The 113,870-nt window shown below is 69.6% G+C and carries 102 protein-coding genes and 1 tRNA gene (2 of these 103 running past the window's edge); 41 read left to right on the top strand and 62 right to left on the bottom strand.

All coding sequences use genetic code 11. The features are described from left to right. Positions 1-1,211 carry the 5' portion of a GTPase HflX gene (gene hflX, locus BUB57_RS06595; RefSeq protein ID WP_084732003.1) on the bottom strand. The gene continues 196 nt to the left of window position 1, outside the view, so the window shows 1,211 of its 1,407 coding nt (coding positions 1-1,211); it begins with the start codon at positions 1,209-1,211; its stop codon lies beyond the left edge, outside the window. A gap of 2 nt (positions 1,212-1,213) precedes the next feature. Beyond that, positions 1,214-1,447, bottom strand: coding sequence for an RNA chaperone Hfq (gene hfq / locus BUB57_RS06590; RefSeq protein WP_020949330.1), 234 nt, complete (start codon positions 1,445-1,447; stop codon positions 1,214-1,216). Positions 1,448-1,696: 249 nt separating this feature from the next. Here hfq and BUB57_RS06585 point away from each other — a divergent pair, with 249 nt between their 5' ends. The 4 genes from BUB57_RS06585 to BUB57_RS06570 all read left to right on the top strand — a co-directional run bounded on the left by BUB57_RS06585 (position 1,697) and on the right by BUB57_RS06570 (position 6,760). Then, positions 1,697-3,079 (top strand): L-serine ammonia-lyase, encoded by a 1,383-nt coding sequence (locus BUB57_RS06585; protein ID WP_073064726.1) that lies wholly within the window; start codon positions 1,697-1,699, stop codon positions 3,077-3,079. Between the two features lie 106 nt (positions 3,080-3,185). Continuing rightward, a complete protein-coding gene (locus BUB57_RS06580) occupies positions 3,186-3,785 on the top strand; it encodes a hypothetical protein (protein WP_143159648.1) in 600 nt (199 codons plus the stop codon). A 105-nt stretch (positions 3,786-3,890) separates the two neighbouring features. Beyond that, positions 3,891-6,104 (top strand): YjbH domain-containing protein, encoded by a 2,214-nt coding sequence (locus BUB57_RS06575; protein ID WP_073064092.1) that lies wholly within the window; start codon positions 3,891-3,893, stop codon positions 6,102-6,104. Beyond that, positions 6,101-6,760, top strand: a complete 660-nt coding sequence (locus tag BUB57_RS06570) for a YjbF family lipoprotein (RefSeq protein WP_073064089.1) — start codon at positions 6,101-6,103, stop codon at positions 6,758-6,760. The genes BUB57_RS06575 and BUB57_RS06570 overlap by 4 nt, the downstream gene beginning before the upstream one ends. Positions 6,761-6,855: 95 nt before the next feature. Here BUB57_RS06570 and BUB57_RS06565 read toward each other — a convergent pair whose 3' ends face one another. From BUB57_RS06565 to BUB57_RS06545, 5 genes are all read right to left on the bottom strand, one after another. After that, complete coding sequence (locus BUB57_RS06565; protein WP_327082957.1) at positions 6,856-7,077, bottom strand: hypothetical protein; 222 nt, start codon at positions 7,075-7,077, stop codon at positions 6,856-6,858. A 132-nt stretch (positions 7,078-7,209) separates the two neighbouring features. Then, on the bottom strand, positions 7,210-7,428 hold the full coding sequence (locus BUB57_RS06560; protein WP_234952003.1) for a hypothetical protein: 219 nt from the start codon (positions 7,426-7,428) through the stop codon (positions 7,210-7,212). A gap of 326 nt (positions 7,429-7,754) precedes the next feature. Then, complete coding sequence (locus BUB57_RS06555; RefSeq protein WP_234952002.1) at positions 7,755-7,946, bottom strand: hypothetical protein; 192 nt, start codon at positions 7,944-7,946, stop codon at positions 7,755-7,757. A 326-nt stretch (positions 7,947-8,272) separates the two neighbouring features. Continuing rightward, positions 8,273-8,470, bottom strand: coding sequence for a hypothetical protein (locus BUB57_RS06550; protein ID WP_073064084.1), 198 nt, complete (start codon positions 8,468-8,470; stop codon positions 8,273-8,275). 390 nt (positions 8,471-8,860) lie between these two features. After that, positions 8,861-10,681: a pseudouridine synthase gene (locus BUB57_RS06545; RefSeq protein ID WP_073064082.1), complete on the bottom strand. Its 1,821-nt coding sequence runs from the start codon at positions 10,679-10,681 to the stop codon at positions 8,861-8,863. A 109-nt stretch (positions 10,682-10,790) separates the two neighbouring features. Here BUB57_RS06545 and BUB57_RS06540 point away from each other — a divergent pair, with 109 nt between their 5' ends. Further along, complete coding sequence (locus tag BUB57_RS06540) at positions 10,791-11,249, top strand: nucleoside deaminase (protein WP_073064080.1); 459 nt, start codon at positions 10,791-10,793, stop codon at positions 11,247-11,249. Positions 11,250-11,314: 65 nt separating this feature from the next. After that, positions 11,315-14,755, top strand: a complete 3,441-nt coding sequence (gene pyc / locus BUB57_RS06535; RefSeq protein ID WP_073064077.1) for a pyruvate carboxylase — start codon at positions 11,315-11,317, stop codon at positions 14,753-14,755. A 104-nt stretch (positions 14,756-14,859) separates the two neighbouring features. Here the strand turns inward: pyc and BUB57_RS06530 are convergent, their stop codons facing one another. Both BUB57_RS06530 and BUB57_RS06525 read right to left on the bottom strand, forming a co-directional pair. Beyond that, positions 14,860-15,315 carry a hypothetical protein gene (locus tag BUB57_RS06530; protein WP_073064075.1) on the bottom strand — a complete coding sequence of 152 codons (456 nt, stop codon included), beginning with the start codon at positions 15,313-15,315 and terminating at the stop codon, positions 14,860-14,862. Further along, complete coding sequence (locus BUB57_RS06525; RefSeq protein WP_073064717.1) at positions 15,308-15,931, bottom strand: DUF5671 domain-containing protein; 624 nt, start codon at positions 15,929-15,931, stop codon at positions 15,308-15,310. Before BUB57_RS06525 ends, BUB57_RS06530 begins: the two co-directional genes overlap by 8 nt. 214 nt (positions 15,932-16,145) lie before the next feature. Between BUB57_RS06525 and BUB57_RS06520 the strand changes: the two genes are divergently transcribed. Further along, positions 16,146-16,220, top strand: a tRNA-Gly gene (locus tag BUB57_RS06520). A 142-nt stretch (positions 16,221-16,362) separates the two neighbouring features. Here BUB57_RS06520 and BUB57_RS06515 read toward each other — a convergent pair. Beyond that, the gene (locus BUB57_RS06515; protein WP_073064073.1) at positions 16,363-17,364 is read right to left on the bottom strand and encodes a 2-hydroxyacid dehydrogenase; all 1,002 of its coding nucleotides are present in this window, start codon (positions 17,362-17,364) and stop codon (positions 16,363-16,365) included. Positions 17,365-17,487: 123 nt separating this feature from the next. Between BUB57_RS06515 and BUB57_RS06510 the strand changes: the two genes are divergently transcribed. Next, entirely contained in the window at positions 17,488-18,123 is a 636-nt protein-coding gene (locus BUB57_RS06510; RefSeq protein WP_073064715.1) for an SH3 domain-containing protein, read from the top strand. An 80-nt stretch (positions 18,124-18,203) separates the two neighbouring features. Here BUB57_RS06510 and BUB57_RS16765 read toward each other — a convergent pair whose 3' ends face one another. Continuing rightward, on the bottom strand, positions 18,204-18,362 hold the full coding sequence (locus BUB57_RS16765; RefSeq protein WP_159435563.1) for a hypothetical protein: 159 nt from the start codon (positions 18,360-18,362) through the stop codon (positions 18,204-18,206). 232 nt (positions 18,363-18,594) lie between these two features. On the opposite strand from BUB57_RS16765, the gene BUB57_RS06505 reads away from it, so the two are divergent. Continuing rightward, positions 18,595-20,574 carry a DEAD/DEAH box helicase gene (locus BUB57_RS06505; protein ID WP_084732002.1) on the top strand — a complete coding sequence of 660 codons (1,980 nt, stop codon included), beginning with the start codon at positions 18,595-18,597 and terminating at the stop codon, positions 20,572-20,574. A gap of 13 nt (positions 20,575-20,587) precedes the next feature. Here the strand turns inward: BUB57_RS06505 and BUB57_RS06500 are convergent, their stop codons facing one another. Next, positions 20,588-21,340 (bottom strand): SDR family NAD(P)-dependent oxidoreductase, encoded by a 753-nt coding sequence (locus BUB57_RS06500; RefSeq protein WP_073064069.1) that lies wholly within the window; start codon positions 21,338-21,340, stop codon positions 20,588-20,590. Between the two features lie 267 nt (positions 21,341-21,607). Between BUB57_RS06500 and BUB57_RS06495 the strand changes: the two genes are divergently transcribed. The 12 genes from BUB57_RS06495 to BUB57_RS06440 all read left to right on the top strand — a co-directional run bounded on the left by BUB57_RS06495 (position 21,608) and on the right by BUB57_RS06440 (position 35,841). Then, the gene (locus tag BUB57_RS06495; protein ID WP_073064066.1) at positions 21,608-23,401 is read left to right on the top strand and encodes a sigma-54-dependent Fis family transcriptional regulator; all 1,794 of its coding nucleotides are present in this window, start codon (positions 21,608-21,610) and stop codon (positions 23,399-23,401) included. Positions 23,402-23,523: 122 nt separating this feature from the next. Beyond that, entirely contained in the window at positions 23,524-25,677 is a 2,154-nt protein-coding gene (locus BUB57_RS06490) for a hydantoinase/oxoprolinase family protein (protein ID WP_073064063.1), read from the top strand. Between the two features lie 15 nt (positions 25,678-25,692). Next, positions 25,693-28,002, top strand: coding sequence for a hydantoinase B/oxoprolinase family protein (locus BUB57_RS06485; protein ID WP_073064060.1), 2,310 nt, complete (start codon positions 25,693-25,695; stop codon positions 28,000-28,002). A 56-nt stretch (positions 28,003-28,058) separates the two neighbouring features. After that, positions 28,059-28,562: an acetone carboxylase subunit gamma gene (locus tag BUB57_RS06480; protein WP_073064057.1), complete on the top strand. Its 504-nt coding sequence runs from the start codon at positions 28,059-28,061 to the stop codon at positions 28,560-28,562. A 125-nt stretch (positions 28,563-28,687) separates the two neighbouring features. Continuing rightward, positions 28,688-29,101, top strand: a complete 414-nt coding sequence (locus tag BUB57_RS06475; RefSeq protein WP_073064053.1) for a hypothetical protein — start codon at positions 28,688-28,690, stop codon at positions 29,099-29,101. A gap of 168 nt (positions 29,102-29,269) precedes the next feature. After that, a complete protein-coding gene (locus BUB57_RS06470) occupies positions 29,270-30,367 on the top strand; it encodes an NADH:flavin oxidoreductase/NADH oxidase (protein ID WP_073064050.1) in 1,098 nt (365 codons plus the stop codon). 231 nt (positions 30,368-30,598) lie between these two features. Beyond that, positions 30,599-31,999: a cytochrome B6 gene (locus tag BUB57_RS06465; protein ID WP_073064047.1), complete on the top strand. Its 1,401-nt coding sequence runs from the start codon at positions 30,599-30,601 to the stop codon at positions 31,997-31,999. A gap of 15 nt (positions 32,000-32,014) precedes the next feature. Then, positions 32,015-32,749 (top strand): DUF4142 domain-containing protein, encoded by a 735-nt coding sequence (locus BUB57_RS06460; protein WP_084732028.1) that lies wholly within the window; start codon positions 32,015-32,017, stop codon positions 32,747-32,749. A 7-nt stretch (positions 32,750-32,756) separates the two neighbouring features. Continuing rightward, on the top strand, positions 32,757-34,043 hold the full coding sequence (locus BUB57_RS06455) for an SDR family oxidoreductase (RefSeq protein WP_073064039.1): 1,287 nt from the start codon (positions 32,757-32,759) through the stop codon (positions 34,041-34,043). Further along, the gene (locus tag BUB57_RS06450; RefSeq protein WP_073064036.1) at positions 34,043-34,516 is read left to right on the top strand and encodes a DUF2269 family protein; all 474 of its coding nucleotides are present in this window, start codon (positions 34,043-34,045) and stop codon (positions 34,514-34,516) included. The genes BUB57_RS06455 and BUB57_RS06450 overlap by 1 nt, the downstream gene beginning before the upstream one ends. 109 nt (positions 34,517-34,625) lie before the next feature. Beyond that, positions 34,626-35,222 carry an SWFGD domain-containing protein gene (locus BUB57_RS16895; protein ID WP_073064033.1) on the top strand — a complete coding sequence of 199 codons (597 nt, stop codon included), beginning with the start codon at positions 34,626-34,628 and terminating at the stop codon, positions 35,220-35,222. 205 nt (positions 35,223-35,427) lie between these two features. After that, on the top strand, positions 35,428-35,841 hold the full coding sequence (locus tag BUB57_RS06440; RefSeq protein WP_073064031.1) for a hypothetical protein: 414 nt from the start codon (positions 35,428-35,430) through the stop codon (positions 35,839-35,841). Positions 35,842-35,974: 133 nt separating this feature from the next. On the opposite strand, the gene BUB57_RS16535 is transcribed toward BUB57_RS06440, so the two are convergent. Continuing rightward, positions 35,975-36,340 carry a hypothetical protein gene (locus BUB57_RS16535; RefSeq protein WP_143159647.1) on the bottom strand — a complete coding sequence of 122 codons (366 nt, stop codon included), beginning with the start codon at positions 36,338-36,340 and terminating at the stop codon, positions 35,975-35,977. A gap of 9 nt (positions 36,341-36,349) precedes the next feature. Between BUB57_RS16535 and BUB57_RS06435 the strand changes: the two genes are divergently transcribed. Then, positions 36,350-37,513 (top strand): hypothetical protein, encoded by a 1,164-nt coding sequence (locus BUB57_RS06435; RefSeq protein WP_143159646.1) that lies wholly within the window; start codon positions 36,350-36,352, stop codon positions 37,511-37,513. Between the two features lie 68 nt (positions 37,514-37,581). Here BUB57_RS06435 and BUB57_RS16760 read toward each other — a convergent pair whose 3' ends face one another. Then, positions 37,582-38,331: a hypothetical protein gene (locus BUB57_RS16760; protein ID WP_073064025.1), complete on the bottom strand. Its 750-nt coding sequence runs from the start codon at positions 38,329-38,331 to the stop codon at positions 37,582-37,584. Positions 38,332-38,410: 79 nt separating this feature from the next. After that, the gene (locus BUB57_RS06425) at positions 38,411-39,019 is read right to left on the bottom strand and encodes a cysteine hydrolase family protein (RefSeq protein WP_073064022.1); all 609 of its coding nucleotides are present in this window, start codon (positions 39,017-39,019) and stop codon (positions 38,411-38,413) included. A 153-nt stretch (positions 39,020-39,172) separates the two neighbouring features. On the opposite strand from BUB57_RS06425, the gene BUB57_RS06420 reads away from it, so the two are divergent. The 4 genes from BUB57_RS06420 (at position 39,173) to BUB57_RS06405 (ending at position 41,729) form a co-directional block, all read left to right on the top strand. Continuing rightward, entirely contained in the window at positions 39,173-39,379 is a 207-nt protein-coding gene (locus BUB57_RS06420; protein WP_073064019.1) for a hypothetical protein, read from the top strand. A 209-nt stretch (positions 39,380-39,588) separates the two neighbouring features. Further along, a complete protein-coding gene (locus BUB57_RS06415; protein WP_084732001.1) occupies positions 39,589-40,713 on the top strand; it encodes a sensor histidine kinase in 1,125 nt (374 codons plus the stop codon). Positions 40,714-40,964: 251 nt separating this feature from the next. Continuing rightward, on the top strand, positions 40,965-41,138 hold the full coding sequence (locus BUB57_RS16755) for a hypothetical protein (RefSeq protein WP_159435562.1): 174 nt from the start codon (positions 40,965-40,967) through the stop codon (positions 41,136-41,138). A 111-nt stretch (positions 41,139-41,249) separates the two neighbouring features. Further along, positions 41,250-41,729, top strand: coding sequence for a sigma-70 family RNA polymerase sigma factor (locus BUB57_RS06405; RefSeq protein WP_073064015.1), 480 nt, complete (start codon positions 41,250-41,252; stop codon positions 41,727-41,729). A gap of 146 nt (positions 41,730-41,875) precedes the next feature. Here BUB57_RS06405 and BUB57_RS06400 read toward each other — a convergent pair whose 3' ends face one another. Beyond that, positions 41,876-42,373: a YciE/YciF ferroxidase family protein gene (locus BUB57_RS06400; RefSeq protein WP_073064013.1), complete on the bottom strand. Its 498-nt coding sequence runs from the start codon at positions 42,371-42,373 to the stop codon at positions 41,876-41,878. A gap of 137 nt (positions 42,374-42,510) precedes the next feature. Here BUB57_RS06400 and BUB57_RS06395 point away from each other — a divergent pair, with 137 nt between their 5' ends. Next, entirely contained in the window at positions 42,511-43,056 is a 546-nt protein-coding gene (locus BUB57_RS06395) for a hypothetical protein (protein ID WP_073064011.1), read from the top strand. Between the two features lie 97 nt (positions 43,057-43,153). On the opposite strand, the gene BUB57_RS06390 is transcribed toward BUB57_RS06395, so the two are convergent. The 5 genes from BUB57_RS06390 to BUB57_RS06370 all read right to left on the bottom strand — a co-directional run bounded on the left by BUB57_RS06390 (position 43,154) and on the right by BUB57_RS06370 (position 48,302). Then, positions 43,154-43,891 (bottom strand): ABC transporter ATP-binding protein, encoded by a 738-nt coding sequence (locus tag BUB57_RS06390; protein ID WP_073064010.1) that lies wholly within the window; start codon positions 43,889-43,891, stop codon positions 43,154-43,156. Then, entirely contained in the window at positions 43,888-44,694 is an 807-nt protein-coding gene (locus BUB57_RS06385; RefSeq protein ID WP_073064008.1) for an ABC transporter ATP-binding protein, read from the bottom strand. The genes BUB57_RS06390 and BUB57_RS06385 overlap by 4 nt, the downstream gene beginning before the upstream one ends. Continuing rightward, positions 44,691-45,824: a branched-chain amino acid ABC transporter permease gene (locus BUB57_RS06380; protein WP_073064004.1), complete on the bottom strand. Its 1,134-nt coding sequence runs from the start codon at positions 45,822-45,824 to the stop codon at positions 44,691-44,693. Before BUB57_RS06380 ends, BUB57_RS06385 begins: the two co-directional genes overlap by 4 nt. A gap of 4 nt (positions 45,825-45,828) precedes the next feature. Continuing rightward, complete coding sequence (locus tag BUB57_RS06375; RefSeq protein WP_073064003.1) at positions 45,829-46,857, bottom strand: branched-chain amino acid ABC transporter permease; 1,029 nt, start codon at positions 46,855-46,857, stop codon at positions 45,829-45,831. A gap of 95 nt (positions 46,858-46,952) precedes the next feature. Further along, on the bottom strand, positions 46,953-48,302 hold the full coding sequence (locus BUB57_RS06370) for a substrate-binding protein (RefSeq protein ID WP_073064000.1): 1,350 nt from the start codon (positions 48,300-48,302) through the stop codon (positions 46,953-46,955). Between the two features lie 170 nt (positions 48,303-48,472). On the opposite strand from BUB57_RS06370, the gene BUB57_RS06365 reads away from it, so the two are divergent. Then, the gene (locus BUB57_RS06365; RefSeq protein ID WP_073063997.1) at positions 48,473-50,026 is read left to right on the top strand and encodes a helix-turn-helix domain-containing protein; all 1,554 of its coding nucleotides are present in this window, start codon (positions 48,473-48,475) and stop codon (positions 50,024-50,026) included. Here BUB57_RS06365 and BUB57_RS06360 read toward each other — a convergent pair. The 5 genes from BUB57_RS06360 to BUB57_RS06340 form a co-directional block, all read right to left on the bottom strand. Further along, positions 50,005-52,776: a sensor histidine kinase gene (locus BUB57_RS06360; RefSeq protein WP_073063994.1), complete on the bottom strand. Its 2,772-nt coding sequence runs from the start codon at positions 52,774-52,776 to the stop codon at positions 50,005-50,007. The genes BUB57_RS06365 and BUB57_RS06360 overlap by 22 nt on opposite strands. Continuing rightward, positions 52,776-53,030, bottom strand: coding sequence for a hypothetical protein (locus BUB57_RS06355; protein WP_073063991.1), 255 nt, complete (start codon positions 53,028-53,030; stop codon positions 52,776-52,778). Before BUB57_RS06355 ends, BUB57_RS06360 begins: the two co-directional genes overlap by 1 nt. Before the next feature lie 9 nt (positions 53,031-53,039). Next, positions 53,040-53,432, bottom strand: coding sequence for a response regulator transcription factor (locus BUB57_RS06350; RefSeq protein ID WP_073063988.1), 393 nt, complete (start codon positions 53,430-53,432; stop codon positions 53,040-53,042). A 124-nt stretch (positions 53,433-53,556) separates the two neighbouring features. After that, a complete protein-coding gene (locus BUB57_RS06345) occupies positions 53,557-56,208 on the bottom strand; it encodes a hypothetical protein (RefSeq protein WP_073063985.1) in 2,652 nt (883 codons plus the stop codon). A 192-nt stretch (positions 56,209-56,400) separates the two neighbouring features. Then, the gene (locus tag BUB57_RS06340; protein ID WP_073063981.1) at positions 56,401-57,222 is read right to left on the bottom strand and encodes an AraC family transcriptional regulator; all 822 of its coding nucleotides are present in this window, start codon (positions 57,220-57,222) and stop codon (positions 56,401-56,403) included. 72 nt (positions 57,223-57,294) lie between these two features. On the opposite strand from BUB57_RS06340, the gene BUB57_RS06335 reads away from it, so the two are divergent. The 8 genes from BUB57_RS06335 to BUB57_RS06300 all read left to right on the top strand — a co-directional run bounded on the left by BUB57_RS06335 (position 57,295) and on the right by BUB57_RS06300 (position 66,645). Beyond that, positions 57,295-58,689: an SLC13 family permease gene (locus tag BUB57_RS06335; protein WP_073063979.1), complete on the top strand. Its 1,395-nt coding sequence runs from the start codon at positions 57,295-57,297 to the stop codon at positions 58,687-58,689. Between the two features lie 118 nt (positions 58,690-58,807). After that, positions 58,808-60,346 (top strand): HlyD family efflux transporter periplasmic adaptor subunit, encoded by a 1,539-nt coding sequence (locus tag BUB57_RS06330; RefSeq protein WP_073063976.1) that lies wholly within the window; start codon positions 58,808-58,810, stop codon positions 60,344-60,346. After that, positions 60,343-61,515, top strand: coding sequence for an FtsX-like permease family protein (locus BUB57_RS06325; protein ID WP_073063973.1), 1,173 nt, complete (start codon positions 60,343-60,345; stop codon positions 61,513-61,515). The genes BUB57_RS06330 and BUB57_RS06325 overlap by 4 nt, the downstream gene beginning before the upstream one ends. Then, positions 61,515-62,216 (top strand): ATP-binding cassette domain-containing protein, encoded by a 702-nt coding sequence (locus tag BUB57_RS06320; protein WP_073063970.1) that lies wholly within the window; start codon positions 61,515-61,517, stop codon positions 62,214-62,216. Before BUB57_RS06325 ends, BUB57_RS06320 begins: the two co-directional genes overlap by 1 nt. A gap of 510 nt (positions 62,217-62,726) precedes the next feature. Continuing rightward, a complete protein-coding gene (locus BUB57_RS16525) occupies positions 62,727-63,884 on the top strand; it encodes a hypothetical protein (protein ID WP_143159645.1) in 1,158 nt (385 codons plus the stop codon). Then, the gene (locus BUB57_RS16520; RefSeq protein ID WP_234952001.1) at positions 63,788-64,243 is read left to right on the top strand and encodes an SDR family NAD(P)-dependent oxidoreductase; all 456 of its coding nucleotides are present in this window, start codon (positions 63,788-63,790) and stop codon (positions 64,241-64,243) included. The genes BUB57_RS16525 and BUB57_RS16520 overlap by 97 nt, the downstream gene beginning before the upstream one ends. 903 nt (positions 64,244-65,146) lie before the next feature. Continuing rightward, on the top strand, positions 65,147-65,680 hold the full coding sequence (locus tag BUB57_RS06305) for a helix-turn-helix domain-containing protein (protein WP_143159644.1): 534 nt from the start codon (positions 65,147-65,149) through the stop codon (positions 65,678-65,680). 221 nt (positions 65,681-65,901) lie between these two features. Beyond that, positions 65,902-66,645, top strand: a complete 744-nt coding sequence (locus BUB57_RS06300; protein ID WP_073063964.1) for a sulfite exporter TauE/SafE family protein — start codon at positions 65,902-65,904, stop codon at positions 66,643-66,645. A 19-nt stretch (positions 66,646-66,664) separates the two neighbouring features. Here the strand turns inward: BUB57_RS06300 and BUB57_RS06295 are convergent, their stop codons facing one another. The 12 genes from BUB57_RS06295 to BUB57_RS06240 all read right to left on the bottom strand — a co-directional run bounded on the left by BUB57_RS06295 (position 66,665) and on the right by BUB57_RS06240 (position 80,148). After that, positions 66,665-67,678: a YeiH family protein gene (locus tag BUB57_RS06295; protein WP_073063960.1), complete on the bottom strand. Its 1,014-nt coding sequence runs from the start codon at positions 67,676-67,678 to the stop codon at positions 66,665-66,667. Positions 67,679-68,502: 824 nt separating this feature from the next. After that, on the bottom strand, positions 68,503-69,864 hold the full coding sequence (locus tag BUB57_RS06290; RefSeq protein WP_073063955.1) for an ABC transporter permease: 1,362 nt from the start codon (positions 69,862-69,864) through the stop codon (positions 68,503-68,505). Beyond that, complete coding sequence (locus BUB57_RS06285; protein WP_073063950.1) at positions 69,864-70,544, bottom strand: ABC transporter ATP-binding protein; 681 nt, start codon at positions 70,542-70,544, stop codon at positions 69,864-69,866. Before BUB57_RS06285 ends, BUB57_RS06290 begins: the two co-directional genes overlap by 1 nt. 6 nt (positions 70,545-70,550) lie before the next feature. Beyond that, complete coding sequence (locus BUB57_RS06280; RefSeq protein ID WP_143159643.1) at positions 70,551-71,006, bottom strand: hypothetical protein; 456 nt, start codon at positions 71,004-71,006, stop codon at positions 70,551-70,553. A gap of 61 nt (positions 71,007-71,067) precedes the next feature. Next, positions 71,068-72,816 carry an alkaline phosphatase gene (locus BUB57_RS06275; RefSeq protein WP_073063944.1) on the bottom strand — a complete coding sequence of 583 codons (1,749 nt, stop codon included), beginning with the start codon at positions 72,814-72,816 and terminating at the stop codon, positions 71,068-71,070. 325 nt (positions 72,817-73,141) lie between these two features. Further along, positions 73,142-73,834 (bottom strand): phosphate regulon transcriptional regulator PhoB, encoded by a 693-nt coding sequence (phoB, locus tag BUB57_RS06270; RefSeq protein ID WP_073063940.1) that lies wholly within the window; start codon positions 73,832-73,834, stop codon positions 73,142-73,144. Continuing rightward, on the bottom strand, positions 73,819-74,559 hold the full coding sequence (gene phoU / locus BUB57_RS06265; protein WP_073064709.1) for a phosphate signaling complex protein PhoU: 741 nt from the start codon (positions 74,557-74,559) through the stop codon (positions 73,819-73,821). Before phoU ends, phoB begins: the two co-directional genes overlap by 16 nt. An 11-nt stretch (positions 74,560-74,570) precedes the next feature. Further along, positions 74,571-75,368 carry a phosphate ABC transporter ATP-binding protein PstB gene (pstB, locus tag BUB57_RS06260; RefSeq protein ID WP_073064705.1) on the bottom strand — a complete coding sequence of 266 codons (798 nt, stop codon included), beginning with the start codon at positions 75,366-75,368 and terminating at the stop codon, positions 74,571-74,573. An 11-nt stretch (positions 75,369-75,379) separates the two neighbouring features. Then, positions 75,380-76,714, bottom strand: a complete 1,335-nt coding sequence (gene pstA, locus BUB57_RS06255) for a phosphate ABC transporter permease PstA (protein WP_407670330.1) — start codon at positions 76,712-76,714, stop codon at positions 75,380-75,382. Further along, positions 76,711-77,895: a phosphate ABC transporter permease subunit PstC gene (gene pstC, locus BUB57_RS06250; protein WP_073063937.1), complete on the bottom strand. Its 1,185-nt coding sequence runs from the start codon at positions 77,893-77,895 to the stop codon at positions 76,711-76,713. Before pstC ends, pstA begins: the two co-directional genes overlap by 4 nt. Before the next feature lie 70 nt (positions 77,896-77,965). After that, positions 77,966-78,988, bottom strand: a complete 1,023-nt coding sequence (locus tag BUB57_RS06245; RefSeq protein ID WP_073063934.1) for a substrate-binding domain-containing protein — start codon at positions 78,986-78,988, stop codon at positions 77,966-77,968. Between the two features lie 134 nt (positions 78,989-79,122). Next, positions 79,123-80,148 (bottom strand): sensor histidine kinase, encoded by a 1,026-nt coding sequence (locus BUB57_RS06240; protein ID WP_407670329.1) that lies wholly within the window; start codon positions 80,146-80,148, stop codon positions 79,123-79,125. A 305-nt stretch (positions 80,149-80,453) separates the two neighbouring features. Here BUB57_RS06240 and BUB57_RS06235 point away from each other — a divergent pair, with 305 nt between their 5' ends. The 5 genes from BUB57_RS06235 (at position 80,454) to BUB57_RS06215 (ending at position 87,777) form a co-directional block, all read left to right on the top strand. Continuing rightward, positions 80,454-81,050 carry a peroxidase-related enzyme gene (locus tag BUB57_RS06235; RefSeq protein ID WP_073063931.1) on the top strand — a complete coding sequence of 199 codons (597 nt, stop codon included), beginning with the start codon at positions 80,454-80,456 and terminating at the stop codon, positions 81,048-81,050. 123 nt (positions 81,051-81,173) lie between these two features. Next, positions 81,174-82,829, top strand: a complete 1,656-nt coding sequence (locus BUB57_RS06230; protein WP_073063928.1) for an acyl-CoA synthetase — start codon at positions 81,174-81,176, stop codon at positions 82,827-82,829. Between the two features lie 501 nt (positions 82,830-83,330). After that, on the top strand, positions 83,331-83,531 hold the full coding sequence (locus BUB57_RS06225) for a YgaP family membrane protein (RefSeq protein ID WP_073063925.1): 201 nt from the start codon (positions 83,331-83,333) through the stop codon (positions 83,529-83,531). 27 nt (positions 83,532-83,558) lie between these two features. Continuing rightward, positions 83,559-84,524 carry an efflux RND transporter periplasmic adaptor subunit gene (locus tag BUB57_RS06220; RefSeq protein WP_073063922.1) on the top strand — a complete coding sequence of 322 codons (966 nt, stop codon included), beginning with the start codon at positions 83,559-83,561 and terminating at the stop codon, positions 84,522-84,524. 1 nt (position 84,525) lies between these two features. Then, a complete protein-coding gene (locus BUB57_RS06215) occupies positions 84,526-87,777 on the top strand; it encodes an efflux RND transporter permease subunit (RefSeq protein ID WP_073063919.1) in 3,252 nt (1,083 codons plus the stop codon). 102 nt (positions 87,778-87,879) lie between these two features. Here the strand turns inward: BUB57_RS06215 and pdxR are convergent, their stop codons facing one another. The 24 genes from pdxR to BUB57_RS06095 form a co-directional block, all read right to left on the bottom strand. Beyond that, positions 87,880-89,346, bottom strand: coding sequence for a MocR-like pyridoxine biosynthesis transcription factor PdxR (gene pdxR, locus BUB57_RS06210; RefSeq protein WP_073063915.1), 1,467 nt, complete (start codon positions 89,344-89,346; stop codon positions 87,880-87,882). 62 nt (positions 89,347-89,408) lie between these two features. Next, on the bottom strand, positions 89,409-90,788 hold the full coding sequence (gene tpa, locus BUB57_RS06205) for a hypotaurine--pyruvate aminotransferase Tpa (RefSeq protein WP_073063912.1): 1,380 nt from the start codon (positions 90,786-90,788) through the stop codon (positions 89,409-89,411). A 173-nt stretch (positions 90,789-90,961) separates the two neighbouring features. Then, positions 90,962-91,960, bottom strand: a complete 999-nt coding sequence (gene araD1 / locus BUB57_RS06200) for an AraD1 family protein (protein WP_073063909.1) — start codon at positions 91,958-91,960, stop codon at positions 90,962-90,964. A gap of 30 nt (positions 91,961-91,990) precedes the next feature. After that, a complete protein-coding gene (locus tag BUB57_RS06195) occupies positions 91,991-92,974 on the bottom strand; it encodes an NAD(P)H-quinone oxidoreductase (RefSeq protein ID WP_159435561.1) in 984 nt (327 codons plus the stop codon). Beyond that, positions 92,971-93,915, bottom strand: coding sequence for an MBL fold metallo-hydrolase (locus tag BUB57_RS06190; protein WP_073063902.1), 945 nt, complete (start codon positions 93,913-93,915; stop codon positions 92,971-92,973). The genes BUB57_RS06195 and BUB57_RS06190 overlap by 4 nt, the downstream gene beginning before the upstream one ends. Beyond that, positions 93,912-95,459, bottom strand: a complete 1,548-nt coding sequence (locus tag BUB57_RS06185; RefSeq protein ID WP_073063899.1) for a class I adenylate-forming enzyme family protein — start codon at positions 95,457-95,459, stop codon at positions 93,912-93,914. Before BUB57_RS06185 ends, BUB57_RS06190 begins: the two co-directional genes overlap by 4 nt. Continuing rightward, positions 95,459-96,655, bottom strand: a complete 1,197-nt coding sequence (locus BUB57_RS06180) for an NADH:flavin oxidoreductase/NADH oxidase (protein ID WP_234952000.1) — start codon at positions 96,653-96,655, stop codon at positions 95,459-95,461. Before BUB57_RS06180 ends, BUB57_RS06185 begins: the two co-directional genes overlap by 1 nt. Further along, positions 96,652-98,022 carry an MmgE/PrpD family protein gene (locus BUB57_RS06175; RefSeq protein WP_073063896.1) on the bottom strand — a complete coding sequence of 457 codons (1,371 nt, stop codon included), beginning with the start codon at positions 98,020-98,022 and terminating at the stop codon, positions 96,652-96,654. Before BUB57_RS06175 ends, BUB57_RS06180 begins: the two co-directional genes overlap by 4 nt. A gap of 27 nt (positions 98,023-98,049) precedes the next feature. Then, entirely contained in the window at positions 98,050-98,811 is a 762-nt protein-coding gene (locus BUB57_RS06170) for an aspartate/glutamate racemase family protein (protein WP_073063893.1), read from the bottom strand. Position 98,812: 1 nt separating this feature from the next. Continuing rightward, positions 98,813-100,003, bottom strand: coding sequence for an NADH:flavin oxidoreductase/NADH oxidase (locus tag BUB57_RS06165; RefSeq protein WP_073063891.1), 1,191 nt, complete (start codon positions 100,001-100,003; stop codon positions 98,813-98,815). Between the two features lie 150 nt (positions 100,004-100,153). Further along, the gene (locus BUB57_RS06160) at positions 100,154-101,185 is read right to left on the bottom strand and encodes a LacI family DNA-binding transcriptional regulator (protein ID WP_200796424.1); all 1,032 of its coding nucleotides are present in this window, start codon (positions 101,183-101,185) and stop codon (positions 100,154-100,156) included. Positions 101,186-101,202: 17 nt separating this feature from the next. Further along, positions 101,203-102,093 (bottom strand): MBL fold metallo-hydrolase, encoded by an 891-nt coding sequence (locus BUB57_RS06155; RefSeq protein ID WP_073063885.1) that lies wholly within the window; start codon positions 102,091-102,093, stop codon positions 101,203-101,205. Between the two features lie 62 nt (positions 102,094-102,155). Beyond that, positions 102,156-103,511, bottom strand: coding sequence for an MmgE/PrpD family protein (locus BUB57_RS06150; RefSeq protein ID WP_073063882.1), 1,356 nt, complete (start codon positions 103,509-103,511; stop codon positions 102,156-102,158). Between the two features lie 7 nt (positions 103,512-103,518). Then, entirely contained in the window at positions 103,519-104,697 is a 1,179-nt protein-coding gene (locus BUB57_RS06145) for an acyl-CoA dehydrogenase family protein (RefSeq protein WP_073063878.1), read from the bottom strand. A gap of 13 nt (positions 104,698-104,710) precedes the next feature. Further along, on the bottom strand, positions 104,711-105,634 hold the full coding sequence (locus BUB57_RS06140; RefSeq protein ID WP_073063875.1) for a hydroxymethylglutaryl-CoA lyase: 924 nt from the start codon (positions 105,632-105,634) through the stop codon (positions 104,711-104,713). Position 105,635: 1 nt separating this feature from the next. After that, the gene (locus BUB57_RS06135; protein ID WP_073063873.1) at positions 105,636-106,430 is read right to left on the bottom strand and encodes an enoyl-CoA hydratase-related protein; all 795 of its coding nucleotides are present in this window, start codon (positions 106,428-106,430) and stop codon (positions 105,636-105,638) included. After that, on the bottom strand, positions 106,427-107,563 hold the full coding sequence (locus BUB57_RS06130; protein WP_073063870.1) for a CaiB/BaiF CoA transferase family protein: 1,137 nt from the start codon (positions 107,561-107,563) through the stop codon (positions 106,427-106,429). Before BUB57_RS06130 ends, BUB57_RS06135 begins: the two co-directional genes overlap by 4 nt. Positions 107,564-107,594: 31 nt before the next feature. Next, positions 107,595-108,287, bottom strand: coding sequence for an ABC transporter ATP-binding protein (locus BUB57_RS06125; RefSeq protein WP_073064692.1), 693 nt, complete (start codon positions 108,285-108,287; stop codon positions 107,595-107,597). After that, positions 108,274-109,038 (bottom strand): ABC transporter ATP-binding protein, encoded by a 765-nt coding sequence (locus BUB57_RS06120; protein WP_084731997.1) that lies wholly within the window; start codon positions 109,036-109,038, stop codon positions 108,274-108,276. The genes BUB57_RS06125 and BUB57_RS06120 overlap by 14 nt, the downstream gene beginning before the upstream one ends. Further along, a complete protein-coding gene (locus BUB57_RS06115) occupies positions 109,035-110,081 on the bottom strand; it encodes a branched-chain amino acid ABC transporter permease (RefSeq protein ID WP_073063867.1) in 1,047 nt (348 codons plus the stop codon). Before BUB57_RS06115 ends, BUB57_RS06120 begins: the two co-directional genes overlap by 4 nt. Beyond that, a complete protein-coding gene (locus BUB57_RS06110) occupies positions 110,078-110,944 on the bottom strand; it encodes a branched-chain amino acid ABC transporter permease (protein ID WP_073063864.1) in 867 nt (288 codons plus the stop codon). The genes BUB57_RS06115 and BUB57_RS06110 overlap by 4 nt, the downstream gene beginning before the upstream one ends. Before the next feature lie 17 nt (positions 110,945-110,961). Then, positions 110,962-112,137: an ABC transporter substrate-binding protein gene (locus tag BUB57_RS06105; RefSeq protein WP_073063861.1), complete on the bottom strand. Its 1,176-nt coding sequence runs from the start codon at positions 112,135-112,137 to the stop codon at positions 110,962-110,964. A gap of 736 nt (positions 112,138-112,873) precedes the next feature. Continuing rightward, positions 112,874-112,978 (bottom strand): sigma factor-like helix-turn-helix DNA-binding protein, encoded by a 105-nt coding sequence (locus BUB57_RS17370; RefSeq protein ID WP_407670335.1) that lies wholly within the window; start codon positions 112,976-112,978, stop codon positions 112,874-112,876. Positions 112,979-113,114: 136 nt separating this feature from the next. Further along, a protein-coding gene (locus BUB57_RS06095) for an ABC transporter substrate-binding protein (protein WP_073063858.1) crosses the window boundary here: on the bottom strand, positions 113,115-113,870 show its 3' portion. The gene runs 237 nt beyond the window's last position; 756 of the gene's 993 nt are visible here — the last part of the coding sequence; its start codon lies beyond the right edge, outside the window; the stop codon is at positions 113,115-113,117.

Raw genomic sequence — 113,870 nt, 5'->3', positions numbered from 1 at the left:
CAGGCGCGGCGGCGGCCGTCGGCGTGGTCGAGCGTCACCACCCCGGGTTCGCGGTGTTCGTTCAGCACCTCGGCCAGCCGGTGGTCGATGGCGGCGATCAGGTCGGGCAGCCCCTCGCCGGTCAGGGCGCTGACCGCCTGCACGTCGGCGCGGCGCGCATCGGTGCGGCGCAGCGCGGCGCGCGTGTCGGGCGACAGCGCGTCGATCTTGTTCCAGACCTCGATCAGCGCCACGTCCTCATCCACCCCCAGCCCGTCGAGGATGTCGCCGACATCGGCGGCCTGTTCCTCGGTCTCCGGGTGGCTGATGTCGCGCACATGCAGGATCAGGTCGGCCTCGAGCACCTCTTCCAGCGTGGCGCGGAAGGCCGCCACCAGCTCGTGCGGCAGGTCCGAGATGAAGCCCACGGTGTCGGACAGGATGATCCGCCGCCCCCGCGCCTCGCCATCCGGGGACGGCAGGTGGATCGCCCGCATCGTCGGGTCGAGCGTGGCGAACAGCATGTCCTTGGCCAGCACTTCGGCCCCGGTCAGGCGGTTGAACAGCGTCGATTTCCCGGCGTTGGTATAGCCGACCAGCGCCACGATCGGATAGGGAACGCGGGCGCGGGCGGCGCGGTGCAGGCTGCGGGTGCGCACCACCTTTTCCAGCTGCCGGCGCAGCCGCACCACCTGGTCGTCGATGGCACGGCGGTCGGCCTCGAGCTGGGTCTCGCCCGGGCCGCCGACGAAGCCGAAGCCGCCGCGCTGGCGTTCGAGGTGGGTCCAGGCCCGCACCAGCCGCGTGCGCTGGTAGGACAGCGCCGCCAGTTCCACCTGCAGCACGCCCTCGCGCGTGCGGGCGCGGTCGGCGAAGATTTCCAGGATCAGCCCGGTGCGGTCCAGGATCTTGACGTCCCAGTGCTTTTCCAGGTTGCGCTGCTGGACCGGGGTCAGCGGGCCGTCGATCAGCACCAGATCGGCCTCGGCCGCGGCGATCTCGGCCCCCATCTCGTCAAGCTTGCCCGAGGAAAACAGCATCCCCGGCGCCGGCTTGCGCAGCCGCGCGACCGCAGCGCCCACCACGTCGATCGCGGGCAGGGCGCGGGCCAGCGCCACGGCCTCTTCCAGCGCCAGATCGGGCGAGCGGCGCTGGTCGCGGCGATCGCCAAGGTCGGGGTGGATGACAAAGGCGCGGGCGGGGGCGGTGCCGGTCTGGTGCGCCTCGGGCAAGATCAGTCCTCGCCTTCGTAGAGGCTGATCGGCTGCCCCGGCATGATGGTCGAGATCGCGTGCTTGTAGACCAGCTGCGACTGGCCGTCGCGGCGCAGGAGCACGCAGAAATTGTCGAACCAGGTGATGACGCCCTGCAGCTTGACGCCGTTGATCAGAAAGATGGTGACCGGGACCTTGGCCTTGCGGACATGGTTCAGAAACGCATCCTGAAGGTTCTGTTTGTCGCCGGCCATGCGGGACACCTTTTCTTTTTATGTGCGGTTTGTCGGGCGGTCCTGGTTCACGTTTAGGTCAGCGCAGCCGGGGTGACAACCGCCCGCGCCCGGTTGTCGCAAGGGTGTTTCCCTTTCGCCACGCTGCTGCGGAACCCCGGCCCCAACGGCCGCCGGCGCCCCCGCCCGGCGCTTGCGGAAACGCTGGCGCAGGCCCGGTCCCGCGGCTAGCCTGCCCGGCGAGGGCGAGGCGGAATGGAGGAGTCCCGGATGTTCCTGTCGGTGTTCGATCTGTTCAAGGTCGGGGTGGGGCCGTCGTCGTCCCATACCATGGGGCCGATGGTGGCGGGGGCGCGGTTCCTGGACCTGCTGCGGGCGGCGCCGTTCCAGGCGCGGGGGCTGCGCGCCAGCCTGCACGGCAGCCTGGCCTTTACCGGCAAGGGCCATGCCACCGACCGGGCCACGATCCTGGGGCTGGCCGGGTTCACCCCCGACACCATGGACCGCGCCGCCGCCGACGCGGCGCTGGCGGCCAATCGCGACACCCTGCTGCTGCATCCCGAGGGGCTGGGGGCGCTGCACTTCGACCCGGCGGCGGATCTGGTCTTCGACTACGACCGCCCCCTGCCCGGCCACGCCAACGGCATGATCCTGATGGCCACGGACTCGCAGGGCGACGTGATCCTGCGCGAGACCTATTACTCCATCGGCGGCGGCTTCGTGCTGACCGAGGCCGAGCTGGCCGAAGCCGCGGCCGAGCGGCGCAGCGACGCCTCGAGCAGCGTCCCCTATCCCTTCGCCACCGCTGCCGAGATGCTGGCGATGGCCGCGCAATCGGGGCTGTCGATCGCGCAGATGAAGCTGGCCAACGAGCGCGTGTTCCGCAGCGAGGCCGAGATCCGCGCCGGGCTGTCACGGATCTGGCAGGTGATGCGCGACTGCATGGACCGCGGGCTGGCGGTGCAGGGCACGCTGCCGGGCGGGCTGAACATCCGCCGCCGCGCCCATGCGATCCACCAGGCGCTATTGGCCGAGCGCGGGCAGAACCTGACCGCGCCCCATGTCATCAACGACTGGATGTCCACCTATGCCATGGCGGTGAACGAGGAAAACGCCGCCGGCGGGCAGGTGGTCACCGCCCCCACCAACGGCGCCGCCGGGGTGGTGCCGGCGGTGATCCGCTACTGGCTGGACCATGTGCCCGGCGCTTCTGAACGTGATCTGGGCATGTTTCTGCTGACCGCGGCGGCGGTGGGCGGGCTGGTCAAGCACAACGCCTCGATCTCGGGCGCCGAGGCCGGCTGTCAGGCCGAGGTGGGTTCGGCCTCTGCCATGGCCGCCGCCGGGCTGGCGGCGGTGCTGGGCGGCACGCCCGCGCAGGTGGAAAATGCCGCCGAAATCGCGCTGGAGCATCACCTGGGCATGACTTGCGACCCGGTGCGCGGGCTGGTGCAGGTGCCCTGCATCGAAAGGAACGGGCTGGGCGCGATCAAGGCGGTCAGCGCCGCCAGCCTGTCGCTGCGCGGCGACGGCGCGCATTTCGTGCCGCTGGACGCCGCGATCGAGACCATGCGCCAGACCGGCCGCGACATGAGCGAGAAATACAAGGAGACCTCGCTGGGCGGGCTGGCGGTCAATGTCCCGAACTGTTGATGGCTAAAACCCTGCCCATCGACCGCTCGCGGCTGCGCAAATGCTTGTCACTGGCGGGGCTGCTGGCTAAGGCTGGGGGAAAAACCGGCTGTGGGACAGTATCGAGATGACCTTGCGCCCTAACCTGCGCCCCCTTGCGCGCCCCTTCATGCGCGTGGCCCTGCTGGCCGCGCCGCTGGCGCTGGCCGCTTGCGGCGACGACATGCGGATGCCCTGGGACAAGCCCGAGCCGGTGGCAGAGGCCCCGGCCGAGCCCGCACCGCCGCATATCCCGGAACCGACCGGCGGCTCTCCGACCCAGCAGCCGCTGGAAATCCCCGGCCCGACCGCCAAGGTCGCCACCGCCGAGGCCCGCACCCTGGCCGTCACCGATCTGGTGGCCGGGGGCGAGGGCTGGGCGGCCTCGGTCAGCGGCAGCACGGCGCGGTTCCAGCCCGAGGGCGCGGCCGCCCGCCAGGTCGAGGTGCGGCGCATCCCGTGGTCGGGCGGCGTCGAATATATCGGCACGCTGGGCGGGCAGCCCTTTGTCCTGCGCATCCAGAGCGCCGATTGCGGCAAGCAGAAGCTGAGCGCGCTGGTCCGCGCCGGCGGCCAGACCTATAACGGCTGCGCCGCGCCGGCAGCCCCTGCCGCGGCTACCCCCGCCTCGGGCGCGCCATCCGCCAAGGCCGCCGCCACCCCGGCCGCGCCCAAGCCGGCTGCCTGACAAGGACCCGGGCGGCGCGGCACGCGCGGCCCGGGGACCCTGCCGACCGACCGCCCTCCCGGACGCATCGCCCCCTGCAAGACCGCCGCAAAAGGACAGCCCCGCATGACCAAGCGACGCCCGACCCCCACGACCCGCCGGCTGCTCGCCTCGGCGCTGCCGGTGGTGGCGGCGCTGGTGCCGGCCGGGGCCGGGCTTGCCGATCCGGGCATCGTGCTGAACCGCTATGCCCTGCCCGGCGCCATCGACACCCCCTCGGCCGAGATGATGCCAGACGGCACGCTGGGCGCGGTGCTGGGCTATTCCGGCGTCGGCGGCAACGGCGTGGGCGTCAGCTTCCAGGTGCTGCCCCGGGTCAGCGCGGTGCTGCGCTATGGCAAGTTCGACAATGACGCGATGGCGCACGGCTATACCCGCGAGCGCTCGTTCGACCTGCGGCTGCAACTGCTGACCGAGGACCCGGACGGTTGGCGCCCCTCGGTCGCGGTCGGGCTGCAGGACATGATCGGCACCGGCTATTATTCCTCGGAATACATCGTCGCCACCCGGAACCTGACCCCGCGGCTGCGGGTGTCGGCGGGTCTGGGCTGGGGGCGGCTGGCCAGGTCGGGCGGCATCGGCTCGCTCAGCGACGACCGGCCGGTGCCGGATGCGCAGGACCGCGGCCGGCTGACCAACGCCAGCTGGTTCCGCGGCGAGATGGCGCCCTTTGCCAATATCGCCTGGCAGGCCACCGACAAGCTGACGCTGCTGGCGGAATATTCCGGCGACGATTACGCCTGCGAGACCGGCGACAGCAGCTGCGCGGTCGAGGACTGGCGCAGCGACGACGAGGCGCTGAAGAACAACCTCAACCTCGGGCTGAACTATCGGGCCGGGCAGCATTACAACATCGGCGCCTATGTGCTGGGCGGGCGGCATTTCGGCATCCAGGCCAGCCTGGCGCTGAACCCGCGGCAGGCGCCCTACCCCTCGGGGCTGGAAAAGGCCCCGGCGCCGGTCCGTCCGCGCGTCGCCCCCGCCGCCGACCCCGAGGGCTGGTCGGGTCGCTGGTCCGCCGACCCCACCGCCCAGCCCGCCATCCAGAAGGCCCTGGGCGATGCCTTGGCAAAAGAGGGCCAGACCCTCGAATCCATGGCGTTGACCGCGACAAGGGCCGAGGTCCGCATCCGCAACACCCGCCACATCCAGCAGGCCGAGGCGATCGGGCGCACCGTCCGGCTGATGACCAGGGCGCTGCCGCCGTCGGTGGAGACGCTGGTGGTGACCTCGGTCGAGGGCGGGATGCCGGTGTCCTCGCTGAGCTTCCGCCGCTCGGACGTGGAACGGCTGGAGAATACCGAGGCCGGGCGCATCGCCGCCGTCGCCACGCTGACCGACCCCGCCGCGCGCAACGATCTGCTGGTGCAGAGCCCCGGCATCGCCCCCCGCTTCCAGTGGTCGCTGGGGCCCTCCTTCACCGTCGGCCTGTTCGACCCCGACGAGCCGCTGCGCTACGAGGTCGGCGCCGCGCTGAACGGCAGCTACGAGCTGACGCCGGGGCTGACCGTCAAGGGCACGCTGCGCCAGCGCCTGTTCGGCAACGCCGACCAGAAGGCGCCCGGCGACTGGGCCAGCATCGACGACTATCGCAATGCGACCTGGGATCAGATCGTAGACGAAAACGGCGGCATCCCCCGGGTGCGCTCGGACAGCCGCATGTATTCCGGCAACGACCGCCTGCAGGTGCCGCAGCTGGTGCTGAACTGGAACGCCCACCCCGCCCCGGCGATCTACACCCGCGTCACCGTTGGGCTGCTGGAAACCATGTATGGCGGCATTTCCACCGAGGTGCTGTGGAAGCCGGTGGAGTCGCGGCTGGCGCTGGGGGCCGAGGTCAACCGGGTCCGCAAGCGCGACTATCGCGACGCCTTCGAGTTTCTGGATTACGAGGCCACCACCGCCCATGTCTCGGCCTATTACGAGCTGGGCGACGGCTTCATGGGCCAGCTCGACGTGGGGAAATACCTGGCGGGCGACACCGGCGCCACGCTGAGCCTGCGGCGCGAGTTTGCCAGCGGCTGGTCGGTCAGCGCCTATGTGACAAAAACCGACCTCAGCAACGACGATTCCGGCGAGGGCTCGTTCGACAAGGGCGTCTCGGTGCAGATCCCGATGAACTGGGCGCTGGGGACCCCGTCGAAACGCAGCGTGGGCGGCAGCATCAGCTCGAACACCCGCGACAGCGGCCAGCGGGTGCGCACCGAGCGGCTTTACCACACGATCCGCGACAGTCATTCGACCAAGGTTTACGACGGCTGGGGGAGGTTCTGGCGATGAGCAGGCATATCCGACAGGCGGCCGCGGCGCTGGCGCTGCTGGCCGTGGCAGGGTGTTCGGGCGGCTCGGGCGGCACGCCCGCCGACAGCGACGGCCCCTCGATGCTGGGCGTCGGCGGCGCCGTGCTGCGCGACACCGTCAGCGCGCGCAAGGCCCCGGCTGCGGCGACGGCCCCCGACCCGCAGGCCATGGCCGCCGAGGCGCTGGCCGCCAACCCCGGGCCGCTGATCCTGGTCGGGCTCGAGGACCAGGGCACCACCCAGGTGCTGGCGATGGTGGGCGAGAACCGCGGGATGCGGACCTATATGACCAAGACCGAGCAGGCGCTGATCCTGCGCGGCGTCATGCTGACCGGCACCCGCGGGCTGGGGCACGACCTGTCGGTGGCCGAGGCCGATGGCGCGGCCGCGCTGATCGCCGCCGGGCGCTCGGGCGAGGCCCGGCGGGTGATGCGCTATTACAGCGGCGACGGGCTGGAGCGGCCGCTGGAGTTCGCCTGCCGCGTCGGCCCGGGCCCGAACGCCGGCGTGATGGTCGAGGATTGCGCAGGCCACGGCATCAGCTTTCAGAACAGCTACCTGCCCGCGGCCGGGGTGTCGCGGCAATGGATCGGCCCGGGCTTGGGCTATGCGACCATCCAGGTGCTGCGCAACTGACGCGCTGCGAAGGAAAAAACCCGCCGTCGGCGGGTTTTTTCGTGGGTGGGAAGGGAGAGGGCTGGTCTATGGCTGGTCCTGGTTCAGCGCCGGGATCAGTCGACCTCCGGCGCCGGATCGTCATCGTCGTCCGAAGCAATGACGGCGATCACGCCCAGCAGCAGCAGCGCGGGAATGATCAGCCCGGCGTTGGTCGAGGCCGGGCGGGTATCGACGACCACCGGCTCGACCTCGACAACCGGGGCGACATAGCCGCCGGCGAATGCCGAGGACACCGACAGGCCAAGGGCAGCGGCAAAAGCAGTGAATTTTGTCATGATCATGCTCTTATGACTGGTTGCGCACCGTCGGTCACCCGTCAGCGTATTCCGAATCTCTCACAGGTCACGAAAACTTGAAAGAAATAAATGGGACCAGTCCGAAGACTGGTCCACATGTCGTCTCGCAAATCAAACCGGCGCCTGCTCATCGTCATCGTCGTCCGAGGCGATGACGGCGATCACGCCCAGCAGCAGCAGCGCCGGAATGATCAGCCCGGCGTTGGTCGAGGCCGGCTTGGTGTCGACGACGACAGGTTCGACCTCGACGATGGGGGCGACATAGCCGCCGGCCAGCGCGGTGGACGCCGACAGGCCGAGGGCCACGGCGAAAGCAGTGAATTTCTTCATGATGATCCTCATGCGTTCGGAACCTGCCGTCTGCACGGCATTAACCAGGATCATTTGCACATGTCATTAAAATTGGAAAGCTGTAAAACAACTTACAACAAAAACATCGGAAAAGATTCGCCGTTCGGGTTTCGACCGTCACGTGCACACGAGATTTGCAGATTTCAGATCAGACAGGCGGGCACGGCGTGACAACTGCCCCATAAATCCCGCGCCAAAAACCCACGGACCGGCGTCTTCCCCAGCCAAGCCGCAGACCGCAAAAGGAAAGGCCGGTCGCAAGGACCGGCCTTTCGTATTCCCATTGAAACCAATGGTTTGTCGGATCAGTCCGAAGCCACCGCGGCGATGACGCCCAGCAGCAGCAGCGCCGGGATGACGAGGCCGGCGTTGGTCGAGGCCGGGCGGGTGTCGACGACGACGGGCTCGACGTCGACGACGGGGGCGACATAGCCGCCGGCCAGCGCGGTGGACGCCGACAGGCCGAGGGCCACGGCGAAAGCAGTGAATTTCTTCATGATGATCCTCATGCGTTCGGAACCTGCCGTCTGCACGGCATTAACCAGGATCATTTGCACATGTCATTAAAATTGGAAAGCTGTAAAACAACTTACAACAAAAACATCGGAAAAGATTCGCCGTTCGGGTTTCGACCGTCACGTGCACACGAGATTTGCAGATTTCAGATCAGACAGGCGGGCACGGCGTGACAACTGCCCCATAAATCCCGCGCCAAAAACCCACGGACCGGCGTCTTCCCCAGCCAAGCCGCAGACCGCAAAAGGAAAGGCCGGTCGCAAGGACCGGCCTTTCGTATTCCCATTGAAACCAATGGTTTGTCGGATCAGTCCGAAGCCACCGCGGCGATGACGCCCAGCAGCAGCAGCGCCGGGATGACGAGGCCGGCGTTGGTCGAGGCCGGGCGGGTGTCGACGACGACGGGCTCGACGTCGACGACGGGGGCAACGTAGCCACCGGCGAAGGCGGACGAGGCGGTCAGGCCGAGGGCAACGGCGACGGCAGAAAGTTTGGTCATGATCATGCTCCGTATTTCTTTTTGAAGTCTGCCGGTTGCCCGACAGCATCGCAGCGACAGTCGCATAAAGCCGGACCCTAGAAAAGCGGCACGGACGGCCGCGGCAGCGGGTCCGCCGCCACTGTTGCATATTGGCCAACACCGGCATCGCAGCCCGGTTCCGCGGCAGCGGAAAGCAGCCGGCACCGTGGCAATTTTGCATCGCCCGACGGAAAACTCCGGCAAGATGCTGCGCATTTTTCCCGCGCCCGGCGCCGCTTGCCGCCGATCCTCGGACCCGGTTCAGCCGGGCCGCACCCACGCCAGCCGCGGAAGCGCCGAATCACCGGCGCGGCAGCGGGCGAATCGCCCGGCGTCGCGCCGAAGTTTCGCAAGGAAATCAGGCTGCGCGGTGACTTAACCCCGCGCGCCGCCTTTCGGCCCTGGCTTCGGTCCGCCCCGGCCCGGGCCCGCGCCCTTGGGCCCGCTGCCGCGCGGCCCGCCGCTGCGGGGGCCGGTATTCGCCGGACCGCTGCGCCCCGGACCCGAGGACTTGAACCCGGGCTTGAACCCGCCGCCCTTGCGGGGGCCACTGCCCTCGGCCCTGCCCGCTTCGGGCCGCGGCGCCCCGCGCGCGCCGAAGCTCTTCCCGCCCGGCCGGGCGTCGCCACGCTCTGACCGCGCGGAAAACCCCTTGCCCGCGGCGCGCTCGGGCCGATCGCCCTCCGCACGGCGGGGGGTAGACGGACGCCGTTCTTCGCCATCACGGCCGGCATAAGGACGCCGCTCTTCGCCGTCACGCGCAGCACGTGGCTTGCGGTCGAACCCGCCCTCGCGCGCCGGACGCGGCCCACGCTCATCACGCTGCGGCCGCTCTCCGCGAGGGGCATCATCGCGGCGAGCATACGGACGCCGCTCCTCTCCATCCCGCGCAACCCGCGGCTTGCGATCAAACCCGCCCTCGCGCGCCGGGCGCGGCCCGCGTTCCCCATCCCGCTGCGGCCGTTCACCGCGAGGACCGTCATCGCGGCGCGCATAAGGACGCCGCTCTTCCCCTTCACGCGCCACACGCGGCTTGCGGTCGAACCCGCCCTCGCGCGCCGGACGCGGCCCGCGCTCTCCGTCACGCTGCGGCCGTTCACCGCGAGGCGCATCGTCGCGGCGGGCGAAGGGCCTCCGTTCCTCCCCGTCACGCTGCGGGCGCTCGCTCCGGAACTCCGGCCGCTCACCGGCAGCCTTGCGCATCCGCGGCTTGCGCTCGGGGCGCTCGCCTTCCCCGGCATCGCGGCGGGGCGGACGGTCGGGGCGCAGCCCCATGTCGCGCGCCGCGCCCGAGGCGCGGGGGCGGCGCGGAGTGTTGTCCTCGCCCTCGGTCTCGCCGGTGTAAAGCCCGCCCAGCTGGTCGCGCAGGATTCGGCGCTTGACCTCGCGCACCTCGTTCACCTCGAGCCCGGCCAGCTTGAACGGGCCGTAGCCGATGCGGATCAGCCGGTTCACCTGCAGCCCGACATGGGCCATGGCGCGGCGAATCTCGCGGTTGCGGCCCTCGCGGATGCCGACGGTCAGCCAGGCGTTGGCGCCCTGCTGGCTGTCCAGCTTGATCTCCATCGGGGCGAAATCCTCGCCGTCGATGGTGGCGCCGCGGCGCAGCGGGTCAAAGGTCAGCTCGGTCGGGTTGCCGTTGACGCGCACCCGATAGCGGCGCAGCCAGGCGGTGGCGGGCAGCTCCAGCCGCCGCTTCAACTCGCCATCGTTGGTCAGCAGCAACAGCCCCTCGGAGTTGAGGTCCAGCCGCCCCACGCTCATCACCCGCGGCAGGTCGCGCGGCAGGGCGTCGAACACGGTCTGCCGGCCCTTTTCGTCGGATTCCGAGGTCACCAGCCCGACCGGCTTGTAATAGAGCCACAGCCGGGTTTCCTGCGGCGCCTCCATCGGCTTGCCGTCGATACGCACCTGGTCCGTGGGCAGGATGTCCAGCGCCGGGCTGGCAATCTTGCGGCCGTTCACGATGACGCGGCCCTCGAGGATCATGCGCTCGGCCTCGCGGCGGCTGGCAACGCCGGCGCGGGCCATCACCTTGGCGATGCGTTCGCCCGCGGGGGTCTCCGGCTCGGGCGCGCTGTCGGCATTGCCGTCGGTCGCTTCGGTCGGCTCGGGCGCACTGTCGTCGGTCGGCTCGGGCGCCGGGGGCGGCTCGGGAATCTGGTCGTCGTTGTCGGGGGTGGGCTGGTCGGTCATGGCGATCTCCTGCGCATCGCTGCGGTGGTCAAGTGGCCCAGAGTATCCGCAGACGCGCGCCGCGGAAAGCCGTCCTTGCAAGAACGCTGCGGCCGGGGCATCGGTGGGCATGTTTCACAGCCAGATGGACGCAGCACTTTCCGAAGCCAGCGCCGCCGCCGCCCGCGGCGAGGTGCCGGTGGGCGCGGTGCTGACCGACGCGGCGGGCCGCGTCGTCGCCCGCGCCGGCAACCGCACAAGGGAATTGTCCGACCCGACTGCGCACGCGGAAATCCTGGCGATCCGCGCCGCCTGCGCCGCTGCGGGCTCGGAACGGCTGCCCGGTTATCGGCTGTGGGTCACGCTGGAACCCTGCCCGATGTGCGCCGCCGCGATCTCGGCCGCGCGCATCGCGGTGCTGTATTACGGGGCGCCCGACCCGCGCATGGGCGGCGTTGCGCATGGGGCGCGGGTGTTCGACCATCCGCAATGCCACCACCGCCCCGAGGTCTACGAAGGCATCCGCGCCGAGGATTCGGCCGCGCTGCTGCGCAGCTTCTTCGGCGCAAGGCGTGAGGGCGGTCGATAACCGCTTGCAGCCGCGCAGCCCTGCTGAAAGGTTGCGCGCGATACGGCTGATGGAGGCAACGGTCGATGTTCCAGAAAATCCTTGTCGCGAACCGCGGAGAGATTGCGATCCGGGTTTTGCGGGCGGCGAACGAGCTGGGCAAGCGCACGGTCGCGATCTACGCCGAGGAGGACAAGCTGAGCCTGCACCGCTTCAAGGCGGATGAGGCCTATCGCATCGGCGAGGGGCTGGGGCCGGTCGCCGCCTATCTGTCGATCCCCGAAATCATCCGCGTGGCCCGCGAATCGGGCGCCGACGCGATCCATCCGGGCTATGGGCTGCTGTCGGAAAACCCCGATTTCGTGGATGCCTGCGTGGCGGCCGGGATCGCCTTCATCGGCCCCACGGCCGAGACCATGCGCGCGCTTGGCGACAAGGCCAGCGCCCGCCAGGTCGCGATCGAGGCCGGGGTGCCCGTGATCCCCGCGACCGGGGTGCTGGGCGAGGATTTCGACGCGATCCGGCGCGATGCCGCGCAGATCGGCTATCCGCTGATGCTCAAGGCCAGCTGGGGCGGCGGCGGCCGGGGGATGCGGCCCATCGCCTCGGCCGACGAGCTGGTGGAAAAGATCCGCGAAGGCCGGCGCGAGGCCGAGGCCGCCTTCGGCAACGGCGAGGGCTATCTGGAAAAGATGATCCAGCGCGCCCGCCACGTCGAGGTGCAGCTGCTGGGCGACGGCCACGGCGGGCTTTACCACCTGTATGAACGCGACTGCACCGTGCAGCGCCGCAACCAGAAGGTGGTCGAGCGCGCCCCCGCCCCCTATCTCAGCGACGAACAGCGCGCCGAGGTCTGCGGGCTGGCGCTGAAGATCGGCACCGCCGTCGGCTATCGCAACGCCGGCACGGTCGAGTTCCTGCAGGACATCGACTCGGGCGCCTTCTATTTCATCGAGGTGAACCCGCGCATCCAGGTCGAGCATACCGTGACCGAAGAGGTCACCGGCATCGACATCGTGCAGGCCCAGATCCGCATCGCCGAGGGCGCGACGCTGGCGCAGGCGACCGGGATGGCCTCGCAGGCGGCGATCACGCTCTCGGGCCACGCGATCCAGTGCCGGGTGACCACCGAGGACCCGCAGAACAACTTCATCCCCGACTACGGGCGCATCACCGCCTATCGCAGCGCCACCGGCAACGGCATCCGCCTGGACGGCGGCACCGCCTATGCCGGCGCGGTCATCACCCGCTATTACGATTCGCTGCTGGTCAAAGTCACCGCCTGGGCGCAGACCCCCGAGGCCGCGATCCGCCGCATGGACCGGGCGCTGCGCGAGTTCCGGGTGCGGGGCGTCTCGACCAACATCGACTTTGTCATCAACCTGCTGAAACACCCGGTTTTCCTGTCTGACCAGGCCACCACCAAGTTCATCGACACCACGCCCGAGCTGTTCGAGTTCGCCCCCCGCCAGGACCGCGGCACCCGCATCCTGAACTATCTGGCCGACATCAGCGTGAACGGGCACCCGGAAACCGCCGGCCGCCCCCGCCCCGCCCGCGCCCGCGCACCGGTGCCCCCCGCACCGCGGACCAGCGCCACGGGCCAGCCGCCCGAGGGCACGCGCCAGATTCTGGAACGCGAGGGCCCCCAAGGGGTGGTGGCGTGGATGGAGCAGCAGCGCCAGCTGCTGATCACCGACACCACCATGCGCGACGGGCACCAGTCGCTGCTGGCGACACGGATGCGGTCCATCGACATGATCCGGGTCGCGCCCTCTTACGCGGCGAATCTGCCCGGGCTGTTCTCGGTCGAATGCTGGGGCGGCGCGACCTTCGACGTGGCCTATCGCTTCCTGCAGGAATGTCCGTGGCAGCGGCTGCGCGACATCCGCGCAGCGATGCCCAACGTGATGACGCAGATGCTGCTGCGGGCCTCGAACGGGGTCGGCTACACCAACTATCCCGACAATGTAGTGCAGGAATTCGTGCGCCAGGCGGCCGAGACCGGGGTCGATGTGTTCCGGGTGTTCGACAGCCTCAACTGGGTCGAGAACATGCGCGTCGCCATGGATGCGGTGATCGATTCGGGCAAGCTGTGCGAGGCCGCGATCTGCTATACCGGCGATCTGCTGGACCCCGCCCGCGCCAAGTATGACCTGAAATACTACGTTGCCATGGCGCAGGAACTGCGCGCCGCCGGCGCCCATGTGCTGGGCGTCAAGGACATGGCCGGGCTGCTGAAGCCCGAGGCCGCCCGCGTGCTGTTCGCCGCCCTGCGCGATGAGGTGGGGCTGCCGATCCATTTCCACACCCACGACACCAGCGGCATCGCCAGCGCCACCGTGCTGGCGGCGGCGGAAACCGGGGTGGCGGTGGTGGATGCGGCGATGGACGCGTTCTCGGGCGGGACCTCGCAGCCCTGCCTGGGCTCGATCGTGGCGGCGCTTTCCGGCACCGACCGCGACACCGGGCTGGATCTGGCCGCAATCCGCGAGATTTCCAACTACTGGGAGCGGGTGCGCGATCTCTACTGCGCCTTCGAGGCCGGCAGCCGCGCCCCGGCCTCCGAGGTGTATCTGCACGAGATGCCGGGCGGCCAGTTCACCAATCTCAAAGCGCAGGCGCGCAGCCTCGGGCTCGAGGAACGCTGGCACGAGATCGCGCAGGCCTATGCCGACGTGAACGCGATGTTCGGCGATATCGTCAAGGTCACCCCCAGCTCCAAGGTGGTGGGCGACATGGCGCTGATGATGGTGGCGCAGGGGCTGACGAGGGCGCAGGTCGAGGACCCCGCGGTCGAGGTCGCCTTCCCCGATTCGGTGGTCGACATGATGCGCGGCAATCTGGGCCAGCCGCCCGGGGGCTGGCCGCCGGCGCTGCAACGCAAGGTGCTGAAGGGCGAAGCCCCGATCACCACCCGCCCCGGCGCACTGATGCCGCCGGTCGATCTGGCCGCCGCCCGCGCCGAGCTGGAAGCGGCGCTGGAACGCCCGGTCGACGACGAGGACCTGAACGGCTGGTTGATGTATCCCAAGGTGTTCACCGACTATGCCGAGCGTCACCGCATCTACGGCCCGGTCCGCACCCTGCCCACCCCGGCCTTCTTCTACGGGATGGAGCCGGGCGAGCAGATCAGCGTCGAGATCGACCCCGGCAAGACCCTTGAAATCCAGCTGCTGACGCTCGGCGACCGCGACGACGCCGGCCACGTCAAGGTGTTCTTCGAGCTGAACGGGCAGCCGCGCACCGTCCGCGTCCCCGACCGCGGCGCAAGTGCCACAGCCGCCGCCCGCCCTCGTGCGGAATCCGGCAACCCCGCCCATGTCGGCGCGCCGATGCCGGGGGTGGTGGCCAGCGTGGTGGTCCAGCCCGGGGCCAGCGTGCAGCCCGGCGACCTGCTGCTGACCATCGAGGCGATGAAGATGGAAACCGCCATCCACACCGACCGCGCCGGCCGGATCAAGGCGATCCATGTGGCGCCCGGCGCGCAGATCGACGCCAAGGACCTGCTGGTCGAGCTGGAATGAAGCAAGGGGGCGCTCGCGCCCCCTCTGCCGCGCGCGGGCGCGCGGCATTCACCCCCTGAGGATATTTAGGACCGCCCGAAGCCCATGGGGGGTGCGGGTCGCGCTCAGGCAGGGGCGCCGTCCGGCGGCGCGGGCTGCGGCCGCGCGGGCAGCGTGTAGATCAGGCAGTCGCCGTCGCGCCGCTCACCGCCCCAGCGATAGGGAGGATCGGCCGGGGGCAGCTCGAATGCGGCGCAGAGCCGGTATTTCCCGTCCGCGAGCGGCTCGATCCGATAGGGCTCGCCGCTGCGGCTGTCGGTCAGCGGCACCGGGCCGGGGCAGCCCTCGGTCGGGGAGAGATCGGCGGGCAGCTCGCGCGGGCCCGAATCGCCGACCAGGCACGAGATATGGCTGGACAGGCGCGACAGATCGGCGGCGCGCGCGTCGTCGCGGCGTTCCTTGCGCGCCTGCACCGGCCCTCCCGCGATCGCCAGCCCGGCGACCACCGCCCCCGCCGCCAGCGCGGCGATGGCCCAGCTGGCCCAGCCCTGCCCCTGTCTGCGCCCGCCCGGCTCAGTCATCCAGCTCTCCCCGGTAATAGGCGAACACCAGCGCGCCCACGGCGGCGATCAGCGCCGCCTTGGCGGCAAAGCGCGGCGTCAGATCGCCGTTCAGCAGCGAATAGATCACCGCCACCAGATCGCCCAGCAGCGCCAGCGACGCTAGCAGCAGCGTCATCGCCGCGAACCACTTGCGCACCAGCGAGCGGCGGCGGCCGCTGTCCTGCGCAGTGTCCCGCATCACCCTGCGGTTGAGCAGCAGGAACAGCGGCACGGTGGGAATCAGCGTCGCCATGCTCCACCGCATGGACGAGGTGGAGGGATAGTAATAGCGCTGGTCCGGGTCCGGCAGCAGCGCCTCGATCACCTCGAAGCCCAGCATGGTGACATGCCAGCAGATCAGCCCCAGCAGCAGAAACAGCAGCCCATAGATCAGCCCCTCGCGCGCCGAGACATAGGCGCGGGGCCGCGGCACCGGCGGCAGGCCGGGCGCCGCGGGCAGCCAGGCGGCCAGCGCGGCGGCGATCTCGCGCCCGCTCCACCCCGCTTGCGTCAGCGCCGCCGCCAGCTCGTCGCCGCTGCGCCCGGAGGCCAGTCCCGAGCGCACGAAATCGTTCAACTCGTCGCTTCGCGCCATGTATTGCCGCCCCTGTGGTCCGCAGCCATTGGCCAGCAGCACACCGCCCGCGTCAAGGGCCGCCCCCCGGCGGCAGGCATCTTCTGTCTCCAAATATCCCCGCCGGAGGCTCCGGCCGCGCCAATGGGCACGGCGGTGCATTTTACCTCTTGCACCCCCCGGCAAGCTTGTCTAAATCCCCCTCCACCGGCAGCGGATGCTACCGGGACGGGGCGCGGGCGTAGCTCAGGGGTAGAGCATAACCTTGCCAAGGTTAGGGTCGTGAGTTCGAATCTCATCGCCCGCTCCAATCGAAAAAGGCCGGTCCTGCGGGGCCGGCCTTTTCCGTTCTCGGGTTGTTTTCCGGGTCATGAGGCCACAGGGGCCGGACAGGAAAACGCCCCGCAGCCTTGCGGCGCGGGGCGTCGTGTCAGCCCTTGCGGCACGGAACCTTACAGCATCGAGGGCAGCACCATGTCCGGCGGGCGGTGGCCGTCGGCAAAGGTCTTGATGTTGATGATGACCTTTTCGCCCATCTCGTTGCGCCCCTCGACCGTGGCCGAGCCCATATGCGGCAGCAGCACCACGTTCGGGGCCTCGCGCAGCCGCGGGTTGATCTCGTGGCCGTGCTCGAACACGTCGAGCCCCGCCCCCGCCAACTCGCCCGCGCGCAGCATCCTGGTCAGGGCGTTCTCGTCGATCACCTCGCCGCGCGAGGTGTTCACCACCACCGCCGTCGGCTTCATCAGCTTCAGCCGCCGCGCGTTCAGCAGGTGAAAGGTCGAGGGGGTGTGCGGGGCGTTGATCGACAGGATATCGATGCGCGCCAGCATCTGGTCGAGGCTTTCCCAGTATGTCGCCTGCAGGTCGGATTCGACCTCGGGGCGCAGCCGGCGGCGGTTGTGGTAATGCACCTGCATCCCGAAGACATTGGCCCGCCGCGCCACCGCCTGCCCGATCCGGCCCATGCCGAGGATCCCCAGACGCCGCCCGCCGATGCGCCCGCCCAGATGCGCGGTGGGCGACCAGCCCTGCCAGCGGCCGGACTGCATCTCGGCCAGGCCCTCGGGAATGCGGCGGGTCACGGCCAGCATCAGCGCGATCGCCATGTCGGCGGTGTCCTCGGTCACGACCCCGGGGGTGTTCGTGACCTGGATGCCGCGGCTGCGGGCCGAGGCCACGTCGATGTGATCGAACCCCGCCCCGTAGTTGGCGATCAGCCGCAGCCGCTCGCCCGCCTGCGCCAGAAGCCCCGCGTCGACCTGGTCGGTGATGGTGGGGACCAGAACATCGCTGTCCCGCATCGCCCGCGCCAGTTCCTCGCGGGTCATCGGGGTGTCGGTTTCGCGCAGTGACACGTCGAACAGCTCGGCCAGACGTGCCTCGACCGCCTGAGGCAGGCGGCGGGTCACGACGACCTTGAGCCGATCACGCTTGGGTGCGATGTCAGCCATGTGACCTCTCTTCCAATGCCGGATTACGTTTGGCAAACTGCCCGCAAGCCGGGGCTTGCACAAGACCCCGGACGGGCGGGCAGACATGCCGCGGTGCTTTCCGCGGCCGGCAAGGAAGACGACATGACCAAGCGATCCGGGGCAGAGGCTGCACGGACGGGGTATCCGGGTTGGGCGGCGCTGCTGGCCGTGGCGGTGACCGCCGCCGCGCTGTGGGGGGCGCCGGCGGCGGCGCAGGACGGGGGCGCCGACCCGGCGATCGAGATCGACCGCAGCGACGTGACCGCCGATTCCCTGATCAGCCGCCACCAGGCCACCCCGCGCGACCCCAACCGCGGCCCGGTCACCAACCTGCCGCTGCCCCGCTACGTCAGCCTGAAGGGGGGCGAGGGCAACGCGCGGCGCGGCCCCTCGCTGTCGCACCGCATCGACTGGGTGTTCCGCCATCCGGGGATGCCGCTGCTGGTGGTGGCCGAGTTCGGGCACTGGCGCCGGGTCGAGGACCAGGACGGCGCCGGCGGCTGGGTGCATTATTCGCTGCTGTCGGGGGTGCGCACCGCCATCATCACCACCGACATGGCCGAGCTGCGCAGCCGTGCCGACCTGAACGCCTCGGTGCTGGCGCGGGCCGAGGCCGGGGCCATCGTGCGGCTGCACGAATGCACGCCCGACTGGTGCCGGGTGTCGGGCGGGGGCGAAAAGGGCTGGGTGCCCAAAACCTCGCTATGGGGGGTGGATCCCGACGAGATCCGCGACTGAGCCCGCAGCCGGGCCGGCATTCCAGCGCCGGCGCGCCTGGGGCGGCAGCCCCGTGGACGGCACCGGCGCCGGCTGGCCGGTCAGGGCGTGACCACCGTCACGGAATCGCCGCCGGGCGGGGTGACGACCTTGACCGGATCGCTGCTCGGGGTGGTGATGGTGGTGGTGGTCGGCCCCGGGGTGCAGGCCGCCATCGTCAGGATCGCGGCCACCGCCAGGGCGGGCTTGATGCAGGACATGTCGGGTCTCCTTCCTGTGATGAGGATGCGGCGGATCGCCGCCTGATGGAAACGCCGGACCCCCCGGTTTTCGTTCCCCCACCGTGGCATACGGGGTTGACTTCGCGGCGCCGGGGCGGCAGGAACCCGGCTTTCGGCCCATGGACACCGGGGCGGCAGGCCATGGCGGCCCGCGCGCAAGGGGCTAGGTGCCGTCCCACGGATGCGCGCCATCCCCTTCAGGCTGATTACAATGACCGATCACGAACTCGCCGCGCCACTGGCCGCGGCCCTGGCTGCCAAGGGCTATGCCAGCCTCACCTCTGTCCAGCAGGCGGTGCTGACCCCCGAAACCACCGGGCGCGACCTGCTGGTGTCGGCGCAGACCGGTTCCGGCAAGACCGTGGGCTTCGGGCTGGCGATGGCCTCGGACATCCTCGACGACGGGCAGCTGCCGCTGGGCGGGCTGCCGGTGGCGCTGGCCATCGCCCCCACGCGCGAGCTGGCGCTGCAGGTGGCGCGCGAGCTGGGCTGGCTTTACGCCGGGACCGGGGCGCAGATCGCCACCTGCGTCGGCGGCATGGATTTCCGCACCGAGCGCCGGGCGCTGGACCGCGGCGCGCAGATCGTCGTCGGCACCCCCGGCCGCCTGCGCGACCATCTGGAACGCGGCAGCCTGGACCTGTCCACCCTGCGCGCCTGCGTGCTGGACGAGGCCGACGAGATGCTGGACCTCGGCTTCCGCGAGGATCTGGAGTTCATCCTGCAATCCGCCCCGGCCGAGCGCCGCACGCTGATGTTTTCGGCCACCGTGCCGCCCGCCATCGCCAGGCTGGCGACCGAGTTCCAGCGCGACGCCCTGCGCGTGGTCGCGACCGGAGAGGCGCGCCAGCACGGCGACATCGCCTATCGCGCCGCCAGCGTCACCCTGCGCGACCGCGAGAACGCCATCTTCAACCTGCTGCGTTTCCACGATGCCCGCACCGCCATCGTGTTCTGCAAGACCCGCGCCAATGTGAACCACCTGCTGGCGCGGATGGGCAACCGCGGCTTTCGCGCCGTGGCGCTGTCGGGCGAGCTCAGCCAGCAGGAACGCACCCACGCCCTGCAGGCGCTGCGCGACGGGCGCGCGCAGGTCTGCATCGCCACCGACGTGGCCGCGCGCGGCATCGACCTGCCGGGGCTCGACCTGGTGATCCATGCCGACCTGCCCACCAACTCGGAAACCCTGCTGCACCGTTCGGGGCGCACCGGGCGGGCGGGGTCCAAGGGGATCTCGGCGCTGATCGTCACGCCCGCGGACTACAAGAAGGCACAACGGCTGCTGCAGGGGGCGCGGGTGACGGCGGAATGGGGCAAGGCGCCCTCGGCCGACGAGGTGCGGGCGCGCGACGATGCGCGGATGCTGGACCACCCCGCCCTGACCGCCGACGCGGATGACGAGGCCGAAGCCGCCGACCGGCTGCTTGAGCGTTTCGACGCAAGGCAGGTCGCCGCCGCCTTTGCCCGGCTGTGGCGCGAGGGGCGCCCGGTCCCCGAAGAACTGGCCGATGCGCCCATCCCCGGCGGTCCGGCCCCTGCCCCGCGCGAGCGTGGCGATTTCAGCGATGCCGCCTGGTTTTCGCTGTCGGTCGGCCATACCGGCCGCGCCGAGGCGCGCTGGCTGCTGCCCAAGATCTGCGAGGCAGGCGGCATCACCCGCGACGCCATCGGCGCGATCCGCGTGCGCGAAACCGAAAGCTTCGTGCAGATCGCCGCCGCCATGGCCTCGCGCTTTGGCCCGCTGACCGAGATCGAGCCGGGGCTGGTCATGCGCCGTATCGACGGCGAACCCGCCGATGACCGCGCCCCCCGCCCCCGCGCCGCCGCACCCCGCCGCAGCGCCGCCGCCGAACCCTCGCACCCGCCGCGGTGGCAGCCGCTGCCGGACGCCGACGGCCAGCCGCCGCAGGCGCCGGCAAAATACGGCGCGAAGAAACCCGGTGCGGGCAAGTTCGCCGCCGCAAAATCCGGCGCCGAGAAATACGGCACCCCGAAATACGGGACGAGGAAATACGGCGCCGAGAACCCGCGGCCCGACGAGCCGTCGGACGCACGGCCCGCCACCCCGCGGGCGAAACGCGCCCCCGCTGCGGCGCCCGGGGCCAGGCGCCCGGCCAAGCCTGCGGGCGGTGCGGCACGGCCGCAGCGCCCGGGCAAGCCGCGGGGACCGGGCAAGCCGCCGCGGCGCTGAGCCGGGGCGCCGTTCAGGCGGCAGTATAGCCGCCGTCGACCACCAGCGCGGCTCCGGCCATGAAGCTGGCGCCCTCGGACAGCAGGAAGGCCGCCGCATGGGCGATCTCCTCGGCCCGGCCCAGCCGGCCGATGGCGTGCTGCCCGACCAGAGCGGCGCGGGTGTCGGCGTCCAGCGCGTCCAGCAGCGGGGTGTCGACATAGCCCGGGTGGATCGAGTTGATCCGTACCCCCTGCGCCGCATAGGCCAGCGCGGCCGAGCGGGTCAGCCCGGTGACCCCGTGTTTCGCCGCCACATAGGCCGGCGCGCCGGGATTGCCGACCAGCCCCAGGATCGAGGACATGTTCACGATCGCCCCGCCCCCCGCGGCCAGGATCGCCGGGATCTGGTGGCGCAGCCCGTATTGCACGCCGCTGAGGTTGATGGCGATGACGCGCTGCCAGTCCTCGGGGGACAGCTCGCCCGCCGGCAGCAGCGTGCCGCCGATGCCGGCGTTGTTGAAGGCCATGTGCAGGGCGCCGAACCGCTCGACCGCCAGCGCTACCGCCGATTGCGAATCCTCGGGGCGGGACACGTCGCCTGCATGGGCCACCGCCTGCCCGCCCGCGTCCCTTATGGCGGCGGCCAGCGTCTCGGCCTTGCCCGAATCGATGTCCGACACCACCAGCCGCAGCCCGTTGTCCGCCAGCAGCCGCGCCGTCGCCTCGCCGATGCCGGAACCCGCGCCGGTGACAAGGACGGTATCGCCTTTGAAGCTGTATTTCATGGAAATCTCCGTGGTTGCCGGGTGCTCGGGCGCCGGATGCCGGCCGCGGCCGCTTTGGCGCGGCCGGATGATGCGCCCGCCCCAGAATACCCCCGCCCCCGCCCGTGGCCAGAGCATCGCGCCGCCTGCGTCGATATGTGGCCGCCCGTCGCGCACCCGTCCCCGCACCGGCGGCGCGCCGCCCGCGCCGGGATGAATCGTTGCGGCACTGCGGCCCCTGTGCAAGATAATCGCGAGTGCACGGACCGTTTGTCAGGGGAGGGGCTGATGGTCGCCAGCATTTCGAAATCCGATTGGGAAAGTTTTCGTGCTGTCGGGCGGGTGCCTCCCAGCATCCGCGAAGTCGTGTTGCAAAGCTGGAAACGCTCGTCAAAGCTGGCCATGGCTTCGCCGAAATACGCCCCGATGCTGGCGCCTGACGACCTGCATACAACCCGGACCCGCGCCCGGCGCCTGCGGCAGGCGGCACAGGCCGCGCTGTCCAAGGCCGATTTCCTGCTGCGCCAGTCCGGCAACATGCTGCTGCTGTGCGATCACGATTGCGTGGTGCTGGATGCGGCGGGTGATTCGGACACCATCGCCCGCGGCCGGGAAAACCACCTGCATCTGGGCGGAAAATGGTCCGAAACCGCCATCGGCACCAACGCCATCGGCACCGCGATCCACCTGGGCCGCTCGGTGCAGGTCGACGGGCCGGAACATTTCTTCGAGGAAATCCAGCGCTGGAACTGCGCGGCCAGCCCGATCAAGGACCCCGGCACCGGGCAGCTGCTGGGGGTGCTGAACATCTCGTGGTCGGCGGGGCAGAAACAGCCGGGCAGCACGGCGCTTTCCTCGGCCTTCGCGCTGCAGGTGGAAAGCGAGCTGGCCCACCGGCTGGCGCAGGACCGCCAGCTGCTGCTGCAATGTCTGCACCAGCGCCGCCTGTCGGAACCGGTGCTGCTGCTGGACCGCACCGGCGCCGAGATCTTTTCATCGGGCGAGTTCGCCCATGCGCCCGAGTTTTCGCAGGCGCTGGCCGGGCTGCGCCAGCGCCTGCCCGAGCTGATCGAGCTGGGCGCCGACCGCGCCGCCGAAGCGCTGGCCGGCCATCTGCCCGACGCGGCGCTGGACGTGATCGAGCCGCGTGCCGACGCGATCGGGGTGGTGATCTCGCTGAAAGCCCGGCGCACCCGGCGCAAGCCCGAGGCGCTGGACCTGCCGCAGCTGGGCCGCACCGGCGCCACCATGGCCGAGCTGGTGGCGCAGGCGCAGCGGCTGCTGGACACCAGCCTGCCGATCCTGATCGAAGGCGAGACCGGCACCGGCAAGGCCACGCTTGCCCGCGCCATGCACGACGCTTCGTCCGCCGCCCGCGCCGGCCGCTTCACCATGCTGGAATGCGCGCTGCTGTCGGACGAGGGGCTGCGCGCGGACCTGGCGCGCGGGGCGCTGGCGCTTGACGGCGGCACGCTGTGCCTCGACAGCCCCGGCCGCGCCAGCCCGGCGGTGCAGAAGCTGCTGCTGAGCGTGATCGAGACCGCCGAGCGCGCCGGCTGCCGGGTCATCACCCTGGCCTCGCGATCGCTGTTCCAGATGATGCAGGACGGCAGCCTGCACCGCGAGCTTTACTATCGCATCGCCGGCGCCCGGCTGACCATCCCGCCGCTGCGCGACCGCCCGGCGGAAATCCCGCTGTATCTGCAGGCGATCCTGGCCCGGCACCGGCTGGAAAACGGCGGGCGCGAGCTGCGCTTCACCGCCGGCGCCATGGCGGTGCTGCGCGCGCATTCCTGGCCCGGCAACCTGCGCGAGATGCAGAATCTGGTCTCGGCCCAGTCGGCGCTGTCGCGCAGCGCGTTGATCGACGCCCGCGACCTGCCGCCGGAAATCGGCCGTCCCCCGGCCGAGCCCCTGCGCGAGGACAGCCTGCTCGACGTCGAAAAGGCCGAGATCATCGCCGCGCTGGACGCCACCGCCGGCAACATGACCGAGGCCGCGCGGCGGCTGGGGATCGCACGCTCGACCCTCTATCTCAAGCTTGACGCCTACGGGATCGCGCGGCCGCGCAGCAAGCCCTAGGCTCGCGTCCGCAGCATGTCCGTCAGCCTGTCCGAATATCGGACACCCCGCCGATCACGCCTGATTCCATCCTGACCCCGACCCGCCAGCCATGGCGGGCCGGTCAAAGGGAGGAGTGAGACGTGCCACTTGACAGCAAGAACAAGCGGTCCGTGCAGGTGCTGGGCATCGACGCCGGCGGGACCATGACGGACACATTCTTCGTGGATGCCGACGGCGATTTCGTCGTGGGCAAGGCGCAATCGACGCCGCAGGACGAATCCATCGGGCTGATCGAATCCTCGCGCGAGGGGCTCGAGGCCTGGGGGCTGAACCTGTCCGACGCGCTGGCCTCGTTGCAGACCGGGGTCTATTCCGGCACCGCGATGCTGAACCGCGTGGTGCAGCGCAAGGGGCTGCGCACCGGGCTGATCGTCAATGCGGGGATGGAAGATTTCCACCGCATGGGCCGCGCGATCCAGGCCTATCTGGGCTTTGCCTACGAGGACCGCATCCACCTGAACACCCATTACTACGACGATCCGCTGGTGCCCCGCCACCTGACCCGCGGCGTGATGGAACGCGTGGACATGTTCGGCACCGTGGTGATCCCCCTGCGCGAGGAGGGCGCAAGGAAAGCCGCGCGCGAGCTGATCGAGCAGGATGTGGAAGGGATCGTGATCTCGTTCCTGCACAGCTACAAGAACCCCACGCATGAGCGCCGCGTCCGCGACATCGTGCTGGAAGAGGTCAAGGCCGCGGGCAAGGACATCCCGGTGTTCGCCTCGGTCGACTATTACCCGCTGCGCAAGGAAACCCACCGCACCAATACCACCGTGCTCGAGGCGTTCGCGGCGGAACCCTCGCGCAAGTCGCTCAAGCAGATCTCGGCCGCGTTCCAGGAACATGGCGCAAAGTTCGACATGCGGGTGATGGCCACCCACGGCGGCACCATCAGCTGGAAGGCCAAGGAGTTGGCGCGCACCATCGTGTCCGGCCCCATCGGCGGCGTGATCGGGGCGAAATACCTGGGCGAGACGCTGGGCTATTCCAACATCGCCTGCACCGACATCGGCGGCACCTCGTTCGACGTGGCGTTGATCACCCAGAACGAGCTGACCATCAAGAACGACCCCGACATGGCGCGGCTGGTGCTGTCGCTGCCGCTGGTGGCGATGGATTCGGTCGGGTCGGGCGCCGGCACCTATATCCGGCTGGACCCCTACACCAAGGCGATCAAGCTGGGCCCGGACAGCGCCGGCTATCGCGTCGGCGTCTGCTGGGCGGATTCCGGGGTGGAAACCGTCACCATTTCCGACTGCCACGTCATCCTGGGCTATCTGAACCCCGACAACTTCCTGGGCGGGCAGGTCAAGCTGGACCGCGAGCGCGCCTGGAACGCGATGAAGGAACAGGTGGCCGACCCGCTGGGCCTGTCGGTCGAGGATGCCGCCGCCGGGGTGATCGAACTGCTGGACAGCGACCTGCGCGACTATGTGCGCTCGATGATCTCGGGCAAGGGGTCGAGCCCCAGCAACTTCGTCTGCTTCAGCTACGGCGGCGCGGGGCCGGTCCACACCTACGGCTATACGCAGGGGATGGGGTTCGAGGACATCATCATCCCGGCCTGGGCCGCGGGCTTCAGCGCATTCGGCTGCGCGGCGGCGGATTTCGAATACCGCTACGACAAGTCGCTGGACATCAACATCGCCACCGATGCCGCCGACGGCGCCAAGGCCGATCAGGCCCGCATCCTGCAGGCGGCCTGGGACGAGCTGAAAGAGCGCGTGCTCGAAGAGTTCGCCATCAACGGCTATTCCGCCGACAAGGTGACGCTGCAACCCGGGTTCCGGATGCAGTATCGCGGCCAGCTGAACGACCTTGAAATCGAATCCCCGATCTCGTCGGCCGCGACCGCCGAGGACTGGGACAAGCTGGTCGAGGCGTTCAACGACACCTACGGCCGGGTCTATGCCGCCTCGGCCCGCTCGCCCGAGCTGGGGTATTCGGTCACCGGCGCGATCATGCGCGGCATGGTGCCGATCCAGAAGCCCAAGATCCCGCATGAAGAGCTGGGCCCGGAAATCCCGCCCGAGGGCGCGAAACTGGGCACGCGCAAGTTCTACCGCCACAAGAAATGGGTGGATGCGCAGCTGTACCAGATGGAAACGCTGCAACCCGGCAACCGCATCACCGGCCCCGCGATCATCGAATCCGACGCTACCACGCTGGTGGTGCCCGGCGGCTTCGAGACGTTCCTGGACGGCCACCGCCTGTTCCACCTGAAAGAAGTCTGAGGGGAGGAAAGACCAATGAACATCCAAGCCAATTTCGAGGGCATCGTCCGCGGCGGCGAGACCCTGAAACAGCACCGCGACCGGCTGATGGAGGCCACCAAGCGCACCGGCCATTACGCCGGCATCAAGACGCTGGAACTGCGCGACAGCCAGCCGATCCTGTACAACAAGCTGTTCTCGCGGCTGCGGGCCGGGGTGGTGGACGCCCGCGAGACCGCCAAGAAGATCGCGGCCAGCCCGATCGTGGAACAGGAAGGCGAGCTTTGCTTCACGCTCTATAACGCGGCAGGCGATGCGATCCTGACTTCGACCGGGATCATCATCCACGTCGGCACCATGGGCGCGGCGATCAAGTACATGATCGAGAACGACTGGGAATCGAACCCCGGCATCAACGACAAGGACATTTTCTGTAACAACGACAACCTGATCGGCAACGTCCATACCTGCGACATCCACACCATCGTGCCGCTGTTCCACGAGGGCAAGCTGATCGGCTGGGTCGGCGGCGTGACGCACGTGATCGACACCGGCTCGGTCGGCCCGGGCTCGATGTCCACCGGCCAGGTGCAGCGCTTCGGCGACGGTTATCAGATCACCTGCCGCAAGATCGGGATCAACGATACGCTGCTGCGCGACTGGCTGCATGAAAGCCAGCGCTCGGTGCGGACCACGCGCTACTGGATGCTGGACGAACGCACCCGCATCGCCGGCTGCCACATGATCCGTGATCTGGTCGAGCAGGTCATCGCCGACGAAGGCATCGATGCCTATATGAAATTCGCCTATGAATCGATCGAGCACGGTCGGCAGGGCCTGCAGGCCCGCATCAAGGCGATGACCATCCCGGGCAAATATCGCCAGGTCGGTTTCGTCGATGTGCCTTACGAGCATGAGGATGTGCGGGTGCCTTCGGATTTCGCGAAGGTCGACACGATCATGCACACCCCGTCCGAGATCACCATCCGCCCCGACGCGACATGGCGGCTGGACTTCGAGGGCTCGTCCCGTTGGGGCTGGCATACCTACAACGCCCATGCGGTCAGCTTCACCAGCGGAATCTGGGTGATGATGACGCAATCGCTGATCCCGACCGAGATGATCAACGACGGCGCCGCCTACGGGACCGAGTTCCGGCTGCCCAAGGGCACCTGGATGAACCCCGACGACCGACGGGTGGCCTTCAGCTATTCGTGGCACTTCCTGGTCAGTTCCTGGACCTCGCTGTGGCGCGGGCTGTCACGCAGCTATTTCGGGCGCGGCTATCTGGAGGAAGTGAACGCCGGCAACGCCAATACCTCGAACTGGCTGCAAGGCGGCGGCTTCAACCAGTTTGACGAAGTTCACGCCGTCAACTCGTTCGAATGTGCCGCCAACGGGGTGGGCGCCAGCGCCCACAAGGACGGGATCAGCCACGCCGCCGCCATCTGGAACCCGGAAGGCGACATGGGCGACATGGAGATCTGGGAGCTGGCCGAGCCCCTGATCTACCTGGGGCGCGAGATCAAGGCCTCGTCGGGCGGCGCGGGCAAGTATCGCGGCGGCTGCGGCTTCCAGTCGCTGCGCATGGTCTGGAACGCCAAGGACTGGACGATGTTCTTCATGGGCAACGGCCATATCAGCTCTGACTGGGGTCTGATGGGCGGTTATCCGGCGGCATCGGGCTATCGCTTCGAGGCCCATGACACCAACCTCAAGCAGATCATCGCGGATGGGGGCGAGATCCCGCATGGCGGTGACCACGACCCGGAAAACCCGGTCTGGGACAGCCTGATCCCTGACGCGCTGATCAAGCGCGACAAGCAGGCCATCACCACCGAAGCCATGTTCAAGGATTACGATCTTTACCTGAACTACATGCGCGGTGGTCCGGGCTTTGGCGACCCGCTGGACCGCGTTCCCCAAAGCGTGGCCGACGACGTGAACGGCGGCTATCTGATCGAGCGTTTTGCGAACTCGGTCTATGGCGTCAAGCTGGTCAAGGGCGAAGACGGGCTGTTCGGCGTCGATGAGGCCGGAACCGAGGCGCGCCGCGCGGAAATCCGCAAGCAGCGGCTGGCCCGCGCGGTTCCGACCCGCGACTGGATGGCCAAAGAGCGCGAACGCATCCTGGCCAAGGACGCCGGCGTCCATGTCCAGCAGATGTTCGCCGCCAGCTTCAAGCTGGGCCCGCGCTTCGAGGAAAGCTTCCGCAAGTTCTGGGACCTGCCCGCCGACTGGCAGCTGCAGGAGGCCGACCTGCCGATCCCCTCCTACGGGCGCGAATACTCGATGGACATCTCGGAACTGCCGGATGTCCGCACGGTCAAGTTCGTCGACGAGTGATGCCGCGTGCCGCCCCCTGGCGGGCGGCACCCCCTTGAACCCGAAAGGAAATCACGATGGCTTACACGAAGAACAAGATCCGGGACCTGGTGGAAGGCACCATCGACCGCGACACCCTGCACACCATGCTGTCCACCCCCAAGGACAAGGAGCGCTTCCAGATCTACCTGGAAATCCTGCAGGAACAGGTGCCGTGGGACGACCGCATCATCCTGCCGCTGGGCCCCAAGCTGTTCATCGTCCAGCGCAAGTCGGACAGGAAATGGGTGGTGAAAAGCCTGGCCGGGCATGAGTTCTGCGACTGGCGCGACAACTGGAAACTGCACGCGGTGATGCATGTCCGCGAAACCGACGCAGAGATGGAGGAGCTTTATCCCCGGCTCATGGCCCCCACCACCAGCTGGCAGGTGATCCGCGAATACTATTGCCCGCTGTCCGGCGACCTGCTGGATGTCGAGGCGCCGACCCCGTGGTATCCGGTGATCCACGATTTCGAGCCCGACATCGACAGCTTCTATCAGGACTGGCTGGGGCTGGAACTGCCCGAACGCGCCGCCTGAGCCGCTGCCCCCCGCATCAGATGCCGCGCCCGGTCCCCGCCGGGCGCGGCCGCTGCATTCGGCCACGGTTGACCTGCCGGCCCGGTTTCGTCACCTTGCCCGCGAGAAAAACGAACGAGGTCAATATGCGCGCCGTCGCCGCCGCCACCGCCATCGCCCTGCTGACCGCGCTGCCGGCCGGGGCCGAGACCCGGGGCTTCATCGGCTTCAACTGGAGCTTCGACAGCTACGGCTCGACCCCGGAAGGGGTGCTGGGCATCGCCAGGATCCGGCTGGATTCCGACGGGGACGCGCGCGGGGCGAAAGCCTCGGTGCATCTGCCGCTGGCCCACGGGCTGTCCTTCGGCAGCGCCAAGCTGGTGGGCGTGCGCGGCAAGAGCGACCGGATGATCGAGGCCGGGGTCGGCTGGTCGGCCGCGACCGGCTCGGTCATCGGCACCGCCGGGCTCTGGGCGCCCTACGTGGACGCGGGGCTGGACTTCGACCTGTCCGGGGTGCGCGGCTATGGCGGCATCAACAGCCTGAAGGACTGGGACTGATCTCTGCCGCCCGAGCGGGGACCAGCCTGCGTTCGGCCGGGCTTTCCAAGGCCGGGTTTTGCCGGGATCGGTCGCATATGACGGGCTGCGCCGCGGGCCGGGCTTGACCTCGCGGTCGCATCGGGACCACATCCCCCCTTGCCCCGCCCCCGCCTGAAGGAGAGCCCGATGCCCCGTCTGTTCACCCCGCTTTCGGTCGGCGGCCTGCAGCTTTCCAATCGCATCGTCATCGCGCCGATGTGCCAATATTCAGCCGAGGACGGCTGCACCACCGACTGGCACCTGATCCATCTGGGCCAGCTGGCGCTGTCCGGCGCGGCGCTGCTGACCATCGAGGCCACCGCCGTCCTGCCCGAGGGCCGCATCTCCTACGCCGATGTCGGGCTGTGGGACGACCGGACCGAATCGGCGCTGGCCCGCACGCTGGAGGGCGTGCGCCGCTGGTCCGACATGCCCATCGCCATCCAGCTGGCCCACGCCGGGCGCAAGGCCTCGACCGACCTGCCGTGGCTGGGCGGCGGGCAGATCGCGCCCGATCATCCGAACGGCTGGCAGACGGTCGCCCCCAGCGCCGCAGCGTTCCAGCAGGGCGAGAACCCGCCCCAGGCGCTGGACCGCGCCGGGCTCGACCGGGTGCGCGACGCCTTCGCCGCCGCCGCCGCGCGTGCCGGGCGGCTGGGGCTGGACGCGGTGCAGATCCACGCCGCCCACGGCTATCTGCTGCACGAGTTCCTGTCGCCGCTGTCGAACCTGCGCGACGACGACTATGGCGGCAGCCTGGAAAACCGGATGCGCTTCCCGCTCGAGGTGTTCGATGCCGTCCGCGCCGCCTTTCCCGCCGAACGCCCGGTCTCGGTCCGCGTCTCCGGCACCGATTGGGTCGAGGGGGGCTGGGACATCGCCCAGACAGTGGCTTTTGCGCAGGCGCTGGAGGCACGGGGCTGCGCCGCGATCCACGTCTCCAGCGGCGGGCTGGACCCGCGCCAGCAGATCCCGGTTGGGCCGGGCTATCAGGTGCCGCTGGCCCGCGCCGTGAAACAGGCGGTAGGCATCCCGGTGGTCGCGGTCGGCCTGATCACCGGCTACGACCAGGCCGAGGCGATCGTCGCCACCAACGACGCCGATCTGGTCGCGCTGGCCCGCACGGTGCTTTACGACCCGCGCTGGCCCTGGCACGCCGCCGCACATCTGGGCGCAAGCGTCAAGGCCGCGCCGCAATACCTGCGCTGCCAGCCCCGGCAGTTCCGCGAGTTGTTCGAGGTGTAGGGATGCCACGGCTCCAGCCGGGGCCGTGAAGCCGCTGCAAACCGACCGACACTGACATGCCCGCGGCGCCCGCCGCCGCGGGTGCGAGGCCCGCCGGCTTGCGGGGGGGGGGGGGCAATCGTCTTCCCCCGCGGTCCGCGGCGCTGCGCCCGCCACCCCACCAACCCACAGTCGACACGGGAACATTCCGCCCCGCCGCCGGTTACCGCGTCCCAGCAAAAGGAGGATGCCATGCCGGTCCATCGTGCCCTGGCCCCGATCTGCGCGGCGTTGTTGGCCGGCGCGCAGCCCCTGCCCGCCGCCGCCGATCCCTTGCCGCCGGACACCACCTATCGTCCGCTGCCGGTGATGCCCCCCTCTCGCGCCCACGCCATCGACGAGGCGCAGAAGCCCGCCGTCATGGCCCGCCAGCGCGAGCTGCTGGACAGCCGCTATGATCTCGCGGACCGGCCGCTGCCGGGGGCGATGATGTCGGGCGGAACCAAGCCGGTGCAGGAGGGGGTGCGAGTGCGCCTGCCCGAGGGGCAGGACTGGGACTCGCTGGCCGCCATGACCCCGGCCGAGATCCGCGACGGCGACCTGCTGCCGCAGGGCTTCCTGCCGCTGCCGCATGTCAAGCAGGCCACCGGCGGACAGGTGTTCCCGCAGAACCAGATCGACCGGATCGCCGCGCAGGAACAGCGCGACCTGCGCCGATTCGACGTCGATTTCGACCTGCCCGACCACCTGACGCCCGAGTTCCCGCCGCCGATCTTCCTGACCACCCAGCCGCACCTGGGGGACGTCTCGCGCGGCGAGCTGCTGACCATCCGCAACTATTACGAGATCATGAACGGGCTGGTCACCCCCGTGCAGATGGAAGGGCTGCGCCTGCTGCTGACCCCATTCCCGCAGGAAGAGTTCAACCAGACCGAGGACCGCAAGGTCGCCGACCCCTCGCTGGGGGTGGCCTGCCTCGACTGCCATTCCAACTTCCACAGCAACGCGGCGTTTCACCAGACCCCGGACGTGCGCCCGCAGGCCAGCCGCTTCCGGCTGGACACCACCAGCCTGCGCGGCATGTTCAACCAGCAGATCCACGGCTCGAAGCGCTCGCTGCGCTCGATCGAGGATTTCACCGAGTTCGAGCAGCGCACCGCCTATTTCAACGGCGACCACGTCAGCGCCACCCGCAAGGGCGTGCATCTGCCCGACCGCGCCAATCAGGTGGCGATGATGGCGCAGATGCAGAACATCATCGACTTTCCCCCCGCCCCCAAGCTGGACCCGTTCGGGCGGCTGGACCCCACGCTCGCGACCGAGCAGGAGCTGGCCGGCGAGGCGGTCTTTCTGGGCAAGGGCCGCTGCGCGGAATGCCACAACCCGCAGACCGCCTTCATGGACAACCAGATGCACGACCTGAAGCTTGAACGGTTCTACAAGCCCGGGCAGGTCCATAACGACATGGCGACGCTGCCGGACGGGCCGATCAAGACCTTCACCCTGCGTGGCATCAAGGATTCGCCGCCCTATCTGCACGACGGCCGCCTGATGACGCTGGCCGACACGGTCGAGTTCTTCAACCTGGTGCTGGGGACGGGGCTGAGCGGCGACGAGAAAGAGGCGCTGACCGCCTATCTGCTGACGCTTTAGGAAAGGATGGACATCATGTTCCCCAGGATGATCGCGGCGGGGTGGGTGCTGCTGGCGGCCCCGGCGCTGGCCCAGATCGGCAACCCCGGCAATCTGGCCCCCGACACGGCGATGCAGGACGCGGCCACCCCGGCGCCGCACCAGCGCAACGCCCACGACACCCTCTCCTATCAGCTGCTGGCCGCCGGCGGCATGGCCGAGGTGGCGCTGGCGCAGCTGGCGCTGGACCGCGCCGGCTCGGACGAGCTGCGCGGCTTTGCCGAGATGATGGTGCGCGACCACTCCGACGCCAACGAGCGGCTTGCCGCGCTGGCCGAGGCCGCGAACGTGCCCCTGCCCGAGGGGCCGGACCCCGAACATCAGGCGATGCAGGAGCGGCTGGCCGGGCTCGAAGGCGGTGATTTCGACCTGGCCTATATCCGCGGCCAGATCACCGACCACCAGAAGACCGTGCAGCTGCTGTCGGCCGAGGTGACCGGCGGGCAGGACGCCGAGCTTCAGCGCCTTGCGGCCGAGCTGCTGCCGGTGGTGCAGGGGCATCTCGACCGCGCCCGCGACATCCATGCGCGGCTGGCCGGCATTTCCCCGGCCGTGACCCCCGCACCCGTGGCGCGTCCCGACCCTGCCGCGACCCCCGACCCCGCCGCGACCCCCGACCCTGCCGCGACCCCCGACCCCGGCGCTTCTCCCGACCCCGCCGCGGCGTCGCCAGCGCCCCCTGCGGCGCCGGCGGCCCCCGAGACGCCCTGAGCCCGCCATGAAGCTGCTGGTCACAGGGGCAAGCGGGCTGATCGGGCAAAGCGTCTGCACCCGGCTGGCGGCGGACGGGCACGAGGTCTGGGGCACCACCCGCGGCGCCCCGCGCCCCGGGCAGGGCGCGGTCGCAGGCTGGCTGCGCATGGATTTCACCCGCCCCGACCCCGCGGGCTGGCGCGCGCAGCTGCAGGGGTTCGAGGCGGTGGTGAACTGCGTCGGCGTCCTGCAGGACAGCCCGCGCGAGGATACCGCCGCCGCCCATGACAGCGGCGCCGAGGCGCTGTTTCGCGCCTGCGCCGAGGCGGGCGTGCGCCGCGTCCTGCATTTCTCGGCCATCGGGGTCGACCGCCACCAGCTGTCGGGGTTTTCGGCCAGCAAGCTGGCGGGGGACCGGGCGCTGATGGCGCTGGATCTGGACTGGGTGATCCTGCGCCCCTCGGTGGTGCTGGGCGGCCCGGTCTATGGTGCCAGCGCCCTGATCCGCGGGCTGGCGGCGCTGCCGCTGCTGCCGGTGATGCCCGCGACCGGCCCGCTGCAGGTGGTGGCGCTGGAGGACGTGGCCGAGACCGTGGCCTTTCTGATCCGCCCCGAGGCCCCTGCCCGGCTGGTGCTGGAGCTTGCCGGCCCGGAACGCCTGTCCTTTGCCGAGGTGGTGGCGCGGCATCGCGCCTGGCTGGGCTGGCGCCCGGCGCGGCGGATCGGGGTGCCGGGGTGGCTGGCAGCGCTGCTTTATCGGCTGGGCGACGCGGCGGCGCGGCTGGGCTGGCGCCCGCCCCTGCGCAGCACCGCCCGGCGCGAGATCACCCAGGGCGCGGTCGGCGATCCCGCCCCGTGGATGGAGGCGACGGGGATCTTTCCGCTGAGCCTGTCCGAGGCGCTGGCCCGGCGCCCGGTCTCGGTGCAGGAACGCTGGTTCGCGCCGCTCTATGTCATCAAGCCGGTGCTGATGGTGGTGCTGGTGCTGTTCTGGACGATCACGGCGGTGATCTCGCTGACCACCGGCTATCACAACGGGGTCGAGCTGATGCACCGCGCCGGCACCGGGCCGCTGGCCGGGCCGGGGGTGGTGGCCGGGGCGCTGGCCGATCTGGCGGTCGGGCTGTCGATCGCCTGGCGCCCCAGCGCGCGGCGCGGGTTGTGGGCCGCGATCGCGCTGTCGGCGTTCTACATCGTCACCGGCACCCTGCTGCTGCCCGAGCTGTGGAACGAGCCGCTGGGACCGCTGCTGAAGATCTGGCCGATCCTGATGGCGCATTTCGTCGCGCTGGCCATCCTGGACGAACGCTGATGCTGTATTACGCGCTGAAATACCTGCATGTCATCGGCGCCTCGGTGCTGCTGGGGACGGGGGCGGGCATCGCCTTCTTCATGCTGCTGGCGCATTGGACCGGCAGCAAGCCGCTGATCGCCGGGGTGGCGCGCATCGTGGTGATCGCGGATTTCCTGTTCACCGCCACCGCGGTGGTGGCGCAGCCGGTCACCGGGCTGGCGCTGGTCTGGGTGATGGGCTACGGGCTGGGCGAGCACTGGATCGTGCTGTCGATCCTGCTTTACATCGTCACCGGGGCGTTCTGGCTGCCGGTGGTGTGGATCCAGATGCAGATGCGCGACATGGCCCAGGCGGCGCTGCGCGACGGCACCGAACTGCCCGCCCGCTACCACCGCCTGTTCCGGGTCTGGTTCGTCTTCGGCTTTCCGGCGTTCTTCGCGGTGCTGGGGATCTTGTGGCTGATGATCGCCCGCCCGGCCCAGATCTGGTAGGTGGGCCGCGATTTTCGCGCCCGCGCGCAGGAACAATCCGCCCCGCTTCCGGTTGTCCGCCCCCGCCATCGCCGATGGCAGGGATCAATCCGTGACACAGGAGGACAGCATGGCAGATCGCTGGAGGGATGACGAGCGCAGCCGCTGGGACGAAAACCGCAACCGCGGCAGCTACGGCAGCGCGTCCAGCAGCCGCTACCGCGAGGGCTATGGCTCGCAGGGCCAGGGCCGCGTGGCCCGTCAGGAGGATTACTGGCGCGCCGGCCAGGGCAGCCTGTCCCGCAATACCGGCAGCTACGGGGGCGCGTCCAGCAGCCGCGATTACGACCGCGGCTACGGCGCGGGCTCGTCCGGCAGCCGGGATTACGACCGGAGTTATGGCGCGGGCTACTCGGGCTCTTCGAGCTATGCGGGCCGCGCCGGGCGCGACACCGACTATGGCTCGGGCTATCGCGGCTATCGCAGCTATGACGATGACGACCGCCGCAGCGGCTATCGCAGCGGGGATTACCGCAGCGGCGACTATCGCAGCGGCGACCGCGGCTGGATGGAACGCGCGGGCGACGAGGTGGCGTCCTGGTTCGGCGACGACGAGGCCGAGCGCCGCCGCCGCATGGACGAGCTGCGCGACGACGACGACCGCCGCGGCGCTTATTCCCGCAGCGGCTACAACCGGATGGGCGGACGCTACCGCGACGACTGGTAAGGCGCCGCAAGCGCGCCTGCCACAAGTGACGGGCAAGGGGCCGGATTGCCGCGGGGCGATCCGGCCCCTTTTGCATCCCGCTCCCTCCGATTCCCGGCCGGCTGCGGGGAACCGCGGCCGGGTCGGCGCGCTTTCCCCCTGTCGGCGAAACGGGCGGGTGCGAGTGTCCGCCCGCCGCCCCCCGGGGTGATGAAGGAGCGGGATCTTGCGGAGTCTGGAGCGGGGGAATGGCAACCGCGCCGCCGAACAGCCGGCAGGCGAGATCACCGAACCCGACCCCGGCATCGCGCCGCCGCTCGCCGGCCACAAGGGCGCGGGCGCCTGCCTTATGGTCCGCGCCGCCTGGCACGGGGACATCCGGTTCCAGTCGCCGCCCGCCCCCCTGCCCGCGTGCACGCCTGAAAGCCTGGACCCAATCATCCGCGCCATGCTGGCCGAGGCGCGCCCAGCCCTGCAGGATGCGGCTGCGGCCGAGCGGCTGGTGGCCGCGGTGCTGGAACGCGCGATCCGCAGCTGCCGGCGCGGCGAGCTGGGCGAGGCAGCGCTCGAGCAGCCGGGCCCATGGCTTTTCCGGCTGCTCGCGCAGGAAATCCAGGCGCGGCGCCGATATCCGGGCTGACCCGGGCACCAGTCGGGCGGCGGGGCGACACGGGGTTCCCCCCCTGCCCCGGCGCCCGCAAGACGCGCAGAAAAATCCCGTCCGCCCCCGGCTTCGCCGCTTTTCCTCTGGAACATTTGCCTCCGCCGCCGGTTCAGGGCGCCCACAGCATGGAGGCGACCACATGGCACGCGAAGCAGAGCCATCCGGGAAAAAGAAGGATGGCGATCAGCCGGGCGACACCGCGCAGGGCAGCGCGACCCAGGGAAGCACGGCTTCGGGGAACCAGGACCAGACTCAAGGCCAGGGCAGCCAGAGCCAGTCGGGTCAGGGCCAATCGGGTCAGGGTCAATCGGCCCAAGGGCAGTCGGGCCAGTTCGGCCAAAAACCGGCCGCCGGAACCCAGACGCGCAATGCTGTCCAGGGGCAGGCCGCGCGGTCGCAGAACGACGACACCGATGATGACGACGATGACGATGGCGACATCGCCAATGATGGCTTCGCGCAGCTGCGGGCGCATCACGGCACCTTGCGCGCCCTGCTGGGCGAAGCCTCGAAGGTGACCGACGGCGAAGAGGCCGAGGAGCTGCTGGACCGCCTGTCCTCGGCCTGGGCCCGCCACGCCGCGGCGCATGAGCTGCTGTACGAATCCGCGACCGACGCCGGGCTGCGCGAGTTCCCGGCGCTGAACGAGACCGCCATCGACGGCGATCTGGTGTCGTTTCTGCTGCGCGCCGGAGAGCAGCTCTACGGCCCCATGGCGCTGGCCGCACTGCGGGTCGCCGCACGGCTGATCGGCGAGATCATCGAACGCGAGGAAAAGCCCCGCAGCGGGCTTCTTGCAAAGGCAAAGGCGGCCGGGGTCGACCCGGCGGCCCTGGGCAGGGACCTCGGTTCCTACCTTACGGCGCCATCCCGACGGGGTGGCATAAGATCGCCGCGTCTGCGGCACCTTACGGCAATTCAGGAGGACAACATGCCGAGGAATTCGAACATGCCTGAGCGCGACGAATACGGGCGTTTCGTCAGCGACGACGATCGTGGGGGCCGGGGTCGCAGCTCTGGCCGGGACAGCGACGACCGCGAACGCGACAGCCGCGGCCGCTTCATGAGCGACGACGACCGTGGCGGTCGCGGGCGCAGTTCTGGCCGCGACAGCGATGATCGTGAACGCGACAGCCGCGGCCGTTTCATGAGCGACGATGACCGTGGCGGACGCTCGCGCTCGTCCAGCCGCTACGACGACGACGACCGCCGCTATTCCTCGCGCGGGCGCGACGACGATGACGACGATCGCGGCTATTCGCGCGACCGCGGGCAAGGCGGCTGGTTCGGCGATCCCCGTGGCCATTCGGAAGCCGCGCGGCTGGGCTGGGAACATCGCCGCGACGATGACGACGACGATTACGGCCGCGGCCGCTCGCGCTCGTCCAGCCGCTACGACGACGACGACCGCCGCTACTCCTCGTCCTCGCGCGGCGGGCGTGATCGCGACGACGACCGCGGCTCTTCGCGCGACCGCGGGCAAGGCGGCTGGTTCGGCGACCCCCGCGGCCATTCGGAAGCCGCACGGCTTGGCTGGGAACATCGCCGCGACGATGACGACGACGATTACGGCCGCGGCCGCTCGCGCTCGTCCAGCCGCTATGATGACGACGACGACCGCCGTTCGTCCTCGCGCGGCCGCCGCTGACCGACCCGGACGACAGGCAGAAAGGGGGCCGCGAGGCCCCCTTTTTCATGCGCCCGCCGTGGCCGCGATCAGCAGGGGCGTGACAGTTTCTGCCGATGCCACAGCCGCTCGATCAGCATGACCAGCAGCGCCCCCACCTCGGCTTCAGAGCCGAGCGCCGGCACATAGGCCAGCGCCTGCACCATCGCCTCGGCCAGCAGGTCGTCGGCCAGCGCCGCATCCGGCACCAGCACCCGCGCCATCGCCCGCAGCCCCGGCACCATCTCGATCAGCGACATTCCGGGGCCGGAGAGGTCCGGGGTGACCGGCAGGCCCGAACGGAAGATCGCCACATGCAGCAGCACCGCCGAGGCCAGCGCCTCGGGCCCGTCCTCGCTGTGGACGCAGCTGCCGGCGGGGTAATGTTCAAGGCAGCGTTCCGGGTGGTCGGTGAAGATGACGAAGGGAACCCCCGTCGCCTGCAACCGCCGCGCCAAGGGGTTCGGATCGCCCAGGTTCACCACCGCGGCGTCGAGTTCCAGCACCGCCGCGCCGCCCGGGTGGCCGTTCACCGCAGACAGCCCGCCTCCAGTCTTTCCCGCGCCTCCGGCACCCGGCGCACAGCGGGCACGCAGCGGCAGCGGCGGCATGCCCTGCCCTGCCCCGTCGCCGGGCGGCAGCACCTCGACCGCCGCACCGGCCTCGCGCAGATAGGCGGCAAGGGAGGCGCTGCCCGCATCCTCCCACAGCGCCAGCCGCAGCCCGGACAGGTCGCTGGCGCGGTAGTAATGGCTCAGCCCCGCCGGGATCGCAGAGGGGGCAGCCGGGCGATGGGTCATGGTCGCGCTCCGTCACATGTGGCTGGCCGCGGGGGCGGGACGCCCGGCGGCCGCTGGCCGGCCGGGGGGCGCCTGCCCCTCATACCGGCCAGCTGTCGAGGATTTCGTCAAAGGGCGCGGTTTCGATCTGCTGGGACAGCCTGGTGCGAAACAGCGTCATCGCGGCGTCATGGCCGGTGTCGGTGGACGAGCACACCCCGTCGCTGACCAGCACCACCCGGTAGCCCAGGTCCACCGCCCCCATGACGGTGGCCATGACGCAGATGTCGGTCTCTCCTCCGGTCATCACCAGCGTGTTGATTCCGGCGCCGCGCAGGAAATGATGCAGCCGCCCGTCGTGCCAGGGCGAATACACCGGTTTGTCGATCACCCGCGCCGGCGGCACATGACCGGCCAGTTCGGGCAGCAGCTCCAGCCAGCCGGGGTCCAGCCGCTCGCGCAGCATCTCGGGCCATTCGGCGTAATAGCGCGCCCAGGCGCCGCCGGTCTGGGCATGGCTGGCCGGGGGGACAAAGCGGGTGAACACGGTGCGCTCGGTCCGCGCGGCCACCAGATGCGCCACCACGGGGCGGACCTTCTCGATCCACGGGATCGCCCAGGGCGAACCGGCGCCGAACAGTCTTTGCATGTCGATGCAAAGATGCGCCGCCTCATCGCCCAGGGGGCCGAATCTCAGGGTGTCCTGCATGTATGTCCGCCGGGTCGGAATGGTCGGGGATCGGGATGATCTGGGGGACGAACCGGAATCCGGCAGGTTTCGTTCCGCTGCCGCCGAATTATTGGAACATCGGGAAGGCTGGCCGGTTGGAGGGTCCGCATCGAGCACGAGGAGGATGTCCCGATGAACCAGAACAACCAGAACAACGACAAGAAGGGCCAGGGCCAAGGCGGTCAGGGCGGCCAAGGCGGCGGTCAGGGCGGCCAAGGCGGTCAGGGCGGCGGCCAGGGCGGCGGTGGCGGTCAAGGCGGTGGCCAGGGCGGCGGTCAAGGCGGCCAGGGGGGCGGCCAAGGCGGCGGCCGCAAGGACGACGATCAGCGCCGCGGCTGATTCCTGCCCAAAGCGGTGACCGCAAGGTCACCGCCCCTCACGATCGTGGTTTTCCGCTTCTGGCCGGGCGGTTACCGCGCTATCATCCGGTTGCGCCCGAACGTCCCGACGGATGTGCCTCGCACCGGATCCGGCCCCGTCTTCCAAGCCTGCATTCCGTGATGCGTCGCGTCCCCCCGGGAAAAGGGTGTTCAGCGAAGGGGGGACGGATGGCCGGTTTGCATTTTCTGGACGGCGGCGGCGAGATGGCGCAGGCCATCCGGGCCAAGGACTGGTCCGCACACGAGCTGGGCCCCCCCGAGGGCTGGCCCTCGGCGCTCAAGGTGACGCTGGGCATGGCGCTGAACTCAAAGTTCCCGAAATGCCTGGTCTGGGGTCCCGGCCTGGTAACGCTTTACAACGACGCCTTCCGCCCGATCCTCGGGGACAAGGGCGATGTGCTGGGCTGCTCTTTCGCCGATATCTGGGGCGAGGTCTGGGACCAGATCGGCCCGATGGCCGCGCGCGCCTTTGCCGGCGAGGCGACCTTTATCGAGGACTTCCCCCTGACCATCGACCGCTACGGCTACCCCGAGCCCTGCAACTTCACCTTTTGCTACAGCCCGATCCGGGACGAAAACGGCGTGGTGCGCGGCATGATGGACACGGTGATCGAAACCACCCGCACGGTCGAGACCGCCCGCCAGCTGCAACTGCGCAACAGCGAGCTGGCGCACCGGATCAAGAACACGCTGACCGTGGTGTCCGCGATCGTCAACCAGACCCTGCAAAGCCACGAGGGCCCGGACGCCGGCGACCACCTGCGCCAGCGGATCGGCGCGCTGGCCCATGCGCAGACCCTGCTGACCCGGGCGCAGGTCCGAAACGCCCGCATGGGCGAGGTCGTGCTCGAGGCGCTCAAACCCTTCCGCAGCGGCCAGGGCCGGTTCCACATCGACGGCCCCGCCGTCGGGGTCAGCGCCAAGCAGGCCCTGACCCTGGCGCTGGCCATCAACGAGCTGGCGACCAATGCCCTGAAATACGGGGCGCTGTCGGCGCCCGAGGGGCGGGTCGAACTGCGCTGGACCGCCGGCCGCCCGGGCAGCGACGACGACTTCACCCTGGTCTGGACCGAAACCGGCGGCCCACCGCCCAAGCCGCCCGCCGGCCGCGGCTTCGGCTCGCTGATCATCGAAGAGGTGCTGCCCGAGGATTTCATGGGCGAAAGCACCATCTCGCATGATGCGCCGGGGCTGTGCTGCCGGCTGCGGACCCGGATGCGCCACCTGGGCACCTCGGGGCCGGATGACGCCGGCGACGATCACGGCGAACACCCCCGTTCCGCCAGCTTGTAAGGGGACGCGGGACCGCGCCGGACCGGCGGGATACGGCCGCCGCCGCCGGTCCGCGCAAGGGTGTCGGAACAACTGCGCACCAGGCAGGTTGTCGGGCCGTCCGCGTCCCGGCGGGCAGGCCCCATGGGAAAGATTGATTTGTTTTCGGATTTTGTTGTCACAGGGGCGGAAAATCTGATGCGGACGGGCTGCCCCTGAGGAACGGGTTCGACTAGACTGGCCCTGCTGACGACAGAGACATGGAGTTCCCGATGGCCAACAGCGACTGCGGCCCGGTTGTCGATCCCGAGCTGGACAAGGCCCTGTCCGAGCTGCTGGCACAGACGGCGAAAGAGCCGATCTCGCCCCGGCTGCGCGAACTGGCGCAGCAGCTCGAGGCGGCGCTTGCCCAGGCGCGCGAGCGGCGGGGCCGCGACGCCTCCTGACGCACCCCGGCCAGTTTTCGCCAAACCCGCCCCCGCGGCGATTTCCGGCGGAACCGGCTGCGCGCCCCGGCATTGAGCCTCCGATACACTCGGACTTGCAAGGGAGCGCCCATGTCGGACGATATTCTCGGATATATCCCGGCGCTCCGCGCCTATTCACGCGCCCTGTGCCGGTCGGTCCCGGATGCCGAGGACCTGGTTCAGGAAACCCTGCTTCGCGCCATCGAGAACGTGCACCAGTATCGCCCCGGCACCAACATGCGGGCCTGGCTGTTCACCATCATGCGCAACCGTTTCCTGACCAACTGCCGCAAGTCGGCGCGCGAGCGGACGGGGGCGGCGGATTGCGTGTCAAGCTCGGTGCGGGTGCAGGTGAAGCCGGGGCAGGACTGGCACATGCAGGCGCGCGAGATGCAGGCGGCGCTGCGCGAGATGCCCCCCCATTACCGCGAGGCGATCGTGCTGGTCGGCGCCCTGGGCGAGAGCTATCTGGACGCCGCGCGCATCCTTGGCTGCGACATCGGCACCATCAAGAGCCGGGTGAACCGCGCCCGCCACATCCTTCAGGACCGGCTGGAACCGGCGCTGTAGGCGCCCTCTGCGCTGCGCGGGAACGCAGCGCCCTGGAAGTGACAGCCCCTTGAAAATGAGAAGGGCGGCCCACCGGCCGCCCCTTTTCGCATCCGGCCCGGCCGGCCCCGCCCGGCGGCGCCGGACACAGCCGTCGGGTGCAGTGGTCAGGCGGGCGCCGCCGCCTCGACGTTCGCCTCGCTCTCGGCGATCTCGGTCAGCAGCTCGTCGGTGTCGGATTCCTCGGTCAGTGTCTCGTCCAGCAGCGCGGCGGCATCGTCCAGCCCCAGCTGCCGCGCCCATTGCCGCAGCGTGCCATAGCGGGCGATCTCGTAATGCTCGACCGCCTGCGCCGCCGCGATCAGCCCGGCGTCCAGCGCCGGCGAGCCCTTGAAGGCCGCCATCACCTCTTCGCCCTCTTCGATGATGCCGTCGATGGCCGGGCAGGTCTTGCCGCGGGGGGACTTGCCGATGATGTCGAACACCTGCCGCAGGCGCTCGACATGGGTTTCCGTCTGGTCGCGGTGCTTTTCGAACGCCTGGCGCAGATGATCCGACTGCGCGCCGCGCGCCATCTTGGGCAGCGCCTTCAGGATCTGGCGCTCGGCATAATAGATGTCCTTCAGCGTCTCGTGGAACAGGTCGTCAAGAACCTTGTCGGGCATTGGATTTCTCCCTTCCGTGGGCGCCGGCGGGGGCCGGCGTCGGTTTCGCGGGGCCTGAACCGGCACGCCCGGGGAATGTTCCCGGGAACATTCCGCCCCGCCGCGGATTGCCGTCTTTTGAGGCAAGGGAGGAACCGATGACCCGTCCGATCGCGATGGCACGTTTCGACCGCGGCTGGCCGCTGGCCGGGGGCGCCGCCACGGTGCTGTCGGTGCTGGTGCTGGGGCTGGCCGCGATGGCCGCCGGCCTGCCGTTCTGGATGCCGCTGAACGCCACCAGCCACGCGCTGCACGGCCCCGAGGCCGGGCAGTTCGCCGGGCTCGACCTCGCGCATACCGGGGTCGGCGCCGTGATCCATGTCGCCGCCTGCTTCTTCTGGGCGGCGGTGGCGGTGCTGATGCTGCGCGCCGCCGAACGGGGCAGCCCGATGCTGGCCTGGGCGGCGGGGCTGGCCACCGGCGCGCTGGCCGGGGTGGTGGATTACGCGCTGATGCCCGCCCGCCTGACCCCGGGGTGGGAGCTGGTGCTGCCCGCCGCCGGGGTGATGGCGGGGCTGGCCGCGATGGGCGTGGGCATCGCGCTGGGGCTGCGGGCCGCGCATGTGCCCGACACCCCCGCCCACCTGCACGCCACGCCGCCCCCGAATGCCGCCGACCAGCCCGGCATCGTCCACGAGGACTGACGCAGGCAGGCCCCTGCCCGCGCCAGCTGCTTCTTTCTGGCCCAATTACCCATGCTGCGGCGACGCAAACCCCTCGCCGCAACCCCGGGGGCCCGGCCTAGATCGCCAGATAGCGGTTGCGCAGATCGGCGTCGTCCAGCAGCTCCTGCGCCGAGCCGGTGAACACCAGTTCGCCGGAATCGAGGATCACCGCCCGGTCCGCCAGCCGCAGCGCCGCCACCGCGTTCTGTTCCACGATGATGGTGGTGATGCCGCGGGCCTTGATGTCCTGCACGATATGCTCGATCTCGCGCACGATCACCGGGGCCAGCCCCTCGTAGGGCTCGTCCAGCAGCAGCAGTTTGACCTCGCGCGCCAGCGCCCGGGCGACCGACAGCATCTGCTGCTCGCCCCCCGACAGGGTGACCCCCTCCTGGTTGCGGCGCTCGGCCAGCCGCGGGAAATGCTCGTAGATCTGCTCGATCTCCCAGCCCTTGTTGGGGGCGACCTGCGACAGGATCAGGTTCTCCTCGACGGTCATGCCGGGGATGATGCGGCGGTCCTCGGGGACCAGCTGGATCCCGGCCTGGCTGGCCTGCCAGGATTTCATCTGGTGGACCGGCTGCCCCTCCAGCCAGATTTCCCCGCGCATCACCGCCGGGTTGTCGGCCCGGGCAATGGCGCGCATGGTCGAGGTCTTGCCGGCACCGTTGCGGCCCAGCAGGGCCAGCACCTCGCCCTTGCGCAGCTCGAGGCTGACGCCCTGCACGATGTAGCTTTCGCCGTAATAGGCATGGACGTCGCGCAGCGCGAAGAACGCATCCGGCGCCGGGCCGGTCACTGGTGCCGCATTCATTCCGCCGCCCCCCCGAGATAGGCTTCCTGCACTCTGGGGTCCTCCTTGATGTCCTGCGGCAGGCCCGAGGCGATGATCCGCCCTTGCGCCAGCACCGAGATCTTGTCGGCCAGCGAGAACACCACATGCATGTCGTGTTCGATGATGACCTTGGTCATGCCGCGCAGCTTGATCTTCTTCAGCAGCTCGATGGTGGTGTTGGTGTCGTGGCGCGACATGCCGGCGGTGGGTTCGTCCAGCAGCAGCAGCCGCGGATGCTGGATCAGGCACATGCACAGCTCCAGCCGCCGCTTGTCGCCGCGCGACAGCGCGCCGGAATGGTCGTCGCGCCGGTCCCACATGCCGAAATCGTTCAGCAGGCTTTCGGCCTCTTCCCGGATCGCGGCTTCGCGGGCCGTGGTGCGGAACATGTTCAGCCGGAAGGACCCGTCGCGGCGGGCGAAGGCCGGGGCCATGACGTTGTGCAGCACCGAGAGGTCGGCGAAGATCTCGGGCGTCTGGAACACCCGGGAAATCCCCAGCTGGTTGATCTCGTGCGGGGCCTTGCCGGTTAGCACGGTGCCGTCGAACACCACCGCCCCCGAGGTCGGCGCGATCCGCCCGATGATCACGTTCAGCAGGGTGGACTTGCCCGCGCCGTTCGGCCCGATGATCGCGTGGGTCTTGCCCTCTTCGATCTGCAGGTCGATGTCGGACAGCGCGCGCAGCCCGCCGAAGTTCTTGATCACGTCCGCAGCGTGCAGGACGATGTTCTTGCCGTTCGCGGCGTTGCCGGCCGCTGCGTTTTCGCTCGTCACGCTCATTTCCCGCCAGCCTCCGGTTTGGTGCCGCGCCCGCGCCGGAACCGCGCGACCAGCTTCAGATAGCCCTCGACCAGCCCACCGGGCAGGAACACCACGATCAGCACGAACAGCAGCCCCAGGGTCAGGTGCCAGCCCTCGCCCACGAACTTGGACAGCACGGTGACGGCAAGGTTCTGCACCCCGTCAGGCAGGAAATCGAAGGCCGCGTTCAGCATGTTCTTGTTGATGGCCGAGAAGATGTTCTCGAAATACTCGATCACCCAGGCGCCGATCACCGGGCCGATCAGCGTGCCCACCCCGCCCAGGATGGTCATCAGCACGATGTTGCCCGATTCCGTCCAGCGCATCCGTTCCGCCCCGGCGATGGGGTCGGTGACCGACAGCAGCCCGCCCGCCAGCCCCGCGAACATCCCCGAGATGACGAAGGCCGCCAGCATATAGGGCCGGATGTTGAAGCCGGTGTAGATCATCCTCGTCTGGTTCGACTTGATCCCCCGCAGCGCCAGCCCGAAGGGCGAAGCAAAGATCTTCTGCGAGATGAAGAAGGCCAGGATCAGCAGCGCCGCGCAGATGTAGAAGCCGAAATAGCCGCTGACGGTGTTACCCAAGAGCGCCGGCGTCGGCAGCCCCGCGCCCCCCACGGTTCCGGCCCCCAGCGCCTCGTCGATCACCCGCGGGTCGTTGCGGGCCAGCAGCAGCCCGGTTTCGCCATTGGTGATCGGGGTCAGCACCGAATAGGCCAGGCTGTAGCACATCTGCGCGAATGCCAGCGTCAGGATCGAGAAATAGATCCCCGTGCGCCGCAGGCTGAAGAACCCGATCACCAGCGCGAACACCCCCGCCAGCAGAGTCGAGAAGATCAGCGCCGGCACGATGTCCATGGTCAGCAGCTTGAACGACCACACCGCGGTATAGGAACCGACGCCCAGGAAGGCGGCGTGGCCGAAGGACAGATAGCCGGTCAGCCCGAACAGGATGTTGAAGCCGATGGCAAAGATCGCATAGATCGCGAATTTCTGCATCAGCCCGGGATAGGCGGCGCCCAGCGGCGCCAGCCAGATCGGCATGGTGACGACGACCAGGGCAAAGATCGCCAGCTTGATCTGGTCCTTGCGGGAAAGATGGAACATCGGATCAGCCCTCCATCACGCCGCGCCGGCCCATCAGGCCGCGGGGCCGCACCAGCAGGATCACCACCGCCACCAGATAGATGATCACCTGGTCGATGCCGGGGATCAGCGACTTCACCTCAGTCATCGAGGCGAAGCTTTGCAGGATGCCCAGCAGGAACCCCGCCAGCACCGCGCCCGGCAGCGAGCCCATGCCGCCCACCACGACGACGACGAAGCTGAGCACCAGGAAATCCATGCCGATCTGGTAGTTCGGCGGCAGCAGCGGCGTGTACATCGCCCCCGCCACCCCGGCGACCACGGCCGCGAGGCCAAAGACCACGGTAAAGCGCTTGTCGATGTTGATGCCCAGCAGCCCCACCGCCTCGCGGTCCGCCATGCCGGCGCGCACCACCATCCCGAAGGTGGTGAAGCGCAGGAAGGCGAACACCGCCGCGATCACCCCCAGCGAGAACATCAGATAGATCATCCGCCACCACGGATAGGTCAGGGTATTCGGCTCCATCCCCAGCCAGCGGCCGATATCGGCGGCCGAGCGCAGGTCCGAGGGGATCGGCTGCGGCCAGGGGTTGGGGCCGTAGATGCTTTTCACGATCTCGCCGATGACGATGGCCAGGCCGAAGGTCACCAGGATCTGTTCCGCGTGGGTGCGCTTGTAGAAATGCTTGATCAGCCCGCGCTCCATCCCGATGCCGATGGCCAGCATCACCGGGATGGTCAGCAGGATCGAGAACGGCACCGAGTAATCGACCAGGAACAGCCCGAAATCGCCCAGCCAGTCCTGGACGATGGGGGCGCGCACCTCGAGCGGCTGCCCCCAGGGCGACAGCTGCGTCGGGTCGGTGGTGACCTTTTCGATGGTGATCAGATAGCGGAAGGTCACCGCCATGAAGCAGCCCAGCATGAACAGGGCGCCATGCGCGAAATTGACCACGCCCAAGGTGCCGAAAACCAGGGTGAGCCCCAATGCGATCAACGCATAGGCCCCCCCCTTGTCCAGCCCATTGAGCAGCTGCGCGAGAAACGCGTTCATTTTCCCCCCTGCGGGTCAGGCCCCGTATTTTCTTGTGATTGGTGACGGCAGGGCCCGGCCCGCTAACGCGCGCCGGGCCCCGGATCACTGCGCGATCAGCACTGGTTGGGCTCGTAGGGGCCCAGCTCGCCGCCGAAGATCGCGGGGTCATAGGTGACTTCGTCGCGGGCCGAGCGGCCGATCACGTTCAGCACGTCGAACTTGCTGGTGGGGGCGTCGTTGCCGCGCACCACCAGCACTTCCTTGAAGCACTGGTGATCGCTGTCGCGATACAGCGTCGGGCCGTTGCCCATGCCGTCGAACTCGTGGCCTTCCAGCGCCTTGATGACCTCGGGCGGATAGAAGGACCCGGCGCGTTCCACCGCATCGGCGTAAAGGATGGCCTGCACATAGCCGGTATGGGCCGACTGCGAGGGCGGCGCGCCGTAAGCCTCACCGTAGGATTTGGTAAAGGCCTTGGTGCCCTCGTCCTCAAGCGCCCAGTGCCAGTTCGAGGTGCCGATGATGCCCTTGACCGCCTCGCCCGCGCCCACCGCCATCAGTTCCGAGAACATCGGCACCACGATCTCGAAGTTCTTGCCGTTGGCCTGGCGGTCGCGCAGCCCGAACTGCACCGCCTGCGGCAGCGAGTTCACCATGTCGTGGCCGTAGTGGTTCAGGATCAGCACGTCCGCGCCCGAGTTCAGCACCGGGGTCAGGTATTGCGAATAATCGCCCAGCCCCAGCGGCGTGCGCACGGTGGCGACGGTTTCCCAGCCCAGCGCCTCGGTGGCGTTCTTGATCGATTCCTCTTGTGTCCAGCCCCAGGTGTAGTCGGCGGTCAGGTGATAGGCGCGGCGGTCGCGGCCATAGGCCTCGGCCAGATGCGGGGCGATGGCGACGCCCGACTGATAGGCGTTGAAGAAATGCCGGAAACCGTAGCGGCGCTTGTCCTTGCCGGTGGTGTCGTTGGAATGGGTCAGCCCGGCCATGTAGATCACGCCGCGTTCCTGGCACAGCGACTGCACGGCGATCGCCTCGCCCGAGGTCACGGACCCGGTGACCATGATCGCGCCGTCACGCTCGATCATCCGGCGCGCGCCGTCGCGGGCGGCGTCGGTGTTGGTCTGGGTGTCGCCGGACACGAAGGCGACCTTCTGCCCCAGCACCCCGTTGCCCTTGAGGCTGAGCGGCTTGAGCGTGTTGAGCAGCCCGCCGTCGCCCTCGCCGTTGATGTGCTTGACCGCCAGCTCGTAGCCCTTGAGCTGGTCCAGCCCCTCTTCGGCATAGGATCCGGTCTGCGGCACGTTGAAGCCGAACACGATCTTGCCGCTGGCGGTGGGGTCGTTGCAGAAGTTCTGCGCCCAGGCGCCGCGGGTGAAGAACATCGGCGAGGCCAGCGTCGCCGCCGCCCCCGCCCCCATCGTGCGCAGCAGCCCGCGCCGGTTGATGATCAGTTTCGACATTTCATTCCTCCCTGGTGCGACTTTTTGTCATTGTTACTTGCATCAAGAGGACATGGATGGAACGATTTCAATAAGAACCTGATTGCAAACAGTTTTTTTGTAAACCATCAAACGATTTACAAGAAATCCTGTCAATGATTGACTCAGGGACGGGAAGACAGGGGGACATCATGCGCGCGCCGGTCGGCATCAGGATACGTCGGCAGCGGCTGGACCGCGGCATCTCGCAGGCGGCGCTGGCCCGGATGGTCGGGATCTCGTCCAGCTACCTGAACCTGATCGAGAACTCGAAACGCGACGTCGGCGGCGCGCTCCTGCTGCGCATCGCGGAACATCTGCAGCTGGACATCGACGCGCTGTCGGGCGACCAGGAACAGAAGACCCTGCAGAACGTGCAGGAGATGCTGCGCGACCCGGTGCTGCAGGGGCTGGATTTCGGCCAGACCGATTTCCGCGACCTGCTGGCCCGCTTCCCCGAGGTGGCGCAGGCGCTGATCCGGCTGCACCGCATGGGCGCCGAGGCGATGGCCGAGGTCGAGGCCTTCACCAACCGCTTCGCCTCGGACCCGCTGCTGGGGCAGATGCTGCACGAGGTGCTGAACCGGCTGACCGGAATGCGGTCGAGCGCCGAGATCATCGCCCGGGTCGAGGATCTGAGCGAGGCCGACCGCCGCCGCTTCACCGTCGCCATCAACCGCGAGGCGCAGGAACTGAGCACCACCATGCGCGGGCTGGTCGGCTATTTCGACCGCGCCACCATCAAGCGGCGCACCATCTCGCCAGTGCGGCAGGTCGAGGACGCCTTCATCGCGGCCAACAACCATTTCCCCGAGCTGGAAGATCTGGCCGCCGAGCTGCGCGCCAGCATTCCCGGCGCGTTCGGGGAAACCGCGCTGGCCGCACATCTCGCCGAGCGTTTCGGCCTGCGCTGCCAGCGCTGGCCCGAGGCCCCCGGCGCCCCCGCCCCGCGCCTGGCCGAGCGCTCGCGCGCCGATGTCGAGGCCGGGGTGCTGTGGCTGCGGGCCTCGGCGCCGCTGGCGACGCGGGTGTTCCGCATGTGCCGCCAGATCGCCGAACTGGCCGCGCCCGAGCTGCTGGACCGGACCTGCGCGGCGCTGGAACCCGCCTCGGACGAGGCGCGGCAACTGATGCGGGGGGCGCTGTCCTCTTACGTCGCGGGGGCGATGATGATGCCTTACGAGCGGATCAGTGCCACCGCCGCCGAACACCGCTACGACATCGACCTGCTCAGCCATATCCACGGCGCCAGTTTCGAGCAGGTGGCCCACCGGCTGGTGACGCTGCGCCGCCCGGGGGCCGAGGGCGTGCCCTTCGGGTTCCTGCGCGCCGATCCCTCGGGGCGGCTGACCAAGCGGTTCCCGCTGCCCGGGCTCAGCCTGCCGGGGGGCGGGCATGGCTGCCTGCTCTGGCCGATCTATCACACGGCGGCGGCGGGCGGGGTGATCCGCCAGATCGCCGAGTTCCCCAACGGCGCGCGCTTCCTGATGATCGCGAAATCGGTGCCCAAGCGGATCTCGACCTGGGCCGAACAGCCGCTGGTGTTTTCGGTGATGCTGGCCTGCGACATCCACCACGCCGACCGCACCGTCTATGGGCAGGGGCTGAACCTGTCGGACACAAGCACGCAGCTGGCGGTCGGCCCGTCCTGCCAGCTGTGCATCCGCCAGAATTGCAGCCATCGTCAGGAGGACGCACCCGCCTGACAGGACCCCTCAAGGGCCGGCGGCGCCGCCGGGCACAGCGGCAGCGAGATGCGGAAACACGCACCGGGCAGCGCGCCCTCGACCAGCTCGATCCGGCCCTGCAGCTTGCGCACGATGGTGTGGCTGATGTTCAGCCCCAGCCCCAGCCCCGGGAAGGCGCCGCCGGTGTTGCCCGCCTCGCCGATGCGGACGAACTTGTCGAAGATGGTGGCGCGGAACTCGGGGGCGATCCCGGCCCCGTTGTCCATGATCTCGACCTGATATTCCGTCGCCGTCACGCGCGACCGCACATGCACCCGCGGTTCGGGATCGCGGTTGTGGGCGATGGCGTTGGCGATGATGTTGATGAAAACCTGGCACAGCCGGTCGCTGTCCCCCGCCACCACCACAGGCACCGGCGCGTGCTCGCGCGAGAACCCGATGTTGCGCTGGCGGGCGATGGCGTCGCAGACCTCCATCGCGCGGCTCAGCGCCGCCTCGGGGTCGACGGGGTGGTTTTCCCAGTCCCGCTCGCCATGTTCCAGCGCGCTGAGGTCCAGGATCTCGTCCAGCAGCCGGGTCAGCCGGACGCTTTCGTGGTGGATCAGCCCGACGAAGCGGTCCCGCTGCGCCTCGTCCAGATCGGGCTGGCGCATCAGGATTTCGGAAATCGAGCGGATCGAGGTCATCGGCGTGCGCACCTCGTGGCTGACCTGGCTGAGGAAATCGTCCTTCTGCCGGTGCAGCGCGTGCAGCTTTGCGTTCGCCTCTTGCAGCTGCCGGGCGGTCTGGCGCAGCTCGTTGGACTTCTTTTCCAGCTCGTTGGAGTGCGAGATCACCTGCAGCGTTTCGTCGGCGATCTGCATCACCTCGTCCAGCGACAGCGCGTCGCCCCGCACCACCTTGGACAGCAGGATATGCGCCGAGGCCGCGCCGATGGAACTGGCCAGCTCGCGTTCCAGCCGGATGACGAAGGCGGGCGGCGCGTCGGCGCCGCGGGCGTGCGCACCATGGCGGATGCCCGCATCCTCGAACAGCGCACGGGCGCGCTGCCAGCCCAGCACCCGCTCGGCCAGAAAGAACAGGTCGTCGGCGGTGGCTGTGCTGCGGATCGCCCGGCCGGTGCCGCCATGCCCCTGCCCGCGCTGCCCCGAGCGGAACACGTCCACGAACACCCCGGCCTGGATCCGCTCCAGCCGGTCCTGCCTTGTAGCCAGCGAGGTCAGCACCAGCATGCCCGCGTTCAGCAACATGCTCCAGAACAGCGAATGCACCAGCGGGTCGGTGTCACCCATCCCGAACAGCGCCTGCGGGCGCAGCGCGGCGATCCCCCAGGGGCCCCGCGCCAGCAGCCCCGCCACCATGTCGCTGCCGGCGGCGAAACTGGGCAGGAACAGCGTCCAGCCCCAGACCGCGAACCCCAGCCCCATCCCGGCCAGCGCGCCGCGCACCGTGGCGCCGCGCCAGTACAGCGCCGCCAGCAGCGCCGGCAGGAACTGCGCCACCCCGGCGAATGAGATCAGCCCGATCGGCGCCAGCGCCCCGCTTTCCCCGGTCAGCCAGAAATAGATGAACCCCAGGAACAGGATCACCGCGATCGAGGTGCGCCGGCTGACCAGCAGCAGCCGCGCGATGCCCTGCGCCTCGTGCGCGGCCAGGTCGCGGGTAAAGCGCAGCGCCAGCGGCAGCACGATATGGTTCGACACCATGATCGACAGCGCGATGGAGGCCACGATGATCATCGAGGTGGCCGAGGAAAACCCCCCGATAAAGGCAAACAGCGCCAGCGCGTTCTGGTCGGCCGCCATCGGCAGGGTCAGCACGAACATGTCCGGGTTCGACCCCTCCGGCATGGTCGCGAGCCCGTAAAAGGCGATGGGCAGGGTGAACAGGCTCATCAGCAGCAGATAGGCCGGGAACGCCCAGGCGGCGGTGCGCAGGTGGTTTTCGTCGGCGTTTTCCACCACGGTGATCTGGAACTGCCGCGGCAGGCAGATCACCGCGCAGGCCGACAGGAACAGCACCGTCACCCAGCGGCTGCCGAAGGGGCCGGGCTCGTGGATGGTGAACCCGGCCTCGGCGGCGCGGGCGTAGATCTGCGCGGGACCGTCGGACAGGCCGAAGACCACGAACAGCCCCACCGCCACCAGCGCCACGAACTTGACGCTGGCCTCGAATGCGATGGCGGCGACCACGCCCGGGTGCTGTTCGCGCGCGTCGACGTTGCGGGTGCCGAACAGGATGGTGAACACGGCCATGCCCATCGCCACCGCCAGCCCCAGCCCCGCGTCGCCCAGCCCCGCCAGCCGCCCGCGCCCGTCCGCGGTCGAGATCACCTGGATCGAGGTCGTCACCGCCTTGAGCTGCAGCGCGATATAGGGGGTGATCGTCACCACCGCGATCACCGTTACCAGGATCGCCAGCTTGCTGGACTTGCCAAAGCGCGAGGACAGGAAATCCGCGATCGAGGTGATCCGCTGCCCGTGCGCGATCCGCAGCAGCTTGCGCAGCAGGAACCACCAGCCGACGAAGACCAGCGTCGGGCCCATGTAGATCGCCATGAACTCCAGCCCGTTGCGGGCCGCGGTGCCCACCGCGCCGTAGAACGTCCAGCTGGTGCAATAGACCGAGATCGACAGCGTATAGACCAGCGGCGAGCGCAGGAACCCCGCCCGCCCCTGCCGCGCCCGCAGGTCCGAGACATAGGCCAGCGCGAACAGCAGCCCGACATAGGCGACCGCGGTCAGGATGACGAAATCGGGCGACAGCATCAGCCGTCATCCCCGGGCGCGGGGTCCTCGGCGGTGTCGGGGCGGCGCCTTGTCATCGCAAAGGCGCCCAGGATCAGCGCCAGCCAGACCCCGAACAGATACACCGCCTCAAGCGGGATGCCGAACACCAGCAGCCCGCGGTTGAACAGGTTCAGGAACGGCGGCAGCAGCAGCAGCGTGCCGAAGGCGGGCAGGACAAAGGCCGCGTCGCGGCGGCGCGTGTCCCCGGCGGGGCGGTTCGGCGGCCCGGCCACGCCCGCGCCCTAGCCCGAGGCGGCGATGCGGGCGGCGCGCTGCCCCAGCAGGCGCTGCACCTCGTCCACCACGTCGTCGTTGGCGAAGGGCTTGGAAATGAAACCGTCGGCCTTGAGATCCAGCGCCAGCTGCCGGTCGTGGCTTTGCCCGCGCGCGGTCAGGATCAGCACCGGCATGTCGGCCTGTTCCGGGTCCGTCCGCAGCGAGCGCAGGATGTCGAGCCCGCTGCGCCCCGGCAGCATCACGTCCAGCACCAGCATTCCCGGGCGCGTGCGCCGCACCATGTCCAGCACCGCCGCCCCGTCGGTGACCGAGGCCACGCTCCACCCCGCGCGCCCCAGCAGGAAGCTCAGGGTTTCGAGTATGGTGGGCTCATCCTCCGCGATCAGGACATCGCACATCTCGGCCGCTCTCCTCCTCGTCCGGGGCTGGATGCTAGGACGGGGCGCGGCGGTCTGGCAAGGGTCAAGGCCGGCGAGCAGGGCCGCCGCCGGGGGACGGGGGCGCCCCGACGGGCGCCCGCGCCTAGAACTTGGCCACCAGGTTCAGGAACAGCCCGTCGCCGAGATAATCGAGGTCGGTCAGGTCGTCCGAGACCTTGCCCCATTCATAGCCGACCCCGATCTTGGCGTGGTTGCCGAGATGGCGATAGACGCCCAGCAGCGCGCCGGTCTCGTCGATCTTCAGTTCGCGGGTGCGCAGGATCCGGCCCTCGGCCAGGATGTCCCACATGTGGACGACGTGCCAGTCCAGCCGCAGGATCGCCAGATCGGCGGAGGAGGTCACGAAATCCTCGGTCCCGCGATCCGCCACCTTGGAGCGGCGATAGCCGTATTTGCCGCCGATGGTCAGCTTGGGCGTCAGGTCGTAGTTGGCATCCACCGAGAACACATGGCTTTTCTGCATCGGCCCGTCCTCGGACCCCGAGGCGGTGACCTGATCCTCGCCCGGCAGGTCGTGCAGATAGGTGTATTTCAGCAGCATGTTCAGGCGGTCGTTCAGCACCGGGCGATAGGCATAGCCCAGGCCGAACTCCAGATACTCGCCGTCGCGATAGCTGTCCTCGGCGCTGTCCGAAAACAGCGAATCGAGGTTGAACAGCAGCCGCCAGTCGTCGTTGACCTTGTATTCATACCCCAGCGCCAGGGCCCAGGTATCGCGGTCGCGCGTCAGCCCCTCGCCCTCTTCGGTGCGGTATTCCAGCCGAGCCCGCCCGCGCACCAGGTCGTTGTCGCTGTAGCCCAGCCCCAGCGACACCGCCCGGCGCTCGAAATCGCCGCCGATGCTGTCGCGCACGGTGCCGATCTCCATGCCGCCGGTGATCGTCCAGCGTTCGCCGGGCGTATAGGTGACGCCGTAGGATTCCGCGAGCGAGCGGCGCGTGCCGTAAAGATCCCAGCGGTTTTCGGCGAAGGTCGAGAAGCGGTCCGAATAGCGGTACCGGGTCCCGGCGACGATCACGCCGTCATCGCGGCCGATCAGCTCGCGCATGTCCTCGCTGCGGGTCGGGTCCAGCGTATAGCCCAGATAGACCTCGCTGTCGGCGGTGGGCGCATAGGTGACGCGGGCCGCGCCGCCCTCGCCCAGCGAGCCGTCGGAATATTCCGCGGCGAAGCGCAGCTTTTCGGTCAGCCGGGTCTCGAAGCCCAGCCCCAGCCGGTTGTTGCGCGACACCTGCCCCGAGCGGCTGACCGTGCCCTGCCCGAAACCGTAGATCTTCAGGTCGTCGTCCCGCTCCCACGTCAGCCGCGCGCCCAGATCGGTGCGGCGGCCGGTGTCCTCGGGGCGCGACAGCACCACGCGGTCCAGATGCGCCACCGCCAGATCCAGCGTCCAGTTGGCGTTCAGGTCGCGCGAATAGCGCAGCTCGCCGCTGTCCTTGCGGTCGCCGCCGTCGCGGTGGAAGCGTTCGTACAGCATCGCGACGCGGGACTGCGCGCTCAGCTCGACCTCGGATTCAAGCCCCCACAGCCACTGATCCTCGGTCACGTCCTCGGTCAGGGTGGAAAACCCGGCCTGCTTGCTTTCGCCATAGACCGTCAGATAGCCCGGCATCGCCAGCCCCAGGTCGCCGAAGCTCAGATGGGTGTCGGCGCTGTAGGCGCGGGCGCGGTTATCCACGCCGGACACGCCGCCGTCGCTGATGGTCAGCCCGCCGTCGGTCGAGATCGAGCGGCCAAAGCCCGGCCCCTCGCTTTGCGCGGCCTCGACCAGCACATGGCTCTGTTCGCCGAACTCATAGCGCAGGTCCACCGCCGCCATGCGCTGGTCGGCAGCCACATCGGCGTTGGCGGTGTTTTCCTTCATCGCCGAAACGCCCAGCCGCAGCCCTTCGGTCACGTTGAACTCGGCCCGCCCGCCCAGAGAATGGCCGTCCACGTCGCTGATCGTGGGGGTGTATTCGTACTGGACGACCAGGTTGACGTCATAGCTGCCCAGCGGGCCGCTGCCGATGATGCCGCTGCCCGAGGCCGAGGAGTTCAGCGGCTCAGCCAGGGTGATGACGCCCTGGAAATAGTCGATCTCGTAATCGACGCCGGCGGACAGGCGGCGGGTGCGCACCACCCGGCCGGTGTCGGGGTCGACGACCTGCACCGTCACGGTTTCCGAGCCGCCGTTGATGTCCTGCCGCTTGAGGAAATAGACCGAGCCGCCGGTGCCGCGCAGGATGTCGCGCTGCGGCAGCGTGTCGGGCTGGGCCGCGTACAGCACCACCCGCGCGCGGGGGTCGCCGTCCCCGGTCAGCGCCTCGGTTGCCAGATCGACCTTGGCGCCGTAAAGCGCGCGCGATCCCGGGCTCAGCCGGCCGCTGATGCTGTCGGCCTTGAAATCGCCCCACAGGAAGCTGTTCTGGTCCTTTTCGACCTTGAGGTAGATCCGCCCCGAAGTCGGCGCGTCATCAAAGGACGAGCTGTCGTCGCCATAGGTCGGATACATGTCCTCGGGGTCGAGCCGGCGCAGCACGTTGCGCGGGTCCTTTTCGTCCAGCCGGCTGAAGATCTCGTCCACCGGCCCCTCGCCCGTGTCCAGCGACGAGGTGATGCGATAGCCGCCGGCGGTGCTGCCCTTGATATAGAACGCCAGCCTGCCGTCGACATAGCTGCGTTCGTAATCGGGCGCGGTCGATTCCAGATCGTCGCGGAAGCGGCGGCCGACGGTCAGGTCGGCGCGGACCACGACCTCAGCCCTTACCGAGGAATTGTTCGCAGCTGGACAGCAGACGCTTTGAAACGGTGCTGATCGCCCTCGATCTGCGGGGGCCTGTCGCCAGGACCTAGCTGCCGCACCCCGTGCCCTGATCGAGTCCGAACCACCCGCCGGGCCGGATGACCCGCAGGCGCTGACCCGGGCAACCGCGCCCTGTCGCCCCTACCGCCCGCGCAGCCAGCTTTGCGGCGGGCTGCCGAAATGGCTGCGGAAGGCGGCGACGAAGGCGCTGGGGCTGCGCCAGCCCAGCGAATGCGCGATGGTGGTGCTGCTTTCGCCGCGCTCGAGCCGGCCGACGGCGGCCAGCAGCCGCACCCGCACCCGCCAGTCGCGGAACGACAGGCCGGTTTCGGCGCGAAACAGCCGCGCCAGCGTGCGCGGGCTTGCCCCCACCTCGGCCGCCAGCACCGGCAGCGGTCGCGGGTCGGCCGGGTTGCGGCCCAGATGCGCGGTCAGCCGGCGCAGCCGCTTGTCGTGCCCGGCGGGCAGGTCCAGCGGCGCCGGCGGGGCGGATGCGATCTCGTCCAGCGCCACCGCCCCCAGCCGGGCAAGCCGGGCGGGGTCGGTCTCCTCCACCATCCGCAGGATCACCTCGCGCAGAAGCGGCGCGACCGGCAGCACCTCGCACCCCTGCGCCCCTCCCTGCGCTCCCGGCCGCAGCGGGCACGAGGGATCGACGTAGAGATTGCGCGTCCGTGCCCCCGTCCCGGGGCGCGAGACCACCCGCATCTCGTGCCGCGTGCCGCCGGGGATCCAGATGCCGAAGCCGGGCGGGACCAGCCACACGCCATCGTCCGCGCTCAGCCGCAGCAGCCCCTCGGCCGCCCACAGCAGCTGCCCGCGCGGGTGGGCGTGGGGCGCGACATGGGCGCCCGCCGCCAGGTCGCGCCCATGCGCCAGCACCGGCCGCGCGGGGTCCAGCACATAGGCCGCGCCGCTGGGGTCAAAGCGCAGCTGTGGCGAGTCGGCGATATCCTTTGTCATGATGGCGATCTTACGCAGGTGCCCGGGACTGGTCCAGAATGTGGCGAACCCAGTCCACGCCCCGGCACGCCCATGTCCTACGTCCTTCCCCTTGCCCCACGCCGCCTGTCGCCCAGCCCGCTGATCCTGCTGGCCAGCCTGCTGGCGGCGGTGGCGCTGGGGCTGGCGCTGCCGCAGCCGATGGGCGCCACCGCCGCGGTGGTGCTGGCGACGTTGGCCCTGTGGAGCACCGGGGCGATCCCGCCGTTCCTGACCTCGCTGGTCTTCTTCGCCGCCGTGCTGATCCCCGGGCTGGCCCCGCCCGAGCTGGTGTTCGCCGGCTTCGGCTCGGCGGCGGTGTGGCTGATCGTGTCGGGCTTCGTGATCGGGGCGGCGATCACCACCTCGGGGCTGGGCGCGCGGCTGGCCGAGGCGCTGGTGCCGCTGGCCGGCCACAGCTATCCGCGGCTGGTCGCGGTGCTGACGCTGGCGGCGATGGCGCTGGGGTTCGTGATGCCGTCCTCGGTCGGGCGGGCGGTGGTGCTGGTGCCGGTGGGCATGGCGCTGGCGCAGCGGCTGGGGCTGGCGCCGGGCTCGAACGGACGCATCGGGGTGGCGGTGGCACTGACGCTGGCCTGCAACATGCCCAGTTTCGCGATCCTGCCGTCGAACATCCCCAACATGATCCTGGCCGGCGCGGCCGAGGGGCAGCACGGCGTCTCCTTCGGCTATCTGTCCTATCTGCTGCTGCATTACCCGGTGCTGGGTATCGTGAAATCGGCGCTGACCGTGGCGCTGGTGGTGTGGCTGTTTCCCGACCGGCTTGCCGCCGGCCCTGCAGAGACGCAGACCAGCCGCACCAGGCTTTCGGCGGCCGAGCGGCGGGTGGCGCTGATCCTGGCCGCGACGCTGGCGCTGTGGATGACCGACCGGCTGCACGGCATCGGCCCGGCCTGGATCGGCATCGCCACCGCCGCGGCGCTGCTGATGCCGCGCCTGGGGGTGGTGGCGCCGAAACAGTTCAACGCCTCGGTCGATTTCGGCATGGTGCTGTTCGTCGCCGCGGCCCTGGCGCTGGGGGCGGTGGTCAACGCCTCGGGGCTGGGGGCGCTGGCCGGGGGCGCCCTGCAAGAGCTACTGCCCCTGCGCGAGGGCGCCAGCTTCACCAATTTCCTGTCGCTGACCGGGATGGCCGGGCTGATGGGGCTGGTCACCACCATGCCGGGGGTGCCCACGGTGCTGACGCCGATGGCCCCCGATCTGGCGGCGGCGACCGGGCTGTCGCTGCAGGCGGTGCTGATGACGCAGGTGGTCGGCTTTGCCACGGTGATCTTTCCCTATCAGGTCGGGCCGCTGGTGATGGCCATGCAGCTTTCGGGGGAGCGGCTGGCGCATGTGCTGCGCGCCACCCTGCCGCTGGGGGTGCTGACCTTCGTGGTGCTGATGCCGATGGACTGGCTGTGGTGGCGGCTGCTGGGCTGGCTGTGACCCCGCCCCGCAGCGCCAGCCCTTCCGTCGCCAACGCCTTGCCGCAATCCCCCCGGCGCAACCATATCGGTGGAACCCGACCCCCCGTTTCCCCGCAACAGCCTGGCAGGCAGTTCCCATGACCCACTCGGACGACGCTTCGCTGCCGCTGCCGGTCGCGCGGCCCGCAGCCTCCGCCCCTCCGGCGCCGCGCCGGCGCAGGCGCTGGCTGCTGGTGCTGCTGGTGCCGGTGCTGATGTTCTCGGGCGCGGTGATCGGGCTTTATTTCCAGCCTCCGGCGCTGCGCGGCTTTTACGCGCTGACCGGGTTGCGGCCGGGCGGCGGGGCGGCCTATCCGATCGCGCTGCCGCCCGACATCGAGCTGCCCCGCGACATGGCCGAGACCATGCGCGCCACCGATGTGCTGGGGCTGGCGCGGCTGCTGCCGCGCGGCGATCTGTCCCCGGTCGCAGCGCCCTATGGCGCGGGCGACGCGCGGCTGGCCGAGATCCTGGTGGCCGAGGGCGCGCGGGTGGACAAGGGCGCGGTGGTCGCCCGGCTGGACAACCACGACGTCCTGCACAGCGCGGTCCTGCAGGCCGAGGCCGCGCTGGCGATCCGCGAGGCCGCGCTGATGCAGACCCGCGCCGCCGTGCAAAGCAGCCGCGACGAGGCGCAGGCGACGCTGGACCAGATGCGCGCCGCCGCCGCCGATGCCACCACGCAGCGCCAGCGCACCGAAGAGCTGCTGGCCCGCGCCGCCGCCACCCGCGCCACGCTCGACGCCCAGCTTGCCGCCGAACGGCAGGCGCTGGCCGCCGTCGCCAAGGCCGAGGCAACGCTGGCCCGCTTCACCACCGTGGCGCTGGACGACCAGCCCGACGTGGTGGTGGCGCGGCGCAATCTTCAGGCGGCCCAGGCCGATCTGGACCGCGCGCGCCGCGACATGGGCCGGGCCGAGGTGCTGGCGCCGATCACCGGCACGGTGCTGGACATCACCGCCACCCCCGGCGCGCGCCCGCCGGCCGAGGGGATCATGCTGATCGGCGACACCTCGGTGATGATGGCCGAGGCCGAGATCTGGCAGGACCGCATCTCGCAGGTCGCCGTGGGCCAGCCAGTCGAGCTGGCGTCGACCGCGCTTGGCCGGACCTTCCACGGCCGGGTGCAGTCGATCGGGCTGATCGTCGGGCGCCAGGGGCTGGTCGCCGACGACACCGCCGCCAACACCGACGCCCGGGTGGTGCGGGTGATGGTGGCGCTGGACGCAGCCTCGAGCACGCAGGCCGCCGGCTTCACCAACCTCGAGGTGATCGCCCGCATCGACACCCGCCCCGATCCCGCGCCGGCCCCGGCAGGCCCCGCGCCCGCCATCGGAGTGGCGCCCGTGGCCGACTCCGCGGCCGCACCCGGGGCCGCACCGGCGCCCGACCCTGCACCGGCGCGCAACCCCGGCCCAACAGCCACCACCGGGACAGCCCCAACCCCCGCAACAGACTCCGCAACCTCAACCGCAACCGTCCCTGCGCCCACGGCAGACACCGCATCCGCGGCAAACCCAGCCGCCACCGGGATCGCGCCCGCGGCAGAGGCCGCAGCAGACACAGCCCCCACCGCACCCGCCTCCAACGCCGCGCCAGCGTCAACAGCAACTCCCGCCCCCAAGGCCGCGCCATGAGCCGGCTGCTGCAGGCGCTGTTCGGGCGGCTGCCGATCGGCTGGCTGCAACTGACCCACAGCCGCACCCGCTTTGCCGCGGCGCTGGCGGGGGTGGCGTTTGCCAATGTGCTGGTCTTCGTGCAGCTGGGGATCATGCAGTCGATGGCCACCGCCACGCTGACCCCCTACGGGTTCTTCCGGGCCGATGTGATGATCTCGGCCCCCGATGCCAATGCCATGGCCGAGGGCGGCAATGTCGCCCGGCAATGGATGCTGCAGGCGATGGCCCACCCCGAGGTGACCTCGGGCATGGGGCTGTTCCTGGCCAACGTGAACTGGCAGCGCGCGGGCGAGGGGCTGTCGCTGACCACCTTCGGCATCGACCCGGCGCAGCCGGAGTTCCTGGCGCCCGAGCTTGCCGCCAAGACCGCGCCCCTGCAGATGCGGATGGCGGGGCTGTTGGACCGTCTGGCGCGCGGGCTGCCGCGGGACGAGGCCGCCGGCATCCGCCCGCAGGCGCCGCTGTCCTTCGAGACCTCGGGGCAGACGCTGACGCTGTACGACAGCTTTGCCGGCGGCGGCGGCTTTGGCGGCGATGGCTACATGCTGGTGTCGGACCAGACCTTCCTGTCGCTGTTTCCCGGCCGCAGCTCGGCCGCGCCCGACCACATCCTGCTGCGCCTGCGTCCCGGCGCCGACCCCGAACGGGTCGCGGCCGAGCTGCGCGGACTGGTTTCCGACAAGACCCTGCGCATCCGCAGCTATGCGGCGGCCGCGCAAGAGGACCTGTCCTATCAGCAGACCCAGCGCCCGACCGGGGTGATCTTCGGCTTTGGCGTGCTGATCGGGGTGCTGGTGGGGATCGTCATCGTCTATCAGGTGCTGTCCACCGACGTCGCCGACCACATGCGCGAATACGCCACCTTCAAGGCGATGGGCTACGGCCACCGCTTCTTCCTGGGCATCGTGTTCGAGGAGGCGCTGATCCTGGGGCTGCTGGGCTTTGTCCCCGGGGCGCTGGTCGGGGGCGGGCTGCTGACGCTGATGGGGCGGATCACCACCCTGCCGCTGGCGGTGACGCCGGGGATGGTGCTGTCGGTGCTGGCCGGCACGCTGGTGTTTTCCATCCTGTCGGGCGCCATCGCCACAAGGCGGCTGGCCGGCGCCGACCCCGCGGACCTGTTCTGATGGGGGACGAGGATTTCCCCGTGCAGGCCCGGGCGCTGAACTACTGGTTCGGCCGCGGCGAGGCGCGCAAGCAGGCGCTTTACGACATCGACCTGCGCATCGCGCGCGGCAGCCTGACGGTGCTGGTCGGCCCCTCGGGCTCGGGCAAGACCACGCTTCTGACGCTGCTCGGGTGCCTGCGCGAGGTGCAGCAGGGCTTGGTCATCCTGCTGGGCCATGAATTGCACGGCGCCACCCCGGCGCTGGCCACGGCGCTGCGGCGGCGGCTGGGCTTCATCTTCCAGGCGCATAACCTGCATGAAAGCCTGACCGCGGCGCAGAACGTGATGATGGGGGTACAGGTGCTGGGCCGGGTGGACAAGGCCCGGGCACAGGCGGCCGCGGCGCATGTGCTGGGCCTGCTGGGCCTGTCCGAGCGGCTGGACTATCTGCCCGCGAACCTCTCGGGCGGGCAGAAGCAGCGCGTCGCCATCGCCCGCGCGCTGGTCGGCAACCCCGAGCTGGTGCTGGCCGACGAACCCACCGCTGCGCTGGACCGCGACAGCGGCGCCAATGTGGTGGAGCTGCTCAAGCGGCTGGGACAGGCGCGCGGCACCACCACGATCATGGTCACCCACGACAACCGCATCCTGGACCGCGCCGACCGCATCCTGACGCTCGAGGATGGCCGCATCGTCGGCGACGAGGCTCGCGGCGGCTGAGTCGCTGCGCCCGCCAACCCCGGCTGTCCGGGCGAGTTCCCCGCAGATTCAGAGCGCTTTCGCGGCCCGCCCGCGCGCAACCGAAGCGGGCTCCCCCCGGCTCCGCCGCCTGCCGGGCGCGGAATCTCGCCTTTTCCCTTGCCGGATTTGAGCGGAAAACCACCTGATCCGACATGATTCGCCCCAAAATGGGCAGCAACAGCGTTGTGCGGGCCAAAACGCCCGAATAACCCGGTTCAGTCAACAGGCGCATCCCAGCGGAACCCTCCCCCGACGGAGCGTTCCCCGGCCGCGTCTCCATGGAAGGCAAGGATGGCGGACGCGCTCGCGCTCCGCACCGGCCGGTGCAGCCGACAGGCGCCCGGCCCCTGACCGCGCATGGCCGCCCGGCAGCGACGCCGGGCCCCCGCGACCCCGGTCGCGACGGCCGGCCGCGCGGGCACCGGTGGGTTCCGCGGGGCGCTGTGGACGGCGCGCAGGGTCGGCAGGCAACATCGTGGGAGTGAGACCATGGCTGAAAGGACTGGCAGGCGCGGGGTTCCGCCGCAGGCGGCGTCCGGCGGGAAACGGGCGCAGGTGCTGGCCGCGCTGCTGTGCGGGGCGGCGGTGCTGCTGCCGGCCGGCGGCGGCAGCTGGGCGCAGGGGGTCACCGATGCGCATCCCTTTGCCATGCGGCCGATCGACTCGATCTCGGTCAGGCTCGCCAACCCCACGGGCGATGCCGCCTATGACGACCGCATGGTCGACAGCGTGCGCCGGGCGATCGGGCTGTTCCCGGGCTCGGCCTTTTCCGACGACCGGATCGGGTTCGCGCTGGCGGCGGTGCGCCGCAACCCCGCGGTGCAGTCGGTGGATTACGACGTGCTGCCCTCGGCGACCGGCGGGGTCGACCTGACGGTCTCGTTCTCGCTGGGCGACCAGGCGCAGCCCGCCCGGGGCCGGGGCATGGCGGTCAGCGGCGATCCCAAGGATTTCCCGCTGATCCTCGATCGCAACGGCACCATGCTGCGCTTCAAGCTGGATGCGCTGGGATTGTACTACGCCAACAACAACGCCTGGTATGGCCGCCCCGACCTGATGCTGAACGGCAATCCGATGGTCGAGGGCCGCCCCTCGGGCCGCGGCTATGACGACTGGACCGAGGCGTATCTGCATTACGGCGTCTACGGCATCACGCCGCTGAGCGAGTCGCTGTCCGTCTATGGCGGGCTCAGCGCCATCACCTCGGGCTCGTTCGGGCAGGAGCTGTTCACCGACGAGACCCGCAGCTACACGTTCTTCGAGGACGCCTATGTCGGCATCGTTGGCGGCGGCGTCGATGCGCGCGGCAACCGGCTGGCCTTCAACGTCACCGCCGGGCGCCAGCGCTTCACCCTGTCCAACGGCTTCCTGATCGCCAACACCGCGGCCAATGGCGGGGAACGCGCGGCGTTGCAGGCCAATGCCCGCTGGGCCTCGGATTTCCTGGCGCTGGCGCAGATATCGTACAACGATACCAAGTTCGAGGCCTTCTATCTCGACCCAGACGAATTGCCGATCCTGGACACCAAGACCCGGATCCTGGGGCTGCCTTGGGCACCTTTCTGGCGCTGCGCGCGCAGCTGGGCTGGCTGGTCGAACAGGGCCGCGGCGGCGCCATCGTCAACGTCGGGTCGATCGCCGGCATGACCGGGCTGGCCGGCAACCCGGCCTATGTCGCCTCCAAGCACGCCGTGAACGGGCTGACCCGCAACGCGGCGGTGGATTACGCGCCCTACGGGATCCGGGTGAACTCGGTCAACATGGCCGCGACCGACACGCCGATGATCGCCCGCGCCGGGGCGCTGGTCGCCGCCTCGATGCGCGAGGCGCAGGGCCCGCAGATGGGCCGCATCAAGACCGACAGCATCCTGTCCTGGACCGATCCGAACCATCGCCCCGCCACCGTGGCCGAGCAGGTGTCGATGATGCTGTTCCTGCTGTCGGACGAAGCCTCGAACCTGACCGGCGCCATCTACGCCACTGACGGCGGCTGGACCGGTTATTGAGAGGACTGTGCGGGGCTGAGGGGCGAGGGGCCTGCGGTGTCTGGTCCGGGCATCCGCGGCGTCGGTGTGACGGGGCTTCCCATTGCTCCCGCCCGGGTCTCCGCATCCAGTTCCAACGAGCACTCCTCCCGGTCCCGCAACTTGCGGTGGCCCGCCTGCACAAGCCGCCCGCCGCCCTTGCCAGGGCGTGGAGCGGTAGGACCGTAGGACGCAGAATGACAAGCGGCCCGTAACTGTTTCAAGCGTCGCCAGCCGGTGGGACTGGCCATCTCCTTGCCCGAGCGTGGCCTCCACTTCCCGACCTTCCGGACACCCTCCTGGTCGCGCAACCTGCAGCCGAGCGGCCCCCACCTGCACAGGGTCGCCTGCCGCCGGGGGAGGTGCGGGGCCGTATTGCACAGAATAGCAAACAGCTCGCAGCGTCTGGCCCAAACTCACCCGCCGCCCCTGCCGGGCGTGGCCCCTAGGGCGCAGAGTGCCAAGTGGCGCAGCGCCTTAGCCCGAGCGTCGCAAGTCGGTGTAGCTGGCCTCTCCTTTGCTCCAGCCGGATTTTCTTCTGCCGCCCCCCGCCTCTTCCGGTCCCGCCGCCTGCGGCAGGCAGTCCCCGCCTGCACGGAGTCGCTCGCCCCTCGGAAGCGTCCGGGGTCCTGCGGCACAGCATGGCTGGCGGGCCGCAGCTGGTCCGGGAGCCGCCAACTCAGTGTAACTGGCCCCGTTTGCTCCAGCCCGCCCTCTCCGCACCTGCCTCCCGTCCCGCAACCCGCGGCCGCGCGCCCCGCTCCAGCCGCTCCCACGCCCCCATTCTCGCGACTCCCTGCCCATATTGGGCAGGGGGCGCTTTCGTTTCGGGGCATCGCTGGTAGAAGCCCTCTGATCCCGCGCCCCGAATGGGAAGAGGTTGACATGTCCAGCTCTGCATGGGCGGCCGCGCCGGCCCCCGGCCACGACACCGCGCCTCCGCGCATTTCCCCGCCCCGGTCCGCCGAGGTCGAGCGGGCGCTGCGGCAGAACTATCCCCGCTTTCAATACTGCTTCGTGGATTTCCTGGCCGAGCAGCTCGCCGACATGAGCCGCAGCTTTCAGGGCGACCTGCAGATGGTGGTGCTGCTGGCCACCGTCGGCCAGGTCTCGCTGAGCGCGGCGATCGCGGCCGAGGCCGGCGGGCGCAGCCCCGCCGAGCTGGCGCCCGAGCGCCGCGGGATGACCACCAACCGCCTGGCCGACTGCACCGGCATCCCGCGCGAGACCGCGCGCCGCAAGCTCATCGCCATGGAGAAGATGGGCTGGCTGACGCGCGAGGATAATTTCTGGTACCTGACCACCAGCGGCGAGGATACGGTGGCCCGGCAGGCGCTGGCCGCGCTGGACGACCGCGCCCTTTCACGCACCGCGCGGCTCTACAGCAGCCTGTCGCGGCTGATCGACCCGGCGACCTGATCCCTCCCCGGCACGCGGCCGGGGTGGTTTCCGCCGGGAACCTCCGCCCGGGGCCGTTGGCCTTGGCGGGCTTGCGCAGAGGTCCCGCAGCAGGCACTCCATAAGAATGTCTGTATAAACTCTTGCCCCCCGGAACCCCGGCTTGCAATGCCCCCGCGGCAGCCGTCCCTCCGGGACGGCATCAGGGCGCATCTCCCCCCCTCCAGAACAACAAGGGCGACATGACGCTGGATTATCTCGCGGTGCTGATGGCCGGGGCGGTGGCCGGCGGCTTCATCAACGGGCTGGCCGGGTTCGGGACGGCGCTGCTGGCGCTGGGGCTGTGGCTGCAGATCATGCCGGCGCAGCAGGCGGTGGCGGTGGTGGTGGTGATGTCGGTGGTCAGCGGCCTGCAGGGGCTGTGGGTGATCCGGGGCGAAATCCGCGCCCAGCCCGGGCGGCTGTCCCGGTTCCTGCTGCCGGGGCTGGTCGGGCTGCCGATGGGGGTCACGCTGCTGGGCATGGTCAGCGTGCTGGCGCTGAAGCTGGCCATCGCCGGGTTCATGGTCGCCTATGGCGGCTTCTTCAGCCTGCGCCGCTCGCTGCCGCGGTTCCAGCGGCCGACGCCGGTGCTGGATGCGGGCATCGGGTTCATGGGCGGGGTGCTGGGGGGCGCCGCCTCGCTGTCGGGGGCGCTGCCGACGATGTGGTGCGCCATGCGCCCCTGGCCCAAGGGCGAGACCCGCGCGGTGCTGCAGCCCTATAACGTCGGGATCCTGGGCGTGGCGGTGCTGCTGTTCGCCCTGCAGGGCATCTATGACCGCGAGACCCTGCTGCTGGTCGGCCTTGCCCTGCCGGGCACGCTGATCGGCGCGCAATTCGGCATCGCCCTGTTCCACCGGCTCAGCGATGCGCAATTCCGCCGGCTGCTGATCCTGGTGATGTTCGGCTCGGGGCTGGCGCTGGCGCTGCGCGAGCTGCTCTGAGCCGCGCTTGCCGGGGGGATCAGATGTGCAGCAGCTCGATCGCCGCCAGCGCGAATGCCGCGAGCAGCACCGTCAGCCCGCAGACCATGGCGATGGCGCCGCCGCCGACCTCGCCCAGCTTCTTCAGCGAGGTCTTCATTCCCAGCGCCGCGATGGCGATGATCAGGCACCAGCGCGACAGTTCCAGCAGCAGCGCGGTCGCCTCGGGCGGGATGACATTGGCGCTGCCGACCAGCACCAGCGCGGCAAAGCCGATGACGAAGAACGGGATCGGCAGCCCGCCGGACTGGCCGGGCGCGCGGCCCTTGCCGAAGACCACCGACAGCCCCACCACCACCGGCACCAGCAGCGCCACCCGCAGCAGCTTGACGAAGGTGGCGGTGGCCCCGGCCTCGTCCGACACCGAATAGCCCGCGCCGACCACCTGCGCCACGTCGTGGATGGTGGCGCCGAAGAACACCCCCATCGCATGGTCCGACAGCCCCAGCGCCGCGCCGATGATCGGGTAAAGGATCATCGCCAGCGTCGACAGCGCGGTGACGGCGATCACGGTGAAGATGGTGTCGCGCTCGTGGTTCGGATCGGTTTTCGGCAGCACCGAGGCAATCGCCAGTGCCGCCGAGGCCCCGCAGATCGCCACCGCGCCCCCGGCCAGCAGCCCGAAGGGCAGCGACCGCCCCGACAGCCGCGCCAGCACCACCCCGCCCGCGATGGTCAGCGCCACCCCGGCCAGAATGACGAACACCACCTCGACCCCCGCCGCGGCGATCTGCTGGACGGTGATCCCCAGCCCCAGCAGCGCCACCCCGAAGCGCAGCAGCCGGCGCGAGGCGAACTCGATGCCCGGCTCGGTCGGTGCCCCGGGCTCAGCCAGAAAGGCAAAGGCCATGCCGAGCAGCAGCGCGATCAGCATCACCGGCGCGCCGTAATGTTCCGAAACGAACTTGGCGGCCAGCGCCACGGTCAGCGAGGACACCAGCCCCGGGAACAGCAGCCGCAGGCGCCGCGGCATGGAGGCGGCAAATTGCATCATCAGATCATCTCTTTCCGGCGGTCGTCCGTTTCGCCAAGGCGCCGGGGCACCGCCGGTTACATGCCCGCATCGACGCGTTCAAGCTTGCCGGCGATGCGCCGTCCCGCGTAGGGTCGCGGGTCCGACATCGGGGCACGCTTGCCGGGATCACCCACATCGCCCGCAGCGGGCCCGGCCCCCTCGTCCCCAGACCGGGCGAGCGGCGCCGCAACCCGGCAACGCGCCAGCGCCGCACCCTAGGCCGGACACCCGCGCTGCGCCACCAGCGGTGACGTATTTCCCTCAACCATGCGACGAGATGCCGCCCTTGCAGAAGCGGGCAGGAGGGGGCGTCGTGGAAAAAGGCGCAGGCTCCTGATCGTGCAGCCCGGCAACGGCAGCTGCCCACAGCCAGCCATACCGGCAGCACCCGAGACGGGCCGACAGCACTCGTAGGACCAGCGGCAAGGCGAGAAGAAACGCTCTCTACCCAACCGGCTGGCAACCGAAGATTGCGATCGCCAGCCCAGCCTGCACCAGCGGCAGGGCAAGCGCCGCAACAAAGAACGTTCGCTGGCGCTACGCCTCCAGCCAGCGACCGCGGGTTTCCCCGTCTGCCGCGCGCATGGTGCTGGCAGCAGGCTTCACAGTGGGACTGCCGGAGCCGGCGGCCAAGCTTCTCGGGAAGGGACGCCTCTCCCTACCCGCAAGCCGGCAATCGCAGACTGCCGCGAGAGCCTGCTTCCTCAGGTTGCCGACCGCAGCTTCCGATATGTCAGCAACACCAACAGCAACTCCGCCAGCCTCACCAGCAGCCGCAGGCCCCCCGACACGCCGCGTCCGCCCTACCCCCGCAGGCTGGCGACCGCGGGTTGCCGATAGGCGAGCCAGGCGGGCAGCGCGGACAGCAGCGCCGCCAGGGCCAGCAGCAGCGCAAGCCCCGCCAGATCGCCCGCGGTCAGCGTGACCGGAAGCTCGAACCCCTGCCGCTGCGCGATCGCGGCGGACAGCAGGCGGGCGGCGAGGACACCGGCGCCGAGCCCCAGCGCGATGCCGGCGGCAGCCAGTGCGAACAACTCGCCCCAGACCATGGCGAAGATCGCCCCGCGCGGCGCCCCCAGCGCCCGCAGCGCCCCGATCTGGCGCCGCCGCTGGCCGACATGGGTCAGCGTCACCAGAAGCAGCGCGACCGCCACCAGCGCCTGCGCCGCGGCGGCGACGGCGGCCAGCACCTGCCGCGCATCGCCGAGCGTGGCGTAAAGGCCGGTCAGCACCTCGGCCGGGAATACCGCCATGGTGTCCTCCTGCGCGCGGTAATCCTGCCGCAGCTTGTAGGCGTCTGCGATGGTCGCGGGCTTGACCAGGATGGCGGGAACGCCGGGGGCGCCGTGCCAGCCCTCCTCCTCGGGCAGGGGCGCGTCGGGGTGGAAGCTGCCGTGGGCTTCATCCTCCACATGTTCCTGCTCAGCAGAGTCAAGGTCGCCATGGCCGTCGCCCTCCACGAGGTGCTGCGCAGCGGATTCGGGGTTGTCATGGTCCGCGCTTTGCCTCGGGCCCTCCGTGTCGGGGTCGAGGCTGCCGTGGGCTTCATCCTCGGCGTGGTCATGCCCGGCTGCCATGCCATGCACCCGCCACACCGACTGGATCGGCACCATGATGGCACGGTCCCAGGGGGTGTTGGTGGGCGCGAGCCGGCCGGTGATGCGGTAGCGCACGTTCTCGTGGTCGTGGCCCAGCTCGCCGTGGGTGGGGGTGATCTCGTCACCGGGCGCAAGGCCGGTCAGGGCGCCGGCTACGGCCTCGCCCTCGGTCGCGAACATCCGGCCCTGGGCCATGCCGGGGGCGGTTTCGGAAATCAGGCGGGCGGTGGTGCCGATCACCGGGGTGCCGTGGTGGAAATCGCCGAAGCCCACCGGCGCGGCCCAGGCGACGCGGGGGTCGTCGTGCAGCGCGGCCAGCACGTCGCCGCCCACCAGCGGCAGCGCCGCGGGTTGCAGGAAGACGGTGGAGAGGACCAGCTGCGTCTCGCTGCCCGGGGCGCCGATCACCAGCTCGAACTTGTCGGCGGCGCGGGCGCTGCCCAGCCGCAGCGCGCGTTCCTGCAAGGTGACCGCGACCCCCAGCGCCGCCGCCAGCGCCACCAGCGCCACGATGACCAGCGCGCCCGCCTTCATGCGGCCCAGATCGGCAAGGATGAAACGCAGCATCAGGCGGGCTCCGTCACGTCTTCGTGGACCACGCCGCCGGCCAGGGTCAGGCGGCGGGGCAGCAGGGCGATCAGCGCGGGGTCGTGCGAGACAACGATCAGCGTCGCCCCGCTGCGGCGCGCCAGCCCGACCAGCAGCGCCCCGATGGCGGCGCCGTTGGCGGGGTCGAGGCTGGCGGTCGGTTCATCTGCAACGATTACCCCGGGGCGGCGCAGCAGCGCGCGGGCGACGGCGACGCGCTGCATCTCGCCGCGCGACATGGTCTCGACCTTCTGCGCGGGACGGTGCAGCCCGACCTCGGCCAGCAGCCCGGCCGCGCGGGCGGCCAGCGCCCGGTCCGCCACCCGGGCCAGCCGCGCGGGCAGCAGCGTGTTTTCCAGCGCCGACAGCCCGGGGAACAGGTGGAAATCCTGCATCACCAGCCCGACATTGGCGCCGCGCCAGCGGTCGCGGGCGCTTTCGGGCAGGCGCGCGATGTCGGTGCCGTTCCACAGCACCTGCCCGGCGCCGGGGCGCTCCAGCCCGGTGATCACGTTGACCAGCGTCGATTTGCCGGACCCGGACGGGCCGGCAATCGCCAGCTGCCCGCCCGCGGCGACGCTCAGCCGGGGAATGCTCAGCGCCGGGGTGTCGAGGCCGGGGAACCCGACCTCGACCCCGGTCAGGGCCAGTGACAGCATCCCGGATCAGACCTTGGCGAAACGCGCGCCGCGCAGGCGCAGCTGGCTGACAAAGCCGGTCTCGGGGTCGGTCCAGGACCCGCGTTCCAGCGTGCCCCGGGCCTCGATGCGCTGGTTCGGGTCGGTGAAAGTCTGCTTGCGGTCCAGATAGACGACAAGGATATTGTCCGGCCAGTCCGCGTCGGTCGAGCAGAACGGGCACAGCGCCATCGGGATCTCGGTCAGGACGAAGAACTGCGCCTCGGCCTTCAGCGGCGGGGCCATGAAGCCCTGGATGCTGACCTTGCGCCCGGTCAGCTGCTTCACCTTGTCCGAGAACTCGAGCCCCAGGGCGCTGAACGAGCTGTAAAGCTCGGCAAAGGACAGATCGGGCGAGGCCGCGGCGGCGGGACGCAGCGCGGGCAGCGACAGCGCGGCGGCCAGCAGCGGCAGGCAGGAACGGCGGGTCAGGTTCTGGGTCATCACGGGTATCGCTTTTCAGGTTGCGGCCGCCCGGACGCCCCGGGCAGCCGCGGTCAGGGGGTCATTTCTGGTCGGTGCCCAGGGCAAGCACGTCGGCCAGCACCTTGTAGACGTCGGACTGCTCCATGTAGCCCTTGAACGCCTCGGCCCCGGGGCCCGAGGCCTGCAGCACCACATCGTCCACCGCGTGCACGGCGGTGTCGTTGTCGCGCGGCAGGTTGCCGGTGCGCAGCACCGCACCGGGCACGTCCTTGTAGGCCTCGTTGGCGACATAGCGGCCGTCGCCGTCCTGGATCGCCGGGACGAAGGGGCCGTCGAGCTTGGCGCCCCAGGTCTCGTAGTAATCCGGGAAGTTCGACGAGAAGATCGCCAGCGGACGCTTGACCTCGAGGCTGTCGGGATAGCCGTCGCCATCGGCGTCGACGTAATCGGGAAAGCCCGCGTCGTCGTAGACGGCAAGCTTTTCGCGCATGTCGTCGCCGGGCTTTTCGGTGTCGATGGTGCCGATCAGCGACAGCCCGTGGGTGTGGTCGCCGGTCAGCACGACCAGCGTGTCGGGGTTCCGGGCGGCGAAGTCGCGGGCCAGGGCGACGGTGTGGTCCAGCTCGATCGTGTCCAGCACCGCGCGTTCCCAGTCCATCGGGTGGGACATCTTGTCGACCGAGGCGGCCTCGACCATCAGGAAGAACCCGTCCTCGTTGCGCGACAGCTGGTCCAGCGCGGCGGCGGTCATCTCGACCAGCCCGGGCTGATCGGGGAACTTGTCGACCGTGCCCTTGCCCAGTTGGTTGCGGTCCAGCCAGGTGTCCATGTTGCCGGTGTGGAACAGCCCCAGCAGGCGCCCGGCGTTGGTGCCCGCGGCCAGTTCCTCGCGCGTGGTGGCGATGGCATAGCCCGCGTCGCGGAACAGCTGGATATAGTCCTTGTCATCCTTGCGCTTGGAGCCGGGCACCTCGGCGTTCAGGAAATAGGCCGAGCCGCCGCCCAGCATCACCTCGGGCAGCACCTCGTGGAACATGCCGGTGATCTCGGCCTTGTCGCCGCGACGGCGGGTGTGGGCCACCACCGCCGCCGGGGTGGCGTCCTGCAGTTCCGAGTTCGAGACGATGCCGATCGCCTTGTTGGTGGTGCGGCGCAGCGCCTCGGCGATGGTCTCGACGCGGGGGTCGTCCAGGCTGTCGGGGGTGCGGTCGGCATAGACGCCCAGCGCGTTCACCCGGCTTTTGTGCCCGGTCATGTAGGCCGAGGCGGTGTTGGCGGAATCGGTGGCGATGGAATGCGTCGAGGAGGTGCCGATGAAGGCCATGTGGTCCAGATCGTCCATCGCCAGCCGGCCGTCGGCCTTGCCGCCGGTCATCCCCCGGGACATGATCCGGGCCGAGGTGCGGTGCGCCACCGACAGCCCGTCGCCGATGATGAAGATGACGTTGCGGACGCGCGGCGCCTCGGCGGTGGCATAGACCTCCCACGTCGCGGATTTCGTCTCGTCCCCGGCCTTGACCTCGACGGTGTAGCGGCCCGGCTCGGCCAGCGACAGGTCGCGCAGGATCAGCGCCGATCCCAGGGTGGCGCCGTCGGCATCCGTTTCCTCGGCAACGAACGCGGCCGGCTGGCCGAACACCTCGGCATAGGGCTTGCCGTTCACCGTGACCGCGATGTCGGCTTCGCCATGGGCGGCGTCGAGCTCGACCTTGAAGTCGAACGGCGATTTCGCAAGGATCGTCGCCCGGTCCAGCGGATAGATCTCGGCCGCGCCGGCGGCGCCCGCCAGGATGGTGCTGGCCGCAAGGGCGGAAACGATAGTGCGCATATGGTCCTCATCGGAGTTTCGTGCAGGGCGGCTGGCCCTGCGGCACCGTCTAGCGGGGTTGTGTGACAGCGGCGGCACGGGGGCGTGACAGTTCGGTGAAATCGGCGCTTCCCGGGTGGCAGGGGCGGTCGGAGGGCGGCCAGCAGTTCGGGGAGCCACGGCTGATGGCGGCGCGCCGAGCTCTCGGCGGCGGTCGAGGGTGACGCTGCTTTTGGAATGGCGTGAGGAGCTGGTGACAATTCGTCCCCGCGCCGCAGAAACGAAACCGGGCGGCACCGGCGCTGGGACCGATGCGCCCGGCAAGGGGGCGGTCAGGGGTGCCGGTTCAGCCCAGCGCGTAGCCCGCGCCGCGGACGGTGCGCAGCAGGTCGTCGCCGCCGTGCTGGCACAGCGCCTTGCGCAGCCGGCCGACATGCACGTCGACGGTGCGCGATTCGACGTGGATGTCGCGGCCCCACACCCGGTCCAGCAGCCGTTCGCGGCTGAGCACCTGCCCGGGCTTTTCCATCAGCGTGGCCAGCAGGCGGAACTCGGTCGGGCTCAGCTCGATCTCGTGGCCGGCGCGGGTGACGCGGTGGGCCTCGGCGTCCAGCCGCAGGTCCCGGAACTCGAGCACGGCGCCGGCCGCGGCCGGGTGCACCCGCCGCAGGTTGGCGCGGATGCGGGCCATCAGCTCGGCCAGGGAATAGGGCTTGCCGACGTAATCATCGGCGCCGGTTTCCAGCCCGCGCACCCGGTCGGGCACGTCCAGCCGCGCCGACAGCATGATCACCGGGATCGCGCGGGTGTCGGGGTTGGACTTGAGCCGGCGGCAGACCTCGATCCCCGACAGGTTCGGCATCATCCAGTCCAGGATCACCAGGTCGGGCGGGTTTTCCGCGACCAGCAGCATCGCCTCTTCGCCGTCGCCGGCCTCGGCCACCTGATAGCCCTCGGCCGCGAGGTTATAGGCGATCACGTCGCGCTGCGCCGGCTCGTCCTCGACCAGCAGGATCAGCGGCTTCACGGCGACTGCCATGCGCCCTCCTGCTTGTGGGTGCCGGGGGTCAGGGCGGTGTGGTCGGCCTTGGGACGTTCGTCGTCGGGCAGGTTGCCGGTCACCAGATAGATCACCTGCTCGGCGATGGAGGTCGCATGGTCGCCCATCCTCTCGATGTTCTTGGCGATGAAATGCAGGTGCATGCAGGCGGTGATGTTGCGCGGGTCCTCCATCATGTGGGTCAGGAACTCGCGGAACAGGGTGTTGTACATCTGGTCGACGTCGTGGTCGCCCAGCCGCACCCGCTCGGCCAGCGCCTCGTCGCGCTGGATGAAGGCGTCGAGCGCGTTCTTCATCTGCAACCGCACCGCGTCGCCCATGCGCCGGATCGACCCCGAGGCGCCGTCGATCGCCGGCATCTGCGCCAGCACGGTCGAGCGGCGGGCCAGGTTCTTGGCATAGTCGCCGCAGCGTTCCAGCGCCGCCGCGATCTTCATCGTGGCCAGCACATAGCGCAGGTCCGACGCCGTGGGCGCGCGCAGTGCGATCAGCCGCGCGGTCTCGACGTCGATCTGTTCTTCCAGCGCGTCGATGGCCTTGTCGCCGCGGCGCACCGCCTCGGCCAGATCCTCGTCGCGGGTCTCCAGCGCGCGGATCGCGTCCATCACCGCGGCCTCGACCAGCCCGCCCATGCGCGCCAGCAGCGCCTCGATGGTTTCCAGGTCACGGTCGAAGGCCGTGACGATATGCTGTCGCCTGTCCATCATGCCCTCCGTCACCCGATCCGTCCGGTAATATAGTTCTCCGTGCGCGGATCGACAGGGTTGGTAAAGACCGTTTCGGTGTCGCCGTATTCCACCAGCTCGCCAAGGTGAAAGAAAGCCGTATGCTGGCTGACCCGCGAGGCCTGCTGCATCGAGTGGGTGACGATCACCACCGAGAACTGGTCGGCAAGCTCATGGATCAACTCCTCGATCTGCGCGGTGGCGATGGGGTCCAGCGCGGAACAGGGCTCGTCCATCAACAAGACCTCGGGCGAGGTGGCGATGGCACGGGCGATGCACAGCCGCTGCTGCTGCCCGCCCGACAGCCCGGTGCCAGATTCGTGCAGCCGGTCCTTGACGTCGTTCCACAGCGCCGCCCGGCGCAGGGATCTTTCCACCACCACGTCCAGATCGGCGCGGGTCGGGGCCAGCCCGTGGATGCGCGGGCCGTAAGCCACGTTGTCGTAGATCGACTTGGGGAACGGGTTGGGTTTCTGGAACACCATTCCCACCCGCGCCCGCAGCTGCACCGGATCGACGCGGGGGTCGTGGATATCCTCGCCGTCCAGCCGGATGTCGCCCAGCACCCGGCACCCGGGGATGGTGTCGTTCATCCGGTTCAGGCAGCGCAGAAAGGTGGACTTGCCGCAGCCCGACGGGCCGATGAAGGCCGTCACCGCTCGGTCGGCGATGTCGATATCGACGTCGCGTAGCGCGTGGGTGGCGCCGTAATAGACCTGCACCCCCCGCGCGCTGACCTTGCAGGCCGCGGCAGCCGCCAGGGGTTTCGGCATCCGCATGTCGTACATCACAGTCTCCATCACCAGCGGCGCTCGAAGCGCCGGCGCAGCAGGATCGCCGCTGCATTCATCACCAGCAGGAACCCCAGCAGCACGATGATCGCGCCCCAGGCCCGTTCGACAAAGGCCGGGTCCGCGCGCTGGGTCCAGTTGTAGATCTGCGCCGGCAGCGCCGGGGCGGGGTCGAAGAAGCCCTCGGGCGGGGCGGAGGGGAACTCGCGCACGAATGCGACCATCCCGATCAGCAGCAAGGGCGCGGTTTCGCCCAAAGCCTGCGCCAGCCCGATGATGGCGCCGGTCAGGATGCCGGGGGCGGCCAGCGGCAGCACGTGATGGAACACCGCCTGCATCCGCGACGCCCCCACCCCCAGCGCCGCATCGCGGATCGAGGGCGGCACCGCCTTCAGCGCCGCGCGGGTGGCGATGATGATGGTGGGCAGGGTCATCAGCGTCAGCACCAGCCCGCCGACGATGGGGGCCGACTGCGGCAGCCCGGCAAAGTTGATGAAGATGGCCAGCCCCAGCACCCCGAACACGATCGAGGGCACGGCGGCCAGATTGGCGATGTTCACCTCGATCAGGTCGGTCCAGCGGTTCTTCGGCGCGAACTCCTCCAGATAGATCGAGGACGCGACGCCCAGCGGCAGCGCCAGCCCCAGCACGATCAGCATCATATAGGCCGAGCCGAGGATCGCGACGCCCAGTCCCGCCGCCTCGGGGCGCAGGTCCGAGGCATCGGGGGCGGTCAGGAAGCCGGGGTTGAAGTCACGCGACATCATCCCCCGCGCCACCATCTCGTCCGCCAGCAACAGCTGCTGCGGGGTGACGTTGCGGTCCAGCTGCGCGCTGTCCATGGTCACGCGGCCCTTCAGGTAGCCGTCGATGCGGCCGTTCGCCAGCAGCGAGACCTGAACCGTGCCGCCCACCAGCGCGGGTTCGGCCAGCACCTTGTTGCGCAGCTGCGCCGGGGCCTCTTTCGAGACCATCGCCGCGATTTCGGCGTCGGTCAGCGGCAGCGCGATGCCGGCCTGCGCGATGGCGTCTTTCAGCGCGGCGTCGATCACCTTGCCATAGCCGATGGTGGTGACCTTGCGCATCGCCGCCGGGTCGCGGGTCCCCGAGGGGTCCAGCGCGGATTCGGCCAGCATGACGGGGATGTGGATCTGGGTCTGCCGGAACGCCCCCAGCCCCGAGGACAGCACCGAGGACAGCAGCAACAGCAGCGCCGCCACCCCGACCAGCACCGCGCCCATGCCATAGGCGCGGAATCGCGCCTCGGCCGCGCGGCGCCGCGCGGTGCGGGGGTCGCGGGCGAACAGCGATCCCGCCCCTGCGGTTACGGGGGTCATGCTCATTCGTATTGCTCCCGATAGCGGCGCACGATGGCCAGGGCCGCCACGTTCAGCCCCAGCGTGACAAGGAACAGCGTCAGCCCCAGCGCGAATGCGACCAGCGTTTCCGGGGCGGCAAAGTCGTTGTCGCCGGTCAGCTGGCTGACGATCTTGACGGTGATGGTGGTCATCGCCTCGAATGGGTTGAGGCTGAGCCGCGCGGCCGCCCCCGCCCCCAGCACCACGATCATGGTCTCGCCGATGGCGCGGCTTGCTGCCAGCAGCACCGCGCCGACGATGCCGGGCAGCGCCGCGGGCAGGATCACCTGCCGGATGGTTTCCGAACGCGTGGCCCCCAGCGCAAAGGCCCCGTCGCGCAGCGACTGCGGCACCTGGCTGATGATGTCGTCCGACAGCGACGACACAAAGGGGATCAGCATGATCCCCATCACCAGCCCCGCCGTCATCACCGAGGACGCGCTGTTGCCCAGCCCCAGGGGCTGCGCCAGCCAGTCGCGCAGCAGCGGCCCGACGGTGATCAGCGCGAACAGCCCGTAGACGATGGTCGGGATCCCGGCGAGGATTTCCAGCGCCGGCTTGACCACCGCGCGCATCCGTCGCCCGGCGTATTCCGACATGTAGATCGCCGCGAACAGCCCCACCGGCACGGCGAATGCCAGCGCGATCAGGCTGATATACAGCGTCCCCCACAGCAGCGGCAGGATGCCCAGCTGCGAGCGCCCCTGGAACTGCGGCGCCCAAGTGGCCGAGAAGAAGAACTCGCGCCAGTCGTAGAGGGAAAAGAAATGCCGCGTCTCGAACAGCATCGACAGCACGATGCCCGCGGTGGTGGCGATGGCGATGGTCGAGGCGAGGATCAGCACCGCCATCATCCCGCGCTCGACCGCGTTGCGGGCGCGGAAATCGGGGGTGTTGCGGCGCAGCGCCCAGACCAGCGCCGCCAGCGCCAAGGCCAGCGCCGCGGCGGCGGCGAGCGGCCCGGCCTGCCCGGCCAGCAGCAGCAGCAGATACAGCAGCAGCGCCGGGCCCAGCGTCAGCTGCACCGCCGCCCAGCCGTAATGCGCGGGCAGCGAATGCAGGGCGCGGTGGTCGCCCGCGGCCGCGGACAGCACCCGCGCACGGCCAAGGACATAGGCAGCGCCGGCCAGCGCCAGCACCGCGGTGACAAGCCAGAATGGGGACACGGGGACCTCCGGTCGGCAGGGCTCGGCGATCCGGCCTGACGCCGGATCGCCCTGGTTTCGGCCTTGGGGATCAGTCCAGCGTGGTCTCGTCCGCGACCACGGCCTGCGCCTTCGCCAGCTCGGGGTCGGGCACCAGCCCGTATTCGGCCAGCGGGCCGCCGGCACCGGCGATCTCGTCCGAGACGAACAGCTCGGCGTAGTCCTTCAGCCCGGGGATCACGCCGATATGGGCCTTCTTGACGTAGAAGAACAGCGGCCGCGACACCGGGTATTCGCCCGAGGCGATGGTCTCGGTCGAGGGCGTGACCCCGTTCATCGTGGCGACCTGCAGCTTGGACGCATTGTTTTCATAGAAGGACAGGCCAAAGACGCCGATGCCTTCCTTGTTGCTGTCGATGCGCGACAGGGTCTCGGTATAGTCGCCGTCGATCTCGACCGCGCGGCCATCGGTGCGCAGGGTGGTGCAGGTCTTGGCGGCGTCATCGCCGACCAGCGCGGCCAGCGCCTCTTCGGCGCCGCTGTCCTTGCAGCCGCGCTCGATCACGTTCAGGTCGAAGACCTCGCGGGTGCCGTGCTTGGTGCCGGGGATGAAGGCCATGATCGGTTGCGCCGGCAGTTCCGGGTTCACCTGGTCCCAGCTGGTGGCGGGGTTCGCGACCAGCTTGCCGTCCACGATCACCTGCGCGGCCAGCGCCTTGTACCAGTCGGCCGGGGTAAAGGCGAAAGCGTTGCCGCCGATATCCGAGGCAAAGACGATGCCGTCATAGCCGAACTGCACCTCGATGATGTCGGTGACGCCGGCGGCCGCGCAGGCCTCGATCTCGCTGTCCTTGATGCGGCGCGAGGCGTTGGCGATGTCGACGGTGTTTTCGCCCACGCCTTCGCAGAACTTCTTGAGCCCCGCCGAGGAGCCGCCGGATTCGACGACCGGGGTCGGGAAGCCGGCGCTTTCGCCGAAGATCTCGGCAACGATGGTGGCATAGGGCAGCACGGTGGACGACCCCGCCACCTGCACCTGGTCGCGGGCGGCGGCAGCGCCGGCCGACACGGCCAGAATGGCAAGGATCGAGGCAGTCTGTCTGATGCAGGACATACGGTTTTCCTGTTCGTATCACGCACGACCGTCGGGGTGACGGTCGATGCGGGCAGGTCTACCGCCGGAGCGCAACGGTTTGACGACGGTTCTGTAACGGTTTGATGAAGATTGCAGCCGCAGCAAAAGCCGCGTCACGCGGTCGGCAGGAACACCGAAACCGTGGTGCCGCGGCCGCGTTCGCTGGCGATGGCCAGCCGGCCGCGGTGGCGGTTGACGATATGCTTGACGATGGCCAGCCCCAGCCCGGTGCCGCCCTGCCCGCGCGAGCGCGAGCGGTCCACGCGATAGAACCGCTCGGTCAGCCGCGGCAGGTGCTGGGGCTCGATCCCCTCGCCCTGGTCGGCCACGTCGATGCGCAGCATCCCCTCGCCCTTGTCCGGGTGGACCCTGACGGTGACGCGCCGGCCCAGAGTATCGTATTTGACCGCATTCTCGATCAGGTTCTGCAGCACCTGCGTCAGCTGGTCGGCATCGGCGGGAATCGGGGGAAGGCCCGGGGTCGTCTCCAGCTCAAGCGCCACCCCGGCCGCCTCGGCCTGCGGGCGCAGCGTGTCGGTGACGGCGCGGGCCAGATCGGCCACGTCCACCGGGGTGGTGGGGCGGCGGCGTTCCTCGGCCTCGGTCCTGGACAGCGACAGCAGGTCGCGCACCAGCCGCGCCATGCGCTGCGCCTCGTGCTGCATGGCGGTCAGGAAGCGTTCGCGCGCCGCCGGATCGTCGCGGGCCGCACCCTTGAGCGTGTCGATGATGCTGACCAGCGTGGTCAGCGGACTGCGCAGCTCGTGGCTGACATTGGCCACGAAATCGCGGCGGAAGGCGCCGATAAGTTCCTGCTCGGTGACGTCCTGAAAGGCGCAGAGCGCCTCGGGGCGGCCGGCGTTCGACAGCGGGGTGACGGTGACCAGCCAGGTGACGGTGGCCGAGGGGCCGATGACCTCGTAGGGCGCCTGCCCGGTGATGCCCTCGCGCAGCGCCGCGCCGATGGCGGCCAGCAGCGCCGGCTGGCGCAGGCCGATGGCGTAGTGCCGGCCGATCTGCCCCTCGCCCAGCAGCGCCCGGCCGGCGGCGTTGGCGGTGGTGATCTGTTCCCGCGCCCCGATCAGCACCATCGGCAGCGGCACGGCGGCGAGGATGTCGTCAAGCTGTCGTCCGTCCACCCCTGCCCCCTGCGGCCGCACCGCCCGAGCCTGCCCGCCCCGGCGCCGTCGAGGGGATATCTATCCGCTGGACGCCGCCTTCGCCACCGGCGCCGTGGATCGCGGCGCTTGCGCGGCAGAGAGTGGCCGGGGCGGAGGCCTATCCGGCACGCTTTGGCGTGACGACCGCACCCCACACCTGCTTGCCACGGTTTGCGCGGGCAGCAACACTGCGCGCGGTGAGGGTTGCTGCGTCCTTACCGGCAACAACCGCGCATCCGTCAATCGCAACTGGCAGAGCTACTGCCCGACCTGGAGGACCCCCTGTGAACACCCCCGCAACCCCTGCACCCGCCGCCGACGCCCCGATCAGCCGCTTTCCGGTTCCCCGGCTGGCCGACCTGCCCGAGGACATCCGCACCCGCATCGAGGCGGTGCAGGAAAAATCCGGCTTCATCCCCAACGTGTTCCTGGCGCTGGCGCATCGGCCCGACGAGTTCCGCGCCTTCTTCGCCTATCACGACGCGCTGATGGAGCGTCCGGGCAACCTGACCAAGGCCGAGCGCGAGATGATCGTCGTCGCCACCTCGACCGTGAACCAGTGCCAGTACTGCGTCATCGCCCATGGCGCGATCCTGCGCATCCGCGCCAAGAACCCGCTGATCGCCGACCAGGTGGCGGTCAACTATCGCAAGGCCGATATCACGCCGCGGCAAAAGGCGATGCTGGATTTCGCCATGAAGGTCTCGGCCCGCGCGCAAGAGGTCGGCGACGCGGATTTCGCCACCCTGCGCGGCCACGGCTTCGACGAGGACGACATCTGGGACATCACCGCCATCGCCGCCTTCTTCGGCCTGTCGAACCGGCTGGCCAACGTGTCCAACATGCGCCCGAACCCCGAGTTCTACGCCCTGGGCCGCTGAGCGCCGGGCGGCCGGGCGCAGCCGCAAGCCGGGGGTTGCGGCGCGGCCCGCTGCCAGTAGCCAAGCGCCCGGCAAGCGGGTAATCCCGGCCCAGTTGCCGGGTGGCGCGAAGGGGGAAGGAACATGAGCCAATACGACCAGGGGCTGGAGCGCCAGGCGGCCAATCACCAGCCGATGACGCCGATTTCCTATCTGCAGCGGGCGGCGCTGATCCATCCCGACCACATCGCGGTGATCCACGGTCGCCAGCGTCACAGCTATGCCCGGCTCTGGGCCGATTGCCGGCGGCTGGCCTCGGCGCTGGTGGCGCGGGGGATCGGGCGCGGCGACACCGTCTCGGTGCTGCTGTCGAACACGCCGCCGATGATCCAGGCGCATTTCGGTGTGCCGATGGCCGGGGGCGCGGTGCTGCATTCGCTCAACACCCGCTCGGACCCCGCCACCGTCGCCTTTCAGATGGACCACGCGGAAACCCGGGTGCTGATCGTCGACCGAGAGTTCTCTGCCCTGGCGGCCGAGGCGCTGGCGCAGGCAAAGGTGCAGCCGCTGGTGATCGACTTCGACGACACGGAATACCCCGACGACGCCCCTCACCCCAAGGGCGAGCCCATCGGCAGCCTGGATTACGCGCAGTTCCTGGCCGCGGGCGACCCGGATTTCGAGGGCGCCCGGCCCGGCGACGAATGGGACGCGATCGCGCTGAACTATACCTCGGGGACCACGGGCAATCCCAAGGGGGTGGTCTATCATCACCGCGGCGCGGCGCTGATGGCGCTGAACAACGTCATCCACGCCGGGCTGGGCCGGCATCCGGTGTATCTGTGGACGCTGCCGATGTTCCACTGCAACGGCTGGTGCTTTCCCTGGACCCTGCCGGTGCAGGCGGGCACGCAGGTGTGCCTGCGCTGGGTGCGGGCGGGGGCGATCTACGACGCCATCGCGGACCACGGCGTCACCCATCTGTGCGGCGCGCCCGTGGTCATGACGACGCTGCTGAACGCGCCCGCCGGGCAGAAGCGCAGCTTTCCGCAGCAGGTGGTGTTCAACACCGCCGCCGCCCCGCCCCCCGAGACCGTGCTGCGCGCCATGGCCGAGGCCGGTTTCAGCGTCACCCATCTTTACGGCCTGACCGAGACCTACGGCCCCGCGGTGGTCTGCGAATGGAACCCCGCCTGGGACGCGCTGCCCGCCCCGGAACAGGCGGCCCGCAAGGCGCGGCAGGGGGTGCGCTACCTGTCGCTGGACGATCTGGCGGTGATGGACCCCGACACCATGCAGCCCGTCCCCGCCGACGGCCGCACCCTGGGCGAGGTGATGTTCCGCGGCAACAATGTGATGAAGGGCTATCTGAAGAACCCCGAGGCCACCGCTGAGGCCTTTGCCGGCGGCTGGTTCCATTCCGGCGACCTGGCGGTAATGCATCCCGACGGCTACCTGCAGCTCAAGGACCGCTCCAAGGACATCATCATCTCGGGGGGCGAGAACATCTCGTCGATCGAGATCGAGGAGCAGCTTTACCGCCACCCCGCAGTCGCGATCTGCGCGGTGGTCGCCATGCCCAGCGAGAAATGGGGCGAGACCCCCTGCGCCTTTGTCGAGTTGCACGAGGGCCACGAGCTGACCGAGGCCGCGCTGATCGCCCATTGCCGGGCCGGGCTGGCGGGCTACAAATCGCCCGCGCGGGTGGTGTTCGGGGCACTGCCCAGGACCTCGACCGGCAAGATCCAGAAATTCGCGCTGCGTGCGCGCGCGGCGGAACTGGCGCAGGCGCCAGCCTGACCGGCGGGCCCGGCCCCCTGCCTGCCCGGTTCCCGGACGCTCCGTCGGCGGAGTATCCGGGGAACGGTGACAGACAATGGTGGTGCAAAGGCCGGCGGGGGAAGGAACCGGGCTGCCCCGGTTCCATCCCCCGGTCCTATCCCGCGATGTCGATGACCACCCGGCCGCGGATGCGCCCGGCCACGATGTCGGCCGCAAGCCTGGGCAGTTCCGACATCGTGAATATTTTTCTCCGGTCTTACGCGGGGTGGTGCTGCTCGACGCCGATTCGCGCGGGCGGGTCGAACTGGTTTCGCCGGATCCGCCGCTGGCGCCGCATTTCCACCCGAACCACCTGTCCAATCCGGACGACGCGCACCGCACCACCGGCAGGTCGAACCCGCCTGCCCCTTGCCCGCCGCCCGCCCCGCGCCCTGCGACATTGCGGGCAGATGATTGTTCCTTGTTTATACCTTCAAATATGCGCATATTGAAAAGTACGCTCAAGCAGGAGAATCGCTCATGACCCTTGAAAACGCCGTCCGCGCCTTTGCCGGCATCATGGTCCTGGTCTCGGTCGCGCTGACCGTCTGGGTGTCGCCGCATTTCGTCTGGCTGACGCTGTTCGTCGGCGCCAACCTGCTGCAATCGGCCTTTACCGGCATCTGTCCCGCGGCCAACATGCTGCGCAAGCTCGGCTTCCGGCCCGGGCACGCCGCCTGAACCACAGCTGAACGGAGGCCCGACGCCATGCGTCCGCTGCTGATCGCGGTCCTGGTCACCGCTGCCTCGGCCGTCACTGCGGCCGAGACCCTGCTGCTTGCGCCACAAGACATCCCGCAGTGGAAGGCCGTCTATGGCCGGGTCGAGGCCCGCGATCTGGTGCCGGCGCGGGCACGGATCGGCGGCACGGTGGTCGAGCTTTCGGTCACCGAGGGCGACAGCGTGGCGGCGGGCACGCAGATCGCGCTGGTGCGCGACGACAAAATCAGCTTCCAGATCGCGGCGATCGACGCGCAGCTGCGCGCGCTTGAGGCGCAGCTGGACCGCGCACAGGCGGAGCTGACCCGCGGGCGCTCGCTGGTCGAGCGCGGGGTGTCCACCGCGCAGCGGCTCGAACAGCTGGAAACCGACGTCAGCGTGACGCAGAACCAGATCGCCGCGGCGCAGGCGCAGCGCGACGTCGCCCTGCAGCAGGCGGAAGAGGGCGAGGTGCTGGCCCCGGTCGACGGGCGGGTGCTGACCGTGCCCGTCACCCGCGACGCGGTGATCATGGGCGGCGAGCCGGTGGCGACCATCGCAGGCGGCGGCTTCTTCCTGCGCCTGGCCATTCCCGAACGCCACGCCCCGGACCTGCGCGAGGGGGCGGAATTGCAGATCACCTCGAACGGCACGGTGATGCCGGGCCGCCTGGCCAAGCTTTACCCGCAGATCGAGAACGGCCGCGTCATCGCCGATGTCGAGGTCGAGGGGCTGGACGCCAGCTTCGTCGACGCCCGCGTGCTGGTGCGGGTGCCGGTGGGGGTGCGCCAGGCGCTGCTGGTGCCGCAGGCGGCGCTGAGCTCGCATTCCGGGCTGGATTTCGTGCGCATCCGCCAGGGCGACACCGAGGTCGAGCGCGCAGTGGTACCGGGCGAGGTGCTGGAGCTGGACGGCGCCGCCCTTGTCGAGATCCTGACCGGCCTGCACGCCGGCGATACCGTGCTGCTGCCCTGAGATGACTGCCAACGCCCCCCGCGACCGCGGCCCGCACGACGATGGGCCCCGCGACGACACCCCGCGCCTTGGCCTGGCGGGGCTGCTGACCCGCGCCTTCATCGCCTCGCCGCTGACGCCGCTGCTGCTGATCGCCTCGCTGGCCTTCGGGCTGATCGCGCTGATGGCGCTGCCGCGCGAGGAAGAGCCGCAGATCTCGGTGCCGATGATCGACATCCAGGTGCAGGCGCCGGGGCTCAAGGCCCCCGATGCGGTCAAGCTGATCACCGAGCCGCTGGAGCAGATCGTCAAGGGCATCGACGGGGTCGAGCACGTCTATTCCCAGACCCAGGATGACGGGGTGCTGGTCACCGCGCGCTTCCTGACCGGGACCTCGGCCGACACCGCGGTGCTGCGCGTCCACGACAAGCTGCGCGCCAACATGGACCGGATCCCGCTGGGCATCCCCGAGCCGCTGATCGTCGGGCGCGGCATCGACGACGTGGCGATCGTGTCGCTGACCCTGGCCCCCGCGCCCGGCTCCGCCGGGCAGGTCACCGCCAACGACCTGACCCGGATCGCCCGGCAGTTGCAGACCGAGATCACCAAGATCGAGGATGTCGGCCTGACCTATCTGGTCGGCGCCGTGGACGAGGCGATCCGCATCGCCCCCGACCCGGCGCGGCTGGCGCTGTACGGGCTGACCCTGCAGCAGCTGGCCGGCAAGGTGCAGGGCGCCAACCGCGCCTTTCCCACCGGCCATGTCCGCGACGGGGGCCAGCAGATCATGCTGGTCGCCGGCGAAACGCTCGCCACGCCCGAGGCGATCGGGAACCTGCTGCTGACCACCCGCGACGGCCGCCCGGTCTATCTGCGCGACGTGGCCGATGTGACGCTGGCCACCGACACGGCCGACGCGATGGTGGCGACCGTCACCAGCGGCGCGGACGGCCAGCCCCTGCGCGCGCCCGCGGTGACGCTGGCCGTCGCCAAGCGCGCCGGCTCGAACGCGGTAACGGTGGCGGAGACCATCCTGCACCGGGTCGATGAATTGCAGGGCCGGCTGATCCCCGCCGACATCGCGGTCGAGATCACTCGCGACTATGGCGAGACCGCCAACGAAAAGGCCAACGAGCTGCTGTTCCACCTGGCGCTTGCCACGGTGTCGATCATCGCGCTGGTTTGGCTGACCATCGGCTGGCACGAGGCGCTGGTGGTCGCGGTGGTGATCCCGGTCACCATTCTGCTGACGCTGTTTGCCTCCTGGATCATGGGCTACACGCTGAACCGGGTGTCGCTGTTCGCGCTGATCTTTTCCATCGGCATCCTGGTCGACGACGCCATCGTGGTGATCGAGAACATCGCCCGCCACTGGGCGATGAACGACGGCCGCCCCCGCGCAAGGGCCGCGATCGAGGCGGTGGCCGAGGTCGGCAACCCCACCATCGTCGCCACGCTGACCGTGGTCGCGGCGCTGCTGCCGATGCTGTTCGTGTCGGGGATGATGGGCCCCTATATGAGCCCGATCCCGGCCAATGCCTCGGCGGCGATGATCTTCTCGTTCTTCGTCGCGGTGATGGTGACGCCCTGGCTGATGATGAAGATCGCCGGGCGCGCGCCGATGACCGGCCACGCCGGGGCCGCGCATGGCGGGGGCGCGCTGGGGCGCGCCTATGCGATGGTGGCGCGGCCGCTGCTGGCCAGCAAGGCGCGGGGCTGGCTGTTCCTGGCGCTGGTGCTGGCGCTGACCGCGGGCTCGCTGTCGCTGTTCTACACCCGCGACGTGACGGTCAAGCTGCTACCCTTTGACAACAAGTCCGAACTGGCGGTGATGATCGACCTGCCCGAGGGCGCCTCGGTCGAGGATACCGACGCGGTGGCGCAAGAGGTCGCGGGCATCCTGCTGGGGATGGAGGAGGTGGTCTCGGTCCAGACCCATGCCGGAACCGCCGCGCCCTTCGACTTCAACGGGCTGGTGCGCCACAGCTTTCACCGCAGCCAGCCGCAGCTGGGCGACGTGGCGGTGAACCTGCGCCCCAAGGCCGAGCGCAACCGCGCCAGCCACGACATCGCGCTGGAGATCCGCGAGCGGCTGCGCGCCGCCACCATGCCCGCCGGCACGGTGCTGAAGGTGGTCGAGCCGCCGCCCGGCCCGCCGGTCATGGCGACGCTGCTGGCCGAGATCTACGGCCCCGACGCCGCCACGCGGCGCGCGGTGGCAGCGCGGGTCGAGGATGCGTTCCGATCCGTCCCCTTCATCGTCGACATCGACAACTCCTACGGCACCGCGCCGCGCAAGCTGCGGACGGTGATCTCGACCGACGAGCTGGAGTTCTTCCGCGTCGAGGAAGGCGACGTGCTGGACACAATCGGGCTGCTGAACTCGGGCGCCTTGGTCGGCTATTCGCATCGCGGCGAGGGCCGCCCGCCGATCCCGATCCGCATCGAGCGCCCCCGCGCGCAGCGGGTGATGGACGAGGATTTCCTGACCACTCCCATCCCCGCCAACGTGCTGCCCGGCGACCGCGGCGTGGTCGAGCTGGGCGACGTGGTCGCGGTGGTCGAGGAACGCGCCTCGCTGCCGATCTTCCGCCGCAACGGCCGCGCGGCGGAAATGGTGACGGCAGAGCTCGCCGGCGATTTCGAGGCCCCGCTTTACGGGATGCTGGCCGTGCAGGATGCGCTGGAGGCGCAAGACTGGACCGACCTGCCCCGCCCCGTCATCAGCCTGCACGGCCAGCCCGCCGACGAATCCGCGCCCACGCTGCTGTGGGACGGCGAATGGGAGGTGACCTGGGTCACCTTCCGCGACATGGGCGCGGCCTTCATGGTGGCGCTGCTGGGGATCTATATCCTGGTGGTGGCGCAGTTCCGGTCGTTCAAGCTGCCGCTGGTGGTGCTGACGCCGGTGCCGCTGACCTTCATCGGGATCATGCTGGGGCACTGGCTGTTCGGGGCGCCGTTCTCGGCCACCTCGATGATCGGTTTCATCGCGCTGGCAGGGATTATCGTCAGGAACTCGATCCTGCTGGTCGATTTCATCCGCCACACCCCGCGCGGCGACCGCCCGCTGACCGAGGTGCTGATCGAGGCCGGGGCCATCCGCTTCAAGCCGATCCTGCTGACCGGCATCGCGGCGATGATCGGCGCGGCGGTGATCCTGGCGGACCCGATCTTCCAGGGGCTGGCGATCTCGCTGCTGTTCGGGGTGGCCAGCTCGACGCTGCTGACAGTGCTGGTGATCCCGGTGATCTACCGGGTGCTGCGGGGGTAGCGGAGGGGCGCGGCCACGTCTCGCAATGGGGCATGACGGACTCTGCCGAACGAACCGCAACCTTGAGCGGGGTCAGTGCACCGCACCCCGGGCCGGCCCCGCTCAGCCGCCCAGCTCTCGCAGCGTTGCGCCGATGCGGCGGATGCCCTCGGGAATATGCTCTGAGGGGATCGAGGAATAGGCAAGGCGGAAGAAGTCCTGCCCCGCGGCCGGCTGGTGGAAGAACGGCGCACCGGGCTCGATCAGCACCTCGCGCCGCTTGAGCCGCGCAGCGAGTTCCGCGGAATCCACGCCCCCCGGCGCCGCCAGCCAGAAGCTGGACCCGCCCGTCGCCTCGGGCGAGGCCAGCCGCAGCCCCTCGGCCGCCATGGCGGCCAGCATCACCTCGCGCCGCCTGGCATAGGCGCGGCGCATCCGGTTCGCCTGCGCGTCGTAATGTCCAAGCGACAGGAAATGCGCCAGCGTCCGCTGCATGTGGCCGGGCGGATGGCGCAGCATCATGCCGCGCAGCGCCCGCGCCTCGGCGATGACGCGCGGGTCGGCCACCAGATAGCCCAGCCGCAGCCCCGGAAACACCGATTTCGAGAACGAGCCGACATAGATCACCGCCCCGGCCCGGTCGATGGCCTTCAGCGCGGGCGACGGCGCGCCGGCAAAGGACATCTCGAACTCATAATCGTCCTCGACCACGGCAAAGCCCTGCGCCTGCGCGCGTGCCAGCAGCTGCTTGCGGCGGGGCAGCGGCATGGTGGAATTAGTCGGGCACTGGTGGCTGGCGGTGGTGAACACGACCGCGACCCCGGGCGGGATGGCGTCGGGCGGCAGGCCGCTGCCGTCGACGGGCACCGGCAGCACCCGCGCCGCGCGCGCCGCGAGGATCTCGCGCAGGCCGGGATAGCACGGGTCCTCGATGGCGCAGGCGGTGCCGGCGCGCAGCAGCACCTGCGCCACCAGCCACAGCGCGTTCTGCGCGCCCATGGTCAGCAGGATCTCGTCGCGCCCGGCACTGATACCGCGCCGGGGCAGGATCTGGCGGGCGATGTGGTCGACCAGCTCGGGGTCGTCGGCGTCGTAGAGATCGCCGGTGACGGCATCGAACTCTCTCCGTCCCAGCGTGCGCATCGCGCAGTCGCGCCAGGCGGCGTGGTCGACCAGCGTCGGGTCCGCCTGGCCGTAGACGAAGGGATAGGCAAAGCGGCGCCAGTCGTGGTCGCGATCCCGGCGCTGCGCCCGCAGGAAGCGGCCGTCGATCCGCTGCCCCCAATCGAAACCCGCCGCCGCCGGGGCCAGCGGTTCGGCCTCGAGCCGCCGCTCGACGGTGTCCGAGATGTAATGCCCCGAACGGTCGCGGCTGCTGAGGTAATCGGTCGAGACCAGCTCGGCGAACGCCTGCGCCACCGTCACCCGCGCCACCCCCAGATGCCGGGCCAGCGCGCGGGTCGAGGGCAGTTTTTCCTCCGGGCGGAACCGGCCGGCCGCCACCGCGGCGATGATCTGGCGCCGCAGCTGCACCTGCAGGGGCAGGCCGTCGGCGTGGTCCAGAAAGAAGGCGTCGGTGGGGATGGGCATCAGGGCGATCCGCGGCGGTGTCGGGGTCCATCAGTCCCCGGAATACCGCCGCGGATCAAGCGTCAGGCCGCCAGCCGCCCCAGCGCCGCGTCGATGGCGTCGGTGATGCGGTCGATGTCGTCGGGCGTGGCGATCAGCGCGGGCGACAGGCACAGCGTGTTGTTCAGCCCCGGCAGCGAGCGGTTGGTCGCCCCGATGATCACCCCCTGCGCCAGGCAGTCGGCCACCACCGCCTGCACGCGCTTTTCGTCCAGCGGCTCTTTCGTGGTGCGGTCGGCGACCAGCTCGGCCCCCAGGAACAGCCCCTTGCCGCGCACGTCGCCGATCACCTTGTGCTTGTCCATCAGCGCCTGCAGGTTGGCCAGGCAACGCTCGCCCATCGCCTCGGTATTGGCCAGCAGCCCCTCGTCCTCGATGATGCGCATGTTTTCCAGCGCCGCCGCCGGACCCGAGGTGCAGCCGCCAAAGGTCGAGATGTCGCGGAAATAGCTCATCGGGTCGGCGGGGTCGTCCTTGAACATCTCGAACACCCGCTCGGTGGTGACGGTGCAGGAAATCGCCGCGTAGCCCGAGGCCAACCCCTTGGCCATGGTGACGAAATCCGGCTCGATCCCGTATTGCTGATAGCCGAACCAGCTGCCGGTGCGGCCCAGCCCGCAGACCACCTCGTCGATATGCAGCAGGATGTCGTATTTGCGGCAGATCTCCTGCACGCGCTGCCAGTAGCCCTCGGGCGGCACGATCACGCCGCCGCCGGCGGTGACCGGTTCCAGCACGATGGCACCGACGGTATCGGGGCCTTCGCGCAGGATCACCTCTTCGATGGCATCCGCGGCGCGCTGGCCGTAATTCTCGACATCCCATTGCTTGCGGTATTCAAGGCAGTGCGGAACCATCACGAAGCCGTCGGGATAGGGGCCGTATTGCTCGGCCCGCTGCGGCTGCCCCGAGGTGGCGAGCGTGCCGATGGTGGTGCCGTGATAGTCCCGCTCGCGGTAGAGGATCTTCCACTTCTTGCCCTTGTAGTGGCGATGCGCGATCTGGCGCACCATCTTGTAGGCCTTCTCGTTCGCCTCGGAGCCCGAGTTGGAATAATAGACCCGGGTCAGGCCCGGCATCCGCTCCACCAGCTTTTCGGCGAACAGCGCCGCGGGCACGTTGCCGGCGGCCCCGGCGTAATAGTTCAGCCGCAGCAGCTGGTCGCGCACCGCATTGGCGATGCTTTCGCGGCCGTAGCCCACGTTTACCGTCCAGACGCCGCCCGAGACGGCATCGAGGTATTCCCTGCCCTTCGTATCCCAGAGCCGCATCCCCTTCCCCTCGACAAACACCCGCGGGTCCGAGGTTTCATAGGGTTTGTGCTGGCTGAGATGGTGCCAGACATGGGCGCGATCGGCCTCGACCACATGCGACAGGTCGTTCTGGGAAAGGTCAAGGGACATGGCTGCGGTTCCGGGGAATGAGAGGGGGTCCATCCTTGATTGCGCCGAAACCGGCCAGGAAGATAGAGCCAGATTGCCGGATGGTATAGGGCCAGCATTGGGGCGGCTTCCGGCATGGCCGCGCCGGCGGGGCCGGCCGCAAGCGTGGCCTCATTTCCGGCGCAAGGCCCGCGTCACAGCGCCCGCGGCGCGATGTCGGCTGCGTCCCGCGCCGGGGCGGTGGTGACGCTGTTGCGCAGGGCGACGCCGAAGCCGGGGGCCGAGATTTCAAAGATATCGCCCGGCAGCACCCTGACCCCGTCGGCAAACGACAGGGTGGCAGTGCCGAAGAAATGCACATGCACGTCGCCGGGCTGGCGGAACAGCTCGTATTTGAAATGATGATGTTCCAGATTGGAAAGGCTGTGGGACATGTTGACCTCTCCGGTCAGGAACGGCTTTTCCCAGATCGGCCGGTCGTCGCGCAGGATCCGGCTGGTGCCGCGCACATCCGGCGGGCAATCGCCCAGCCGGATTTCGGGGCCGAAACTGGCCGGGCGCAGCTTGGAATGGGCCAGCCACAGGTAGTTGCCCCGTTCGGTGACGTGATCCGAAAACTCGTTGGCCAGCGCGAACCCCAGCCGCCACGGGCGGCGGTCCGGGCCGACCACGTAGATGCCGGCCAGTTCCGGTTCTTCGCCCAGGTCCTCGCCGAAGGCCGGCGACACCAGCGCCGCACCCGGCGCCGCCAGATTATGGCCGTTGCCCTTGTAGAACCATTCCGGCTGCACCCCCACCTCTCCGCCCGCGGGCTTGCCACCCTCGAGCCCCATGCGGAACATGCGCATGGAATCCGTCATGTCGGTTTCCTGCTGCAGCTTGCCATGCATCTCGGCCCTTGTGGCGGCCGAGCCGAGATGGGTCAGCCCGGTCCCGCTCAGATGCAGATGCGCCGGATCGGGATGGGTCAGCGGCGGCAGGTAGCGGTTGTCGCGGGCCAGCTCCTCGGGGTCGTGGGCGGCGCCTTGCGCAAGCCCCTCGATCAGCGCGGCCAGCGGGATGTCCCGGGCGATCGCCTGCATCGCCAGCGCATAAAGGCTTTCGGCCTCGGGCAGTTCCCGGGCGGGGCCGCCATCCTCGCGCAGCAGGACCCTGATCGTCCCCTCGGGGGTTCTCATTTGCGACAGCAACATGGTCGGTGGCCTTTCGTATCCGTGCCGGGATCACATCCGCAGGATGATCTTGCCGAAATTATCGGCGGTTTCGAGAATGCGATGCGCCTCTGCCGCATCGCGGAAGGGCAGCACCGCGTGGATTTCCGGCGCGATGCGGCCGGCGGCCAGTTCCGGCAGCCAGCGCTGGCGGAACCGCGCCACCACCGCAGCCTTTTCCGCCACCGAATGCGGCCGCAGGGTAAAGCCGCGCAGCTGGATCATCCGGGTCAGCACCCGGGCGATATCCAGCTCTGCCGTGCCCTGGCTGAGCAGCCCGACAAAGGCCAGCCGCCCGCGCCAGCGCAGCAGGTCGATGTGGCGCGCCAGATAGGCGGGGCCGACGAAATCCTCGATCACATCGACCCCCTCGGGCCAGATTTCCCGCAGGGCCGTCGCAAAGTCGCCTTCGCGATAGTTCAGCACATGCGGCACACCCATCGCCCGCAGCCGTGCCGCCTTGTCCTCGCGCCCGGTGGTGGTGGCGATCTCGGCCCCGACCGCCTGCGCCATGCGGATCGCGGTGCTGCCGACGGCCGAGCCGCCGGCGTGGATCAGCACCCGCTCGCCCGGGGCAAGGCGCGACAGTTCGAACAGGGTTTCATGGGCGGTGCAGAAGGTCTCGATGACGGCGGCCGCGCGGATATCGTCCCAGTCCGGCGGCACCGGGACGACATGGCGATGATCGGCGCAGGCGAACTCGGCATAGCCGCCGCCCTCCAGCAGGGCCGCGACCCGCATGCCCACGGTGATCCCATGGACCTCGGGGCCGGTGGCGATCACCTCGCCGCCGACCTCGACCCCCAGCACCGGGTTGACGCCGGGCGGCAGCGGATAGTTTCCCGCCCGCTGCATCGCGTCCAGCCGGTTCACGCCCACCGCGCCGACCCGGATCAGCACCTGAGCGGGGCCGGGCTGCGGGCGCGGCGCGGTCAGAAAGCGCAGCGCTTCCGGGCCGCCCGGCTGCGGGGAATGGCAGATCCACATCGTGTTCATCCTTGCTCCTTCGCGCGGGGCGGCTGCCAGACCGCGGGGTCGTGGCCGTGGTTGGGCGCGTGGAACCATTGTTCCTGAACGAAACGGAACGCGCCCTCGTAGCCCCTGCGGATCCGGGCAAAGCCGGGGAAATGGATATGCATCCCCGCGACCAGCAGATCCTCATCGACGCAAAGCTGCAGGATGCGCTGCCGGGACAGCGCCGCGGCGGCCGAGTCGCTGTCGAAGATCATGCCCACGCCGGGATCGCCCAGCTGGACCTCGGGGATATGGACGGTATCGCCCCAGACGATCATCGCCTCGCCGCGCGAGCGCAGGATATAGCAGCTGTGCCCCGGCGTGTGGCCGGTCGAGGGCAAGGCGGTGATCCCGGGCAGCACCTCGTGCCGCTCGGTAAAGGGGCGGGCCGAGCCATCGGCAAGCCAGGGGCCAAGCTGGATGCGGGCCGCGTCGAAATAGACCCGCTTCTGCCGCTCGGTGGCGCGGGCGCGGGCCGCGTCGTCGAACCAGTGGTCGATCTCGGCCCGGTGCAGATGCAGGCGTGCATTCGGAAATAGTTTCCGCCCGCTTGCGGGATCGGTCAGCCCGCAGGAGTGGTCGGGGTGGACATGGGTCAGCAGGATATCCGTGACCGCCCCGGGTGCCACGCCGAGATGCGCCATCAGCTCGGGCAGCCGGCCGCAGGTCGGCCCCATGATCCCGCCCGAGCCGCAGTCGACCAGGATCACCCGCGTCCCGTCGCGGATCAGGAAGGTATTGATCGAGACCACCGGCGGGCAGACGCGGGTTTCGGCCTGAAGGAACCGGCGCAGCTTGGCGTGATCGGCGTCGCGCATGATTTCCAGCGTGTCATAGGCCATGTAGCCGTCGCAGAGCGTGGTCACCAGGCAGTCCCCGACCAGGCGGTGATAGACGGCCGGCACCTGCTGGAAACCGGTCATTGGTCCACCCCGGCAAGGCGGGGCCGCAGCTGCGGGCGCGGCTGTTCCACCAGCTGGTAATGCGCACCGATCCAGCGGCGTAGCTGGGCGCGGGCGATCTTGCCGATGCTGTTGCGGGGCAGCTCGTCGATGGTGACGAACAGCCGGGGCCGCTTGTAGCCGGTCAGTTCCCGCAGCGCCGGTTGCAGCCGGTCCAGCCAGTCCGGCGGCGGGTTGGCGGCCACCAGCGTGACGATCTCGCCCCAGTAGTCCGACGGATAGCCCAGCACGATCAGCTCGGTTTCCGGCAGATGCGGGGCCAGCGCGCGCTCGACCTCGTCGGGCGAGACCTTGTAGCCGCCGGTCTTCATCATGTCCGACTGGCGCGAGACCAGGAACAGCCGCCCGCGCGCGTCGATGCGGCCAAGATCGCCGGTATCGTGATACTCGCCGGGCGCCAACATGCGCGGGCCGTCAAGCGTCATGTAGCCCTGCGACAGATGCGGGCTGAACAGGTGGATACGGCCGGTCTCGCCTTGCGGCAGCGCGTCGCCCGTCTCGTCGCGGATGGCGATACGCACGCCGGTGGCGGGCCAGCCTACGCAAAGCCCCTCGCCTGCCGCCTCGCCCTGGGCATAGACCTCGGCGGTCTCGGCGGGATCGAGGACGGTGATCGGGTTGAAGATTTCGCTCTTGCCATAGGTGACGCGGATGATCGGGCCGAAGCAATCGACCGCGCGCCGGTAGGTCAGCGGCGTCAGCGGCGCGGTGCCGGTCAGGATCATGCGCAAGGGCCAGTGCCGGCCGGTATGTTCCGGCGCGGCTGCGGCGGCGGTCAGCTTTGCCAGCACGGTGGGCGGCGCGAAAACCTCGGTGATCGCGCCCGAGGCCAGCAGCGGCAGCACCGTTTCGGGATCGACACCCCGCAACAGATGCACGCTGGCCCCCTCGGCCATAAAGGCAAAGGTCAGCAGCGAGCTGCCATGCGAAAACGGCGTCATCAGCAGGATGCGGTTCGCGCCGTCCGGCAGCAGCGGCAGCGCCGCGCGCAGCATCAGCGTGCCGGCCCAGCGCCCGCGATGGCTGTGGATCGCCCCCTTGGCCGGGCCGGTGGTGCCGCTGGTGAACACGATCCGCGAGGGCGCGTCCGGCGCGACCTCCGGCCAGCCTTCGGGGGTCAGGGGCCGCGGCGCGATGGCGCGCACGTTCAGCAGCCGCGCCGGGATGGCGGGCAAGGGGTCCGCCCCGTCGACCAGCGCAAGGCGGGCGGTGCTGCAGGCCATGACATGGGTCAGCTCGGCCTCGCTCAGCGCGGGGTTGGCCGGGACCTCGGTGGCCCCGGCCAATGCGACGGCATAGCTGGCCGCGGCGGCAAGGGCGGAATTGTGAAACACCGTGGCGACGAAATCCCCCGGCCCGAACCCGAGGCGCCGCAACTCGTCCGCGATGCCTGCGGCCCGGTCAAGCACGTCGCCGATGCGGTGCTGGCCGTCCGCATCCACGATGCCGATCCGCGCGCCATAGCGTTGCCGCAAGGGCGCGAGTTCTTCGCCCCAGTTCATCATCACGGCTCCTCCGGCGGGAAATGCTCGGGGCCGAGGGGGTCTTCCCCGGCCGCGGCCAGCGCCCGCGCCCATTTGTCCAGCCACCAGCCATAGGGTTCCGGCCAGTCGGCAAAGCCCGGATCGACCCCCATCTGCCAGGCGGCGTGGCGCGCCCAGAACGGATTGAACAGCATCTGGCGGCCGATGCAGATCAGGTCGGCCCTGCCCTCTTGCAGCAACCGCTCGGCATAGGCGGGGCTGCGGATCATTCCGACCGCCGCCGTCGGCATCCCGGTCTCGCGCCGCAGCCGGTCGGACAGCGCGACCTGATAGCCCGGCCCGCGCGCAAGGTTGGAATTGGTGGCCCCCGCCCGCATGTTGCCGCCCGAGGAACAGTCGATCAGATCGACCCCGGCCGCCCGCAATTCGCGCGCCAGCACGATGCTGTCGTCCTCGGTCCAGCCGCCGTCGATCCAGTCCGTCACCGACAGCCGGGCGAACAGGGGCATCGAATCCGGCATGATCCCGCGCAGCGCCCGCACCACCGTCAGCGGCAGGCGCATGCGGTTTTCCAGGCTGCCGCCCCAGCGATCCTGGCGCTGGTTGGCCAGCGGCGACAGGAAGCTTTGCAACAGGTAGCCATGCGCCAGATGCAGCTCCAGCAGGTCGAAGCCGGCCAGGATGGCGCGGCGCGCCCCGGCGACAAAGGCGTCGATCACCCCCTCGATCTGCGCCTCGCTCATCGCGACGGGGGTCAGCCAGCCCTCGGCCAGCGGCAGCGCCGAGGGGCCGATCGGGAACAGCCGCTCGTTGCCGGCGGCCAGATCGCGCTCGCCGATCGGGCCGTTGCCCTCATGCGCGCGCTGCTGGCCGCCCTTGCGGCCGCCATGGCTGATCTGGATGGCGGTTTTCGCGCCGTAGCGCTTCATCTCGCTGACCAGCCGCGCCATCGGCTCGATATGGCTATCGGCCCAAAGCCCCGGATCGCCGTTCGAGACCCGCCCGGCCCGGGTGACGAAGGTCTGCTCCATGATGACCAGCCCGGCGCCGCCCATCGCCATGCGCTGGTAATGCGCGAACTGGAACGGGGTCAGCCGGCCGTCCTCGGCGCTGTAGGTGCCCATGGGCGACACCACGATGCGGTTCTTCAGGGTCACGCCCCGCACCGTCCACGGGCGGAACAACAGCGGGGTTTCGGCTCTGGCGATCATGTTCATGCCCAGAGCCCCCGGATCGCGGCCAGCGCCGCGCTGGCCGGAAGCTCGCCGCCGCCCTCGGCAAACAGCGTCTCGCCAAGCGCCCTGCCCGCGCCCGGGGCGGCGCCTGCCGCCGCCAGCCGCGCGTCAAAGACCGACAGCGCCCGGTCCCGGGTCAGGAAGATCAGCTCGCGCGGGACATCCGCCGTCACCGCCTCGCGCCGGCTGCCGTCCTTCATCACCAGCACCACCCGCGCATCCAGCGGGCCGATCGGGTCGTCCGGGATGACGGTGGTGCGCGCGACGAGGTTCAGGACCGCCGGATCGGCGCGCAGGCTGTTGCCCATTTCATAGGTGATGTCGCCCTGGGTCAGCATGGTCGCGACCGCAAAGGCGGTGCTGGCCTGGCATTGCACCAGCCGCTCGAACGGGCCCTTGTAATTGGTGCCGGGATATTCGGTGAAGGGCTTCCACAGCGTGACCTCGATCGCCTCGATGGCCTGCGGGTCGACGCCGTCCTGGAAATGCTTCTGCGCCGCCATGGCCGCCGGCATGTTGTCGCCCAGCGTGGCGTAGGGTTTGCACAGGATTTCCAGCATGATGGCGGGATCGGGCGGGCTTTCCCAGACATCGGGGCGGGTATCCATCCCGGCCAGCGTGGCCAGAAAGCCCCTGGGCCCGTCCAGCGCCTGGGGGGCGCCCTGCACGCCGGCCTGCGCCAGCAGCGCCGCGATCAGCCCGCCTTGGGCGGCCCGGCCGTTCTGGACGCGCCATTCGTCGGCCCCGGCCCGCACCGGCTCCAGCGTACCGCCGGTGGTCGAGGCGGCGATGGAAACCGCCGAGGCCGCCTGCGCCGGATCAAGCCCCAGCACCACCGCCGCCCCGGCAGCCGCGGCGATGGTTCCGAAACTGGGGCTGGTGCGAAAGCCGCGGGCGATCAGCCGGCGCGCCACCACCTCGTCGCGGCCCAGCCAGTTGATCACGCTGTAGCCCGCGATCAACCCGCGCAAGGCGGTTTCCAGGCTGGCCCCCTCGCGCTCGGCCAGCGCCAGCACCGCGGGCGGCACCAGCGAGCCGGGATGGGTCCAGGACGGCATGTCGGTGTCGTCCTGAAAATGGGCGTGCGCCGCGACGCCATTGGCGAAGGCCGCCTCGGACGGCGACAACCGCGCGCCCGAAATCCAGGCGGCGGCGCTGCCGGGGCTGTCCTCGGGCAGCGGCCGCGACAGGGCCAGCGCCGCCCGCGCGGTCGGCTCGCCGCGGGCCGACACCGCAAGCCCGAGCGTGTCGAGCAGGCACATCAGCGCCTTGTCGCGGACCGGCGGCGCGATCTCACGCCCGGCGAAGCTTCCCAGATACTCGCCAATCATGTTTCCGGCAGATGCCATGTTCGGGTTCCTCCTCCCCGGTTCGTTTCAGTTGCCGCCCCGGCTGTAGGCCCAGGCGCGGCTGACGGTGACCGACAGCCCGCGCCGCAGCCGCACCAGCCCCAGCGCCTGCACCCAGGCAGCGGCAAAGACGTCCAGGACGACCGCATCGTCGATCCGGGTCAGGCCGCGGGCGGCCAGGATCTCGGCCATGACCCCTTCGGCCGGCACGATCACCTCGGCGCCGTCGGCGATCAGGTCGCGGGCGGTGCGGGTAAAGGCATCGATCAGCGCCGAAGGCTCGTCGCGCGCCGCGATCAGCGCGTATTCGTCCATGCCCGGCACCAGCGAGGTGACGGCGGTCACCCGCGCCTCGAGATGATGCTTGGCCACCGACAGCCGGGTCATGTAGGCCACATTGGGCGAGTTCGAGATCAGCCCGATCCTTGTGCCCAGCGCGCAGCCGGTCAGCAGTGCCGCCTCGGTCAGCGACACCACGGGGATGTCGACCGCCGTACGCATCTCGCGCAGATAGGGTTCGCTGAACGAGCCCATGACGAAGGCGTCGTAGCCTTGGCGCTCGGCCTCGACCGCCTGTTCGACGATGGGGCCCAGAACGCGGTGGTAAAGATAGGCGTTGCCCAGCGCGTCGCTGGGGCTGAGTTCGCCATAGGTGCCCTCGGCAAGGCCGTGGACGTGAACCTCGGCATCCTTGCCCAGAAAGCGGCCGGCATGGTCCTCGATGCCGCGCTTGTAGGCCGCGATGCGGGTCAGTTCGTTGACGGACTGGTGCCAGATCCTGATGGTCATGTCAGGCCTCCGCGTTGGCGGCCCGGGGGAAGACCTCGGGGCCCATGGGCGATTCACCATTGGCGGCCAGCGCCTTGGCCCATTTTTCCAGCCACCAGCCATATTGCGGCGTCCAGTCGGCAAAGCCCTGATTGACCCCCAGCGTCTCGGCCGCATGATGCGCCCAGAACGGATCGAACAGCGCCTGCCGGGCGATGCAGATCAGATCCGCCTGCCCGGCCTGCAGGATGCGCTCGGCGAACTCCGGGGTGCGGATCATGCCGACCGCGGCCGTAGCCACACCCGCCTCGGCGCGGATGCGGTCGGCAAAGGGCACCTGATAGCCCGGGCCGCGCCCGAGGCTGGAATTGGTCGCGCCGGTGCGCAGGTTGCCGCCGGACGAGCAGTCGATCAGGTCGATCCCGGCCTCTTGCAGCGCCCGCGCCAGCACGATGCTGTCGTCGATGGTCCAGCCGCCGTCGATCCAGTCGGTCGCCGAGATGCGGGCGAACAGCGGCATGGACGCGGGCACGACCTCGCGCACGGCGCGGACCACCTCCAGCGGAAAGCACATCCGGTTTTCCAGGCTGCCGCCGTAGCCGTCCTGGCGCTGGTTCGCGAGCGGCGACAGGAAATTCTGCAACAGATAGCCATGCGCCATGTGGATCTCGATCAGGTCGAAGCCGGCAAGAACCGCCCGCCGCGCCGCCGCGACCCAGGCATCGCGCAACCCGTCAAGCTGCCCGGCGGTGATTTCCTCTGGGGTCTGCCAGCCTTCGCCCAGGGGCAGGGCCGAGGGCGCCAGCGGGGTCCAGATCTCTTCGCCGGCGGCCAGGTCGCGTTCGGTCAGCGGACCGTTGCCGCGGAACGCCCGCTGCATCGCGCTTTTGCGGCCGCCGTGGTTCAGCTGGATGCCGATGCGGGCGCCATAGGCTTTCACGTGGCTGGCCAGGGCGCGCATCCCCTCGATCTGCCCGTCCTCCCACATGCCCAGATCGCCGTTGGTAATCCGGCCGCGCCGGGTGATCGAGGTCTGCTCGACCATGACCAGCCCCGCGCCGCCCATCGCGAAGCCGGGATAATGGGTGTGATGGAACGGCTGAAGCCGGCCGTTCTCGGCGCAATAGGTGCCCATGGGCGAGATGACGACACGATTCTTCAGCGTCACGCCGCGCAGGGTGAAAGGGGTGAAAAGTCTGACTTCGCTGGCCATTGCAACCTCTCCATTCAGCGCTGCGTCACCGCGAACGCAGATATCCGTTCCGGGCGACGCAGCGGCCGCCCGGTCCCGCCCGCCCCGCAGGGCGCCCGGCATGTGCAGATCTTGGCGTTACGCCGGGCTCAGCGGCCGCGGCGCTGCCCCTCAGTCCCGGCCTTCCGCCTGGCGCGGCGGCATGCAGGACCCTTGGGGGTCGAAACTCGTGGGTATGATGACACGGCGCGGCTCCTCCCTCTTGCCGTGGGTGATCAGGTCGAGCAGCAGCGACGCCGCCGTTGCCCCCACCTCGTTCTGGTCCCAGCTTACGACCCCGATCGGGGGCTGGTGCAGGTCGCTCAGGTCGTTGCGCCCCGATCCGACCACGGAAATATCGTCGGGAATCGACAGGCCGCGGGTCCGGATGGCGCGCAGCACGCCCGACAGCATGTCGATGCCGCCGGCGATGATCGCGGTGGGCGGTTTCGACAGCCCCAGCAGCGAGGATGTGGCGCGATAGGCATGGTCGCGCAGAAAGCTTTCGGCCACGATCAGCGCGGGGTCCGCCTCGATCCCCATGTCGGCATGGGCCTGCAGGAACCCCCGCACGCGGGCGGCACCGGGGTGCAGCTGGCGCGGGCCGGTCAGGATGGCGATGCGGCGATGGCCCAGGCGCAGCAGATGGCTGGTGGCCTTGTGGGTTCCGCCCTCGTGGTCGGCATAGACCGCCTCGCACCACGCCGGCTGGTCGCGGTCGATCATCACCAGCGGCACTGGCAGGTCGCGCAGGATCTCTTCGAACTCGCCCTCAATGGGGGTGTAGGGGCCCATCAGCACCCCGTCGACCTGCCCCGAGGAAAAGCTGCGCAAAAGCTCGATCTCGCGCTGGCGGCGCCCTTCGGAATTGGCGATCAGCAGGGCGTAGCCCGCCTCCATGAACGCGTTCTGCGCGGTCGAGACGAAGCCGCCCAGCTGGGCGATGTTGATCTCGCGCAGGATGCACCCCACCGTGCGGCTGCGCCCCATCCGCATGGATTTCGCGGCGGCATTGGGCACGTAGCCCAGTTCCTCGATGGCGCTTTCGACGGCCTTGCGGATATGCGGGGTGACGTCCGTCGCCTCGTTGATGACCCGCGACACCGTGCCGATCGACACTTTCGCCAGTTTCGCGACCTCGCGGATGGTGGGGGTTCGTGCCATGTCCTGCCCTTTTCCGCTCAGATCTCGAAGGCCCATTGCTCGGTCGCGATACGCCAGCCGTCGCCGTCGCGCATAAGCCATCCGAAGCCGGGAAAATGGATATGCATCCCGGCGACCAGCATGTCCTCGTCATGGATGCGCTGCAAAAGCGCGATCCGGTTGCGCGCCGCCAGGTCGGGGTCATGATCGAAGCTCATCGAGACGCCGGGACGCGCCACCTGCACCTCGGGGACATGGGCGAGATCGCCCCAGACGATCATCTGCCGCCCCTGCGAACGGATCGCCCAGGTCGAATGGCCGGGCGTGTGGCCGGCGCATTCCAGCAGGGTGATGCCCGGCAGCACCTCGTCGCCGTCCCCGGCCTCGTCCAGCAGCCCGGCGTCGCGATAGGGGCCGACCTGCGCGCGCGTCCAGTCGAAATAGCGCAGCCGCTTGCGCTCATCCGCGCGGTCGCGTTCCTCGTCCGAAAACCAATGCGCGATCTCCTTGCGGTTCACGATCAGCCGGGCATTGGGGAACAGGCGCCTGCCGTCCCGCGTATCGGTCAGCCCGGCGGAATGGTCCGGGTGGCAATGGGTCAGCAGCACATGCTCGATGCTGGCCGGATCCACGCCCGCGGCGGCAAGGTTTTCAAACAGCTTGCCCGCGGTGGGGCCGAAATTGTCCTGCGAGCCGGTGTCGATCAGCACCCGCCCCATCGGGCCGCGCAGAAGAAAGCAGTTGACCGAGATGCGGGGCGGCGAGAGGCGGTGATCGCGCGCCATCATCCGGTCCACCTCGTCGCGCGAGAACTCGCGGAAGATATCGTAGCCCATTTCGACGAAGCCGTCGGACAAGGCGGTCACCAGCACCTCGCCGAAGCGACGATGGTAGACGCCGGGGATCTGTCGTGTCGGCAGCTGGTTCATCTTGGCCTTCGCATCTTGACTGCAGAGGGGTGCCCCGCCGCCCGAACGGCGGGGACGCGAAATCATATCAGTGCTATCTCACGCAAATCGCGGATATCTTCCAGCGCCCAGAGCCTGTCGAACAGCTGCCCCGCACGCGCCTGCGGCAGCTTGCGGCTGGCGCAATCCAGGAACTTGTCGCGGATTTCCGCGCGCTCCAGCGGCAACTGCCAGCTGCCGCGCGCGTGTGCGACCGGCGCGTGGCGCAGGACCCGGCCGTCGGTGGTATCGACCCAGACCAGATCGAAGGGCGCATTCGGCAGGTCGGCGCCGGCCTTGTCCTCGCTGGCGGTGACCTCGACCCGTTCCAGCAGCGCCTGCACCTCGGGGCGCTGCACGAAGCCGTCGGTCAGCTCGTCCAGCCCCAGCCGGCGCTGCACGACCGCCCCGGCCATGGCGAACTCCATCGAGAACTTGGCCTCCAGCCCGGTCTGCGGGCGGCTGTTGCGCAGCATCAGCTTTTGCGTGGCGCCGGTGTGGACGTGGATCGTTTCAACCGTATCGGGTGCAAGATCGTGCTGCCGGACCAGATCCAGCATCGCGTCCAGCGCGCGATGGGTGGCATAGCAGGTCGGGTAGCGCTTGAGATTGACCCCGTATCTTTCGGCCAGCGAGACCTCTCCGATCCGAAACCCGGCCGGGTCCAGCTGCGGTGTCCCCGAGGGCGAAAAGGCGCGCAGGAACCCGGTGCGATGCTCGAACACATCGGCGCTGCCGGTATAGCCGGCGCTTGCCAGCCGCGCGGCATGGATGCCCGATTGCGCGGTCCGCCCGGCGTGCAGCGATTTCGTCATCGAGCCGAAGTTCGCCACCAGCCCCGCGGCCAGCGAGGCCGCGATCGCCAGAGCGTGCCGGGTCTGTCCGACGTTCAGCCCCAGCAGCCTTGCCGCCGCCGCGGCGCAGGCCAGCGTCCCCATCACCGCGGTCGGGTGAAAGCCGCGGTCGTGCAGATGGCCGGGCTCGATCTCGTCCAGATGCGCCCAAAGCTCATAACCGGCCAGCCAGGCGGCCAGCGCCTCGGCGCCGGTCGAGTGCCGCTCATGGCCCAGCGCCAGGATCGTCGGCACCAGCACGGTGCTGGGATGGCCGGCCAGCGCCACATCGTCGAAATCCAGCACATGCCCGGCCACGCCGTTGATCAGCGCCGCATCCCCGGCGCCGTAGAACCTGCCGTTGACGGCGGGCGCCGCCTCGTTGCTGCCCGGCATGGGCGTGGCGATCACCGCCGCCAGTTCGACGGCGGGTTCTGCCGCGCCGGCCAGCATGCAGCCGATGCAGTCGACAAAGCCGATCCGCGCCGCGTGCCGGGCGGCCTCGGGCGCCGTGCCGGCATCGAAGCCGGTGACGAATTGCGCAGCCTTCAGGGTGATGCTGTCCATGGCCGCCTCAATAGGACCGCGGCAGGCCGAGGACGTGCTGCCCCACATAAGCCAGCACCAGGTTGGTCGAGATCGGCGCGGTCTGGTAGATCCGGCATTCGCGCCATTTGCGCTCGATCCCGTATTCGCTGGCGTAGCCGAAGCCGCCAAAGGTCTGCAGCGCGGTATCGGCGGCCTTCCAGGTCGCCTCGGCGGCCAGATGCTTGGCCATGTTCGCCTCGGCCCCGCAGGGCTGGTGGGCGTCGAACAACGCCGCCGCCTTGCGGGCCATCAGATCGGCGGCCTCAAGCTCGACATGGGCGCGGGCGATGGGGAACTGCACCCCCTGGTTCGCGCCGATCGGCCGGCCGAACACCACCCGCTCGCCGGCATATTCCACCGCGCGCCGGATCATGTAGCGCCCGTCGCCCACGCATTCCGAGGCGACCAGGATCCGCTCGGCATTCATGCCGTCGAGGATGTAGCGAAAGCCCCTGCCCTCTTCACCCACCAGCGCCGAGGCGGGGACCCGCAGGTTCTCGATGAAGACCTCGGTGGTGTTGTGGTTCATCAGCGCCCGGATCGGGCGGATCTCGACGCCGTTGCCGCGCGCCTCGCGCAGGTCGATCAGGAAGACCGAGATGCCGTCGGTCTTTTTCGCCACCTGGTCCAGCGGCGTGGTGCGCGCCAGCAGCAGCATCAGGTCGGAATAGAGCGCGCGCGAGGTGAAGACCTTCTGGCCGTCGATCACGTAATGGTCGCCATCCCGCACCGCGCGGGTCTTGAGCTGGGTGGTGTCGGAACCCGTGGTCGGCTCGGTCACGCCGAAGGCTTGCAGCCGCAGCGTGCCCGCGGCGATTTCCGGCAGGTATTTGCGCTTCTGTTCCTCGGTTCCGTGGCGCAGCAGCGTGCCCATGATGTACATCTGCGCATGGGCGGGGCTGGCCTGACAGCCGCTGGCGTTGATCTCCTCAAGGACCACGGCCGCCGCCCGCAGGGGCAGGCCGGCGCCACCATATTCCTCGGGGATCAGCGCCGCAAGGAACCCGCCTTCGGTCAGTTCCGCCACGAACTCGGTCGGATAGCCCGACTCTTCATCCAGCCGGGCCCAGTAGTCCAGCGGATAGCGGGCGCAGATGCGGCGGATCGAGTCGCGAAGTTCGGGATAGTCTTCGCCAAGGTCGAGGCTGACGGGGTCCTGGTTCATTCCTGCGGGTCTTTCATGCAACGGGCTGATAGGTCTTGGGCAATCCGGCGCGGGCGATGGCGCCGCTATAGCGCTCATCCCCCAGCCAGCTTTCGACGTCGCGGCGCAGATCCAGCAGGGCGCCGATGTCGATCCCGGTGGCAAAGCCCATGCTTTCCAGCATGAAGGCGGTGTCTTCGGTGTTGATGTTGCCGGTGGCGCCGGGGGCGAAGGGACAGCCCCCCAGACCGGCAAGCGAGCTGTCGAACGCCCGCACCCCGGTTTCCAGCGCCGCCGCGACATTGGCGAGGCCAAGGCCCCGCGTGTCGTGGAAATGGCAGATCACCCGGCGGCCGGCGGCGATGTCGATGATCGGCGGCAGCATGTCGCGCACCTGCGCCGGATTGCCGTAGCCGACCGTATCCGCGACGATCAGCTCGTCCGCGCCGCCCGCAACCACGATCCGGGCCACTTCAAGGACGCGGCCGGGATCGACCGCCCCCTGAAGGGTGCAGCCGAAACTGGTGGCAAGCCCGACGCCCAGCACCATGTCGCGCCCGGCGACGCTGTCCTTCAGCGCCACGATGCGGTGGAACTCGGCGATGGCCTCGTCGGTGGTGCGCCGCACATTGGCAAGGCTGTGCGCCTCGGAAATCGACAGCACGAAATTGAGATGCCTTATGCCCGCCGCCAGGGCGTTTTCCGCGCCCTTCAGGTTCGGGACCAGCGCCGAGGCGACCACCCCGTCCAGTTCCGGGACGACCCGGGCCAGTTCCGCGGCATCGGCGAATTGCGGCACCACCTTGGCCGGCACGAAAGAGGTCAGTTCGATCTCGCGCAGCCCGGCATCGCGCAGCCGGAACGCCCATTCGCGCTTGCGTTCGGTGGGAAGGAATCTGGCCGCCATCTGGATGCCGTCGCGCAGCCCGACCTCGCGCAGGGTTACCCGTTCTGCCATCTCAGACCCCCCGGAATTGCGGTTTGCGCTTTTCGTTGAAGGCGCGGATGCCTTCCAGCCGGTCCTCGGTGCTGACCATGCGGTTGTAGCACTCGATCTCGAAGGCGAGCCCGTCGGCCAGCGACATCTGCATCCCGCGGGTGATCGACTGCTTGGCCTGGCGCACCGAGATCGGCGCATTGCCGGCGATGCGCCGCGCGATGGCCAGTGCCGCATCCAGCAGTTCCGCCTGCGGCAGGACGCGGTTGACCAGCCCCCAGTCGCAGGCGTCGGCGGCCGTGAACGGCAGCCCGGTCAGGATCACCTCCTTGGCGCGCCGCTCGCCCATGGCGCGGGGCAGGTTCTGGGTGCCGCCGGCGCCCGGCATGATCCCCAGCGTGACCTCGGTCAGCGCAAAGCGGGCGTTGTCCGCGGCATAGGCGAAATCCAGCGCCGCGGTGATCTCGCAGCCGCCGCCATAGGCCGCGCCGTTGATCGCTCCGATCACCGGGATCGGACAGGCGATGATGGCGCGCAGCATGCGCTCGAACATGGCGTGCTGGCGCAGCCATTGCGCATCGCTCATGCCGTTGCGCTCTTTCAGGTCGCCGCCGGCGCAGAATGCCTTGTCGCCGGCCCCGGTCACCACGATGGCGCGCACCCCGTCGCTGTCCAGCTGAAAGCGCTCGAACAGGTCCATCAGCTCTTCGCCCATGCGGGTGTTCATCGCATTGGCGGCCTGGGGCCGGTTCAGCGTCAACAGCAGAACATGGTCGTCGATGCGTTCGACCAGAAGGGTTTCATATGCTTGTGTCATTGCAATTCCTGCCGGATTGTCTGGTCCTGCGCGCCAAGCCGCGGCGCCACCCCGCCCGAGGACGGGCGATGGTCGTCGATGGAAAAGGGTAGCCCCACCCAGCGGTGACCGCCCGCCGGGGTCAGGATGCCGACCGCCTCGGTCTGCGGATGGGTCCAGACCTGATCGACGCGCAGAAGCGGGCAGTTCGGCACCTGCGCGGCGTCAAGCAGCGCCGCGACCTCGGCCACGCGCAGCCGCCCGATCGCCGCCTCGATCTGCGGGATCAGCTCGTCGCGCAGCATCACGCGGCCGCGGTTCTGCCGGAAACGCTCATCCGCGCCCAACCCGGCAAGGCCGGGGATTGCCTCGCACAGGCGGGCGAACAGCCGGTCGTTGCCGGCGGCGATCATCACCTGGCCATCGGCGGCCTCGAACGCCTGATAGGGCACGATCTCGGCCAGCCCCGAGCCATGCGGCTTGCGCACCTCGCCCGAGACGGCATGGGCGGCCAGCGGAATGGTCATCCAGGCCAGCCCCGTCTCGAAAAGCGAGGTCGCGACATGCGCCCCCTGCCCGGTCTTCTGCCGCTCGACCAGCGCGGCGAGCAGGCCGATCACCGTCCACATCCCCGAGCCCATGTCGACCAGCGACACCCCGACCCGCACCGGCGGCCGGTCCGCCTCGCCGGTCACCGACATGATCCCGGACGAGGCCTGCGCCAGCGGATCGTAGCCCGGCTTGGCCGCCAGCGGCCCCGACTTGCCGAACGCGCCGATGTCGCACCAGATCAGCTCGGGGTGCTCTGCCCGCACTTCCGCCACGTCGATGCCGAACTTGGCCAGCAGCCCGGGGCGCAGGTTCTGGATCACCGCATCCGCCCGGGCGATCAGCCGGCGCAGCAGCCCGAGCTGCTCGGGGTCCGAAAAATCCAGCGTCACGCTTTCCTTGCCGCGGTTGAGGGCGTGGAAGGCGGTGGCGTCGTCATCCAGAAAGGGCGGCCCCCAGCCGCGGGCGTAATCGCCCGTCTCGGGGTTCTCGACCTTGATCACCCTGGCCCCCAGCTCGGCCAGGATCAGCCCGGCATAGGGGCCGGCCACCGAGTGGCCCAGTTCCAGAATGGTTAGACCGGCGAGCGGTGCGGTATTTGTCAAAACATCGTCTCCTTTGCGGGGCGGGCGGGGATCAGAGATATTCCTCTGCCAGCGCCGCCCCCCTGATCTCTGACGTCAGTCCCGAGCGGCGGATCTGCCCCGAGCGCATGACATGTCCGTAATGGGCGATCTTCAGCGCCGGCCGGGCCATCTGCTCGGTCATCAGCACCGCGATCCCCTCGTCCTGCATCTGCCGCACGGCGGCCGAGATCTGCTGGATCCAGACCGGCGCCAGCCCCAGAAACGGCTCGTCAAGCAGCAGAAGCCGGGGCGCCCCGCCCATGGCGCGGGCGATGGCGACCAGCTGCTGCTGGCCCCCGCTCAGCTCTCCGGCCGGCTGCGACTGGCGTTCGCCCAGAAAGCGGAAGCTGGCGACCATCCGGTCCCAGCGCGCCGCCTGTTCGCGCGCCGACAGCCGCGCGGCCCCGGCCAGCACATTATCCTTGACCGACATCGCGGCGAAGACCCGCCGGCCCTCGGGGGAATAGCCTATCCCCGCCCTGGCCCGGGCATCGCTGGGCATGGCGGAGATGTCGCGCCCGTCAAAGCGGATGCGGCCGCGGGAATGGCGCACCAGCCCGATCACCGAATTGATGAGGCTGGACTTGCCGGCGCCGTTCGCGCCGATCAGCAGCACGGTCTGGCCCGCCTCGACCTGCAGCGTCACCCCGTCGACCGCCCGGGTGCCGCCATAGGCGACATGAAGATCCTCAATGCTCAGCATCGCCGTCCTCCTCGTCGCCGCCGCCCAGATAGGCGTCGATCACGTCCTTGCGGTTCAGCACCTCGTCCGGAGAGCCGGTGGCGATCAGCCTGCCGCCGTCCAGCACGATGACCTCGGGGCACAGGCGGCGGATCAGCTCCATGTCGTGTTCGACCAGCAGCACGCCGCAGCCGAACTCGCGCTGCGCGAAGCCGACATAGGCGTCGATGTTGCTGCGCTCGGATTTCTCAAGCCCCGCCGCCGGCTCGTCCAGCAGCAGGATCCGGGGCTGCGTCGCCAGCGCCATGGTCAGCCCCAGCATCTTTTGCAGCCCGTAGGGCAGCACCTCGGCGTGGCGATTCCAGTTCTCGACCAGGCCGAACTGCTCCAGCAGCGGCGCCAGCCGCTCCAGCACCGATAGATCCCTGCGGGCAAAGCGCACGGCCGAGCGCAGGTTGTCGCTGACGCTATGGCCGCTGAAGGTGGCGGTCTGCTGAAAGCTGCGCACCAGACCGCGGCCGGCATTGTCATAGACCGGGCGGCCGTCGATCCGGGTCTCGCCCAGCCGCACCTGCCCCGAGCTGGCGGCCAGCCGGCCCGAGATGATGTTGATCATCGTGGTCTTGCCGGCGCCGTTGGGCCCGATCACCCCCAGAAGCCCGCCGGGCTGCAGGGTGAAGCTGACATCGTGAAAGACCTTCAGCCCGCCGAAGGACTTGGACATCCGCTCGGCGTAAAGCGCCTCGGCCGGAAGCTGGGGAACCGCAGTCATCGGATATCCCCCTTCGGCGCCTTGCGGGCGGGGCCATTCCCCAGCCAGCGGCTTCCCCTGGCGCGCAGCGACCCGATCAGCGTCGTCACGGTGCCGATCACGCCGCCGCGGGCCAGCAGGGTCACGACGATGATCAGCAGCCCGAACAGCCCCGGCGACAGCTCGCCGCGCAGCGCGAAGTAGTCGGTGGCCGAGACCAGCAGGATCGCCCCCACCAGCGTGCCCAGGATCGAGCCCTTGCCGCCCACGATCGTGTAGGTGATGTAGTTGACCGAGGACATCGGCGCGAAAGAGGTCGGATGCGCCGTCATCAGCATGTTGACCAGCGCAAACCCCGCAAGCCCGGACACCCCCGCCGCGACCGCGAAGGCCATGGCCTTGTATTTCCAGCAGGCCAGCCCCAGGCTTTCGGCCAGGACGTCGTTCTTTTCGATGGCCGCGAATTCGTAGCGGAACCGCCGCGTGAAGATGGCGGTGACCAGGAAGCCGGCAAAGGCCAGCCCGGTCGTGGTCAGCAGCACATGCGAGTTGTCCCACAGCTCGAAGCCGAAGAAGCGGACCGCGGGCATTCCCACCAGACCGTTCGAGCCGCCGGTCAGGGGCGCCGCCTCGAACAGCAGCAGCTGCACGATCTCGGTCAGGACGAAGGTGACCAGCACGAAATAGACGCCCTTGAGCCGCAGGATCAGCCAGCCCAGCGGAACCGCGCAAAGCGCCGGCACCAGAAAGGCCGCCAGCCCCAGCACGACCACATCTGTCACCCCCAGCCGCAGCGACAGGACCGCCACCGTGTAGCCGCCGATCGCCATGAACGAGGGGACGGCAAAGCTCATCAGGTCCAGCCGCAGCATGATGTAGACGCCCAGCGCGGCCGTGGCGGCGATCAGGATCAGATTGGCCTGGGACAGGGCCTGCGGATTAGTGGTCAGCGCCGGGATGGCAAAGGCCAGCAGAACCAGCCCCAGCGTGATCCATTCGTGGCTGCCGAAGAACGGCGCCTTCTGTTTCAGATAGCCCGAAATCGTTGCTGCGGCGGTGGTCATGCGCGACGGACCTCCTTGCCCAGCAGGCCCTGCGGCCGGATCACCAGGATGATCAGCACCAGGACGAACAGCGTCAGCGCCCCCTTGGAGCCGCCCAGATAGACGGCGGCATAGGCTTCCACGAGGCCGACGATGAAGGCGGCGACGGTGGCCCCGGTCACGCTGCCAAGGCCGCCCAGGATCACCGTCAGGAACGAGAACGCCAGCACCGGGTCGCCGACATGCGGCGCCAGCGCGAGGATCGGGGTCACCAGCGCCCCGGTCAGCCCGGCAAGCCCGGTCGCCAGCGCGAAGGCAAAGGGGAACAGCACTTTCGTCCGCATCCCCAGCGCGCTGGCCACCGCGCGATCCTCGGCCATGGCGCGCATGGCGCGGCCCAGATTGGTGCGGTAGACCAGCCAGTAGACTAGGACGATTGCAGCAAGGCAGACCCCCAGCACGACCATGTTCGCGTAAGGGAAATAGACGCCGCCCGCCCGCCAGACCCCCGCGATGGGGAAAGAGAACTCGGGCGATTCAGCCCCGAAGATCATCAGGATCGCGGTGGCCATGACAAGGTAGAACCCCATCGTGACCATCAAGGTGGCCTGGTGATCCTCGATCACGCGCTCGAGGATCAGCGTCTCGAACAGCCATCCCAGCATCGCCGTGCTGCCCACCGCGATCAGCAGCGCGACCGGGTAGGACAGGCCCAGCATCGAGGTGCAGTAATAGGCGACATAGCCGCCCATCACGTAAAAGCCGCCATGCGCGAAGTTCACCACCCCCAGGATGCCGAAGATCAGCGTGAACCCAAGCGCGAGCAGGGTGTATTGAGACCCCAGGCTGATGCCGATCAGCCCTGTTGCAATGAAGCCTTCCATGGTTCCTCCCGGATCCGTCAGCCTTCGCTGACAGCTTCAGCGCGGATGAAATCCTTTTGCTCGCCGCCCTGGATCACGCCGATGGCAAAGGGATAGGACAGCTCCTGGTTGATCCCGAAGAAGCTCTGGCCGATCCAGTGACCGGCGCCGATATGCTCGTCATCGACCGGCAGCGCGCGCATCGCCTCGGCGATCTTTTCGGAATCGTCCACCGTCTGCGCCGCCTGCACCGCCTTGATCATCATCCGCGCCGCATAGACCCAGCGGAAGAAGTCGCTGTTTTCCGGGCGCGGCCCGCCCATCAGCTCGACATGCTTCTGTTCCAGCGCGCGCAGGTTGTCGTCCATGGCGACCGGCTCGAACCACAGGAAGTCCTGCAGCACGTTCAGCCCGCCAGCCACGCGGCCGATTTCCTCGGTCCCCGGCCCGCCCAGCCGGAAGATCGGCCCTGTGAACCCGGCCTGGCGCAATTGCTTGACGATGATGCCCGCATCCCCCGCCGGCGACGAGGCCAGATCGACCGCGCCGGGATCGGCCGCCAGCAGGCGGGTGACGATCGGCGCGAAATTGGTGGTGCCCCGCTGGTAATATTCCTCGACCGCGGTGACGCCCTTTTCCGTGAAGATCTGCGCATTCACGCTGGCGATATCGGTGCCGCCCTGATCGTTCGGCGCGACGATGGCCACCTTGTCGAAGTCGTAGAGCTCGAGCCCCTTGTCGATGATCGGCGCCGCCCAGCCCGAGGGCCCGGGCCCGATGTGGAACACGTTGGGCCATTGCGGGCCGATGGCGTCCTTGGCGAAGCTGTTGACCATCGCCACCATGCGGTTGCGGTTGGCCACCGGCTTCATCCCGGTCACCTCGGGCGATCCGACGGCGCCGACCACCACCTTGATCCCTTCGGCCGCCAGCGCATTCATGGCCGAGGCCGCGCCCTCGGCGGTATATTTGGAATCGATGACCACCGGGGTGACGGTGCAGGGCGTGCCGTCGATGACCAGCCGCTCCTCCGCCATCGTTTCCTTGGCAACGAACTCGAGCGCGCCGCGCAGGGCCAGGCCCCACTGGGCAGCCGGCCCCGACAGAACCGCCGGAGAGCCGATCTTCAGTTCGCAGGCGAAAGCCGTTCCCCCGAACACCAGCGATGCAAGCAGAGTGCCGCCCAAAAGGCGACCAAATCCCGAAGCCATCATCCATCCTCCCCAGTTGGTGGCTTGGCGGCCCGCAACCGCGATCCTTGGGGCACCCCTCCTCCGAAGCGCCCATGACTGCCGCCACGCCGGAGCTTATGGCGGGCAAAACCTGCTTGTCAATAAAACGTTTCATTGAAAGTTGGGATGGATGGCTGCGGCGGCAGACCGTTGCAGACTGGAAAGAATATCAATTATATTCAAATCATTACAAAGTATATCCGCATGAGATGTCCGACGATACCCCTTTCCGCGGCCTGAGCCACAAGCGTTTTCTACGCGCGAGAACCATCATTTATGAACCGTTATTCCGAAACTAAGCGTAGCTGTCCTGCCGGCGGCATCCGGGGTGATTCCCCTGCCCCGCCCCCGCGCAAGAGACGAAACCAGACGTTTCGGACCGTGAAGCTCGACTGCATCCCGACACGCCCGGCAAGCGCGACAGCACCTCCGCACGCAGGGCGTCGCAGTCATCCGCACCGCCGCTCTCGATGCATGCCCGCCGATCCGCACCGCCTCATGCCAAGCACCCACGCCCGGCGCAGCATCCCGGCGTCGGCCCTGCCCCGAAGGGCCGCATTCACCGCCGCTCGCTCCCCTTGAGTGCCTCGACCACGCGGTCCGCCATGCGGGCGCAGCGGGCACCGTCGAAGGGAAAGACCGTGTCGAAGCCGCCCCGCCGGCGGGTTTCCAGGGTGGCGCGCAGGTGGCGGCGGGCGGGTGCGCGCGGGGATCGGGTTCACCCCGGATCGCGGGCGATGGCCGGCACGGGCAGCCCCTCGGCCTCGCGCAGCAGGAACACCAGGCGCAGCTCGGCCGGCAGGCGGGCCAGCGTCTCTTCCAGCAGCGCGGACCTCGTAGCGGCCGGCGCCGGTCTCGGCTTGCCCGAGGCCCCCGGCCGTGGCCCGGCTCAGGCGCGACTGCGGCCGTTGGAACGGAAAACGCGGCGGGAAAGGACCCGCCGCGCGGTGGGGCAGCGCCTATTGCGCCTGCGCAAAGGCCGCCGCGGCGGCTTCGGCGCTGGCGGTCATGCCGTCGATGCCCCCGGTCATCAGATACCAGACCTTGCTGTCCAGATGGATCACCCGGCCTTCCTGCCAGGCACTGGTCGCCGTCACCCGTTCGTCCGCAGCCAGGCGGTCGGCCAGCGGCGCGACCTCGGTATTGCCCACGGCGGCGTTGCGGTCGATGGTGAAGATCCAGTCGGGGTCGGCGGCCAGCGCCGCCTCGAGCGCTTCCTGCTGGCGCTGCCGGGCGGCCGCGGCCTCGGGGGTGCCGGGCTCGGGGCGGGGGCCGGGGGCGGCCTCGGACGGGCCGATCGCCGGCTCGATCCCGGTCAGGTCATAGACTCCGCCGAAGCGAGAGCCCGGGGGCTGCGCGCTGAATCCCTCTCCGGCGCCGAACAGCAGCAGGCCGGTGCCGGCCTTGCCGCCCAGCTCGTGGGTCCGGGCGATGGTTTCCCTGAAGGCGGCGATGCGGGCGGCCGCGGCCTCCTCGGCGCCAAGCAGCCTGCCGAGGTTTTCGGTGCTGGCGATCACGTTCGACACCATGTCGCCGGCGCCGGCGCTGAGGTCGACCGTGGGCGCGATCGCGGCCATCTGCTCGAACTGGGCGGCAGAGCGCCCGCCGACGACGATCAGATCGGGGGCCAGGGCTTTCAGCGCCGCGGCATCGGGTTCGAACAGGGTTCCGGCCGGGGCATGGCGGTCCTCGGCAAAGCCCATCAGATGCGCGGG

It is taken from the genome of Paracoccus solventivorans, assembly GCF_900142875.1.
GTDB lineage: Bacteria > Pseudomonadota > Alphaproteobacteria > Rhodobacterales > Rhodobacteraceae > Paracoccus > Paracoccus solventivorans.
This window is presented reverse-complemented; position numbering and strand designations above follow the sequence as displayed.

Bases quoted from the DNA above. Each gene is read 5' to 3' on its own strand.
- hfq (WP_020949330.1), bottom strand. From the start codon at position 1,447: ATGGCCGGCGACAAACAGAACCTTCAGGATGCGTTTCTGAACCATGTC.
- BUB57_RS06585 (WP_073064726.1), top strand. From the start codon at position 1,697: ATGTTCCTGTCGGTGTTCGATCTGTTCAAGGTCGGGGTGGGGCCGTCG.
- BUB57_RS06580 (WP_143159648.1), top strand. From the start codon at position 3,186: ATGACCTTGCGCCCTAACCTGCGCCCCCTTGCGCGCCCCTTCATGCGC.
- BUB57_RS06575 (WP_073064092.1), top strand. From the start codon at position 3,891: ATGACCAAGCGACGCCCGACCCCCACGACCCGCCGGCTGCTCGCCTCG.
- BUB57_RS06570 (WP_073064089.1), top strand. From the start codon at position 6,101: ATGAGCAGGCATATCCGACAGGCGGCCGCGGCGCTGGCGCTGCTGGCC.
- BUB57_RS06565 (WP_327082957.1), bottom strand. From the start codon at position 7,077: ATGACAAAATTCACTGCTTTTGCCGCTGCCCTTGGCCTGTCGGTGTCC.
- BUB57_RS06560 (WP_234952003.1), bottom strand. From the start codon at position 7,428: ATGAAGAAATTCACTGCTTTCGCCGTGGCCCTCGGCCTGTCGGCGTCC.
- BUB57_RS06555 (WP_234952002.1), bottom strand. From the start codon at position 7,946: ATGAAGAAATTCACTGCTTTCGCCGTGGCCCTCGGCCTGTCGGCGTCC.
- BUB57_RS06550 (WP_073064084.1), bottom strand. From the start codon at position 8,470: ATGATCATGACCAAACTTTCTGCCGTCGCCGTTGCCCTCGGCCTGACC.
- BUB57_RS06545 (WP_073064082.1), bottom strand. From the start codon at position 10,681: ATGACCGACCAGCCCACCCCCGACAACGACGACCAGATTCCCGAGCCG.
- BUB57_RS06540 (WP_073064080.1), top strand. From the start codon at position 10,791: ATGTTTCACAGCCAGATGGACGCAGCACTTTCCGAAGCCAGCGCCGCC.
- pyc (WP_073064077.1), top strand. From the start codon at position 11,315: ATGTTCCAGAAAATCCTTGTCGCGAACCGCGGAGAGATTGCGATCCGG.
- BUB57_RS06530 (WP_073064075.1), bottom strand. From the start codon at position 15,315: ATGACTGAGCCGGGCGGGCGCAGACAGGGGCAGGGCTGGGCCAGCTGG.
- BUB57_RS06525 (WP_073064717.1), bottom strand. From the start codon at position 15,931: ATGGCGCGAAGCGACGAGTTGAACGATTTCGTGCGCTCGGGACTGGCC.
- BUB57_RS06515 (WP_073064073.1), bottom strand. From the start codon at position 17,364: ATGGCTGACATCGCACCCAAGCGTGATCGGCTCAAGGTCGTCGTGACC.
- BUB57_RS06510 (WP_073064715.1), top strand. From the start codon at position 17,488: ATGACCAAGCGATCCGGGGCAGAGGCTGCACGGACGGGGTATCCGGGT.
- BUB57_RS16765 (WP_159435563.1), bottom strand. From the start codon at position 18,362: ATGTCCTGCATCAAGCCCGCCCTGGCGGTGGCCGCGATCCTGACGATG.
- BUB57_RS06505 (WP_084732002.1), top strand. From the start codon at position 18,595: ATGACCGATCACGAACTCGCCGCGCCACTGGCCGCGGCCCTGGCTGCC.
- BUB57_RS06500 (WP_073064069.1), bottom strand. From the start codon at position 21,340: ATGAAATACAGCTTCAAAGGCGATACCGTCCTTGTCACCGGCGCGGGT.
- BUB57_RS06495 (WP_073064066.1), top strand. From the start codon at position 21,608: ATGGTCGCCAGCATTTCGAAATCCGATTGGGAAAGTTTTCGTGCTGTC.
- BUB57_RS06485 (WP_073064060.1), top strand. From the start codon at position 25,693: ATGAACATCCAAGCCAATTTCGAGGGCATCGTCCGCGGCGGCGAGACC.
- BUB57_RS06480 (WP_073064057.1), top strand. From the start codon at position 28,059: ATGGCTTACACGAAGAACAAGATCCGGGACCTGGTGGAAGGCACCATC.
- BUB57_RS06475 (WP_073064053.1), top strand. From the start codon at position 28,688: ATGCGCGCCGTCGCCGCCGCCACCGCCATCGCCCTGCTGACCGCGCTG.
- BUB57_RS06470 (WP_073064050.1), top strand. From the start codon at position 29,270: ATGCCCCGTCTGTTCACCCCGCTTTCGGTCGGCGGCCTGCAGCTTTCC.
- BUB57_RS06465 (WP_073064047.1), top strand. From the start codon at position 30,599: ATGCCGGTCCATCGTGCCCTGGCCCCGATCTGCGCGGCGTTGTTGGCC.
- BUB57_RS06460 (WP_084732028.1), top strand. From the start codon at position 32,015: ATGTTCCCCAGGATGATCGCGGCGGGGTGGGTGCTGCTGGCGGCCCCG.
- BUB57_RS06455 (WP_073064039.1), top strand. From the start codon at position 32,757: ATGAAGCTGCTGGTCACAGGGGCAAGCGGGCTGATCGGGCAAAGCGTC.
- BUB57_RS06450 (WP_073064036.1), top strand. From the start codon at position 34,043: ATGCTGTATTACGCGCTGAAATACCTGCATGTCATCGGCGCCTCGGTG.
- BUB57_RS16895 (WP_073064033.1), top strand. From the start codon at position 34,626: ATGGCAGATCGCTGGAGGGATGACGAGCGCAGCCGCTGGGACGAAAAC.
- BUB57_RS16535 (WP_143159647.1), bottom strand. From the start codon at position 36,340: ATGCGCCCGCAGCTGCGCGAAGCCATCATTGGCGATGTCGCCATCGTC.
- BUB57_RS16760 (WP_073064025.1), bottom strand. From the start codon at position 38,331: ATGACCCATCGCCCGGCTGCCCCCTCTGCGATCCCGGCGGGGCTGAGC.
- BUB57_RS06425 (WP_073064022.1), bottom strand. From the start codon at position 39,019: ATGCAGGACACCCTGAGATTCGGCCCCCTGGGCGATGAGGCGGCGCAT.
- BUB57_RS06420 (WP_073064019.1), top strand. From the start codon at position 39,173: ATGAACCAGAACAACCAGAACAACGACAAGAAGGGCCAGGGCCAAGGC.
- BUB57_RS06415 (WP_084732001.1), top strand. From the start codon at position 39,589: ATGGCCGGTTTGCATTTTCTGGACGGCGGCGGCGAGATGGCGCAGGCC.
- BUB57_RS16755 (WP_159435562.1), top strand. From the start codon at position 40,965: ATGGCCAACAGCGACTGCGGCCCGGTTGTCGATCCCGAGCTGGACAAG.
- BUB57_RS06405 (WP_073064015.1), top strand. From the start codon at position 41,250: ATGTCGGACGATATTCTCGGATATATCCCGGCGCTCCGCGCCTATTCA.
- BUB57_RS06400 (WP_073064013.1), bottom strand. From the start codon at position 42,373: ATGCCCGACAAGGTTCTTGACGACCTGTTCCACGAGACGCTGAAGGAC.
- BUB57_RS06395 (WP_073064011.1), top strand. From the start codon at position 42,511: ATGACCCGTCCGATCGCGATGGCACGTTTCGACCGCGGCTGGCCGCTG.
- BUB57_RS06390 (WP_073064010.1), bottom strand. From the start codon at position 43,891: ATGAATGCGGCACCAGTGACCGGCCCGGCGCCGGATGCGTTCTTCGCG.
- BUB57_RS06385 (WP_073064008.1), bottom strand. From the start codon at position 44,694: ATGAGCGTGACGAGCGAAAACGCAGCGGCCGGCAACGCCGCGAACGGC.
- BUB57_RS06380 (WP_073064004.1), bottom strand. From the start codon at position 45,824: ATGTTCCATCTTTCCCGCAAGGACCAGATCAAGCTGGCGATCTTTGCC.
- BUB57_RS06375 (WP_073064003.1), bottom strand. From the start codon at position 46,857: ATGAACGCGTTTCTCGCGCAGCTGCTCAATGGGCTGGACAAGGGGGGG.
- BUB57_RS06370 (WP_073064000.1), bottom strand. From the start codon at position 48,302: ATGTCGAAACTGATCATCAACCGGCGCGGGCTGCTGCGCACGATGGGG.
- BUB57_RS06365 (WP_073063997.1), top strand. From the start codon at position 48,473: ATGCGCGCGCCGGTCGGCATCAGGATACGTCGGCAGCGGCTGGACCGC.
- BUB57_RS06360 (WP_073063994.1), bottom strand. From the start codon at position 52,776: ATGCTGTCGCCCGATTTCGTCATCCTGACCGCGGTCGCCTATGTCGGG.
- BUB57_RS06350 (WP_073063988.1), bottom strand. From the start codon at position 53,432: ATGTGCGATGTCCTGATCGCGGAGGATGAGCCCACCATACTCGAAACC.
- BUB57_RS06340 (WP_073063981.1), bottom strand. From the start codon at position 57,222: ATGACAAAGGATATCGCCGACTCGCCACAGCTGCGCTTTGACCCCAGC.
- BUB57_RS06335 (WP_073063979.1), top strand. From the start codon at position 57,295: ATGTCCTACGTCCTTCCCCTTGCCCCACGCCGCCTGTCGCCCAGCCCG.
- BUB57_RS06330 (WP_073063976.1), top strand. From the start codon at position 58,808: ATGACCCACTCGGACGACGCTTCGCTGCCGCTGCCGGTCGCGCGGCCC.
- BUB57_RS06325 (WP_073063973.1), top strand. From the start codon at position 60,343: ATGAGCCGGCTGCTGCAGGCGCTGTTCGGGCGGCTGCCGATCGGCTGG.
- BUB57_RS06320 (WP_073063970.1), top strand. From the start codon at position 61,515: ATGGGGGACGAGGATTTCCCCGTGCAGGCCCGGGCGCTGAACTACTGG.
- BUB57_RS16525 (WP_143159645.1), top strand. From the start codon at position 62,727: ATGGCTGAAAGGACTGGCAGGCGCGGGGTTCCGCCGCAGGCGGCGTCC.
- BUB57_RS06305 (WP_143159644.1), top strand. From the start codon at position 65,147: ATGTCCAGCTCTGCATGGGCGGCCGCGCCGGCCCCCGGCCACGACACC.
- BUB57_RS06300 (WP_073063964.1), top strand. From the start codon at position 65,902: ATGACGCTGGATTATCTCGCGGTGCTGATGGCCGGGGCGGTGGCCGGC.
- BUB57_RS06295 (WP_073063960.1), bottom strand. From the start codon at position 67,678: ATGATGCAATTTGCCGCCTCCATGCCGCGGCGCCTGCGGCTGCTGTTC.
- BUB57_RS06290 (WP_073063955.1), bottom strand. From the start codon at position 69,864: ATGCTGCGTTTCATCCTTGCCGATCTGGGCCGCATGAAGGCGGGCGCG.
- BUB57_RS06285 (WP_073063950.1), bottom strand. From the start codon at position 70,544: ATGCTGTCACTGGCCCTGACCGGGGTCGAGGTCGGGTTCCCCGGCCTC.
- BUB57_RS06280 (WP_143159643.1), bottom strand. From the start codon at position 71,006: ATGACCCAGAACCTGACCCGCCGTTCCTGCCTGCCGCTGCTGGCCGCC.
- BUB57_RS06275 (WP_073063944.1), bottom strand. From the start codon at position 72,816: ATGCGCACTATCGTTTCCGCCCTTGCGGCCAGCACCATCCTGGCGGGC.
- phoB (WP_073063940.1), bottom strand. From the start codon at position 73,834: ATGGCAGTCGCCGTGAAGCCGCTGATCCTGCTGGTCGAGGACGAGCCG.
- phoU (WP_073064709.1), bottom strand. From the start codon at position 74,559: ATGGACAGGCGACAGCATATCGTCACGGCCTTCGACCGTGACCTGGAA.
- pstB (WP_073064705.1), bottom strand. From the start codon at position 75,368: ATGTACGACATGCGGATGCCGAAACCCCTGGCGGCTGCCGCGGCCTGC.
- pstA (WP_407670330.1), bottom strand. From the start codon at position 76,714: ATGAGCATGACCCCCGTAACCGCAGGGGCGGGATCGCTGTTCGCCCGC.
- BUB57_RS06245 (WP_073063934.1), bottom strand. From the start codon at position 78,988: ATGTCCTGCATCAGACAGACTGCCTCGATCCTTGCCATTCTGGCCGTG.
- BUB57_RS06230 (WP_073063928.1), top strand. From the start codon at position 81,174: ATGAGCCAATACGACCAGGGGCTGGAGCGCCAGGCGGCCAATCACCAG.
- BUB57_RS06225 (WP_073063925.1), top strand. From the start codon at position 83,331: ATGACCCTTGAAAACGCCGTCCGCGCCTTTGCCGGCATCATGGTCCTG.
- BUB57_RS06220 (WP_073063922.1), top strand. From the start codon at position 83,559: ATGCGTCCGCTGCTGATCGCGGTCCTGGTCACCGCTGCCTCGGCCGTC.
- BUB57_RS06215 (WP_073063919.1), top strand. From the start codon at position 84,526: ATGACTGCCAACGCCCCCCGCGACCGCGGCCCGCACGACGATGGGCCC.
- pdxR (WP_073063915.1), bottom strand. From the start codon at position 89,346: ATGCCCATCCCCACCGACGCCTTCTTTCTGGACCACGCCGACGGCCTG.
- tpa (WP_073063912.1), bottom strand. From the start codon at position 90,788: ATGTCCCTTGACCTTTCCCAGAACGACCTGTCGCATGTGGTCGAGGCC.
- araD1 (WP_073063909.1), bottom strand. From the start codon at position 91,960: ATGTTGCTGTCGCAAATGAGAACCCCCGAGGGGACGATCAGGGTCCTG.
- BUB57_RS06195 (WP_159435561.1), bottom strand. From the start codon at position 92,974: ATGAACACGATGTGGATCTGCCATTCCCCGCAGCCGGGCGGCCCGGAA.
- BUB57_RS06190 (WP_073063902.1), bottom strand. From the start codon at position 93,915: ATGACCGGTTTCCAGCAGGTGCCGGCCGTCTATCACCGCCTGGTCGGG.
- BUB57_RS06185 (WP_073063899.1), bottom strand. From the start codon at position 95,459: ATGATGAACTGGGGCGAAGAACTCGCGCCCTTGCGGCAACGCTATGGC.
- BUB57_RS06180 (WP_234952000.1), bottom strand. From the start codon at position 96,655: ATGAACATGATCGCCAGAGCCGAAACCCCGCTGTTGTTCCGCCCGTGG.
- BUB57_RS06175 (WP_073063896.1), bottom strand. From the start codon at position 98,022: ATGGCATCTGCCGGAAACATGATTGGCGAGTATCTGGGAAGCTTCGCC.
- BUB57_RS06170 (WP_073063893.1), bottom strand. From the start codon at position 98,811: ATGACCATCAGGATCTGGCACCAGTCCGTCAACGAACTGACCCGCATC.
- BUB57_RS06165 (WP_073063891.1), bottom strand. From the start codon at position 100,003: ATGGCCAGCGAAGTCAGACTTTTCACCCCTTTCACCCTGCGCGGCGTG.
- BUB57_RS06160 (WP_200796424.1), bottom strand. From the start codon at position 101,185: ATGGCACGAACCCCCACCATCCGCGAGGTCGCGAAACTGGCGAAAGTG.
- BUB57_RS06155 (WP_073063885.1), bottom strand. From the start codon at position 102,093: ATGAACCAGCTGCCGACACGACAGATCCCCGGCGTCTACCATCGTCGC.
- BUB57_RS06150 (WP_073063882.1), bottom strand. From the start codon at position 103,511: ATGGACAGCATCACCCTGAAGGCTGCGCAATTCGTCACCGGCTTCGAT.
- BUB57_RS06145 (WP_073063878.1), bottom strand. From the start codon at position 104,697: ATGAACCAGGACCCCGTCAGCCTCGACCTTGGCGAAGACTATCCCGAA.
- BUB57_RS06140 (WP_073063875.1), bottom strand. From the start codon at position 105,634: ATGGCAGAACGGGTAACCCTGCGCGAGGTCGGGCTGCGCGACGGCATC.
- BUB57_RS06135 (WP_073063873.1), bottom strand. From the start codon at position 106,430: ATGACACAAGCATATGAAACCCTTCTGGTCGAACGCATCGACGACCAT.
- BUB57_RS06125 (WP_073064692.1), bottom strand. From the start codon at position 108,287: ATGCTGAGCATTGAGGATCTTCATGTCGCCTATGGCGGCACCCGGGCG.
- BUB57_RS06120 (WP_084731997.1), bottom strand. From the start codon at position 109,038: ATGACTGCGGTTCCCCAGCTTCCGGCCGAGGCGCTTTACGCCGAGCGG.
- BUB57_RS06115 (WP_073063867.1), bottom strand. From the start codon at position 110,081: ATGACCACCGCCGCAGCAACGATTTCGGGCTATCTGAAACAGAAGGCG.
- BUB57_RS06110 (WP_073063864.1), bottom strand. From the start codon at position 110,944: ATGGAAGGCTTCATTGCAACAGGGCTGATCGGCATCAGCCTGGGGTCT.
- BUB57_RS06105 (WP_073063861.1), bottom strand. From the start codon at position 112,137: ATGATGGCTTCGGGATTTGGTCGCCTTTTGGGCGGCACTCTGCTTGCA.